At 58.8% G+C, this 113747-nt stretch carries 110 protein-coding genes, 1 other RNA gene, 1 pseudogene and 1 riboswitch (2 of these 113 cut by a window edge); of the genes and pseudogenes, 52 read left to right on the top strand and 60 right to left on the bottom strand.

Going from position 1 to position 113747, the window contains the following annotated elements; genetic code table 11:
• On the top strand, positions 1 to 701 hold the 3' portion of the coding sequence (gene rlmF / locus ACYZT0_RS01690) for a 23S rRNA (adenine(1618)-N(6))-methyltransferase RlmF (protein ID WP_462044366.1). It extends 322 nt beyond the left edge of the window; only the last 701 of its 1023 coding nucleotides appear in the window; its start codon lies beyond the left edge, outside the window; its stop codon occupies positions 699 to 701.
• Positions 702 to 803: 102 nt separating this feature from the next.
• Here the strand turns inward: rlmF and ACYZT0_RS01685 are convergent, their stop codons facing one another.
• A complete protein-coding gene (locus ACYZT0_RS01685) occupies positions 804 to 1085 on the bottom strand; it encodes an HU family DNA-binding protein (RefSeq protein WP_007905514.1) in 282 nt (93 codons plus the stop codon).
• A gap of 394 nt (positions 1086 to 1479) precedes the next feature.
• Here ACYZT0_RS01685 and yejK point away from each other — a divergent pair, with 394 nt between their 5' ends.
• Together yejK and ACYZT0_RS01675 are read left to right on the top strand one after the other, a co-directional pair.
• Positions 1480 to 2484, top strand: coding sequence for a nucleoid-associated protein YejK (gene yejK, locus ACYZT0_RS01680; RefSeq protein WP_462044365.1), 1005 nt, complete (start codon positions 1480 to 1482; stop codon positions 2482 to 2484).
• Positions 2484 to 2834, top strand: a complete 351-nt coding sequence (locus ACYZT0_RS01675) for a glutaredoxin family protein (protein WP_462044364.1) — start codon at positions 2484 to 2486, stop codon at positions 2832 to 2834. Before yejK ends, ACYZT0_RS01675 begins: the two co-directional genes overlap by 1 nt.
• Positions 2835 to 2940: 106 nt before the next feature.
• On the opposite strand, the gene ACYZT0_RS01670 is transcribed toward ACYZT0_RS01675, so the two are convergent.
• The 5 genes from ACYZT0_RS01670 to ACYZT0_RS01650 all read right to left on the bottom strand — a co-directional run bounded on the left by ACYZT0_RS01670 (position 2941) and on the right by ACYZT0_RS01650 (position 6873).
• Positions 2941 to 3876 carry a glutathione S-transferase family protein gene (locus tag ACYZT0_RS01670; RefSeq protein ID WP_462044363.1) on the bottom strand — a complete coding sequence of 312 codons (936 nt, stop codon included), beginning with the start codon at positions 3874 to 3876 and terminating at the stop codon, positions 2941 to 2943.
• A gap of 88 nt (positions 3877 to 3964) precedes the next feature.
• The gene (locus ACYZT0_RS01665; protein WP_462044362.1) at positions 3965 to 4276 is read right to left on the bottom strand and encodes a GIY-YIG nuclease family protein; all 312 of its coding nucleotides are present in this window, start codon (positions 4274 to 4276) and stop codon (positions 3965 to 3967) included.
• A gap of 39 nt (positions 4277 to 4315) precedes the next feature.
• The gene (locus ACYZT0_RS01660; protein WP_462044361.1) at positions 4316 to 4786 is read right to left on the bottom strand and encodes a nuclear transport factor 2 family protein; all 471 of its coding nucleotides are present in this window, start codon (positions 4784 to 4786) and stop codon (positions 4316 to 4318) included.
• A gap of 121 nt (positions 4787 to 4907) precedes the next feature.
• Positions 4908 to 6224, bottom strand: a complete 1317-nt coding sequence (locus ACYZT0_RS01655; RefSeq protein WP_462044360.1) for a CynX/NimT family MFS transporter — start codon at positions 6222 to 6224, stop codon at positions 4908 to 4910.
• A complete protein-coding gene (locus tag ACYZT0_RS01650) occupies positions 6214 to 6873 on the bottom strand; it encodes a FadR/GntR family transcriptional regulator (protein ID WP_462044359.1) in 660 nt (219 codons plus the stop codon). The genes ACYZT0_RS01655 and ACYZT0_RS01650 overlap by 11 nt, the downstream gene beginning before the upstream one ends.
• A 167-nt stretch (positions 6874 to 7040) precedes the next feature.
• Between ACYZT0_RS01650 and ACYZT0_RS01645 the strand changes: the two genes are divergently transcribed.
• Together ACYZT0_RS01645 and ACYZT0_RS01640 are read left to right on the top strand one after the other, a co-directional pair.
• On the top strand, positions 7041 to 7352 hold the full coding sequence (locus ACYZT0_RS01645; protein WP_462044358.1) for a type II toxin-antitoxin system MqsR family toxin: 312 nt from the start codon (positions 7041 to 7043) through the stop codon (positions 7350 to 7352).
• The gene (locus ACYZT0_RS01640; protein ID WP_462044357.1) at positions 7349 to 7837 is read left to right on the top strand and encodes a type II toxin-antitoxin system MqsA family antitoxin; all 489 of its coding nucleotides are present in this window, start codon (positions 7349 to 7351) and stop codon (positions 7835 to 7837) included. The genes ACYZT0_RS01645 and ACYZT0_RS01640 overlap by 4 nt, the downstream gene beginning before the upstream one ends.
• Positions 7838 to 7901: 64 nt before the next feature.
• Here the strand turns inward: ACYZT0_RS01640 and ACYZT0_RS01635 are convergent, their stop codons facing one another.
• The 4 genes from ACYZT0_RS01635 to ACYZT0_RS01620 form a co-directional block, all read right to left on the bottom strand.
• Positions 7902 to 8666, bottom strand: coding sequence for an amino acid ABC transporter ATP-binding protein (locus ACYZT0_RS01635; protein ID WP_462044356.1), 765 nt, complete (start codon positions 8664 to 8666; stop codon positions 7902 to 7904).
• Between the two features lie 11 nt (positions 8667 to 8677).
• Positions 8678 to 9775: an amino acid ABC transporter permease gene (locus ACYZT0_RS01630; RefSeq protein ID WP_462044355.1), complete on the bottom strand. Its 1098-nt coding sequence runs from the start codon at positions 9773 to 9775 to the stop codon at positions 8678 to 8680.
• A gap of 10 nt (positions 9776 to 9785) precedes the next feature.
• Positions 9786 to 10967, bottom strand: coding sequence for an amino acid ABC transporter permease (locus ACYZT0_RS01625; protein ID WP_462044354.1), 1182 nt, complete (start codon positions 10965 to 10967; stop codon positions 9786 to 9788).
• A gap of 65 nt (positions 10968 to 11032) precedes the next feature.
• The gene (locus tag ACYZT0_RS01620) at positions 11033 to 12061 is read right to left on the bottom strand and encodes an amino acid ABC transporter substrate-binding protein (protein ID WP_033056430.1); all 1029 of its coding nucleotides are present in this window, start codon (positions 12059 to 12061) and stop codon (positions 11033 to 11035) included.
• Positions 12062 to 12529: 468 nt separating this feature from the next.
• On the opposite strand from ACYZT0_RS01620, the gene ACYZT0_RS01615 reads away from it, so the two are divergent.
• The 5 genes from ACYZT0_RS01615 (at position 12530) to ACYZT0_RS01595 (ending at position 17893) form a co-directional block, all read left to right on the top strand.
• Positions 12530 to 13186, top strand: coding sequence for an alpha/beta hydrolase (locus tag ACYZT0_RS01615; RefSeq protein WP_462044353.1), 657 nt, complete (start codon positions 12530 to 12532; stop codon positions 13184 to 13186).
• A gap of 90 nt (positions 13187 to 13276) precedes the next feature.
• Positions 13277 to 14764 (top strand): ATP-dependent RNA helicase RhlB, encoded by a 1488-nt coding sequence (rhlB, locus tag ACYZT0_RS01610; protein WP_462044352.1) that lies wholly within the window; start codon positions 13277 to 13279, stop codon positions 14762 to 14764.
• A 139-nt stretch (positions 14765 to 14903) separates the two neighbouring features.
• Positions 14904 to 15851 carry an ornithine cyclodeaminase family protein gene (locus tag ACYZT0_RS01605; RefSeq protein WP_462044351.1) on the top strand — a complete coding sequence of 316 codons (948 nt, stop codon included), beginning with the start codon at positions 14904 to 14906 and terminating at the stop codon, positions 15849 to 15851.
• 164 nt (positions 15852 to 16015) lie between these two features.
• Complete coding sequence (locus ACYZT0_RS01600) at positions 16016 to 17143, top strand: NAD(P)/FAD-dependent oxidoreductase (RefSeq protein WP_462044350.1); 1128 nt, start codon at positions 16016 to 16018, stop codon at positions 17141 to 17143.
• A gap of 93 nt (positions 17144 to 17236) precedes the next feature.
• Entirely contained in the window at positions 17237 to 17893 is a 657-nt protein-coding gene (locus ACYZT0_RS01595; RefSeq protein WP_462044349.1) for a helix-turn-helix transcriptional regulator, read from the top strand.
• Between the two features lie 94 nt (positions 17894 to 17987).
• Here ACYZT0_RS01595 and hmpA read toward each other — a convergent pair whose 3' ends face one another.
• Positions 17988 to 19169 carry an NO-inducible flavohemoprotein gene (gene hmpA / locus ACYZT0_RS01590; protein WP_462044348.1) on the bottom strand — a complete coding sequence of 394 codons (1182 nt, stop codon included), beginning with the start codon at positions 19167 to 19169 and terminating at the stop codon, positions 17988 to 17990.
• A 157-nt stretch (positions 19170 to 19326) separates the two neighbouring features.
• On the opposite strand from hmpA, the gene norR reads away from it, so the two are divergent.
• The 5 genes from norR to ACYZT0_RS01565 all read left to right on the top strand — a co-directional run bounded on the left by norR (position 19327) and on the right by ACYZT0_RS01565 (position 23602).
• On the top strand, positions 19327 to 20880 hold the full coding sequence (gene norR, locus ACYZT0_RS01585) for a nitric oxide reductase transcriptional regulator NorR (protein WP_462044347.1): 1554 nt from the start codon (positions 19327 to 19329) through the stop codon (positions 20878 to 20880).
• Positions 20881 to 21010: 130 nt separating this feature from the next.
• Positions 21011 to 21913: a chemotaxis protein CheV gene (locus ACYZT0_RS01580; RefSeq protein WP_008147551.1), complete on the top strand. Its 903-nt coding sequence runs from the start codon at positions 21011 to 21013 to the stop codon at positions 21911 to 21913.
• A 27-nt stretch (positions 21914 to 21940) separates the two neighbouring features.
• Entirely contained in the window at positions 21941 to 22399 is a 459-nt protein-coding gene (locus ACYZT0_RS01575) for a GNAT family N-acetyltransferase (protein WP_462044346.1), read from the top strand.
• 43 nt (positions 22400 to 22442) lie between these two features.
• Positions 22443 to 22769, top strand: coding sequence for a hypothetical protein (locus ACYZT0_RS01570; RefSeq protein WP_462044345.1), 327 nt, complete (start codon positions 22443 to 22445; stop codon positions 22767 to 22769).
• Between the two features lie 83 nt (positions 22770 to 22852).
• Complete coding sequence (locus tag ACYZT0_RS01565; protein WP_462044344.1) at positions 22853 to 23602, top strand: YkgJ family cysteine cluster protein; 750 nt, start codon at positions 22853 to 22855, stop codon at positions 23600 to 23602.
• Positions 23603 to 23741: 139 nt separating this feature from the next.
• Here ACYZT0_RS01565 and ACYZT0_RS01560 read toward each other — a convergent pair whose 3' ends face one another.
• Positions 23742 to 23999 (bottom strand): hypothetical protein, encoded by a 258-nt coding sequence (locus ACYZT0_RS01560; protein WP_461965989.1) that lies wholly within the window; start codon positions 23997 to 23999, stop codon positions 23742 to 23744.
• A gap of 316 nt (positions 24000 to 24315) precedes the next feature.
• Between ACYZT0_RS01560 and ACYZT0_RS01555 the strand changes: the two genes are divergently transcribed.
• The 7 genes from ACYZT0_RS01555 (at position 24316) to ACYZT0_RS01525 (ending at position 34241) form a co-directional block, all read left to right on the top strand.
• Positions 24316 to 25476, top strand: coding sequence for an efflux RND transporter periplasmic adaptor subunit (locus ACYZT0_RS01555; protein ID WP_462044343.1), 1161 nt, complete (start codon positions 24316 to 24318; stop codon positions 25474 to 25476).
• Positions 25473 to 28580: a multidrug efflux RND transporter permease subunit gene (locus ACYZT0_RS01550; protein ID WP_462044342.1), complete on the top strand. Its 3108-nt coding sequence runs from the start codon at positions 25473 to 25475 to the stop codon at positions 28578 to 28580. The genes ACYZT0_RS01555 and ACYZT0_RS01550 overlap by 4 nt, the downstream gene beginning before the upstream one ends.
• A gap of 9 nt (positions 28581 to 28589) precedes the next feature.
• Positions 28590 to 29267: a heavy metal response regulator transcription factor gene (locus tag ACYZT0_RS01545; protein ID WP_095193005.1), complete on the top strand. Its 678-nt coding sequence runs from the start codon at positions 28590 to 28592 to the stop codon at positions 29265 to 29267.
• Positions 29257 to 30621 carry a heavy metal sensor histidine kinase gene (locus tag ACYZT0_RS01540; RefSeq protein WP_462044341.1) on the top strand — a complete coding sequence of 455 codons (1365 nt, stop codon included), beginning with the start codon at positions 29257 to 29259 and terminating at the stop codon, positions 30619 to 30621. Before ACYZT0_RS01545 ends, ACYZT0_RS01540 begins: the two co-directional genes overlap by 11 nt.
• A gap of 243 nt (positions 30622 to 30864) precedes the next feature.
• A complete protein-coding gene (locus ACYZT0_RS01535) occupies positions 30865 to 31089 on the top strand; it encodes a hypothetical protein (protein ID WP_462044340.1) in 225 nt (74 codons plus the stop codon).
• 194 nt (positions 31090 to 31283) lie between these two features.
• Positions 31284 to 32603 carry an OprD family porin gene (locus ACYZT0_RS01530; protein ID WP_462044339.1) on the top strand — a complete coding sequence of 440 codons (1320 nt, stop codon included), beginning with the start codon at positions 31284 to 31286 and terminating at the stop codon, positions 32601 to 32603.
• Between the two features lie 147 nt (positions 32604 to 32750).
• Positions 32751 to 34241, top strand: a complete 1491-nt coding sequence (locus ACYZT0_RS01525) for a sensor domain-containing diguanylate cyclase (protein ID WP_462044338.1) — start codon at positions 32751 to 32753, stop codon at positions 34239 to 34241.
• A gap of 121 nt (positions 34242 to 34362) precedes the next feature.
• Here ACYZT0_RS01525 and ACYZT0_RS01520 read toward each other — a convergent pair whose 3' ends face one another.
• The 19 genes from ACYZT0_RS01520 to rsmI all read right to left on the bottom strand — a co-directional run bounded on the left by ACYZT0_RS01520 (position 34363) and on the right by rsmI (position 55227).
• Positions 34363 to 35532 carry an IS4 family transposase gene (locus tag ACYZT0_RS01520; protein ID WP_462041955.1) on the bottom strand — a complete coding sequence of 390 codons (1170 nt, stop codon included), beginning with the start codon at positions 35530 to 35532 and terminating at the stop codon, positions 34363 to 34365.
• Between the two features lie 173 nt (positions 35533 to 35705).
• Complete coding sequence (lpxC, locus tag ACYZT0_RS01515) at positions 35706 to 36617, bottom strand: UDP-3-O-acyl-N-acetylglucosamine deacetylase (RefSeq protein ID WP_282379021.1); 912 nt, start codon at positions 36615 to 36617, stop codon at positions 35706 to 35708.
• A gap of 112 nt (positions 36618 to 36729) precedes the next feature.
• Positions 36730 to 37923, bottom strand: coding sequence for a cell division protein FtsZ (ftsZ, locus tag ACYZT0_RS01510; RefSeq protein WP_462044337.1), 1194 nt, complete (start codon positions 37921 to 37923; stop codon positions 36730 to 36732).
• A 75-nt stretch (positions 37924 to 37998) separates the two neighbouring features.
• Positions 37999 to 39258, bottom strand: coding sequence for a cell division protein FtsA (ftsA, locus tag ACYZT0_RS01505; protein ID WP_033061341.1), 1260 nt, complete (start codon positions 39256 to 39258; stop codon positions 37999 to 38001).
• Between the two features lie 15 nt (positions 39259 to 39273).
• Positions 39274 to 40143 (bottom strand): cell division protein FtsQ/DivIB, encoded by an 870-nt coding sequence (locus ACYZT0_RS01500; RefSeq protein ID WP_462044336.1) that lies wholly within the window; start codon positions 40141 to 40143, stop codon positions 39274 to 39276.
• 4 nt (positions 40144 to 40147) lie between these two features.
• Positions 40148 to 41128: a D-alanine--D-alanine ligase gene (locus tag ACYZT0_RS01495; protein ID WP_462044335.1), complete on the bottom strand. Its 981-nt coding sequence runs from the start codon at positions 41126 to 41128 to the stop codon at positions 40148 to 40150.
• Complete coding sequence (murC, locus tag ACYZT0_RS01490; RefSeq protein ID WP_462044334.1) at positions 41125 to 42585, bottom strand: UDP-N-acetylmuramate--L-alanine ligase; 1461 nt, start codon at positions 42583 to 42585, stop codon at positions 41125 to 41127. Before murC ends, ACYZT0_RS01495 begins: the two co-directional genes overlap by 4 nt.
• Positions 42578 to 43648, bottom strand: coding sequence for an undecaprenyldiphospho-muramoylpentapeptide beta-N-acetylglucosaminyltransferase (murG, locus tag ACYZT0_RS01485; RefSeq protein WP_462044333.1), 1071 nt, complete (start codon positions 43646 to 43648; stop codon positions 42578 to 42580). Before murG ends, murC begins: the two co-directional genes overlap by 8 nt.
• Complete coding sequence (gene ftsW / locus ACYZT0_RS01480; RefSeq protein ID WP_462044332.1) at positions 43638 to 44855, bottom strand: putative lipid II flippase FtsW; 1218 nt, start codon at positions 44853 to 44855, stop codon at positions 43638 to 43640. The genes murG and ftsW overlap by 11 nt, the downstream gene beginning before the upstream one ends.
• Positions 44852 to 46198: a UDP-N-acetylmuramoyl-L-alanine--D-glutamate ligase gene (gene murD / locus ACYZT0_RS01475; protein ID WP_462044331.1), complete on the bottom strand. Its 1347-nt coding sequence runs from the start codon at positions 46196 to 46198 to the stop codon at positions 44852 to 44854. The genes ftsW and murD overlap by 4 nt, the downstream gene beginning before the upstream one ends.
• A gap of 5 nt (positions 46199 to 46203) precedes the next feature.
• The gene (gene mraY / locus ACYZT0_RS01470; RefSeq protein ID WP_462044330.1) at positions 46204 to 47286 is read right to left on the bottom strand and encodes a phospho-N-acetylmuramoyl-pentapeptide-transferase; all 1083 of its coding nucleotides are present in this window, start codon (positions 47284 to 47286) and stop codon (positions 46204 to 46206) included.
• Positions 47286 to 48653: a UDP-N-acetylmuramoyl-tripeptide--D-alanyl-D-alanine ligase gene (locus tag ACYZT0_RS01465; protein WP_462044329.1), complete on the bottom strand. Its 1368-nt coding sequence runs from the start codon at positions 48651 to 48653 to the stop codon at positions 47286 to 47288. The genes mraY and ACYZT0_RS01465 overlap by 1 nt, the downstream gene beginning before the upstream one ends.
• Positions 48646 to 50109, bottom strand: a complete 1464-nt coding sequence (locus ACYZT0_RS01460; RefSeq protein ID WP_462044328.1) for a UDP-N-acetylmuramoyl-L-alanyl-D-glutamate--2,6-diaminopimelate ligase — start codon at positions 50107 to 50109, stop codon at positions 48646 to 48648. Before ACYZT0_RS01460 ends, ACYZT0_RS01465 begins: the two co-directional genes overlap by 8 nt.
• Entirely contained in the window at positions 50109 to 51848 is a 1740-nt protein-coding gene (locus ACYZT0_RS01455; protein WP_462046487.1) for a peptidoglycan D,D-transpeptidase FtsI family protein, read from the bottom strand. Before ACYZT0_RS01455 ends, ACYZT0_RS01460 begins: the two co-directional genes overlap by 1 nt.
• The gene (ftsL, locus tag ACYZT0_RS01450) at positions 51848 to 52141 is read right to left on the bottom strand and encodes a cell division protein FtsL (protein WP_462044327.1); all 294 of its coding nucleotides are present in this window, start codon (positions 52139 to 52141) and stop codon (positions 51848 to 51850) included. The genes ACYZT0_RS01455 and ftsL overlap by 1 nt, the downstream gene beginning before the upstream one ends.
• Positions 52138 to 53085: a 16S rRNA (cytosine(1402)-N(4))-methyltransferase RsmH gene (gene rsmH, locus ACYZT0_RS01445; RefSeq protein WP_462044326.1), complete on the bottom strand. Its 948-nt coding sequence runs from the start codon at positions 53083 to 53085 to the stop codon at positions 52138 to 52140. The genes ftsL and rsmH overlap by 4 nt, the downstream gene beginning before the upstream one ends.
• On the bottom strand, positions 53082 to 53537 hold the full coding sequence (mraZ, locus tag ACYZT0_RS01440) for a division/cell wall cluster transcriptional repressor MraZ (protein WP_201120587.1): 456 nt from the start codon (positions 53535 to 53537) through the stop codon (positions 53082 to 53084). Before mraZ ends, rsmH begins: the two co-directional genes overlap by 4 nt.
• Before the next feature lie 355 nt (positions 53538 to 53892).
• Positions 53893 to 54246: RNase P RNA component class A (gene rnpB / locus ACYZT0_RS01435), an RNA gene on the bottom strand.
• A 75-nt stretch (positions 54247 to 54321) separates the two neighbouring features.
• Positions 54322 to 55227 carry a 16S rRNA (cytidine(1402)-2'-O)-methyltransferase gene (gene rsmI / locus ACYZT0_RS01430; RefSeq protein ID WP_462044325.1) on the bottom strand — a complete coding sequence of 302 codons (906 nt, stop codon included), beginning with the start codon at positions 55225 to 55227 and terminating at the stop codon, positions 54322 to 54324.
• A 177-nt stretch (positions 55228 to 55404) separates the two neighbouring features.
• On the opposite strand from rsmI, the gene ACYZT0_RS01425 reads away from it, so the two are divergent.
• From ACYZT0_RS01425 to ACYZT0_RS01410, 4 genes are all read left to right on the top strand, one after another.
• Positions 55405 to 57216, top strand: a complete 1812-nt coding sequence (locus ACYZT0_RS01425) for a penicillin-binding protein activator (RefSeq protein WP_462044324.1) — start codon at positions 55405 to 55407, stop codon at positions 57214 to 57216.
• Complete coding sequence (locus tag ACYZT0_RS01420) at positions 57216 to 57578, top strand: YraN family protein (RefSeq protein ID WP_019582357.1); 363 nt, start codon at positions 57216 to 57218, stop codon at positions 57576 to 57578. The genes ACYZT0_RS01425 and ACYZT0_RS01420 overlap by 1 nt, the downstream gene beginning before the upstream one ends.
• A gap of 104 nt (positions 57579 to 57682) precedes the next feature.
• Positions 57683 to 58276 carry a phosphoheptose isomerase gene (locus tag ACYZT0_RS01415; protein WP_008025961.1) on the top strand — a complete coding sequence of 198 codons (594 nt, stop codon included), beginning with the start codon at positions 57683 to 57685 and terminating at the stop codon, positions 58274 to 58276.
• A complete protein-coding gene (locus ACYZT0_RS01410) occupies positions 58273 to 58851 on the top strand; it encodes a BON domain-containing protein (protein WP_462044323.1) in 579 nt (192 codons plus the stop codon). Before ACYZT0_RS01415 ends, ACYZT0_RS01410 begins: the two co-directional genes overlap by 4 nt.
• 50 nt (positions 58852 to 58901) lie before the next feature.
• On the opposite strand, the gene ACYZT0_RS01405 is transcribed toward ACYZT0_RS01410, so the two are convergent.
• From ACYZT0_RS01405 to rplM, 7 genes are all read right to left on the bottom strand, one after another.
• Entirely contained in the window at positions 58902 to 59315 is a 414-nt protein-coding gene (locus ACYZT0_RS01405; RefSeq protein ID WP_462044322.1) for a ClpXP protease specificity-enhancing factor, read from the bottom strand.
• A gap of 16 nt (positions 59316 to 59331) precedes the next feature.
• Entirely contained in the window at positions 59332 to 59949 is a 618-nt protein-coding gene (locus tag ACYZT0_RS01400; protein WP_027922678.1) for a glutathione S-transferase N-terminal domain-containing protein, read from the bottom strand.
• Between the two features lie 150 nt (positions 59950 to 60099).
• Positions 60100 to 60882, bottom strand: a complete 783-nt coding sequence (locus ACYZT0_RS01395; protein ID WP_462044321.1) for a cytochrome c1 — start codon at positions 60880 to 60882, stop codon at positions 60100 to 60102.
• A complete protein-coding gene (locus ACYZT0_RS01390; RefSeq protein WP_462044320.1) occupies positions 60882 to 62093 on the bottom strand; it encodes a cytochrome b in 1212 nt (403 codons plus the stop codon). The genes ACYZT0_RS01395 and ACYZT0_RS01390 overlap by 1 nt, the downstream gene beginning before the upstream one ends.
• Complete coding sequence (gene petA / locus ACYZT0_RS01385; protein WP_007905300.1) at positions 62093 to 62686, bottom strand: ubiquinol-cytochrome c reductase iron-sulfur subunit; 594 nt, start codon at positions 62684 to 62686, stop codon at positions 62093 to 62095. Before petA ends, ACYZT0_RS01390 begins: the two co-directional genes overlap by 1 nt.
• 267 nt (positions 62687 to 62953) lie before the next feature.
• Positions 62954 to 63346 (bottom strand): 30S ribosomal protein S9, encoded by a 393-nt coding sequence (gene rpsI / locus ACYZT0_RS01380; RefSeq protein ID WP_003216038.1) that lies wholly within the window; start codon positions 63344 to 63346, stop codon positions 62954 to 62956.
• Positions 63347 to 63360: 14 nt separating this feature from the next.
• Positions 63361 to 63789, bottom strand: coding sequence for a 50S ribosomal protein L13 (gene rplM, locus ACYZT0_RS01375; protein WP_046048262.1), 429 nt, complete (start codon positions 63787 to 63789; stop codon positions 63361 to 63363).
• Between the two features lie 245 nt (positions 63790 to 64034).
• On the opposite strand from rplM, the gene ACYZT0_RS01370 reads away from it, so the two are divergent.
• Positions 64035 to 65075: an NADP(H)-dependent aldo-keto reductase gene (locus tag ACYZT0_RS01370; RefSeq protein ID WP_462044319.1), complete on the top strand. Its 1041-nt coding sequence runs from the start codon at positions 64035 to 64037 to the stop codon at positions 65073 to 65075.
• A gap of 103 nt (positions 65076 to 65178) precedes the next feature.
• Here ACYZT0_RS01370 and ACYZT0_RS01365 read toward each other — a convergent pair whose 3' ends face one another.
• On the bottom strand, positions 65179 to 66315 hold the full coding sequence (locus tag ACYZT0_RS01365; protein WP_462044318.1) for an acyl-CoA dehydrogenase family protein: 1137 nt from the start codon (positions 66313 to 66315) through the stop codon (positions 65179 to 65181).
• A gap of 243 nt (positions 66316 to 66558) precedes the next feature.
• Between ACYZT0_RS01365 and ACYZT0_RS01360 the strand changes: the two genes are divergently transcribed.
• The 5 genes from ACYZT0_RS01360 to ACYZT0_RS01340 all read left to right on the top strand — a co-directional run bounded on the left by ACYZT0_RS01360 (position 66559) and on the right by ACYZT0_RS01340 (position 72929).
• A complete protein-coding gene (locus ACYZT0_RS01360; protein ID WP_461971142.1) occupies positions 66559 to 67455 on the top strand; it encodes a GlxA family transcriptional regulator in 897 nt (298 codons plus the stop codon).
• A 155-nt stretch (positions 67456 to 67610) separates the two neighbouring features.
• Positions 67611 to 69557 carry a flavin monoamine oxidase family protein gene (locus ACYZT0_RS01355; RefSeq protein ID WP_462044317.1) on the top strand — a complete coding sequence of 649 codons (1947 nt, stop codon included), beginning with the start codon at positions 67611 to 67613 and terminating at the stop codon, positions 69555 to 69557.
• 200 nt (positions 69558 to 69757) lie between these two features.
• Positions 69758 to 70645 (top strand): nitrilase family protein, encoded by an 888-nt coding sequence (locus ACYZT0_RS01350; protein ID WP_462046486.1) that lies wholly within the window; start codon positions 69758 to 69760, stop codon positions 70643 to 70645.
• 16 nt (positions 70646 to 70661) lie between these two features.
• Complete coding sequence (locus ACYZT0_RS01345; RefSeq protein ID WP_462044316.1) at positions 70662 to 71870, top strand: hypothetical protein; 1209 nt, start codon at positions 70662 to 70664, stop codon at positions 71868 to 71870.
• A gap of 78 nt (positions 71871 to 71948) precedes the next feature.
• Complete coding sequence (locus ACYZT0_RS01340; protein WP_462044315.1) at positions 71949 to 72929, top strand: asparaginase; 981 nt, start codon at positions 71949 to 71951, stop codon at positions 72927 to 72929.
• Between the two features lie 60 nt (positions 72930 to 72989).
• Here the strand turns inward: ACYZT0_RS01340 and zapE are convergent, their stop codons facing one another.
• The 3 genes from zapE to ACYZT0_RS01325 all read right to left on the bottom strand — a co-directional run bounded on the left by zapE (position 72990) and on the right by ACYZT0_RS01325 (position 76214).
• A complete protein-coding gene (gene zapE, locus ACYZT0_RS01335; protein WP_449643050.1) occupies positions 72990 to 74084 on the bottom strand; it encodes a cell division protein ZapE in 1095 nt (364 codons plus the stop codon).
• A gap of 90 nt (positions 74085 to 74174) precedes the next feature.
• On the bottom strand, positions 74175 to 75530 hold the full coding sequence (locus ACYZT0_RS01330; RefSeq protein ID WP_462044314.1) for a tryptophan--tRNA ligase: 1356 nt from the start codon (positions 75528 to 75530) through the stop codon (positions 74175 to 74177).
• A gap of 24 nt (positions 75531 to 75554) precedes the next feature.
• Complete coding sequence (locus ACYZT0_RS01325) at positions 75555 to 76214, bottom strand: alpha/beta hydrolase (protein WP_462044313.1); 660 nt, start codon at positions 76212 to 76214, stop codon at positions 75555 to 75557.
• A gap of 144 nt (positions 76215 to 76358) precedes the next feature.
• Between ACYZT0_RS01325 and ACYZT0_RS01320 the strand changes: the two genes are divergently transcribed.
• Positions 76359 to 76793, top strand: a complete 435-nt coding sequence (locus tag ACYZT0_RS01320) for a Z-ring associated ZapG family protein (RefSeq protein WP_283181616.1) — start codon at positions 76359 to 76361, stop codon at positions 76791 to 76793.
• An 83-nt stretch (positions 76794 to 76876) separates the two neighbouring features.
• On the opposite strand, the gene ACYZT0_RS01315 is transcribed toward ACYZT0_RS01320, so the two are convergent.
• Positions 76877 to 77593 (bottom strand): OmpA family protein, encoded by a 717-nt coding sequence (locus ACYZT0_RS01315; RefSeq protein WP_462044312.1) that lies wholly within the window; start codon positions 77591 to 77593, stop codon positions 76877 to 76879.
• 116 nt (positions 77594 to 77709) lie between these two features.
• Positions 77710 to 78354 carry an MBL fold metallo-hydrolase gene (locus ACYZT0_RS01310; RefSeq protein WP_462044311.1) on the bottom strand — a complete coding sequence of 215 codons (645 nt, stop codon included), beginning with the start codon at positions 78352 to 78354 and terminating at the stop codon, positions 77710 to 77712.
• Positions 78355 to 78470: 116 nt separating this feature from the next.
• Here ACYZT0_RS01310 and ACYZT0_RS01305 point away from each other — a divergent pair, with 116 nt between their 5' ends.
• The gene (locus ACYZT0_RS01305) at positions 78471 to 78668 is read left to right on the top strand and encodes a hypothetical protein (RefSeq protein WP_462044310.1); all 198 of its coding nucleotides are present in this window, start codon (positions 78471 to 78473) and stop codon (positions 78666 to 78668) included.
• 46 nt (positions 78669 to 78714) lie between these two features.
• Complete coding sequence (locus tag ACYZT0_RS01300; RefSeq protein WP_462044309.1) at positions 78715 to 79521, top strand: PP2C family serine/threonine-protein phosphatase; 807 nt, start codon at positions 78715 to 78717, stop codon at positions 79519 to 79521.
• 35 nt (positions 79522 to 79556) lie between these two features.
• Here the strand turns inward: ACYZT0_RS01300 and ACYZT0_RS01295 are convergent, their stop codons facing one another.
• The 5 genes from ACYZT0_RS01295 to ACYZT0_RS01275 form a co-directional block, all read right to left on the bottom strand.
• On the bottom strand, positions 79557 to 82295 hold the full coding sequence (locus ACYZT0_RS01295; protein ID WP_462044308.1) for a LuxR C-terminal-related transcriptional regulator: 2739 nt from the start codon (positions 82293 to 82295) through the stop codon (positions 79557 to 79559).
• A gap of 224 nt (positions 82296 to 82519) precedes the next feature.
• Positions 82520 to 83884, bottom strand: a complete 1365-nt coding sequence (locus tag ACYZT0_RS01290; RefSeq protein ID WP_462044307.1) for a DUF1329 domain-containing protein — start codon at positions 83882 to 83884, stop codon at positions 82520 to 82522.
• Between the two features lie 28 nt (positions 83885 to 83912).
• Positions 83913 to 85850, bottom strand: coding sequence for a DUF1302 domain-containing protein (locus ACYZT0_RS01285; protein WP_462044306.1), 1938 nt, complete (start codon positions 85848 to 85850; stop codon positions 83913 to 83915).
• Positions 85851 to 86186: 336 nt separating this feature from the next.
• The gene (locus ACYZT0_RS01280; RefSeq protein ID WP_462044305.1) at positions 86187 to 87869 is read right to left on the bottom strand and encodes a fatty acid--CoA ligase; all 1683 of its coding nucleotides are present in this window, start codon (positions 87867 to 87869) and stop codon (positions 86187 to 86189) included.
• A 249-nt stretch (positions 87870 to 88118) separates the two neighbouring features.
• Positions 88119 to 88748 (bottom strand): LysE family translocator, encoded by a 630-nt coding sequence (locus ACYZT0_RS01275; protein ID WP_462044304.1) that lies wholly within the window; start codon positions 88746 to 88748, stop codon positions 88119 to 88121.
• Between the two features lie 92 nt (positions 88749 to 88840).
• Here ACYZT0_RS01275 and ACYZT0_RS01270 point away from each other — a divergent pair, with 92 nt between their 5' ends.
• The 3 genes from ACYZT0_RS01270 to ACYZT0_RS01260 all read left to right on the top strand — a co-directional run bounded on the left by ACYZT0_RS01270 (position 88841) and on the right by ACYZT0_RS01260 (position 91687).
• Entirely contained in the window at positions 88841 to 89806 is a 966-nt protein-coding gene (locus ACYZT0_RS01270) for a 2-hydroxyacid dehydrogenase (protein WP_462044303.1), read from the top strand.
• Positions 89807 to 89839: 33 nt separating this feature from the next.
• Complete coding sequence (locus tag ACYZT0_RS01265; protein WP_462044302.1) at positions 89840 to 90838, top strand: methyltransferase; 999 nt, start codon at positions 89840 to 89842, stop codon at positions 90836 to 90838.
• A 51-nt stretch (positions 90839 to 90889) separates the two neighbouring features.
• Positions 90890 to 91014, top strand: a riboswitch (yybP-ykoY riboswitch).
• Positions 91015 to 91105: 91 nt separating this feature from the next.
• A complete protein-coding gene (locus ACYZT0_RS01260; RefSeq protein WP_462046485.1) occupies positions 91106 to 91687 on the top strand; it encodes a TMEM165/GDT1 family protein in 582 nt (193 codons plus the stop codon).
• A 118-nt stretch (positions 91688 to 91805) separates the two neighbouring features.
• Here the strand turns inward: ACYZT0_RS01260 and ACYZT0_RS01255 are convergent, their stop codons facing one another.
• On the bottom strand, positions 91806 to 92624 hold the full coding sequence (locus ACYZT0_RS01255; RefSeq protein WP_462044301.1) for a M48 family metallopeptidase: 819 nt from the start codon (positions 92622 to 92624) through the stop codon (positions 91806 to 91808).
• 157 nt (positions 92625 to 92781) lie between these two features.
• Here ACYZT0_RS01255 and ACYZT0_RS01250 point away from each other — a divergent pair.
• A pseudogene (locus ACYZT0_RS01250) lies at positions 92782 to 94185 on the top strand (methyl-accepting chemotaxis protein); the annotation flags it as partial.
• Positions 94186 to 94197: 12 nt separating this feature from the next.
• Entirely contained in the window at positions 94198 to 95040 is an 843-nt protein-coding gene (locus ACYZT0_RS01245) for a methyl-accepting chemotaxis protein (RefSeq protein ID WP_408980615.1), read from the top strand.
• Between the two features lie 157 nt (positions 95041 to 95197).
• Here ACYZT0_RS01245 and ACYZT0_RS01240 read toward each other — a convergent pair whose 3' ends face one another.
• From ACYZT0_RS01240 to ACYZT0_RS01230, 3 genes are read right to left on the bottom strand one after another with little or no spacing between them, the layout of a single operon-like run.
• Positions 95198 to 95821: an SOS response-associated peptidase gene (locus ACYZT0_RS01240; protein ID WP_462044300.1), complete on the bottom strand. Its 624-nt coding sequence runs from the start codon at positions 95819 to 95821 to the stop codon at positions 95198 to 95200.
• Between the two features lie 35 nt (positions 95822 to 95856).
• Complete coding sequence (locus ACYZT0_RS01235) at positions 95857 to 96117, bottom strand: putative signal transducing protein (RefSeq protein ID WP_054045627.1); 261 nt, start codon at positions 96115 to 96117, stop codon at positions 95857 to 95859.
• 9 nt (positions 96118 to 96126) lie between these two features.
• A complete protein-coding gene (locus ACYZT0_RS01230; RefSeq protein WP_461966071.1) occupies positions 96127 to 96309 on the bottom strand; it encodes a CPXCG motif-containing cysteine-rich protein in 183 nt (60 codons plus the stop codon).
• Positions 96310 to 96451: 142 nt separating this feature from the next.
• Here ACYZT0_RS01230 and ACYZT0_RS01225 point away from each other — a divergent pair, with 142 nt between their 5' ends.
• Entirely contained in the window at positions 96452 to 97615 is a 1164-nt protein-coding gene (locus ACYZT0_RS01225) for a 1-acyl-sn-glycerol-3-phosphate acyltransferase (RefSeq protein WP_462044299.1), read from the top strand.
• A gap of 65 nt (positions 97616 to 97680) precedes the next feature.
• On the opposite strand, the gene ACYZT0_RS01220 is transcribed toward ACYZT0_RS01225, so the two are convergent.
• Together ACYZT0_RS01220 and ACYZT0_RS01215 are read right to left on the bottom strand one after the other, a co-directional pair.
• Positions 97681 to 97965: a hypothetical protein gene (locus ACYZT0_RS01220; RefSeq protein WP_462044298.1), complete on the bottom strand. Its 285-nt coding sequence runs from the start codon at positions 97963 to 97965 to the stop codon at positions 97681 to 97683.
• A 385-nt stretch (positions 97966 to 98350) separates the two neighbouring features.
• Positions 98351 to 98935, bottom strand: a complete 585-nt coding sequence (locus ACYZT0_RS01215) for a YajG family lipoprotein (RefSeq protein WP_033061281.1) — start codon at positions 98933 to 98935, stop codon at positions 98351 to 98353.
• Between the two features lie 205 nt (positions 98936 to 99140).
• Between ACYZT0_RS01215 and ACYZT0_RS01210 the strand changes: the two genes are divergently transcribed.
• Complete coding sequence (locus ACYZT0_RS01210) at positions 99141 to 99374, top strand: hypothetical protein (protein WP_462044297.1); 234 nt, start codon at positions 99141 to 99143, stop codon at positions 99372 to 99374.
• Between the two features lie 740 nt (positions 99375 to 100114).
• On the top strand, positions 100115 to 101623 hold the full coding sequence (gene mqo / locus ACYZT0_RS01205; RefSeq protein WP_462044296.1) for a malate dehydrogenase (quinone): 1509 nt from the start codon (positions 100115 to 100117) through the stop codon (positions 101621 to 101623).
• Between the two features lie 147 nt (positions 101624 to 101770).
• Here mqo and ACYZT0_RS01200 read toward each other — a convergent pair whose 3' ends face one another.
• From ACYZT0_RS01200 to ACYZT0_RS01190, 3 genes are all read right to left on the bottom strand, one after another.
• Positions 101771 to 102058: a PA4642 family protein gene (locus ACYZT0_RS01200; protein WP_133840274.1), complete on the bottom strand. Its 288-nt coding sequence runs from the start codon at positions 102056 to 102058 to the stop codon at positions 101771 to 101773.
• Positions 102059 to 102121: 63 nt separating this feature from the next.
• Positions 102122 to 102607 carry a hypothetical protein gene (locus ACYZT0_RS01195; RefSeq protein ID WP_462044295.1) on the bottom strand — a complete coding sequence of 162 codons (486 nt, stop codon included), beginning with the start codon at positions 102605 to 102607 and terminating at the stop codon, positions 102122 to 102124.
• Positions 102608 to 102791: 184 nt separating this feature from the next.
• On the bottom strand, positions 102792 to 103349 hold the full coding sequence (locus ACYZT0_RS01190; RefSeq protein ID WP_462044294.1) for a hypoxanthine-guanine phosphoribosyltransferase: 558 nt from the start codon (positions 103347 to 103349) through the stop codon (positions 102792 to 102794).
• 173 nt (positions 103350 to 103522) lie between these two features.
• On the opposite strand from ACYZT0_RS01190, the gene upp reads away from it, so the two are divergent.
• Both upp and ACYZT0_RS01180 read left to right on the top strand, forming a co-directional pair.
• Positions 103523 to 104161 (top strand): uracil phosphoribosyltransferase, encoded by a 639-nt coding sequence (gene upp / locus ACYZT0_RS01185; RefSeq protein ID WP_131059473.1) that lies wholly within the window; start codon positions 103523 to 103525, stop codon positions 104159 to 104161.
• Positions 104162 to 104163: 2 nt separating this feature from the next.
• Entirely contained in the window at positions 104164 to 105438 is a 1275-nt protein-coding gene (locus ACYZT0_RS01180) for a uracil-xanthine permease family protein (protein ID WP_462044293.1), read from the top strand.
• Between the two features lie 131 nt (positions 105439 to 105569).
• On the opposite strand, the gene hemH is transcribed toward ACYZT0_RS01180, so the two are convergent.
• Together hemH and ACYZT0_RS01170 are read right to left on the bottom strand one after the other, a co-directional pair.
• On the bottom strand, positions 105570 to 106595 hold the full coding sequence (gene hemH, locus ACYZT0_RS01175; protein ID WP_462044292.1) for a ferrochelatase: 1026 nt from the start codon (positions 106593 to 106595) through the stop codon (positions 105570 to 105572).
• A gap of 13 nt (positions 106596 to 106608) precedes the next feature.
• Entirely contained in the window at positions 106609 to 107511 is a 903-nt protein-coding gene (locus ACYZT0_RS01170) for a TIGR01777 family oxidoreductase (protein ID WP_462044291.1), read from the bottom strand.
• A 196-nt stretch (positions 107512 to 107707) separates the two neighbouring features.
• On the opposite strand from ACYZT0_RS01170, the gene ACYZT0_RS01165 reads away from it, so the two are divergent.
• The 7 genes from ACYZT0_RS01165 to ACYZT0_RS01135 form a co-directional block, all read left to right on the top strand.
• A complete protein-coding gene (locus tag ACYZT0_RS01165) occupies positions 107708 to 108694 on the top strand; it encodes an NAD(P)/FAD-dependent oxidoreductase (protein ID WP_462044290.1) in 987 nt (328 codons plus the stop codon).
• Positions 108695 to 108821: 127 nt separating this feature from the next.
• Positions 108822 to 109781 carry a YbgA family protein gene (locus tag ACYZT0_RS01160; protein WP_462044289.1) on the top strand — a complete coding sequence of 320 codons (960 nt, stop codon included), beginning with the start codon at positions 108822 to 108824 and terminating at the stop codon, positions 109779 to 109781.
• A gap of 10 nt (positions 109782 to 109791) precedes the next feature.
• Positions 109792 to 110733 (top strand): MerR family transcriptional regulator, encoded by a 942-nt coding sequence (locus ACYZT0_RS01155; protein ID WP_462044288.1) that lies wholly within the window; start codon positions 109792 to 109794, stop codon positions 110731 to 110733.
• 20 nt (positions 110734 to 110753) lie between these two features.
• Complete coding sequence (phrB, locus tag ACYZT0_RS01150; protein WP_462046484.1) at positions 110754 to 112199, top strand: deoxyribodipyrimidine photo-lyase; 1446 nt, start codon at positions 110754 to 110756, stop codon at positions 112197 to 112199.
• On the top strand, positions 112192 to 112614 hold the full coding sequence (locus ACYZT0_RS01145; protein ID WP_462044287.1) for a nuclear transport factor 2 family protein: 423 nt from the start codon (positions 112192 to 112194) through the stop codon (positions 112612 to 112614). Before phrB ends, ACYZT0_RS01145 begins: the two co-directional genes overlap by 8 nt.
• Positions 112611 to 113393: an SDR family NAD(P)-dependent oxidoreductase gene (locus ACYZT0_RS01140; RefSeq protein ID WP_462044286.1), complete on the top strand. Its 783-nt coding sequence runs from the start codon at positions 112611 to 112613 to the stop codon at positions 113391 to 113393. The genes ACYZT0_RS01145 and ACYZT0_RS01140 overlap by 4 nt, the downstream gene beginning before the upstream one ends.
• Positions 113390 to 113747: the 5' end (the start) of an NAD(P)/FAD-dependent oxidoreductase gene (locus tag ACYZT0_RS01135; protein WP_462044285.1), read on the top strand. 890 nt of this gene lie beyond the right edge of the window; 358 of the gene's 1248 nt are visible here — the first part of the coding sequence; its start codon is at positions 113390 to 113392; its stop codon lies beyond the right edge, outside the window. Before ACYZT0_RS01140 ends, ACYZT0_RS01135 begins: the two co-directional genes overlap by 4 nt.

The following is a 113747-nucleotide window of genomic DNA, read 5'->3' as shown; positions in this document are numbered from 1 at the left end:
ATTACGTGCACTTCCTGGCCGACCTGCTGGCCAGCGTCAACGACGGCGAGATCCCTCGCGGCGCGCCGGTCAAGGTGCTCGATATCGGCATGGGCGCCAACTGCGTCTATCCGTTGATCGGCTACAGCGATTACCGCTGGCACTTCCTCGGTTCGGAAATCGACCCGACAGCCGTGGCCGCCGCTAAAGCCATCGTGCAGTCCAACGGGCTGAACAAGGCCATCCAGTTGCGCCTGCAAAGCAATCCCAAGCACATTCTGCTGGGCCTGCTTGAGCCTGGCGAACGTTTTGACCTGACCATGTGCAACCCGCCGTTCCACGCTTCGATGGATGAGGCGACCAAGGGCAGCGAGCGTAAATGGCGCGCCTTGGGGCGCGCCGACCCGAAACGCAAACTGCCTGTGTTGAACTTTGGCGGTCAATCGGCCGAACTGTGGTGTGAAGGTGGCGAAGCACGGTTTGTGACGCAACTGATCGCAGAGAGCGCGCACTTTCAACACAAAGTACTGTGGTTCAGCACGCTGGTTTCGAAGGCCTCCAACCTGCCGTCGATCCAGACCGCACTGAAAAAGGCGGGCGTATTGGAAAGCCAGGTCGTGGAAATGTCTCAAGGGCAGAAGCAAAGCCGTTTTGTCGCCTGGACCTTCCAGACTAAATCCGAACAACAAACCTGGCGCGAACGCTGGGCTCGCAAAAGCTGAGTAGCGACTGAAACAGCGATTGGCCCCTGGTCAGTCGCTGAATCGCAGACGCAAAAAAACCGTGCCCGGATTGCTCCGGAGCACGGTTTTTTTTACTGCGTCTTACTTGTTAACAGCGTCGGTCAGGCCTTTGGCCACAACCAGCTTGATAACTTTCTTGGCAGCGATTTCGATGGCAGCGCCAGTCGAAGGGTTGCGGCCAGTACGGGCAGGACGTTCAGTCACTTTCAGTTTGCCGATACCTGGCAGAGTGATTTCGCCGCCGTTTTCCAGCTGATCGGCAACGATTTGGCCCAGTTGGTCCAAAGCGTTACGCGCGGTGGTTTTTGGCGCGTCGATAGCTTCAGCGATGTCGGCGATCAGTTGGTCTTTAGTAAGAGCCATGTAGTGTTCCTTCCCTATCAAATTCATATGGATTGCAGAGTGCAGTGTCAGCCATCGAGCCCGATCTTCTGGATCTGGCACCCTCGGCCAATAACCACGGGATCGGGGTTATAGATACCGAAATCTGGGTTTGGTTCGACCTGACAAATGCTGAATGCACGCTTAACGCAGTGACTTCGCGTAAGACCGGGCAAAACTAGCACAGAGACGGGGAAATATCCGCCTCTAGCTACCCATTTGGTCAGCTTTATTGCTCTTAAACTGTAAAAAACAGCATAAGCGCCATCGGACACCCGCGAATCGCCCTTCGTGCCGCGCCAAAACCAGTGGTTGCGGTACACTGAGCGCTTTTTCGGGGAGCATGCCCTCCTCTCTTCAATCAGCCGAGAAGCCCATGCCGATCCGTCATTGCATCGTCCACCTGATCGACAAAAAACCCGACGGCACACCTGCAGTTCTCCATGCTCGCAACGAAGAACTGCCCGAGTCGAGCGCCATCGAGTACATGCTTGCCGACCTCAATGAAAGCTACAACGCCAAACAAGGCAAGGCCTGGGGTTTGTTCCATGCCGAGTCCGGGGCGCATCCGTTCAGCGGCTGGCTGAAGGAATACCTCGATGGCGGCAAGGATTTCACCGCGTTTAGCCGTGTGGCGGTAGAGCATCTGCAAAAGCTGATGGAAGAGTCGAACCTCTCGGTGGGCGGTCACGTGCTGTTTGCGCATTATCAGCAAGGCATGACCGACTACCTGGCGATCGCCCTGCTGCACCACAGTGAAGGCGTTGCAGTGACCGAGCAGCTGGACGTGACCCCGTCCCGGCATCTGGATTTGGGCCAACTGCATCTGGCGGCGCGGATCAACATCTCCGAATGGCAGAACAACAAGCAGTCCAAGCAGTACATTTCGTTCATCAAAGGCAAGAACGGTAAAAAGGTTTCGGAGTATTTCCGCGACTTCATCGGCTGCCAGGAAGGCGTCGACGGCCCGGGCGAAACCCGCACCTTGCTCAAGGCTTTCAGCGACTTCGTCGAAAGCGAAGACCTGCCGGAAGAATCCGCCCGCGAGAAAACCAAGACCCTGGTGGATTACGCCAGCAGCCAGGCAAAAATGGGCGAGCCCATGGGCCTGGAAGAACTCTCGGAGTTGATCGACGAAGAGCGCCCGAAGGCCTTCTACGATCACATCCGCAACAAGGACTACGGCCTGTCGCCGGAAATCCCGGCAGATAAACGTACCCTCAATCAGTTCCGCCGCTTCACCGGTCGCGCCGAAGGCCTGTCGATCAGCTTCGAAGCGCACCTGTTGGGCTCGAAGATCGAATATGACGAAGAAGCCGGCACACTGATCATCAAAGGCCTGCCGACCCAACTCACCGATCAGCTCAAGCGACGTAACTGATGCTCGGCGGCGTGCTGAAAAAAATCCTGCTGATCTTGCTGGTGGTCGTGGTTTATCAGAACTGGGGCAAGATCGAGCGGGTGTTCCATCCGGCGCAGGTGGTGTCCGAGCAGACTCAGGCCAAGGCCAATGTCGCGCTCTACGCCACCGAATGGTGCGGATACTGCAAATTGACCCGGCGCTTTCTCGACCAGAAAGGCATTCCGTACAAGGAATTCGATATCGAGAAGGATGCCGAGGCGCGCAAGGCCTATGAGGCGCTGGGTGGCGGCGGGATTCCGATCATCGATGTGAACGGGACGTTGATTCGCGGGTATGACCCGGATGCGATTCTCGCGGCCCTGAAGTAAATACAAATCCCTGTAGGAGCGAGGCTTGCCCGCGAAGGACGATAACGCGGTGTCTCTGTTAAACCGCGTTATCGTCCTTCGCGGGCAAGCCTCGCTCCTACAGAGATCAGCGTTTTTCGATGCGAAACCCGAATCGCGGAAAGTGCACATGCACCACGCCGGCGCGTTCGTCTTCACGACGCAGAATCAATTCTTCTCGCCCTGCAAACAACAACTCTCCAGCCACCGGATCAACGCCGTAGTCCGTGGCGGCAATGACCACCTGCTGGCCAACCTCAAAACCGTTCGGTTCTTCGAATTGCTCATCCGGCAATGCGGCCGGTGTCGAATTACGCGCAACCTCCAGCGCTTCCTCGGCCGTCATGTCGCTGAACGCGCCATGACCGAAGCCCATCACACGACCAAACCAGGCCGAAACCGCCGGATAAGCATCGACCAGCGGTGACGTCACCGGCGTGGCTTTGAGGAACCACAGCGGATGGGCCAGGGCAAAATCGGCAATCGACGGCTCGCCGAACAAGAAGTCGCCCGGCTCGCGCTGAAGCTGTTGCTCCAGACGTCCCATGATCGTCGGCCATTGATGCTTGGCCTGGTCTGCGGACAAACGTGTAGCGCTGCCTCCACTGAACAGCCCGGCACGATCGGCCATGAATGCCTTGATCGCCTCTGGCGGTAATGCGCCAAAGCGCACGGCCACCGATTCCGGCTGAAACACCAGGCTCACCGCATGCTGAAACACCACAGAATCCGCCCACGCGGCGAACGTCGCGGCGATCATTTCCTGACCTTCCGGGAAGAACGCCGGCAAGGCTTTTTCCTGTTCCAGACGGCGGGCGATCAGCGACGTGTCGCAATAGATATCTGCGCCAATCTGCAACACCGGTGTCTTGCGGTAGCCGCCGGTCAGCGCGATCAGATCGGGTTTAGGCATCACCGGCGAGACCTTCACCGAGCGCCAGGACAACCCCTTGAAACCCAGCAACAGGCGAGCCTTTTCGGCGAAAGGGGACGTCGGGTAGTGATGAAGAATCAATTCGGACATGCTCGGCTCCGCCGCACAGATAGGGAATCCGCAGCTTAGCGCGCAATTCGGGAGCAGCCTACAGATCTGCCTGATGGGAACTTATCAGTCAGGTTGATAAGCCTGCGGCAGCGCTTGCGGCCAGACATTCCTTGGCGCTTTTCTTGAGTTTTTTGATCAAGCGTTCCTGGCGCAGCGCTTCGCTTTTGTCGCGGCAGACTTCGGTGTAAACCAAGGCCACGGCTGGGCTGGAGAGGAAGAATCGCGCACCCTTGCCGCTCTGGTGAGTGGCGAATCGGCGCACGGGGTCGTCACTGATCCCGCAGTAGAGCGAACCATTGGCCGCGCGAACGAGGTAGACGAACCAGGGTTTGCTCACCGGTGTGTCGGCGTCGACGGAGATTTCGCTGAGGGTGTTCACGTGACGATCAAGGCTTGTAGGAAACAAGCCGCGATCTTATCAGCGACTGGCCTGGAATGCCTTCAGCCCCTTCAAGGCCTGTGCGCGAACGGCGTTTCTCACCGCTGGCGTCCAGCCCAACAGCAGCCCTTTGAAACCCAGTGCCTGTCGGGACCAGGTCCACATGTCGAAGCTGTCGTGATGCTCGCAGATCTTACCGTCGCGAAAAACGAAGCGTGCCTGAATATCGTTGACCACCGTGTTGCCGGTCTGGCTGAACAGGTAGGTCGCCACCCAATGGGCACCGCCCGTGCGCTCATCGCTGCGCACGTTATCGAACGTCAGGGAAAAGTCCTTGGCCCGGGGGGTGAGCATGCGCCACATGTCGCCGGCATCGCGGCCACGCAGCTCGCCGAACGCTGGATCACTGAACACCACGTCATCGGTATAGCAGGCGCTCATGGCCTCGGCATCCAGCCGCTGGAAGGCTTGGTAGAACTGGGTGATCAATGCGCTGTGGGCATCACTCATGGGCAGGCTCCCTGATGTGCAAATAGATGTGCAAAGCTTCGAAAGATTGCCTGCACGATAGTCAACAAACGCGTGGAACACTATCGGCATTCGTGGGCCGAATACCGACAGTGTGCGGGTGTCAGACCTTTTCGCTTTCGACCTGGACGTACAGCGAACGTCCGGCACCGAGGCCGGCGATGATCGCCCCGAGTCCAATGATGCCGAAGATCCAGCCCAGGGCGTTCCAGCCGCCGGTCCAGTCATGCACGATACCGACCGCGAACGGCCCCATCGACGCCAGGGTGTAACCAAAGCCCTGGGCCATGCTCGACAGGTTCGCCGCGACATGCGCGTCCCGCGAGCGCAGCACGATCAGCGTCAGCGCCAGGCTGAACGTACCGCCCTGCCCCAGACCGAGCAGGATCGCCCAGCCCCACAAGCCTTCGATCGGTGCGTAGAGGCAACCGAATAAACCGCCAAGGGTCAGCAGCATGACGATAACGATCGCCAGACGCTGATCCTTGCCGCGGGTCGCCAGCCACGGCGCGGCCAGTGAGCTGGCCAACTGGATAAGGACAGAACCCGAGAGCACCAGGCCGGCCTGGGTTGGGGTCAGGCCGCGGCCAATCAGGATCGATGGCAACCAGCCGAACACGATGTAAGCCAGAGAAGATTGCAGGCCCATGTAGAGCGTCACTTGCCAGGCCAGCGGATCACGCAACAGACCGCGAACCCGATAGGCGACATTGTGCGCGCCGTGTTTCTGACCGACTTGTGGCAACCAGAAAATCGCCGCGACCAATGCCGGCAACACCCAGAAGCCGAGGCCCAGCGCCCAGCTCTTGTCGAAATGTTCGCTCAACGGCACGGTCGCGCCCGCCGCCATCGCCGCGCCCAGGCACAGGGCCATGGTGTAGACGCCGGTCATGGTCCCGGCATGTTTCGCGAAGTCGCGTTTAACGATGCCTGGCAGCAACACGCCGATCACACCAATGCTGGCGCCGGCCAACACGCTCCCGGCAAACAGACCGATTGTGCCGAACGAACTGCGCAGGATGATCCCGCCGGCCAACATCAAAAGAATGCTCAGCACCACTCGCTCAGCGCCAAAACGTCGTGCCAGCACGGGTGCCAGCGGTGCAAACAAACCGAGGCACAGCACCGGCAACGTCGTCAGCAAACCGGCCTGGGCTGCCGACAAACCGAGGGTCTTCGAGACCTCGCTGAGCATCGGCGCCATGCTCGACAGCGCCGGGCGCAGGTTCAGCGCCACCAAAATCAGGCCCAGCAGCAACAGCCACGGGCGACGCAGGATCGGGTGGCTTTGCTGGACTTCTTCGTCATCGGCCTCGGCGTCGATCAGCAGTTCTTCGAGTTCTGCCGTGCGCTTGGCTTGGGGGATTGTGCTGTTGTTGACCTGCTGGCTGGGCATGGGGTTCTCGGTTTCAAGGTTCATTGATCAACTGCCTCGACAGGGCTTTGGCCCGTTCCGGGTCGCGTTGCTCGACGGCATCAAGCAGTGCGATATGAAGGTCGAACACCTCCTGGCGTCGGGGGCTGATATTCAGGGTCTCGCGCAGATGCGCGCCGACGATGCTGGAGAAATAGCGATACAACTCGCTAAGCGTCGGGTTGTGCGCGGCGTCCACCAGACGGCGGTGAAACACCAGATCGCAGGCTATATACGTGTCGAGATCGCCGTGATAGTGGCTGCCACTGACGCCCAACGCCTCGCGCAGCGCGACAAGGTCTTCGTCGGTACGCCGTAGTGCAGCCAGACCGATGGCCTCGACCTCCAGAATGTGCCGAGTCTCCCGGGCTTGCTCGTGGGAGCAGCGGGACAACGCCTTCAGGGTGTCGAGCGGATCGACCACCGCACGCAGGTAACTGCCGTCACCCTGACGGATTTCGATCAACCCGGAAAACGCCAACACGCGCATGGCTTCGCGCACGGTGTTACGGCTGATGCCCAACTCGGCGGACAGCTCAGGTTCGGTGGGTAAGCGCTGGCCGACCGTCCAGACACCTTGGGTGATGCGCAGGCGCAATTGGTCCAGGGCCTGATCGACCAGGGATCGCTTAACGAGTGGAGAAATGTCTGACATAGGATTCGCCCTTTCATCCAATCATAGGATGAATTTTCCGACATGTTATTCAGCTTCACGTAGGACGGCAACCGCCTACGGTCAGAGAGAGGGAAATGGAGCAGAATTTTCGATTAGTCAAAATTACCCTTTAAGGGTAATTTCAGGGATAGGGTTTCTGGTTTCTTATGGAAAAGAACACACCTCACTACGACTTGTCGATCATCAAGGCTGAGATCAGAAGGCAAGGAGCCAAAGCTTTTACTAAAACCGCAATAAAGTCTGCAATATGGATGGGATTGAACCTGCAAGATATGGAATTCGCCATTTGCTCCTTGGAACGGCGAATGCTCTACAAGTCGATGACGTGCTACATCGATCACCGAAATTGGCAGGACGTTTACCACACAACATTTCATGACTTGGAGCTTTACATCAAAGTGACCTACTGCCCCAAAGGCGGGCCTCCGGTGATCTCTTTCAAGGAGAGAAATTTATGAATACGCGACAATGCATGAGCTGCGGCGCTCATGACGCAATGCAACATTTCCAAGGTCGCAGTCTCAGTGTCGCCTATAAGAACGTCTCACGATGGGTGCACGACATTGCCGGCTGGGAGTGCAGCAACTGCGATGAGATCATTTTTGACAATGACACCGACAGCGCCGAGCGCTACTGCGACGCAGGCGATAAATTGCTCGAAGATTGCTTTCAGATCATGGGCACGGAGATGAAACGCATCCGCCGTAAACTGCACCTCACGCAGAAGGAAGCGGTGAAGCTACTTTCCGGCGCCGGGCACAATGCGTTTTCGCGATACGAGCGCGGTGAACTTCAACCTCCTCAAGCTTTGTTCACGTTGATGCGCCTGCTGGATCGTCATCCCCACCTGCTGGCTGAAATACAAGCGATGAACGAAGGCACTGACTTGAGGCGGTTGCTGGCCGCACGCTTTCCGGAACAGGAAACAGTGCTGGCGTCCTGATCCCAAACATTTGGAAAAAATAAACCCGGATCTAGTCCGGGTTTATTTCAACGCCTGCGCAGGATCAATGCAGGATCTGGCTCAGGAACAATTTGGTGCGCTCATTCTGCGGATTATCGAAGAAGTCGTTCGGCGCGGCCTGTTCGACGATTTCGCCCTTGTCCATGAAGATCACGCGGTTAGCCACAGTGCGGGCGAAGCCCATTTCGTGGGTTACGCACAGCATGGTCATGCCGTCTTCAGCCAAGCCGATCATGGTGTCCAAAACCTCTTTCACCATCTCCGGGTCAAGTGCCGAGGTCGGTTCGTCGAACAGCATGATTTTCGGTTTCATGCACAAGGCGCGGGCAATCGCTACACGCTGTTGCTGACCACCGGACAGTTGCCCCGGGAATTTATGCGCCTGCTCCGGAATGCGGACGCGTTCCAGGTAATGCATGGCGATTTCTTCGGCCTGGCGCTTGGGTATCTTGCGCACCCACATCGGCGCCAGCGTGCAGTTCTGCAGGATGGTCAGGTGCGGGAAAAGGTTGAAGTGCTGGAACACCATGCCCACTTCACGGCGGACCGATTCGATCTGCTTGAGGTCGTTGGTCAGTTCCACGCCATCGACCACGATGCGGCCCTGCTGGTGTTCTTCCAGACGGTTGAGGCAACGAATGGTGGTGGATTTGCCGGAACCCGACGGGCCGCACAGGACGATACGCTCGCCCTGTTTAACGTTCAGGTTGATGTCTTTCAACACGTGGAACTGGCCGTACCACTTGTTCACGCCCTGCATCTGAATAATGCCTTCAGGGCTCACAGGCTGTTTGATCGCTTCACTCATAAATTACGCTCCTAACGCTTGTGGCCAGTGTCCAGCTTACGTTCCAAATGCATGGAGTAGCGGGACATACCAAAACAGAAAATCCAGAACACCAGGGCCGCGAACACATAGCCTTCGGTGGCCATGCCCAACCATTTCGGGTCGGCGGCGGCTTGTTTCACGCTGTTGAGCAAGTCGAACAGGCCGATGATGATCACCAGGCTTGTGTCCTTGAACAGCGCAATGAAGGTGTTGACGATGCCAGGGATCACCAGCTTCAGGGCTTGCGGCAGAATCACCAGGCCCATGCTGCGCCAGTAACCGAGGCCCATCGCTGCAGCCGCTTCGTACTGACCTTTGGGAATCGCTTGCAGACCACCACGCACCACTTCGGCGACGTAGGCCGACTGGAACAGGATCACACCGATCAGTGCCCGCAGCAGTTTGTCGAAGTTCATGCCTTCTGGCAGGAACAACGGCAGCATCACCGAGGACATGAACAGCACCGTGATCAACGGCACGCCGCGCCAGAATTCGATGAAGGTCACGCAGACCACCCGAATCGCCGGCATGTTCGAACGACGGCCCAGCGCCAGCACGATACCCAGCGGCAACGCACCGGCAATACCGACGGTGGCGATCACCAGGGTCAGCATCAGGCCGCCCCATTGGCTGGTCGCCACGGTCGTCAGACCGAAGAGGCCGCCATGCAACAGGAAGTAGGCAATGATCGGGTACAGCACCAGGAAGCTCAGGCCATACACCGCTTTACGGTGAAAGCGCGAGATAAACAACGGTGCCACACCGATGACCGCCAGCCACACGGTCAGATCGACGCGCCAGCGCAGGTCTGTCGGGTAGTAGCCGTACATGAACTGGCCGAAACGCTGTTGGATGAACACCCAGCAGGCGCCCTCCTTCGTGCAGTCGGCGCGGGTGGTGCCGACCCAGTTGGCATCGAGGATCGCCCAGCTCAGGATCGGCGGCACCACCAGGTAGATCAGGTAGAACGCGAACAGGGTCAGCAAGGTGTTGAGCCAGCTGGAGAACATGTTGGCGCGCATCCACGCCACGACACCGATGCTGCGGCTCGGGGGTGGCATGTCAGGTTTGAAAGTATGAGTCGTCATGCGCTTTTCCTTACCGCTCGATCAGCGCAATGCGCTTGTTGTACCAGTTCATCAGCAGGGAAATGCTGATACTGATCGCCAGGTACACGCTCATGGTGATGGCAATCACCTCGATCGCCTGCCCGGTCTGGTTCAGCACCGTACCGGCAAACAACGAGACCATCTCCGGATAACCGATACCGGCCGCCAACGAGGAGTTCTTCGCCAGGTTCAGGTATTGGCTGGTCAGCGGTGGAATGATCACGCGCAGGGCTTGCGGGATGATTACCTTGCGCAGCGTCGGACCGTTGCGCAAACCCAACGAGTGCGCCGCTTCGGTCTGGCCGTGGCTGACCGACTTGATGCCCGAACGCACGATCTCGGCGATGAACGCCGCGGTGTACACCGTCAGGGCCAGGGTCAGCGCCAGCAGTTCAGGGATCAGCACCCAGCCACCGACGAAGTTGAAGCCTTGCAGCTTGGGCATTTCCCAGTGCAGCGGCGCGCCGAAGATCAGCGCACACAGCGCCGGGATCACCAGCAACAGCGCCAGGCCGGTCCAGAACTTGCGGAACGGAACGCCGGTGGCTTCGAAGCGTTTGTTGGCCCAGCGGCACATCAGCACGATGGCGACGATGGCCACGACGACGCTGACAACAAACGGCCAGAAACCGTCCGCCGTCAACGCTGCGGGCATATTCAGGCCGCGGCTGCTGACGAAGAAGGTGTCGCCGAAGTTATGGCTGTTGCGTGGCCCTGGCATGGTCAGGAACACCGCGAAGTACCAGAACAGGATTTGCAGCAGCGGCGGAATGTTGCGGAAGACTTCCACATAAACAGTCGCCAGTTTGGCAATGATCCAGTTCTTCGACAGCCGTGACACACCGACGATAAACCCGAGGATCGTCGCCAGGATCACGCCGATGAAGGTCACCAGTAGCGTGTTGAGCAAGCCGATGACAAACACCCGGGCATAACTGTCCGATTCGGTGTAGTCGATAAGGTGTTGAGCGATGCCGAAACCGGCACTGCGCTCCAGAAAGCTGAAGCCGGAGGTAATGCCCCGGTGCTGAAGGTTGGTCTGCGTGTTATCGAACAGATACCAGCCCATCGAGACCACCGCAACAATGGTGATGATCTGAAATAGCCACGCACGCACTTTCGGATCGCTGAGGCTGAGCCTCTGCTTTGGTGCGCCGATTGAATTTTGCATGAAGTGCCCCGGATGTAATGGAACAGAACATCACCCGGCGGTTGGCCCACCGGGTGATAGAACCATCAGCGCACTGGTGGTGCGTATTGAATGCCGCCGTTGTTCCACAGAGCGTTCAGCCCACGGTCAATGGCCAGTGGAGTGCCCTTGCCGAGGTTTTTCTCGAACACTTCACCGTAGTTACCCACTTGCTTGACGATCTGCACGACCCAGTCTTTCTTCACTTTCAGGTCTTTGCCGTATTCACCGTCAGTGCCCAGCAGACGAGCAACGTCCGGGTTCTTGGTGGCTTTGGCTTCAGCTTCAACGTTTTTCTGGGTGATGCCCATTTCTTCAGCGTTGAGCATCGCGAACAGGGTCCACTTGACGATGCTGAACCACTCTTCGTCGCCTTTACGCACGACCGGGCCCAGAGGCTCCTTGGAGATGGTTTCCGGCAGAACGACGTAGTCGGTCGGGGTCGCCAGCTTGCTGCGTTGTGCGTAGAGCTGGGATTTGTCGGAGGTCAGCACGTCGCAACGGCCGGACTCCAGCGACTTGGCGCTTTCATCGGAGGTGTCGAAGGTGATCGGGGTGTATTTCAGACCGTTGCCGCGGAAGTAGTCGGAAACGTTCAGCTCGGTCGTGGTACCGGCTTGAATGCAGATGGTGGCGCCGTCGAGTTCTTTAGCGCTCTTCACACCCAGCTTGTTGTTCACCAGGAAGCCGATCCCGTCGTAGTACGTCACGCCGGCAAACACCAGACCCATGCCCGAATCGCGCGAGCTGGTCCAGGTGGTGTTACGCGACAGCACGTCGATTTCGCCGGACTGCAGCGCGGTGAAGCGCTCTTTGGCGTTCAACTGGCTGAATTTGACTTTGGTCGCGTCGCCGAAAACGGCAGCGGCCACAGCGCGGCAGACGTCAGCATCGATACCGATGATCTTGCCAGTGGAGTCCGGAACGGAGAAGCCCGGCAGACCGTCACTTACACCGCACTGTACGAAACCTTTCTTCTGCACTGCATCCAGGGTTGCACCCGCCTGAGCGAACCCACTGACACCGAGTACTGCGGCTGCAGTCACGATAGCCAGGGTGGATTTCAACATCTTCATTCAAACCTCCAGTTTTGCTCTTGTTGTGTCGGAGCTTGAGTCCAGTCGCACCCTTATGAGGCGTTGTTGACCCGTGTTGGCTTTTTTTGGGGTCAACCGACGTAAGACTTTCGCTATGAGTCTAGTAGGAGAAAATCCACATCATGGACAACTCACTTCTCACCAATCGGCCGAACGGGCTGTAGCCCTTTCACGTTCGCGAAGCCCGTAGCGGCCACTGGCGAACATCCATCACCGGATTCTTTGCTATCCCACCACGAACAATGGCCTGATAGTGTTACCGACAGGCGTGGGATTTTTCGTACAGGCTTTCCCATAGCAAAGCCCGTACCAGACCGCTCGCGGAAGCGATTCAGCGACAGGTCAATAGCAAAACTTGTAGCCTTGCGACACTTTCTTAACTGATCAACCAGGCACGCACTCAGATCTCGCACTGAATGAGCGCGTGCGCACATAGATGGAGCACCCATGACCGAGCCCTTGATTCTTCAACCCGTCAAGCCCGCAGACGCCTGCGTTATCTGGCTGCACGGCCTGGGCGCCGACCGCTACGACTTCCTGCCGGTGGCCGAAGCGCTGCAGGAAACCCTGCTGACCACCCGCTTCGTTCTTCCTCAGGCACCGACCTGCGCCGTGACCATCAATGGTGGTTACGAGATGCCGAGCTGGTACGACATATTGGCCATGAGCCCCGCACGCGCGATCAACCGCGAGCAGCTGGAAGAGTCGGCGGACAGGATCATTCAACTGATCGAAGTGCAGCGCGCCATCGGAATAGACGCCTCGCGAATATTTCTGGCAGGTTTTTCCCAAGGTGGCGCGGTGGCGTTACACACCGCGTTTCTGAAATGGCAGGGGCCGCTGGGTGGCGTACTTGCCCTCTCGACTTATGCACCGACATTCAGTGACGAACTGGAGCTTTCGGCCAGCCAGCAGCGCATTCCGGTATTGAGCCTGCATGGCCAGTACGATGACGTTGTGCAAAACGCCATGGGTCGTAGCGCTTATGAGCATTTGAAGGTGCGTGGTGTCACCGTGACATGGCAGGAATACCCAATGGGTCACGAAGTGTTACCCGAGGAAATTCGCGACATCGGTGCCTGGCTTGCCGAGCGTTTGCGTTAACGGTTGAGTGAAAAACAGCCCATTGATCCCTCCCACTACGCCGCGCCCGATTCTTGCATTACACTGGCCGGCACTTAACCAATTGATGAGATGACCGTGCTCAAAGCACTCAAGAAAATGTTCGGTAAAAGCGAGACTGAGCAGCTCGCGCCAGTCTCCAGCGCTCCGTCTCACCATCCCAGCCACCGCACCGACGGTAATCAGTCTGGCCGGACCGCAACCGTAGCGGTACCGAAGCACGAGCCGATGGCCACACCGGCCGTCCAACCCGCTGAGACTCAAGCCTCCGAAGAACCGAGCAGCGAAGCTGCGAAACCTGCCAAACCGCGTCGCGAACCGAAGCCAAAAGCGCCGGTTATCCCCTGGAAACTCGAAGACTTCGCCGTCGAACCCCAGGAAGGCAAAACCCGTTTCCACGATTTCAAACTCGCCCCTGAACTGATGCACGCCATCCAGGACCTGGGCTTCCCGTATTGCACGCCGATTCAGGCACAGGTGCTTGGCTTCACTCTGGCGGGCAAAGACGCCATCGGTCGTGCCCAGACCGGCACCGGCAAAACCGCTGCATTCCTGATTTCGATCATCACCCAACTGCTGCAAACCCCACCGCCGAAAGAGCGATACATGGGCGAGCCGCGGGCGCTGATCATTGCTCCGACCCGTGAACTGGTGGTGCAGATCGCCAAGGACGCGGCCGACCTGACCAAATACACCGGCCTCAACGTCATGACGTTTGTCGGCGGTATGGACTTCGACAAACAGCTCAAGCACCTCGAAGCCCGTCATTGCGACATCCTCGTCGCCACCCCGGGCCGTCTGCTGGACTTCAACCAGCGCGGCGACGTGCACCTGGACATGGTCGAAGTCATGGTCCTGGACGAAGCCGACCGGATGCTCGACATGGGTTTCATCCCGCAAGTGCGTCAGATCATTCGCCAGACTCCGCCGAAGGACGAGCGTCAGACGCTGCTGTTTTCTGCGACCTTCACCGAAGACGTGATGAACCTGGCCAAGCAATGGACCACCGACCCGTCGATCGTCGAGATCGAGTCGCAGAACGTGGCCAGCGAAAACGTCGAGCAGCACATTTACGCCGTGGCCGGCGCCGACAAATACAAACTGCTCTACAACCTGGTCAACGACAACGGTTGGGAGCGGGTGATGGTGTTTGCCAACCGCAAGGACGAAGTGCGGCGCATCGAAGAACGCCTGGTACGGGATGGCGTCAATGCCGCGCAACTGTCCGGCGATGTGCCGCAGCACAAGCGCATCAAGACCCTGGAAGGTTTCCGCGAAGGCAAGATCCGCGTACTGGTCGCCACCGATGTGGCCGGTCGCGGCATCCACATCGACGGCATTAGCCACGTGATCAACTTCACCCTGCCGGAAGTCCCTGACGACTACGTGCACCGCATTGGCCGCACCGGTCGTGCTGGCGCCGATGGCGTGTCCATCAGTTTTGCCGGTGAAGACGACTCCTACCAGCTACCGTCCATCGAGGCGCTGCTGGGTCGCAAGATCAGCTGTGAGACGCCACCGACGCATCTATTGCGGGCGGTTGAGCGCAAGCGCCCGTAACGCGGGTCGCACTAAAGAGGCGCAGCCGGAAACGGACTGCGCTTTTTTTTCGTCCGGCTTTTTTTCAACGGGAGCTTGCTCGCAAAAACTAAAAGTCCATAATGGACAAATTAGTTTACTTCCAGCCCCGGAGCCGACCATGTCCAGTACGCCTTACGTGATCACCCAACCTCAGGCCAGCGAGTTGCTGGCGCAGGTCGACGTGCCGCAGATCCTGCGCAAACTGTTCCGCGACCTGGCCACCGGGCAAGCCATGCAACCAGCGCAGCAACTGGTGGAGTTCCCACAGGGCGCTGGCGACTTCATCAACTACCTGGGCGTGTTGGCCGAAGACGGTGTTTACGGGGTCAAAACCTCGCCGTACATCGTGCGTGAACAAGGCCCGCTGGTGACCGCCTGGACATTGCTGATGTCGATGCAGACCGGCCAGCCGCTGTTGCTCTGTGATGCCGGCGAGCTGACTACGGCGCGCACCGCTGCAACCACGGCCGTGGCGGTCGACGCTCTCGCCCCGCTGAAAGCCCGGCGTCTGGCGATCATCGGCAGTGGCAAGGTCGCCCAGGCGCACCTGCACTACGTCAAAGGTCTGCGTGACTGGCAAAGCATCAGCCTCTACTCGCCGGGCCTGAGCGACAAGAATCCCGAAGTATTGGCGCAGCTCAAAAGCCTCGATCCACGCCTGACCATCGTCGACAGTCGTGAAGCGGCCATTCAGGACGCTGACGTGATCATGCTCTGCACCTCGTCCGCAGGGCCGGTGATCGACCCTTCTAGCTTGAGCAAACCGGCGCTGATCACCTCAATCAGCACCAACGCACCGCGGGCCCATGAAGTACCGCCGCAGAGCCTCAATGACATGCAAGTGTTCTGCGACTATCGTCTGACCACCCCGGGCTCGGCCGGCGAGATGCTGATTGCCGGTGAACAGCATGGTTGGGACAAGAACGCGATCATCGGCGACCTGCCTGATCTGCTCAGCGAAAAAATCCAACGCCCCGACTACGACCGTCATGTGTTCTTCCGCTCCATCGGTCTGGGCCTGGAAGACATCGCACTGGCCAATGCCATCTACCAACTACAGCACTAACACCACGAACCCTTGTAGGAGCGAGGCTTGCCCGCGAAGGCGGTGTGTCAGTAAACATAAATTTCGACTGATACACCGCCTTCGCGGGCAAGTCGGATCGCCGCCCGCTCGCTCCTACAGAGGCCTCCACAATTTCGGCATTTACGCCCCATCAGGAGACGTTCATGAGCCAGGCAGATTTCATTATCATCGGCGGCGGGATTGCCGGCGCTTCCACCGGTTTCTGGCTGTCGCAGCATGCCCGCGTGATCGTGCTCGAGCGCGAGTCCCATCCGGCTTACCACTCCACCGGACGTTCGGCCGCGCTGTTCACCGCCGCATACGGTACGCCGCAAGTTCGGGCGCTGACCCAGGCCAGCCGTGATTTCTTCGACGCGCCGCCAGCCGGCTTCTGCGAACACCCGCTGCTGACCCCGCGTGGCGAGATGACCGTGGACTTCACCGGCGACCCGGCCGAACTGAACAATCAATACCTGAGCGCCAAAGCCACGGTGCCGCAGATGCAACTGCTCAGTGTTGACGAGGCCTGCTCGCGCTTGCCGATCCTGCGCCGGGAAAAAGTCCATGGCGCGATTTACGACCCGACCGCCAGCGACATCGACACCGATGCCCTGCACCAGGGTTACCTGCGCGGTATCCGACGCAACAAGGGCGAAGTTCTTACCGACAGTGAAGTCCTGAGCCTGACCCGTGATGCCGAGGGTGTATGGCAAGTACAAACCAACGGTCAGACCTTCAGCGCCCCGATCATCATCAACGCGGCAGGCGCCTGGGCCGACAAAATCGGTGAGCTGGCCGGTGCCAAACCACTGGGCCTGCAACCCAAGCGACGCGCAGCGTTCATCTTCGCCGGCCCCGAGGGCGTGGACATCCACCATTGGCCAATGCTGGTCAGCCTCGACGAATCCTTCTACATGAAGCCCGACGCGGGGATGTTCCTCGGCTCGCCAGCCAACGCCGACCCGGTAGAACCGCACGACGTGCAGCCCGAAGAGCTGGACATCGCGATGGGCATCTACCAGATCGAAGAAGCCACCACCCTGACCATCCGCCGTCCGACCCGTACTTGGGCCGGCTTGCGCAGCTTCGTGAGCGACGGTGATTTGCTGTCCGGTTTCGATCCGCAGGTGCCGGGGCTATTCTGGGTAGCGGCACAAGGCGGTTATGGCATCCAGACCTCGCCGGCCATGGGCCAGGCCAGCGCTGCACTGGTGCGCGGTGAAGCCATGCCCGAGCAACTGACTCGCTTCGGTCTGAACACCGAGATGCTCTCCCCCGCGCGGCTGGGCTGACGTTCAGACGTCAGGTGACGTGTCGACACGATTGCGGCAAACTTCCAGCGCCCCTTTTTGACGGGGCGCTGATGCTGCCTGGAGCTCCACTTTATGAACGCCCAAGAACAAGACCCGGCCCTTGATGACTCTGCATTGAAGCGCTCGCCGCTGGACAACTTCCGCGCGATCGCCGACGCCATCGCCACGTTGTTCTTTCCTCACGCCGAGGTGGTGCTGCACGATCTACGCACTCAGAAGGTCGACTACATCGCCAACAACCTGTCCAAACGGGAAATCGGTGGCGACTCGGCGCTGGAGGACATGCTCAGCGAAGAGATCAGCGAACGAAACATCGGGCCGTACGAAAAGCTCAATTGGGATGGTCAGAAGATTCGCAGCCTGAGCAGCGTGCTGCGCGACAGTGAAGGTCGTCCACTGGCGGTGCTGTGCATCAATCTGAATATTTCGCTGTTCGAAAATGCCAAGGCCGCCTTGGATCTGTTCCTGTCACCGAGCAAGTTGATTCCGCAACCCGATTCGCTGTTTCGCGATGACTGGCAGGAGCGGATCAACACCTTCCTCCATGCCTGGCTGCGCGAACGCCAGCTGAGCCTGAACCTGCTGACCCGCGACCATAAACGTGAACTGGTGCTGGCACTGCACGCCGAAGGTGCCTTCAAAGGTAAAAGCGCCTCCAACTATGTGGCGAACGTGCTGAACATGGGCCGGGCGACGGTGTACAAGCATTTGAAGGAATTGAAGGGTTGAAAGACTGACACGCACTCGTAGGAGCACGGCTTGCCGGCGAAGGCGTCCTCAAGATCGCCTTCGCCGGCAAGCCGTGCTCCTACAAGACAAGCGGTTATTCCAGCGCCGAAGCCGGCCCGAAGAATTCGTAACGGCTTTGCTTCTCCGGCACACCCAAGGCTTTGAGGTGGCGCTTGATCGCCGCCATGAAGCCTTTAGGCCCCAGGAAGTAAGCGTCCAGATCGCGCTGCTGCGGCAACCACTCGCCCAGTTGCTCCTGGCTCAACAGGCCAACCTTGTGCGCCGCTGGGCTCACGCCATCATCTTCGTCGTAGCAATAGAAGCGTTTGAGTTGCGGGTGACGCTCGGCCAAGCCATCGATCCAGTCGCGGAAGGCGTGAACGCTTCCGTTGCGTGCGCAGTGAATAAAGTGCACCGGCCGCTCGGTCGCCAGCGCCGCTTCGAGCATCGCCAGCGTCGGAGTGATCCCGACGCCGCCGCTGATCAGCACCAACGGTTTGTCGCTTTCGGTCAGGGTGAATTCGCCCGATGGCGGGAACAGCTGGATGCTGGAGCCTACATGCAGTTGATCGTGCAGATGGTTGGAGGCGCGGCCACCGGTTTCACGCTTGACGCTGATGCGGTACTGGCCCTGGTTCGCCAAGGCCGACAGCGAGTAGTTACGACGAATTTCTTCACCATCGAGGATCAGTTTCATGCCAATGTACTGGCCTGGCTCTGCCGCCAGAATCGGGCCTTTGTCAGCCGGTTCGAAGTAGAACGAGGTAATTTCCGCGCTTTCCTCGACCTTCGCCACCACGATGAATTCCCGCGCTCCACGCCAGCCGCCCGGAGCCTGCTCCTTTTGGTCGTAGATGCTGGTTTCGGCGCCTATCAGGATGTCGGCCAATTGACCGTAAGCAGCCCCCCAGGCGGCCATCACTTCGGGTGTGGCGATCTCGTCGCCCAGCACTTCGGAGATGGCTCGCAGCAGGCAGGAGCCGACAATCGGGTAGTGTTCCGGGAGAATTTGCAGGGCCACGTGCTTGTTGATGATCTTGGCCACCAGGTCGCCCAACTGGTCGAGTTGGTCGATGTGTCGCGCATACATCAAGACACCGTTTGCCAGGGCACGTGGCTGATCACCGCTGGCTTGGTGAGCCTGGTTGAACAGCGGGCGAACTTCCGGATACTCGGTGAGCATCATGCGGTAGAAATGAGTGATCAACGCTTCGCCACCGCTTTCCAGCAAGGGCACGGTGGATTTGACGATTGCACGGTCTTGAACGCTAAGCATAAGGCGACTCCTGGATCTACTTGGATTACTAACTGATTGCTCTATGCTTATCAGTTTCCGTGCCACAAATTAAAACGTTATAAATCAATAACTTGAATTCTTCATAGTCATATCGACACAGACTGTTTTATAGTCATACCGACTACATGGAGTCACTATGACTGCAAAATCTCTACTCACCGCCCTGCTGCCACTGGTCTCCGACCTGTCCCGCGAACTCCCCGAAGGCGAGCGCTATCGGCGTCTGCTCGAATCCATGCGCGCCCTGCTCCCCTGCGATGCCGCCGCCCTGCTGCGCCTTGATGGTGAATGGCTGGTGCCGCTGGCCGTCGACGGGTTGAGCACCGATACCCTCGGCAGACGCTTCAAAGTCAGCGAACACCCCCGTTTCGAAGCCTTGCTCAGCAGCGCCGGCCCGACTCGCTTCGCCGCCGACAGCGAATTGCCCGACCCTTACGACGGCCTGGTCGATGGCCTCGACGATCATCTGGAAGTCCATGACTGCATGGGTTGCCCGCTGTTTATCGACGAACGTCCGTGGGGTTTGCTGACCCTCGACGCACTCGATCCAGAGCGCTTCGAAGCAATCGAACTGGACGCCCTGGAAGCCTTCGCCAGCCTCGCCGCCGCCACGGTCAACGCCGCCGAGCGCATCGAACGCCTGGCCAATCGTGTCGAAGACGAACATCAGCGTGCCGAGGTTTACCGACAAGCCAGCGGTCAGCAAAACCGCGAGATGATTGGTCAAAGCAAGGCCCACAAACGGCTGGTGGAAGAAATCAATCTGGTGGGCGGCAGCGATCTTACCGTGTTGATCACCGGCGAAACCGGGGTCGGCAAGGAACTGGTAGCCCAAGCCATCCACGCCGCATCGCCCCGGGCCGACAAGCCGATCATCAGCCTCAACTGCGCCGCGCTGCCGGACACGCTGGTGGAGAGCGAGCTGTTCGGCCATGTCCGCGGTGCCTTCACCGGCGCAATGAACGATCGACGTGGCAAGTTCGAACTGGCCAATGGCGGCACGCTGTTTCTCGATGAAGTCGGTGAGCTGTCCCTGACCGTCCAGGCCAAATTGCTGCGAGTCCTGCAAAGCGGTCAATTGCAGCGGTTGGGTTCGGATAAAGAGCATCAGGTCGACGTACGACTGATCGCCGCGACCAACCGCGATCTGGCGGAGGAAGTGCGCAGCGGCCGCTACCGTGCCGACTTCTATCACCGCCTGAGCGTTTATCCGTTGCTGGTGCCAGCACTGCGTGATCGTGGGCGGGATGTGTTGTTGCTCAGCGGCTATTTCCTGGAGCAGAACCGCTCACGCATGGGCCTCAACAGCCTGCGCCTGAACAGCGACGCCCAGGCTGCATTGCTGGCGTATACATGGCCGGGAAATGTGCGGGAACTGGAGCACTTAATTGGCCGCAGTGCCTTGAAGGCGCTCGGTAACTGCAAGGGACGGCCGAAAATTCTCAGTTTGAGTGCGGCGGATCTGGATTTACCCACTGGCAGTGTTGAGCCTACAGCCGAGCCAGCCCCTATCAGCCCTGCAGCTTTGGTCTCGGGAGACTTGCGGGCGGCGACCGAGGATTATCAGCGTCGACTGATCAACGCCTGTCTGGAACGGCACCGTAACAATTGGGCAAGTGCGGCGCGTGAGCTAGGCTTGGATCGGGCGAATCTTGGGCGGATGGCGAAGCGGTTGGGGATGAAGGATTGATATTGTTGGTGGATCCGACCACCCACCCATAACTACCCTAAAGCCCACCCCGTTCAGGTCGATAACCCGGCATCGATAGCTGTTGGCGATCTTCGCGATCGCCCATCACCTTTTTCCACAGAAGGTTTTTATGTCTTCAAACAAAGCCCGCGCAGATTCACTTTCGCTTCTGCTGTTCACCTTGCGCAGCGGCAAGCTGATGGCGATCAACCTGCTGAAAGTCAGTGAAATCATTCCCTGCCCGCCGCTGACCAAGCTGCCGGAGTCGCATCCCCACGTCAAAGGCATCGCCACCCTGCGCGGTGCGTCGTTGTCGGTGATCGACCTCAGCCGTGCCATCGGTGAACGGCCGCTGGAAGACCCTAACGGTGGTTGCCTGATCGTCACCGATGTCAGCCGCTCCAAGCAGGGTTTGCACGTTCAAGCGGTGAGCAAGATCGTCCACTGCCTGACCACCGACATCCGTCCGCCGCCCTTTGGCTCTGGTGGCGTGCGTTCGTACATCACTGGCGTGACCTCGGTCGACGGCACGTTGGTACAGGTGCTGGACATCGAAAAAGTGATCCATGGCATCGCCCCGGCGCAGATCGAAACGGCCCCGACCGAACTGAGCATGGAAGACGCCGAAGTCCTCGGCAACGCGCGGATTCTGGTGGTCGATGACAGCCAGGTTGCGTTGCAGCAATCGGTTCACACCCTGCGCAACCTCGGCCTGCAATGCCACACCGCCCGCAGTGCCAAGGAAGCCATCGACTGCCTGCTGGACCTGCAAGGCACAGCCCAGCAGATCAACCTGATCGTCTCGGACATCGAAATGTCGGAAATGGACGGCTACGCCTTCACCCGCACTTTGCGTGAAACCCCGGATTTCTCGCACCTCTATGTGCTGCTGCACACCTCTTTGGACAGCGCGATGAACAGCGAAAAGGCCCGCCTTGCCGGCGCGAATGCGGTGCTGACCAAGTTCTCCTCCCCGGAATTGACCAAGTGCCTGATCGAAGCAGCCAAGGCTGTCGCTGAACAAGGTCATTGAGTCGTGGCCAAGGACTTCTGCTTTCTGATGCGGCGCAACCTCGCTGAAGTTGTGCCTGCAATCGTTTGGCCTCAGGGAATCGTCCTCAGCGAATACCGCCCCGATCTGGCAGAGGCCGTTCATCGTTTGATGGAACTAAGCTATCAGGAAGGAGGTGGTCGCGTACCGGCACTGGACGTCTGGCAACAGCGTTTTGAAACCGATCAGGAATACGACCCGACCCTGTGCTTCATCGCTCTGGATGCCGAAGGTATTGTGGGTGTTTGCCAGTGCTGGACAAGTGCCTACATCAAAAACCTGGTGGTGCATCCTCGAGCTCAGGGCCTCGGGCTCGGCCGCGCATTGCTGGCACAAGCTTTCAAAGTGTTTCAGGAGCGTCGCGAAGGTTTTGTCGATTTGAAGGTGCTTGAGGACAACCTTCGGGCGCAGCGTTTGTACGAAAGTGCAGGGATGCGGGTAGTCTGCCGGGAACCGGTTCCGGCCTGACAGACTCAGACCTAGGTCAACACCCTCCCACGGATGCCAGAATATGAAAGCCTCAACCCTGACCTTCCTCTGCCTCAGCGCCCTGACCACCCAGGCCCACGCCTCCAGCCCCGACGCCTGGGCCGCGTACGACAAAGCCGTGCTCGCCAGTTGCACCAAGGCCAGTGGCCTGAAGAATGCCAAACCTGTCGGCAACGCCGCGCAGTTTGATGATCGGGTTGGCTACACCGCACTTCTCTTGCAAGGCCAATACCCGCAAAAACACATGAAAGGCCAGCAAGGCACCGAGCTGTGCCTTTACAACAAGAAAAGCAAAACCGCTTACGTCACCGAGTGGGACTCCATCCGCCCAACCGCCATGGCGCAGTGACTGGCGCATAAATTGCTTCGATAGCTGCCTTTGCGGCGGCATTCTGTCGCCGTTTTATGCCCTTACAGGCGACTGGCCGCTCAATGAATACGACGTTTTCCTGCGTAGGTTGTGGCAAATGCTGTAACGACCACCACGTGCCCCTGACCCTGAGCGAAGCCCGGATGTGGGCGGCCGATGGCGGTCAGGTAATCGTGCTGGTGGAAGGTTTCCTGGGCAATGGCCTGGGCCTGCCCGTGCAACAACGCGAGCACGCCGAACGTCGTTCGGTGATGGTCCGAAGCGACGCATCCAAGGCGTACATCGCCATCACCTTTGCCGCCTACAACGTCGGTCCTTGTCGGAATCTTGACGAAGACAACCTCTGCCGCATCTACGAACGTCGACCGCTGGTGTGCCGCATCTACCCGATGGAAATCAATCCGCACATTCCCCTGAACACCGCGGTGAAAGAATGTCCGCCCGAATCGTGGGAAAAGGGACCGGATTTGATTGTGGGTGGTGAATTGGCGGATCAGGAACTGGTCGGATTAATCCAGCGCTCCCGTCAGGCTGATCGCGATGACGTTCGGACCAAGGATGCGATTTGCGCGTTGCTAGGAATTCGGACTACAGCGCTGAAGGGCGATGGCTTTACCGCTTATCTGCCGGATATGACCGCATTTGCGAGGGTCATTGATCAGGTTGCGGCGCAGCCGCTGGCTGAGTCACACGCTGATTGGTTGTTTCATGTGTCGGGTGAGGACATTGCCGGGCCAGTGCAGGCGGCTGGTGCGCACGTGACGACAGATACACCCGTGAACTATGCGTTTATTTCGTTGCGCGCGGCTTGATCCAGAAGGTGTATTGCCTTTGATGGCCCCTTCGCGAGCAAGCTCGGCTCCTACAGTGGATTTGCGTCGTACACAGATCAACTGTAGGAGCCGAGCTTGCTCGCGAAGACGGTAGATCAGGCACCGCAGCGTTTAAAACTCAGCGTTTACCCATCGAGCGACGAGTGCCGGGAGGCGCTGCGCCCGGAGTCTTGGTATGGCCGTTCTTGGCGCCGTTCTTGTACCAAGGCTGGCTGGCATCCTTCGCTGCGGCCAGGTCGCCCGGCTTGAACGGGAACTTGAACGCCGGGATGGCGGCTTTGGTTTCGCTGTCTGCGCTGGAGTCGACGCTGTCTGGCAGGTCTGCCTGGTCGTCGCTTAAAGCGTCGGCAACCGGCGGTTGTGTCGGGGAAGTCATGAAAGCTCCGGGTGATGCAATAGAGTCGGGCCCGGTCAGCGAGCCGCGAAAGGCGGCAGTATACCTGTGTCGGGAGCCGCAAGCTTCACGCTGCAAACGAGTTCGTCGGGTTTTGTGTGGAGGGAGCTGACGCCATCGCAGTCGGGATCTCGTTGGCGTAGAAACTTTGGTCAGTTTTGCCCAACCTGCAAGTCTCACAACGCCCAAACTGTCAGCGCCGTCAGTTACCCGTCACCTTCCTGACCGGCGAACAGGTTTATAAAGGAAGGTATAAACCTGAAAAACTCCGACCACCCAGCCTCGGCGCCCCACTCGCATGCGAATTCAGAAAAAACCCGCCTTGCTCGCAGCCCTTCTGATCGTTCTGGCAGCGCTGGGCCTGTGGTACGCCATCAAACCCGCTACCACCAAACTGACCGCGCCCTCTGCGATCCCCGTTCGGGTAGTGAACGTCACCGAAAAAGACGTCCCCCGCTACGTCAGCGGCATCGGCTCGGTACTGTCCCTGCACAGCGTTGTGGTGCGCCCGCAAATTGACGGCATCCTCACCAAATTGCTGGTCAAGGAAGGCCAACGGGTGAACAAAGGCGACCTGCTGGCCACCATCGACGACCGCTCGATCCGCGCCAGCCTCGACCAGGCCCGGGCGCAACTCGGGGAAAGCCAGGCGCAACTGCAAGTCGCACTGGTCAACCTCAAACGCTACAAATTGCTGAGCGTCGATGACGGCGTTTCCAAGCAGACCTACGACCAGCAACAAGCCTTGGTCAATCAACTCAAAGCCACCGCCCAAGGCAACCAAGCGTCGATCGACGCCGCTCAGGTGCAGCTTTCCTACACACAGATTCACTCACCAGTCACCGGCCGCGTCGGTATTCGCACGGTGGATGAAGGCAACTTCCTGCGCATGACCGACGCCCAAGGGCTATTCACGGTGACCCAGATCGACCCGATCGCCGTGGAGTTCTCCCTGCCACAACAAATGCTGCCGACCCTGCAGGGTCTGATCGGCGACCCACAACGCGCACAAGTGAAAGCCTACATCGGCGCCGATACTGACGGCGAAACCGGCAATCTGCTCGGCGAAGGTCATTTGACCCTGATCGACAACCAGATCAACGCCAACACCGGGACCATCCGCGCCAAGGCTGAATTCGACAACCCCGGGCAGAAACTCTGGCCGGGCCTGCTGGTGACGGTAAAGATTCAGACAGCCCTGGATAAAAATGCGCTAGTGGTGCCGCCCACGGTCGTACAACGCGGGCTCGATCAACATTTCGTCTACCGGGTCAACGGCAACACGGTCGAGACCGTACAAGTGCAAATGGTCTATCAAGGCAGCGGCCAGGACATCATCAAAGGCGTGAAGCCTGGCGATATATTGGTCAGCGACGGCCAGTCGCGACTCAAACCGGGCTCGACCGTCCAGGTACTGACTGATCCGGCGCAAGTGGTCCAATCGGAGCCGAAACCATGAAGGGTCATGGCTCGATCTCTGCCTGGTGCATCGACCATCCGGTTGCGACGATTCTGCTGACCTTTGCACTGGTACTGCTCGGTGTCATCGCTTTCCCGCGCCTGCCCATCGCACCGTTGCCGGAAGCCGAATTCCCCACCATCCAGGTCGCTGCGCAGTTGCCCGGTGCCAGTCCGGAAACCATGGCGTCGTCGGTGGCCACGCCGCTTGAAGTGCAATTCAGCGCCATCCCGGGCGTGACCCAGATGACCTCGAGCAGCGCCCTCGGCTCGACCAACCTGACCCTGCAATTCACCCTCGACAAAAGCATCGACACCGCCGCCCAGGAAGTTCAGGCAGCTATCAACACCGCTGCCGGCAAACTGCCCAAAGACATGCCGACCTTGCCAACCTGGAGGAAGGTCAACCCGGCCGACAGCCCGGTACTGATCCTCAGCGTCAACTCGACCCAGATGCCCGGCACCGAACTCAGCGACCTGGTAGAAACCCTGTTATCTCGCCAGATCAGTCAGATCGACGGTGTAGGCCAAATCAACATCACAGGCCAGCAACGTCCGGCGATCCGCGTTCAAGCCTCGGCTGACAAACTGGCTGCCATCGGCCTGACGCTGGCGGACATTCGTCTGGCGATCCAGCAAACCAGCCTCAACTTGGCAAAAGGTGCGTTGTACGGTGAGTCGAGCATCTCGACCCTGTCGACCAACGACCAGTTGTTCCATCCCGAGGAATACAGCCAACTCATCGTTTCCTACAAGGACGGCGCGCCAGTTCACCTCAAGGACGTGGCGAAAGTCGTCAACGGTTCGGAAGATGCCTACGTGCAAGCCTGGGCCGGTGATAAGCCAGGGGTGAACCTGGTAATTTCCCGGCAACCGGGCGCCAACATCGTCGAAACCGTGGACCGTATTCAAGCGGCGCTGCCTGGCCTCGAAGCGATGCTGCCGGCGTCGGTGGAGGTCAAGGTGCTGGTGGACCGCACCCAGACCATCCGCGCCTCCCTGCATGAAGTGGAAATTACCCTGCTGATCGCGATCATGCTGGTGGTGGCAGTGATGGCGCTGTTCCTGCGCCAATGGTCGGCGACGCTGATCGTGTCCGCGGTGCTGGGCGTTTCGCTGGTCGCCACTTTTGCCCTGATGTACATCATGGGCTTCAGCCTGAACAACCTGACACTGGTGGCGATCGTGGTGGCCGTGGGGTTTGTGGTCGACGATGCGATTGTGGTGGTGGAGAACATTCACCGTCACCTGGAAGCCGGCGACGGCATGCGCGAGGCGGCGATCAAAGGCGCCGGCGAGATTGGTTTTACCGTGGTCTCCATCAGTTTCTCGCTGGTGGCGGCGTTCATTCCGCTGCTGTTCATGGGCGGCGTAGTCGGACGGCTGTTCAAGGAATTCGCGTTGACTGCCACCTCGACCATCATGATTTCGGTGGTGGTGTCCCTGACCTTGGCGCCGACGCTCGCCGCGCTGTTTATGCGCGCACCGGTGCATAGCGCCCACGACAAGCCGGGTTTTGGCGAGCGATTGCTGGCGTTTTATGAAAAAGGCCTGCGCCGTGCCCTCGCCCACCAGAAGTTGATGATCGGCGTGTTCGGTCTGTCGCTCGCCCTTGCGATAGCTGGTTACATCTTTATTCCGAAGGGCTTCTTCCCAGTGCAGGACACCGGTTTTGTCCTCGGCACCACCGAAGCCGCCGCCGATATTTCCTACGGCGACATGGTGAAAAAACACTTGGCGATGGCCGAAATCGTTGCGGCGGATCCGGCGGTTCAAGCGTTTTCCCACTCGGTTGGCGTCTCGGGCAGCAACCAGACCATCGCCAACGGTCGCTTCTGGATCTCCTTGAAAAAGCGCGGCGACCGCGACGTGTCAGCCAGCCAGTTCATTGACCGGATTCGTCCGCAACTGATGAAAGTCCCGGGCATCGTGCTGTATCTGCGCGCCGGGCAAGACATCAACCTCAGCTCCGGCCCAAGTCGCGCCCAGTATCAATATGTACTCAAGAGCAACGACGGTGCAGTCCTCAGCACCTGGACCCAACGCCTCACGGAAAAACTGCGCAGTAACCCGGCGTTCCGTGACATTTCCAACGACCTGCAGCTGGGCGGCAGCATCACCCACATCAACATCGACCGCAGCGCTGCCGCGCGTTTCGGCCTGACCGCCAGCGATGTCGACGAAGCGCTGTACGACGCCTTCGGTCAGCGCCAGATCAACGAATTCCAGACTCAGATCAACCAGTACAACGTGATTCTGGAACTGGACACCCAACAGCGCGGCAAGGCCGAAAGCCTCAACTACTTCTACCTGCGCTCGCCGCTGAGCGGGGCAATGGTGCCGCTGTCGGCGCTGGCGAAATTCGATGCGCCGACCGTGGGTCCGCTGTCCATCGCCCATGACGGCATGTTCCCGGCCGCCAATCTGTCGTTCAACCTGGCGCCCGGTGTGGCGTTGGGCGATGCGGTGATCATGCTCAATCAGGCCAAGGCTGAAATTGGCATGCCGGCGGCCATGAGCGGCAACTTCCAGGGCGCGGCCCAGGCGTTCCAGAGTTCTTTGGCCAGCCAGCCGTGGCTGATCCTGGCGGCGCTGGTGGCGGTGTACATCATTCTCGGCGTGCTGTACGAGAGCTTCGTCCATCCGTTGACCATCATCTCGACCCTGCCGTCGGCCGGGCTCGGCGCGGTGATCATGTTGTGGATTTGCGGGCAGGACTTTTCGATCATGGCGCTGATCGGGCTGGTGCTGCTGATCGGGATCGTGAAGAAGAACGGCATCCTGATGATCGACTTTGCGCTCGAAGCCCAGCGCAAAGGTGGCTTGCCACCGGAAGAGGCGATCTACCAGGCCTGCATCACGCGGTTCCGGCCGATCATCATGACCACCCTCGCCGCCCTGCTCGGCGCGCTGCCATTGATGCTCGGCTACGGCACCGGCGCCGAACTGCGCCAACCCTTGGGGATCGCGGTCGTGGGCGGCTTGCTGGTGAGCCAGGCGCTGACGCTGTTCACCACTCCGGTCATATATTTGTGGCTCGAGCGGCATTTCCATCGGCCTAAACCAGCCCCAGCACCGATGCCGGCGCTGGCGACCACAGACTGAGGCGGGGTCATGCGCGTTCTGATTATCGAAGACGAGGAAAAAACCGCGGATTATCTGCACCGCGGTCTGACGGAACAGGGTTACACCGTGGACCTGGCGCGCGATGGCGTCGAAGGCCTGCACCTGGCGCTGGAAAACGACTACGCGGTGATCGTCCTCGACGTCATGCTGCCGGGCCTCGACGGCTTTGGCGTACTGCGCGCCTTGCGTGCGCGCAAGCAAACCCCGGTGATCATGCTCACCGCCCGCGAGCGTGTGGAAGATCGCATCAAAGGCTTGCGCGACGGTGCCGACGATTACCTCGGCAAACCGTTTTCCTTCCTCGAACTGGTGGCGCGCCTGCAGGCGCTGACCCGCCGCAGCGGCGGTCACGAACCGGTGCAGGTGAGCATTGCCGACCTGTGGATAGATTTGATCAGCCGCAAAGCGACCCGCGCCGGCACCCGCCTGGACCTGACCGCCAAGGAGTTCTCGCTGCTGAGCGTACTGGCCCGTCGGCAGGGTGAAATTCTTTCGAAAACCGCCATCGCCGAAATGGTCTGGGACATTAATTTCGACAGCGACGCGAACGTCGTCGAAGTCGCGATCAAACGCTTGCGAGCCAAGCTCGACGGGCCGTTCGACGAGAAACTGCTGCACACGATTCGTGGCATGGGTTATGTGCTGGAGAGCCGCGGTGTCCAGTAACTCAATTGCCCTGCGCCTGAGCGGGATGTTTACGCTGGTGGCGCTTTTGGTGTTTCTGTTGATTGGTTGGGCGCTGTATCAACAGGTCGATAAAGGTCTGGGTTTGTTGCCCCAGGCAGAACTGGACGCGCGCTACAGCGTGCTCGAATCCACGGTCGGCCGTTATGGCACGCCCGAGCATTGGGTGAAGATCAACAACAAGCTCAAGCTGCTCGGTGAGGAAGACAAACGCATCAGCTTCTGGATTATCAGCGGCGATCCGCACTACGAGTACGGCAACTTGACGCCGCAGATCCGCGCCTGTGCCGAAGGGCCGCTGGGCATGCGCGACTTGCAGCTGCCGGATCAGCCTTATCCACTCAAAGTACTGGTCAGTCAGTTCCCGGCCAAGGATCAACGTCCACCGCTGCGCTTCATGATCGGCATCGACACCGAGACGTTTTTGCAGACTCAGCACCATTTGCTGATTGCCCTGATCAGCCTGGCGATCATCGGCGTGTTGCTGGCGTCGGTCCTTGGTTACTGGGTGGCGCGGATCGGCCTCAAGCCGCTGATCAAGTTGTCCCAGGAAGCCCAGCGGCTGGCCCCGCCGCTGTTGTCCGGTCGGCTGCAATTGTCACCGTTGCCGCCGGAACTGAATCAGTTCGTCAATTCGTTCAACTCGACACTGGAGCGGGTCGAACAGGCTTACTCGCGCCTTGAGTCGTTCAACGCCGATGTCGCCCATGAACTGCGCTCGCCGCTAACCAACCTGATCGGCCAGACCCAGGTGGCGCTGACTCGCGGGCGATCTGCCGAACACTATCTTGAAGTGCTGCAATCGAACCTTGAAGAGCTTGAGCGACTGCGCTCGATCATCAATGACATGCTGTTTCTTGCCAGCGCGGATCAGGGCAGCAAGGCCACCAAACTGACATCCACCTCGCTCGCCGATGAAGTGGCGACGACGCTGGAGTATCTGGATTTCATTCTTGAAGATGCGCAGATTCAGGTGCAGGTCAGTGGCGACGCGCAGGTGCGAATCGAGATCGCGCATTTACGCCGGGCGTTGATCAACCTGCTGAGCAACGCAGTGCAGCACACTGAGCCCGGGCAAGTCATTCAGGTGCGAATCGAGGTCGAGGAGCATCAGGTCAGTATCGGTGTCGCGAACCCCGGTTCGCCGATTGCCAGCGAGCATTTGTCGCGGTTGTTTGAGCGTTTTTATCGGGTGGATGCATCGCGCAGCAACAGTGGGAACAACCATGGGCTGGGGCTGGCGATCGTCAAGGCGATTGCGTTGATGCATGGGGGGGATGTGTTTGTGCGCAGTGATCATGGGATGAATACGTTTGGGATTCACCTCCCCGTTTAACCCCACCAAATGATCGTTCCCACGCTCCGCGTGGGAATGCAGCCAGGGACGCTCCGCGTTCCGATTTATGAGCTGACGCAGAGCGTCAGGGGATGCATTCCCACGCGGAGCGTCGGAATGATCAGTTACCTACTGTTGCTTTTAGCGCAACAGTCCTTTCACCAATCCGCTCTTTTTCCCCTCTCCAAACCCCCTTATCGTTGCCGCACCAAACAGCACTTGCCAAGCAAGAAGGTTTAAAAGATGTCCAACACTATGGGTATTGCCAGCGCTTTCGTTATGTCCTCTTTGTTTCTGTCTCCGTTCGCCATCGCTGAAGAGTCGCAGGCGTTCGTCGTGCAAAATTCCGCACGAGCTGCTGCGTTCGAACAGTATCAGAGCGAAATGACGGCCAAAGCTCAGGAAGCTGCGCAAACCCCGCAAGCGTCGACTACTCAAGCCCAGCCGCGGGTTGAGAAAGACAGCTGATTATCAAGTATCGATCTGTTTCCCTCGACACTATTCATCGGCTCTTTCCTTTGAAAAGTTGTCTTCAAGCCGCTGCGCTCAGCGGCTTTTTTTCGTTGTGGTTTTAATCAGCTTCAGTTCGTCTCCCTTAACAAGAAACATTCTGAGTCTCAAAACAATGAGGCTCTTAGTTGACCCAAGGAGCTTTACCGCTAGTGCGTTTCCCTCTTAGATTCAGCCCGTTATTCATTGCAATCGCTGCAACGGTGACGTCTGCTGCTCACGCCGCAGACGACTCAAACGCCGAAGGTTTTGTCGAAGGCTCGAGCCTCAACCTCAACGCCCGCAACTACTACATGAACCGCATTCGCCTGCAGCAGGCAGACGACAACATTGAATGGGGCCAGGGTTTCCTCGGCATTTTCGAATCAGGTTATACCCAGGGCACCGTCGGTTTCGGCGTTGATGCCCATGCCATGCTCGGGCTCAAGCTCGACGGCGGTGGCGGTACCGATGGGTCGAGCATCCTGCCGATCAGCGATGGCAACGGCAAAGCGCCAGGCTCGTTCTCGACGGCGGGCGGCACCCTGAAAATGCGTGCCCTCGATACCGAACTGAAGGCCGGTGACTTGTTCCTCGCCAACCCGGTGATCGCTGGTGGCGAGACCCGCATGCTGCCCCAGACCTTTCGCGGCGTCAGCCTGACCAACCACAGTTTTGACGGCTGGATGATTGAAGGTGGCCAGGCGAGCTTCACCAAGCCTTACAACCAGAGCGGACACACCCGAATAGGCACGTCCTATGGCAGTCTGTCCGAGGGCGACGAAAGCCGGCACCTGAACTGGGCCGGCGTCGCCTGGAGCGGTCTGCCGGGGCTGACGAGCAGCCTCTATGCTTCCGAACTCAAAGACATCTGGAACCAGTACTACTACGACCTGGATTACACCTACGCGCTGAACGACCTGGTCAGCTTCAACCCAGGCCTGCACTTCTATCACACGCAAGACACCGGCGATGCGCTGCTGGGTAACATCGACAACAACACCTACAGCCTGCATTTCACCGTCGGTGTGGGCAATCACAGCGTCACCGCCGCGTATCAGCGGGTCAACGGCAACACCCCGTTCGACTACATCAGCCAGGGCGACAGCGTCTTCCTCGACAATTCCCAGCAGTATTCGGACTTCAACGGCCCCAATGAACGCTCGTGGAAACTCAAGTACGCCTATGAATTTGTCGGGCTCGGCCTGCCCGGCCTGACCTCGGCGGTCTCTTACTCCCGTGGTGAACTGGACCTGACCAAGGTCGATCCGGACAGCCCAGGTTATGCCTCGTGGTACAGCGCTGACGGCAAAAACGCCAAGCATTGGGAACGCGACATCGATCTCAAGTATGTGGTTCAGGGCGGCAAGGCCAAAAACCTGGCGCTGCGCCTGCAATGGGCGACCAACCGTGGAGGCAACGGCTACGGCGTGCTGGATCAGGACACCGATGAATACCGGGTGATCGTCGACTACCCGCTCAATGTCTTCTAAGCTTCAATAAGTAAAAGGCCAGCACGTTTTGCTGGCCTTTTTTTTATCCGGGACTTGTACAGGCGCTCTGAACGAAAACGGTTTCTGGGATTCTGCCCGATTCTTGCAAAAAACCTTCATAACGCCTCATTAGCAGAAGCCAGAACCATGAGTGTGAGCAGTGCAACATCTCACCATCCGATCCGGTCGACGCGGTCGGAGCGGCTTCTGGTTCTCGGCAGTTTGCTGTTGGTGATTGCGATATTGAGCATCGTGGCGTTCCTGCTCATTCGCGAACGCGCCAATGCTGAACAGTCTGCCACTCGTGCAGCAACCAATATCGTGCAACTGATCGACGCAGACGTGTTACGCAACGTCGAACTTTATGACCTTTCCTTGCTCGGTTTGATCGCTGCCTCGCAGCGTGAAGACCTCAAGAGCGTTTCCCCTGCCATCCGACACCTGGCCTTGTTTGACCGTGCCACTGCGGCACCATACAAGGGCGACATTTTGTTGCTGGACAACAAGGGCGACGTGATCGCCGACTCGGCCTCGGTAGAACCCAGAAAGGGCAATTTTGCTGACCGCGAATACTTTCAGTCGCACGTGACCAATCGCGATCCGAGCATGCACATCAGCCGTCCCTTCCGTTCCAGACAGGCTGAGCATGAATGGCGAATCAGCTTTAGTCATCGGGTCAGCGGCTCACAAGGCGAATTTCTTGGCGTAGCCGAAGCCGCCATGCGCCTGAGTTATTTCGATCAGTTGTTCAACAGCTTGAGCATCGGTCGTGACAGCTCGGTCAACCTGATCAGCTCGGACGGTATTCTTCTGGCCCAGGAGCCCCGCCTGGCCGAAGAGTTGATTGGCAAGGACTTCAGCCGTCCCAACTTCCAGCGCATTGTCAAAGAAGGCAACGGCAGCTTCACCGGTACTTCAAGCCGCCACAAGGATAAACGCCTGTACACGTTCTCCAAGGTAGGCAACTTGCCGTTGATCGTCATCGTTGCGTTGTCCAGTGATGAAGTGTTTTCGTCGTGGAAGCGCACGGTGGTGGTGGTAAGCGTTGCGACTATAGCGCTGTGCGTCAGCCTGCTCTGGCTGACCTGGTTGCTCTGCCGAGAATTGCGCCTGCGCCACAACGCCGAGCAAGAGCTGGCGCAACTGGCGGCCACCGATGCCTTGACCGGCCTCGCCAACCGTCGAACGCTCGACCAGGCCCTGCGCCATGAGTGGTTCCGCGCCCAACGCTCCGGCCTGCCGTTATCGGTGCTGATGATCGATGCCGACCACTTCAAGGCGTTCAACGATCGCCATGGGCATCAGGGTGGCGATGATGCCTTGCGCTCGGTGGCCAATGTGATCTCCGCCAATGTGCGGCGCCCAGCGGATCTGGCCGCCCGTTACGGCGGCGAGGAGTTTTCGGTGATCCTCGCGGAAACCGACAGCCAGGGTGCACAACAGATTGCCGAACACATCCGAGCGACGGTGGAGCAATTGCCGTTGGTGGCAGGTGCCGAGTCGCCGATTACTGTCAGTATTGGTATCAGTACCTGGACCACATCCGCCGAGATCGGTCTGGAACAACTGCTGTTCGCAGCGGACAAGGCGCTGTATCAGGCCAAGGAAAGTGGACGTAATCGGGTGGTCGCAGGATGATCGTTCCCACGCTCTGCGTGGGAATGCAGCCCGGGACGCTCCGCGTCCCTGCCGAAGCGGACGCGGAGCGTCCATTGAGGCATTCCCACGCAGAGCGTCACTAGTGTCCGGTAAACATGCTTCATAGTTGAAGGCTGCCTTGGGCAGCCTTCAACTTTTCTCGCTCCTGCCTTCGTCGATCCCTCAATACTGGGGTTCCGGGCCGTTCAAACAGGACATGAACTATGCGAACCGTCAGTTCGAACAACGAGCCGGTAAATCCTGAGCGACGATGGAGTATTTGCAGTAACAGATAGCTGATCAAGGCACTGTAAATCTGCAAACGCACCGCATTTTCGGAGTAGGCATAAAAGCGTTTGAGCTTCAGATGTTGTTTGATCCACTTGAAAAATAGCTCGATCTGCCAACGATCTTTGTACAAGGACGCGATTTCTTCAGCTGTCCTCGTGAAGTCGTTGGTCACCAGAACTAACGGCGTCGCATGCCCCTCGCGCTCAACCACGACGCGTCTTACCGACTTTTCCCAATAGTCGTTCAGGCGTTTGCCGGCCAAATGCTTTTTGCCAAACTGGACGACTTCATCGGTCATGACCGAGCTTTGCTCAGTCACGGTCGAGTGCTCATGCAGCACTTTGATATTGGCGTTTTTCTTCAGGCGGGTGACGAAAAAAGCACCTTTGGTCTGCAACTCGTGCCACCAGTTGTAATCGCAGTAGCCCTTGTCGAAAACATACGTCATGCCGGTCTGGATCGGCATTTCCAGTGCATCGCTCAGGTCGTTGACGTTGGCAGGCGTAATGTTCACGTACACCGGGGCCAGCTGCGCCAGATCCAGCCCGACATGCACTTTGAGGCCTTGGGTGATGCGGGTTTTCGTCGCGGCTGTCCAGCCATCGAAGTGAGGTCCGCGCAAGGTGATCGACGTGGAGTCAATCAGGCTAACCATGGCCCCGACCTCCTTGCGCTGCTGGCGGCTGACGGCGCTCATCAGGTACCCACAAAGGTCCTGTAATGGCCGGTAGTCACGCTTGTTCAAGGCATCGGACATTGTCGAGCGGGCAATAGGGCCGGCATTAAGATGGTAGCTATGCGGGCCGAAATTTTCGGAGATAGTCGCCAAGGATCGCAGGCTTGAGGCTCGGGTCAAATGGCCGCTGATCAGTGTCACCAGCAATTGCCAGGTCGTGCAGCGTTTGACGTAGCGATCAGCTTGGTGTGTTTCGATGGATTGCTGGAAAAACTGGCGCGGGATCGCACTGAGTAGTTGGCTTAAACGGGTGCTGGAAAACATAAGTCAAAATCGAGTCTGAAAAAACCGATTATGCCTCACAGCCGCCAACAGCAAGAGGGAGCAAGCTCCCCCCTCGTTTTTTACCGGACACTAGTGACGCAGAGCGTGGGAACGATCAGGTATAAAAAAAGGCCACCCGAAGGTAGCCTTTAAAAACTAGAGAGGTTTTTTACTTACACGGCCGCAACAGGGCGCATGTAAGAGATTGGTGCAGTGCTGGCGTCATCGAAAGTCACGACTTCCCAAGCATCTGTCTGCTCAATCAACTTGCGCAGCAGCTGGTTGTTCAATGCATGTCCGGACTTGAAGCCCCTGAACTCACCAATCAGGCTATTGCCCAACAGGTAGAGGTCCCCAATTGCATCGAGGATCTTGTGCTTCACGAATTCGTCTTCATAGCGAAGGCCGTCTTCGTTCAGTACACCATCCGCGTCGACCACAATAGCGTTTTCAACGCTGCCGCCGAGTGCGAGGTTGTGCTTGCGCAGGTACTCGATGTCACTCATGAAACCAAAGGTACGGGCGCGGCTGACTTCTTTTACGAACGAAGTGCTGGAAAAATCCACGCTTGCACTTTGTGTGCGGTCACGGAAAACCGGGTGATCAAAATCGATCTCGAAGCTCACTTTGAAGCCTTCGAAAGGGACGAAAGTGGCGCGCTTGTCGCCGTCTTCCACTGTCACTTCCCGCAGGATCCGGATGAACTTCTTGGCGGCGTCCTGTTCTTCCAGGCCAGCCGACTGAATCAGAAATACGAAGGGTCCAGCGCTACCATCCATGATCGGAACTTCGGACGCGGAGAGCTCGACGTAGGCGTTATCGATGCCCAGGCCAGCCATGGCCGAGAGCAAGTGCTCCACCGTATCCACTTTGGTGTCACCACTGACCAACGTGGTCGACATCGTGGTTTCACCAACGTTTTCCGCGCGGGCAGGAATCTGCACCACAGGGTCGAGGTCGGCACGAACAAACACAATGCCGGTGTCGATAGGTGCGGGCTTGAGGGTCAGGTATACCTTCTCCCCGGAGTGCAGGCCTACACCTGTAGCACGGATAATATTTTTCAGTGTGCGTTGTTTAATCATGGCTTGGGCCGCTTCAGCGCAATTTGCGAACTGGTATCAACAAAGGCTGGCGATAATAGCAGACCAGGCCTTTGCTGAACACCAATCACCTTCATAGCCCTGATACATTCCATCAATCAGCCTGACGACGCAGGAAAGCCGGGATGTCCAGGTAGTCCAGGTCATCTTGCGGATTCATCTTCGCGGCAGTCGCAGCACCGGCCTGAGCCTGGTTGCGCATGACGGTCGGACGGTCCAGGTCACGGTAGTTTACCGCTGGCTGTTCCTGACGTGCAGGGGTTTGTTGTTGTGGCTGGGAAGCCATGGAGGTGTGAACGGAATTGTCGATGACCTTCACAGGTTTCTCGATTTTCGCGCCCAGACCGGTGGCAACCACGGTCACGTGCAGCTCGTCGCGCATGTCCGGATCGATAACGGTACCGACCTTGACCATCGCGTGTTCGGAAGCGAAGGCTTCGATGATGCTACCCACGTCGGAGTACTCACCCAGAGACAGGTCAGGACCGGCGGTGATATTCACCAGGATGCCGCGTGCGCCTTGCAGGTTCACGTCTTCCAGCAGTGGGTTGCGAATGGCCGCTTCGGTGGCCTCACGTGCACGGTTTGGACCGCTGGCGCAGCCAGTGCCCATCATCGCCATGCCCATTTCGCTCATCACGGTCCGTACGTCGGCAAAGTCGACGTTGATCATGCCCGGACGCTTGATGATGTCGGAGATACCGCGAACAGCACCGGCCAATACATCGTCGGCCTTGGCGAATGCGGACAGCAGGCTAGCGTCCTTGCCAAGGATGGTCAGCAGCTTCTCATTGGGAATGGTGATCAACGAGTCGACGCTTTCAGACAGCAGACGGATACCTTCGTCGGCGATCTGCATACGCTTGCGGCCTTCGAACGGAAACGGACGGGTCACCACCGCAACGGTGAGAATCCCCATTTCCTTGGCCACTTCAGCAATGATCGGCGCAGCACCGGTACCGGTACCACCGCCCATGCCAGTGGTGATGAACACCATATTGGTGCCCTGCAGGACTTCGGCAATGCGCTCACGGTCTTCGAGAGCGGCCTGACGCCCTACTTCAGGGTTGGCGCCAGCGCCGAGACCTTTGGTCACGCCGGTGCCCAGTTGCAGGATGGTCCGCGCGCCGATACTTTTCAGCGCCTGGGCATCAGTGTTGGCGCAGATGAATTCAACGCCTTCAATGTTGCTCTTGACCATGTGGTTGACGGCGTTGCCGCCGCCTCCGCCAACACCGATAACTTTAATAACCGGGCTTGCGGGGATGTTGTCTACGAGTTCGAACATTTTCCCTCTCCTTACATTCTCTAGTTTTTTCGCCTACTGCTTTTTGAAGCGGTGCTGCGGTGTTGCGGTAAATCTTTAGAAGTTGCCTTGTACCCAGCTCTTGAAGCGATCGAGCAAGGCGACTTTCGGTTCTTCATTGCTGTAACTGTCGCGGCTGCTGATGCCCGAGAACGAAATCCCGTCGGACTGCTTCTGCAGGCCGTACATCAACAGGCCAACACCCGTGGAATAAATCGGGTTGCGAACCACATCGTCCAAGCCCTTGACGCCATGCGGGACGCCCAGGCGGACCGGCATGTGGAAGATCTCTTCGGCCAGTTCGACCGCGCCTTCCATCTTCGACGTACCGCCGGTCAACACGATGCCGGCCGGGATCAGGTCTTCGTAACCGCTGCGACGCAGCTCGGCCTGGATCAGCGTGAACAGCTCGTCGTAACGCGGCTCGACCACTTCGGCCAGGGCCTGACGGGACAGCTCGCGCGGTGGACGGTCGCCGACGCTTGGGACCTTGATGGTTTCACCGGCACCGGCCAGTTTGGCCAGGGCGCAGGCGTAGCGAATCTTGATTTCTTCGGCGTACTGGGTCGGGGTGCGCAACGCCATGGCAATGTCGTTGGTCACCTGATCGCCCGCAATCGGGATCACCGCGGTGTGACGGATCGCGCCTTCGGTGAAGATCGCGATGTCGGTGGTGCCGCCACCGATGTCCACCAGGCACACGCCCAGCTCTTTCTCGTCATCGGTCAGGACCGAATACGCGGAAGCCAGCTGCTCGAGAATGATGTCGTCGATTTCCAGGCCGCAGCGACGCACACATTTTTCAATGTTCTGTGCGGCGTTGACGGCGCAGGTGACCACGTGAACCTTGGCTTCCAGACGTACGCCCGACATGCCCAGCGGCTCACGAACGCCTTCCTGGTTATCGATCACGTAATCCTGCGGCAGGGTGTGCAGCACGCGCTGGTCAGCCGGGATCGCTACGGCCTGGGCGGCGTCGAGAACGCGCTCGAGGTCGGCAGAGCTGACTTCACGATCACGAATGGCCACGATGCCGTGGGAGTTCAGGCTGCGGATGTGATTGCCGGCCACGCCGACGAACGCCGAGTGAATGCGGCAACCGGCCATCAGCTGCGCCTCTTCGATCGCGCGCTGGATCGATTGCACGGTGGACTCAATGTTCACCACCACGCCTTTCTTCAGGCCACGGGACGGATGGGTACCGATCCCGACGATTTCCAGCGTGCCATCGTCCGAAACCTCGCCGACCAGCGCCACCACCTTGGAGGTGCCGATATCGAGACCGACGATCATTTTGCCGCTTTGCACGTTTGCCATGGGTCCTGCCTCTTCTTAATTCTTCGCGACAGCGGGTTGGGCTGTCGTGGGCGCTACAGGTTCCCGCCAGCCAACAGCGAGGCCGTTGGCGTAGCGCAGATCGATGCGCGCAATGTTCGTAATCTGTTCTTTAAGCGTCTTGTCGTAGATGGCAATGAAGCGGCGCATCTTTTCTATCAACTTGCCGCGGCCCAGCAGCAGTTCGATCCCCGGGCCCGCGCTGCCGGCGCCGGTGGTCAGGAACCAGCTGCCTCGTTCACGCAACTCCAGGCGTGCAATCGAGAAGCCCAACGGCCTGAGCATCTGGCTCAGCACCTGGTATTGCTGCATTACCTGCTGCTGAGCCCGTTGTGGGCCGAACAGCTGTGGCAAGTGTTCGTAGTTCGCCAGCTCACGCGGGGTAAACGCCTGGCCCTGGTTGTTCAATAGAGCTTCATCGCCCCAACGGGCCACCGGCAGTTGTTCTTCCAGGCGGATCACCACTTGATCCGGCCACACCCGCCGCACTTCGGCGTGGGCAATCCATGGCATCGTTTCAAGCTCGGTACGCATGCTCGCAAGATCGATGGTGAAGAAGCTCGACGCCACGTACGGGGCGATCCGCTGCTGCACCGCTTGCTGGCTGATGTAACTCAAGTCGCCCTGCACGTTGATCTTGGTGATCGGCCGGTCGGCGTACGGCAACAAACGCTGCGCGCCTTCGTAAGTGCCGAAACCCAGCGCTACCAGCAGCACTGGCCAGAACAGGCTTTTCAGAAAACCAAAATTGGCTTTCGGCAGGCGCGCAGACATCGGCTCTTTGGCCACCATTCGGCTGGCACCCCGCGGCACCGGCTTGCGGCCGGTCGGTGCGGGGGGCTGATGTCTCAGCTGTGCGCCTTGCATGGTCTTAACCTCGCGGCTCTTCGTTGCTGGCAGCATTATTGGCAACGCTTGCTGCCAAAATGGCCAGAACCAGTTGCTGGAAATCCAGACCGGCAGCACGGGCCGCCATCGGAACCAGACTGTGATCGGTCATGCCCGGTGCGGTATTGACTTCCAGGAACCAGAACTGCCCGTCGGCGTCCTGCATCACGTCTGCCCTGCCCCAACCGGCGATACCCAGCGCCTCACAGGCTTTCGCCGTGAGGTCCATGAGTTCTTTTTCTTTGCTGCTGTCGAGGCCACACGGGATCCGGTACTGGGTATCGCAAGCCACGTACTTGGCGTCGTAATCGTAGAAACTGTGTGTCGTGCCCAGGGCAATCGGTGGCAACACTTGGTCACGCAGGGTGGCGATGGTGAACTCCGGACCTTGAATCCATTGCTCGACCAACACTTGTGAATCGTAGGTACTGGCCGCTTTCCACGCGTCGATCAACTCAAGCGCGGAAGACACTTTGGCCATCCCGATACTTGAACCTTCATGGGCCGGTTTGACGATCAAAGGGAAGCCCAGTTCCGTCGCTGCCGAAATACAATCGGCCTCAGAGCTCAGCACCGCGTGGCGTGGCGTCGGAATACCGAGGCTGTGCCAGACCTGTTTGGTGCGCAGCTTGTCCATGGCCAGTGCCGAAGCCAGAATGCCGCTGCCGGTGTACGGAATACCCAGGCATTCGAGCAGGCCCTGCATGCTGCCGTCTTCACCGCCACGACCGTGGAGAATGATGAAGGCGCGGTCGATTTTTTCGTTCAGCAGACGCTGCAAAAGGTCATCGCCCACGTCGAGACCAAACGCGTCCACACCGGCGCTTAGCAGCGCGTCGAGAACCGCGTTACCCGACTTCAGGGACACCTCACGCTCGGCACTCTTGCCGCCGAACAACACGGCGACGCGGCCGAAGTCTTTCGGCGCGAGTGTGGAAACGAGGTTGGCGTAAGCAGCAGTCATTTCAACTTCCCCACAGTTGGCGCGGCAACCGCACCCACGAACAACGGACTGTTCAACAATTTCGGTGCGAGACCACCAATATCACCGGCGCCCTGGCACAGCAGAATGTCGCCGGCACGCAGCAGCGGTTTGACGATTGGAGCGAGGTCAACACCGCGCTCGATGTAGATCGGGTCGAGCTGACCGCGCTGACGGATGCTGTTGCACAACTTGCGGCTATCAGCGCCCGGGATCGGTTCTTCACCGGCCGGGTAGACTTCCATCAGCAGCAGAACGTTGGCGTCGGCCAATACATTGACGAAATCGTCGTACAGGTCGCGGGTCCGGCTGTAACGGTGCGGCTGGTAGACCATCACCAGACGGCGTTCCGGCCAGCCACCGCGCACGGCTTTGATCACGGCGGCGACTTCGGTCGGGTGGTGACCATAGTCGTCGACCAGCATCACGTTGCCGCCGTCTACCGGCAGTTCGCCGTAGACCTGGAAGCGTCGGCCGACACCCTGGAACCCGGACAGGCCCTGGACAATGGCTTCATCGCTGACGCCTTCGTCGGTGGCGATGCAGATGGTTGCCAGTGCGTTCAACACGTTGTGGTTACCCGGCATGTTCACCGAGACATCCAGCGGATCGCGATCAGGACGCAGCACGGTGAAGAAGGTCTGCATGCCCTGCTGACGCACATTGATCGCGCGCACATCGCAGTCGTCGCCGAAGCCGTAAGTGACCGTAGGACGTTTCACCAGCGGCAGGATTTCACGCACCACCGGATCGTCCAGACACACCACCGCCAGACCGTAGAACGGCAGGTTGTGGAGGAACTCGACGAAGGTTTTCTTCAGTTTGTTGAAGTCACCGTCGTAGGTCGCCATGTGGTCGGCGTCGATGTTGGTGACCACGGCCACCAGCGGCTGCAGGTGCAGGAAGCTGGCGTCACTTTCGTCGGCTTCGGCGATCAGGTAACGGCTGGTGCCGAGTTGGGCATTGGTGCCCGCGGCATTCAGACGGCCACCAATGACGAATGTCGGGTCGAGGCCACCGGCGGCAAACACCGAAGCGATCAGGCTGGTGGTGGTGGTTTTGCCATGGGTACCGGCAACGGCGATGCCGTGGCGGTAGCGCATCAACTCAGCCAGCATTTCAGCACGCGGCACTACCGGAATGCGGCGCTCCAGGGCGGTGGCGACTTCCGGGTTGGACGTGTTCACGGCACTGGAGGTGACCAGCACATCGGCGGTCGCAGCGTTCTCGGCGCGGTGGCCGATAAAGATCTGGGCACCGAAGGACTCGAGACGCTCGGTCACCGGCGAAGCTTTCAGGTCGGAACCGGACACTTCATAGCCCAGGTTCAACAACACTTCGGCAATGCCGCACATGCCCACGCCGCCGATCCCGACGAAGTGGATTTTACGGATGCGGCGCATTTCAGGTTGCGGCATGGCTTTCTGATTCTCAACCATGGGCCACCTCCAGGCAGGTATCGACCACGTTACGGGTTGCATCGGGTTTGGCCAGTCGGCGTGCAGCGGTGGCCATGTCGGTCAGTCGTTGTGGTTGCATCAGGACCTCTGTCAGGCGTGCGGCAAGATCCGCTGCGCCAGTCGTTCTTTGCGGCATCAGGAAGGCAGCGCCTTCACGGGCCAAATAATCGGCGTTGCGGGTCTGGTGATCGTCGATCGCATGGGGCAAAGGCACCAGCATCGAGGGCAGACCGGCGGCAGCCAGTTCACTGATGGTCAGCGCGCCTGCGCGGCACACCACCAGGTCGGCCCAGCCATAGGCTTGGGCCATGTCTTTGATGAAAGGCTGCACTTGCGCCTCGACGCCAGCCGCGCGATAGCGCTCTGCAGTCACTTCATCGTGGTTTTTGCCGGCCTGATGAAACACTTCCGGGCGCAGGTCGGGGGCGACTTGCGACAGGGCTTCAGGCAGCAACTTGTTCAACGGCTCTGCGCCCAGGCTTCCGCCCAGGACCAACAAACGCGCCTTGCGACCGGCCAGAGCCTGTCGCGGTGTTTCGAGGAACAGCTCGGTGCGCACCGGGTTACCGGTGGTCCGACGGCTGTCCGACAGGGTAAAGGTGTCGGGGAACGCTTCACAGACTCGGGCGGCCAACGGCACCAGCAACCGATTGGCGGTACCGGCCACGGCGTTCTGCTCATGAACGATCACCGGCACGCCAGCCAGTTTGGCTGCAACGCCGCCAGGACCGGTCACATAACCACCAAAGCCGACCACACAGACTGGCCGCAGCTGACGAATGATCGCCCGCGCCTGCCAGATCGACTTGAGCAACATGAGCGGTGCCTTGAGCAAAGACAGCTTGCCCTTGCCGCGCAAACCGCTGGCATTGATCCGATGCAGCTCGATTCCGGCCATCGGCACCAGATCGTTCTCGATGCCACGCGGGGTCCCGAGCCAATGCACGGTGTAACCACGGGCCTGGAATTCGCGGGCACACGCCAACGCCGGAAACACGTGGCCACCGGTGCCGCCCGCCATGATCAATACATTAGCGCCCATGGGTCGGCTCCTCGGCGAAGTCGCTCTCATGGAACTCCATCTCTTCACTGCCCAAATGGGTTCGACTTTCCCACTCGATACGCAGCAACAAGCCGAGACAGGCACAGCAGATCACCAACGAACTACCGCCATAACTGAGGAACGGCAGGGTCAGACCTTTGGTCGGCAGCAGGCCGACGTTCACCCCGATGTTGATCAGGAACTGACCAATCCACAGGAACGACAGGCCGTACGCGATGTAGGCGGCAAAGAACTGCTTGGCCTTCTCGGCCCAATAACCGATGTACATGCCACGAATACAGACAAAGACGAACAGCGCTACCGTGCACAAAGAACCCACGGCACCCAGTTCTTCGGCCAGGACCGAGAACACGAAGTCGGTGTGGGCTTCCGGCAGGTAGAACTGTTTCTGCACGCTGTTGCCGAGGCCAACGCCCAGCCATTCACCGCGCCCAAACGCGATCAATGCTTGGGACAACTGGTACCCAGCACCGAACTGGTCAGCCCACGGATCCGCAAAGTTGGTCAAGCGCGCCATTCGATACGGCTGCACTTGAATCAACAACACCACCGCCGCGACGGCGAGGATAACCATCAGGGAAAAACGGAACAGTCCGACCCCGCCGAGGAACAGCATCGCCGCAGCAGCCCCCATCATCACGACGGTGGCACCGAAGTCCGGTTCCATCAGCAACAGACCCGCCATTGGCAGCAGGACGATGAACGGCTTGAAGAAGCCCATCCAGCTTTCACGCACTTCTTTCTGGCGACGCACCAGATAACCGGCGAGGTAGATCACCACGAACACCTTGGCGATCTCGGAAGGCTGGACGTTGAAGAAACTGAAGCCGATCCAGCGCATCGAACCGTTCACTTCACGGCCGATCCCCGGGATGATCACCATCACCAGCAAACCGAACGCACCAATCAGCATCAGCCAGCCCAGACGTTGCCAGGTGGCGATCGGAATCATCATGGTGACGAAGCAGGCGCCAAGGCCCAGCACCACGTAAATAAGGTGGCGAATCATGTAATACAGGGCACTGCCCGACTGCACCGCTGCCACTTCGGTGGATGCCGATGCAATCATGACCAGCCCGAGGCCAATCAACGCCAGGCAGCCGGCGAGCATCGGGAAGTCCAGGTCGATTCCGCGCCCGGTAATGATCGGCGACGGGTACGGCTTGATGATGTTTCTCAGGCTCATGCCAGATCCTCCACAGCGCGGACGAACTGGTGACCACGGTCTTCGTAGTTCTTGAACATGTCGAAACTGGCGCAGGCTGGCGACAGCAGCACCGCGTCGCCCGGTTCGGCGATGGCGCGGCATTGCGCGACGGCTTCGTCCAGCGAGTTGACGCGAATCAGTGGCACGGCATCGCCGATGGCCTGAGCGATCAGCTCGGAGTCGCGACCCACCAGCACCACGGCGCGGCAGTTAACCGCGACCGGATCACGCAGGTCCTTGAACTCGGCACCCTTGCCGTCACCACCGGCGATCAGCACGAGCTTGCCGTCGATGTCCGCGCCCAGGCCTTCGATGGCAGCCAGTGCGGCACCGACGTTGGTGGCTTTGGAATCGTTGTAGTAGCCCACGCCATTCAGGTCGCGGACCCATTGGCAGCGATGCTCAAGCCCGGCGAAAGTACGCAGGCTCGACAGCATGGCATCGAACGGCAGGCCAACAGCATGGCCCAAGGCTAATGCCGCCAGGGCATTGGACTGGTTATGGGCACCGCGAATTTTCAACTCGCGCACCGGCATCAGGGTCTGGAACTCGAAGGCCAAGTACTTCTCGCCGTCTTCTTCGCGAATACCGAAGGCCTTGAAATCAGGTTTGCTCAAACCGAAAGTCCAGCATGGCTGACCTTCGCCCATCAGCGGACGGCTCAGGGCATCCTGACGGTTGACCACAAACTGCTTCGCACCACGGAAGATCCGGTGCTTGGCCAGATGGTAGGCCGGCAGACCGCTGTAGCGGTCCATGTGGTCTTCGCTGACGTTGAGCACGGTCGCCACTTCGGCGTTCAGTTGGTCGGTGGTTTCGAGCTGGAAGCTCGACAACTCCATCACGTACAGCTCGACGTCGTCGCGAAGCAGATCCAGCGCCGGCGTACCGAGGTTGCCGCCGACGGCGACACGCTTGCCGGCCGCTGCAGCCATCTCGCCCACCAACGTGGTGACAGTGCTTTTTGCGTTGGAACCGCTGATGGCGACAATCGGCGCTTTCGCGTTACGCGCGAACAGCTCGATGTCCCCGGACAATTTCACGCCACGGAGGGCGGCGGCCTGCAGGGCCGGGGTCGCCAGCGCCAGGCCGGGGCTCACGTAGAGCTCGTCGGCGCGGCACAGGAACTCGACGTCCAGCTCGCCACAACGCACTTCCACGTGCGGATAGTCACGCTTGAGCGTGGCCAGTTCCGGTGGATTTTCCCGCGTATCGGCGACAGCAAACGACACGCCCCGGTTCGCCAGGAAGCGAACCAGGGACATGCCGCTCTTGCCGAGGCCGACAACGATGCGGAAGTGGTCAGAAGCGATCAGAGACACTCGTTCTACCTCAGCTTCAGGGTGGCAAGGCCAACCAACACGAGAATCACGGTGATGATCCAGAAACGGACGATCACACGTGGCTCGGGCCAGCCCTTGAGTTCAAAGTGGTGGTGAATCGGTGCCATGCGGAACACACGGCGACCGGTGAGCTTGAAGGAAGCAACCTGGATGACGACTGACAGGGTCTCCATCACAAAAACGCCGCCCATGATGAACAGGACGATTTCCTGACGGACGATCACCGCGATGGTGCCCAGCGCCGCGCCCAGCGCCAGTGCGCCGACGTCGCCCATGAACACCTGAGCCGGATACGTGTTGAACCAGAGGAACCCGAGGCCCGCGCCGATCAAGGCGCCGCAGAACACGATCAACTCGCCTGCGCCCGGCACATAGGGGATCAACAGGTATTCAGCGAATTTCACGTTACCCGACAGGTAGCAGAAGATCCCCAACCCGCCGCCGACCATGACGGTGGGCATAATCGCCAGACCGTCGAGGCCGTCGGTCAGGTTGACCGCGTTGCTCGAGCCGACGATCACGAAGTACGTCAAGACGATGAAACCTGCGCCCAGCGCAATGCTGTGGTCCTTGAGCATCGGCAGGATCAGGGTGGTTTCCACCGGCGATGTGGCGGTCATATAAAGGAAGATCGCTGCGCCCAGGCCGAACACCGATTGCCAGAAATATTTCCAGCGGCTCGGCAAGCCACGGGAGTTCTTCTCGATCACTTTGCGGTAATCATCGACCCAGCCGATGGCGCCGAACAACAAGGTCACCAACAGCACGGTCCACACGTAACGGTTGGTCAGGTCAGCCCAAAGCAACGTGCTGACGCCGATAGACGAAAGAATCAGCGCGCCGCCCATGGTCGGGGTGCCCGACTTGGACAGGTGCGATTGTGGACCGTCGTTGCGAACGGACTGACCGATCTGACGGTTCTGCAAAGTGCGGATCATCCACGGGCCATAGCACAGCGACAAAACCAACGCAGTCAGCACACCGAGAATCCCGCGCAGGGTCAGGTACTGAAAGACCGCGAAGCCTTTGTAGAACTGTTGCAGATACTCCGCTAGCAGCAGCAGCATTAATGTTTCTCCAGGCTGGTCCCGCACAAAGCGGCGACGATGTTTTCCATCGCAGCGCTGCGCGAGCCCTTGATCAAAATGGTGGTGTTTGTGTCTTGCTCGGCGCCCAGGGCCTTGATCAGTTCAGCCTGAGTGGCGAAGTGAAAAGCCTGCGGACCGAAAGCGTTCACGGCGTGAGCCATCATTGGCCCGACGGCGTAAAGGGCGCAAACCTTGCCGCGGGCGTACTCGCCCACATCGCGATGCCCCTGTTCCGCCCAGTCGCCCAACTCGCCGATATCTCCGAGCACCAGAACGGTGCGGCCGGAAAAGCCGGCGAGTATATCAACGGCGGCGCACATCGAGGTGGGGTTCGCGTTGTACGTGTCATCGATCACGCGCATGCCATTGCTGGCCAGTTGCGCGACGGTGCGTCCCTTGACCGGTTGCACCGCGCCGAGACCGGTGGCGATGCCGAACAGCGACACGCCCAAGGCATGAGCGGCAGCGGCGGCGGCCATGGCATTGGCGACGTTATGGGTGCCAAGCAGGCTCAGTTGAACGCGCTCCATGCCTTGAGGACTGTGCAGGTTGAAGGCCGGGCAACCGCGAGCGTCACGGTCCAGATCGCTGGCGTAGAAATCGGCGCTGACATTGCTCAGGGCGAAGGTCAGCACTTTGCGACTGGCAGCGCGGGTCTTCCAGATGTCGAACGCCTTGTCGTCAAGATTGAGAACGGCGACACCATCGGCATCCAGCCCTTCAATAATCTCGCCCTTGGCTTCAACGATTTTTTCCGGCCCGCCGAACTCACCGACGTGGGCGGTCCCGGCGTTGTTGAGCACGGCCACATGAGGCTTGGTCATGCCGACGGTGTAGGCAATTTCGCCGAGCCGCGAAGCACCGAGTTCGATGACTGCGGCGGTGTGTTCCGGCGCAAGTTCGAGCAGGGTCAGCGGAACGCCGAGATCATTGTTCAGGTTGCCACGGGTCGCCAGTACCGGACCACGTGTGCGCAGAATGCTTGCGAGCATTTCCTTGACCGTGGTTTTGCCGCTGGAGCCAGTGATGGCCGCGACCGGGTTGGGATAAGCAGCACGGTTCATTGCGCCCAGTTGACCGAGGGCCTGGCGGGTATCTTTGACCAATAATTGCGGCAGTGTGCTGTCGGCGACTTCATGTTCGACCAGCGCCGCTACGGCGCCTTTTGCGGCAACGTCATTAAGATAGTCATGACCATCGAAACGCGGACCGGTCAGGGCAATAAAGAGTTGGCCGGGTTTGATCGCACGGCTGTCGATGCTGACACCGTCGAAGCTGGCATCGGCAGTGACCAAGCGGGCATTCAGCGCGCCGGTCAGTTCGCTCAGTTTCAAGGCTTTAAGCATGAGCCACCTCCCACGCGGTGAGGGCGTGATCAGCTTCGACCAGGTCGGAGAAATCGTGACGCTGGCCGTTGATTTCCTGATAGTCCTCGTGACCTTTACCGGCCAGGACAATCACGTCATCCGCCGAAGCGCTGGCAATCAATTGGGCAATCGCCTGGCCACGGCCAGCGACGAAGGTGACTTTATCCACAGCCTTGAAACCGGCGCGGATGTCGTCGAAGATCACTGCCGGGTCTTCGGTACGCGGGTTGTCATCGGTCACCAGCACGCCGTCAGCCAGACGCTCGACCACTTCGGCCATCAACGGACGCTTGCCGCGATCGCGATCTCCGCCGCAACCGAACAGGCACAGCAACCGGCCTTTGGCGTGAGGGCGCAGGGCCATCAAGACTTTTTCCAGCGCATCCGGTGTGTGAGCGTAATCGACCACGACCAGCGGCTGAGTACCGCCGCCGAGCCGCTGCATGCGTCCGGCCGGGCCTTCGAGTTTGGGCAGAACTTTAAGGATTTCGTCCAGCGCGTAATCCAGACCGAGCAAGGCGCCGACCGCGGCCAGCACGTTGCTCAGGTTGAAACGACCGAGCAAGGTGCTGCGCAGATGATGCTCGCCCTGCGGCGTGACCAACGTGGCGCGCACGCCTTCGTCATCGAACTGCGCTTCACGGCAATAAAGGTAAGCGCTGGCATCTTCCAGGCTGTAGGTGATCAAGCGCGATTCGCGTTTATCCGCAGCCAGTTGGCGGCCGAAATCGTCGTCAAGATTGACCACCCGGCACTTCAAATCATTCCAGGCAAACAGCTTGGCCTTGGCTTCGCCGTAGGCTTGCATGGTGCCGTGGTAATCCAGGTGGTCGCGGGACAGGTTGGTCATCACCGCCACATCAAACGCCAGTGCGGTCACGCGGCCCTGGTCCAGACCGTGAGACGAGACTTCCATGGCGACCGCTTTGCCGCCGGCCTTTTTCAGGTCAGCGAGGGTCGCTTGCACGGCGATCGGGTTCGGCGTGGTGTGCAAGCCACTTTCGAGCGCGCCGTAAAAACCGGTACCCAACGTGCCGACGATGCCGCAGTGCTGACCGAGCAGGTCGAGCGCCTGGGCAACCAACTGAGTCACGCTGGTTTTGCCGTTGGTGCCGGTCACGCCGACCAGGTTCAGGTGACGGCTCGGGTCGCCATAAAAGCGCCCGGCGATGTCCGACAACTGCGCCGCCAGGCCTTTGACCGGAATCAACGGCACATCGGTAATCGGCAATACGGTCGCGCCTTCGACTTCATACGCCACAGCGGCAGCGCCGCGTTGCAGGGCGTCGGCAATGTGCGCACGACCGTCGAGCTTGCCACCAGGGACGGCGAGAAACAGGTCGCCAGCCCGCACGTTGCGGCTGTCCAGGGTCAGTTCGCGGATCAACAGATCGCGACCGGCGTGGGCGAAAATCTTGTTCAGACTCAGAGACATCAGCCGCGCCCTCCATTGGCTTTCAGCGGAACGACCGGTAATGCGTTCGCTTGTTGAGTAGCTGGCAGGTTGTCCGGAGTAATGTTCATCAGGCGCAGGGTCCCGGACATCACTTTGCTGAACACCGGAGCCGAGACCAGACCACCGAAGTAACCGGCCTTGGTCGGCTCATCAATCACCACCACGATTGCGTAACGCGGATCGCTCATCGGGCCGAAACCTGCGAACAGCGAACGGTAGGAATTCTCGGCGTAGCCTTTGGTGCCCACCGAAGTCTTGCGCGCAGTACCCGACTTGCCCGCCACGTGATACGCCGGCACCTGCGCACGGAACACACCACGCGGGGCTTCGATCACTTGGGTCAGCATGCCTTGCATGGTTTTCGCGACCGCTTCCGGCAATACCTGTGTGGTTTGCGGTGGCTTGTCGGTTTTGATCAGGGTCAACGGCGCGAGGCGACCGTTATTGGCCAGCGCCGAGAAGGCGTGAACCAACTGGATCGCGGTCACCGAGATACCGTAGCCGTAGGACAGCGTGGCGGTTTCAGCCTTGCGCCATTCGCGGTAGTTCGGCAGGTTGCCGACGCGTTCGCCCGGGAAGCCCAGACCCGTGTCCTGGCCGAGGCCGACTTTTTGCGCCAGACGGAAAATCGTTTCGCCGCCGATGTCGAAGGCGACCTTACTCATGCCGACGTTACTGGAGTTGATCAGGATGCCGGTCAGGTCGAGCACCGGGCCTTCGGTCTTGGATACGTCCTTGATGGTGTATTTACCAATCTGCAAGCTGCCCGGATATACCTCGACGGTGTCGCTCGGCTTCCAGCGCCCGGTTTCAATCGCGGCGCTCATGGAAATCGCTTTCATGGTCGAACCCGGTTCGAACACGTCGATCATCGCGCGGTTACGCATCATCGCCGGTTGCAGGTTGCGACGGTTGTTCGGGTTGTAGGTCGGCTGGTTGACCATGGCAAGGATCTCGCCGCTCTTAACGTCCATGATCACCAGGCTGCCAGCCTTGGCGCCGTTCTCGATGATCGCGTTACGCAGTTCGCGGTTGGCCAGGTATTGCAGACGCAGGTCAATGGACAACGCCAAGGGCTTTCCGGCCTTGGCGTTTTTGGTGACCTGAACATCCTTGATAAGTCGGCCACGCCGATCCTTGATGACCTGTCGCTTGCCGGCGACCCCGGCCAGCCATTCGTCATAGGCCAGCTCGACACCTTCACGACCGTGGTCATCGATGTCGGTAAAACCGACCATGTGGGCAGTGACTTCGCCGGCCGGGTAGAAACGCCGGAACTCTTCGATGCCATAAACGCCCGGCACTTTCAGATCGAGCACAGACTGGCCCTGCTCGGGGGTCAGCCCGCGCACCAGGTAAATGAATTCTTTATTGGCTTGAGCCTCGAGACGCTCAGTCAGGGCTTTAGGGTCTTGGCCCAGAGCGGCCGCCAGTGCAGGCCACTTCTCTTTGGCCAGCTGCATTTCCTTGGCGTTGGCCCACAGCGTGGTGACCGGCGTACTGACGGCCAAAGGTTCGCCGTTACGGTCAGTGATCAGACCACGGTGAGCCGGAATCGGAATATGACGAACGCTGCGCGCATCGCCCTGGCCTTTAAGGAAGGCACGGTCAACCACTTGCAGGTCGATAATGCGCCAGGTAATCGCCGCGACCATAACGCCGAGCAAACCCAGCACCAGGCGGAATCGCCACGGAAAGAGTGCACCCTCGAGCTTCATCATGGCGCCACCATCTGCACTTCAGCAGCGCCAGGAATACGCATCTTCAGCTGCTCGGTCGCCAGGACTTCGATACGGCTGTGGGCGGTCCAGGTGCTTTGTTCGAGAATCAAACGGCCCCACTCCGCTTGCGCCTTGTCACGCACGCTCAATTCGTTGTACAGCGAATTCAACAGCTGACGGTTCCAGTGGGCACTGTAGGAAACGCCGATGGCCGACACGAGCACGCCAATAAACAGCACCAGCATGAAAAAGCTTCCGCCGGGAAGTGGCTTGGCGAAAAGCTTGCTCACCGCAGCTTCTCCGCGACGCGCATGACGGCGCTACGGGAACGTGGGTTGGCTTTGAGTTCGGCCTCGGAGGCGGACTGTGCTTTGCCATGGATTTTGATGATCGGTTCGAAGGCGACGTGACGTACCGGCAGGTTGCGCGGCAGGTTGTCGGCTTCGCCTTTCACCAGTTTGCGCATGAACAGTTTGACGATGCGGTCTTCCAGCGAGTGGAAGCTGATGACGACCAGACGGCCGCCGACTTCAAGGCATTCCATCGCAGCTTCGAGACCGGCTTCCAGATCGCCCAGTTCGTTGTTGACGTGAATACGCAAGCCCTGGAACGCACGGGTCGCCGGGTTCTTGCCCTTTTCCCACGCCGGGTTGGCAACTTTCAGGACTTCAGCCAGATCGGCAGTGCGCTCGAACGGCTTGATGTCGCGACGCTCGGCCACGGCACGGGCCATGCGACCGGAGAAACGTTCTTCGCCGTATTGCTTGAACACCCGGGCAATTTCTTCCACCGGGGCGGTGTTGACGAATTCGGCAGCGCTGATCCCACGGGACGGGTCCATGCGCATGTCCAGCGGGCCATCATTGAGGAAACTGAAACCGCGCTCAGGGTCGTCGAGTTGCGGCGACGACACGCCGAGGTCGAGCAAAACGCCGCTGACCATGCCGTCCAGACCACGTTCGGCGACTTCCGAACCGAGCTCGGCAAAGCTGCGCTGTACAACGACAAAGCGGCCGTCTTCGGCCGCTAGCGTTTGCCCGGTGGCAATCGCTTGAGGATCTTTATCGAATCCGAGTACCCGTCCATCAGGACCGAGCTGGCTCAAGATCAACCGGCTGTGTCCGCCGCGCCCGAACGTACCGTCCAGATAGCAGCCATCAGGACGTACGGCGAGAGCCTCCACGGCTTCGTCAAGCAGTACGGTGATGTGGTTAAAGCCGCTATCAATAGTCACAGGATCAAATCACGCAGTTCATCAGGCATGGCGCCCGGTTGTTGAATGGCAGCCAGGTCAGCGGCAGAAACCGCATCCCAGGCATCCTCGTCCCACAATTGGAACTTGTTCAGTTGGCCTACCAACATCGCGCGCTTATCCAACTTGGCATATTCACGAAGACGCGGCGGAACCAGAAAACGACCACTGCCATCGAGTTCGAGGTCGACGGCATTACCAATCAGTAAACGTTGCAGGCGGCGGTTCTCTTCGCGAAGCGAAGGCAGAGCGCGCAGTTTGGTTTCAATAATTTCCCACTCATCGAGGGGGTAAACACACAAACAAGGATCAACGGCATCAATTGTGATGATTAACTGACCGGAACTACGCGAAACGAGCTCGTCACGGTACCGGCTCGGCATAGCGAGACGGCCCTTTGCGTCGAGACTGATAGCGTTAGCTCCGCGAAACACGTCAGCGTTTCTCCAAATATTAGCGTTTTGAGCTCAAAAAACCCACTTCATGCCACTTTCCGCCACTTGCGCACACTATAGGAATGCGGCCACCGCACCGTCAAGGCGCGGTTTAAAGGAAAAGCCTTACAGAACGGAGATTTAGGAGCGTATTAGGAAGGGTAAGAAGAATCAGACGTGTCATCCAGCTCAATAACTTGAACCAGCACTGATGGCTACGCTCGAAAGTTAAAGTAATTTATTAAGAGTAAGATTTTTTCGGTATTACGAAGGTGCTTCTGCCGACGATTGTGTAAGGAGGGAAATTGCCATCATCAGCGCCCTGCTCAATGATTTAAGCAGAGGAGAGAAAAAGGTGGAGAGTCGATCTGTAAGCCGGGTTCTGTCTTGAACAGTCATTCGTCTACGATGGCCATCACTGGACATCTTTAGCAACCTACCCGGTCCCAGCGCGGGCCACGCCTTGGGACCCTATTTGGTCTTGCTCCAAGTGGGGTTTACCTAGCCACGAACTGTTGCCAGACGTGCGGTGCGCTCTTACCGCACCTTTTCACCCTTACCGGCGCCGAAGCGCTTAGGCGGTTATTTTCTGTGGCACTTTCCGTAGGCTCACGCCTCCCAGGCATTACCTGGCACTTCGCCCTATGGAGCCCGGACTTTCCTCCCCCCCCTAATTTTCATAGAGGGCAGCGACTGTCCGATCGACTCTCCGCCGCAAAGGTTAACGGCAGAGCGGCTGAAGAACAAGCGCTAAACGCCTTAGGCCACTCCTGCACGTCGGGTTTTACTCGCCCTTCTGTTTGTCCAGCGCAACCTGATAGAGAACATTTTTGCGCTCCCCGGTAATTTGCGCCGCCAAGGCTGCGGCACGCTTGAGCGGCATTTCTTCAAGCAACAGATTCAGAACGCGCATCGCTTCACTGCTGACGGCGTCCTCGGTCTCGGGGGCAGACCAACCCGCCACCAACACCACGCACTCGCCGCGCTGCTGATTGCTGTCTGACTCGACGAACTCGCGTAACTCGGCCAGCGGCAAGCCTTTAAGGGTTTCGAAAGTCTTGGTCAGCTCACGCGCCAGCAACGCTGGACGCTCGCCGCCAAATACCAGCTCCATGTCTTGCAGGCACTCAAGGATCCGGTGCGGGGCTTCATAAAAGATCAGCGTGCGCGGTTCTTCCTTTACCAACTCAAGACGAGCGCGCCGACCGACAGCTTTGGCCGGCAGAAAGCCTTCGAAGATGAAACGGTCCGACGGCAGCCCCGCCGCCGACAACGCCGCGATCAGAGCGCAGGCGCCCGGAACCGGCACAACATTAATTCCCGCAGCACGAGCCTGACGCACGAGGTGATAACCCGGATCGGAAATCAACGGCGTGCCGGCATCGGAAATCAGCGCCACATCGTCGCCGGCGAGCAAGCGGGTGATAAAGCGGCTACCTTCATCCCGCTCATTGTGTTCATGGCAGGCCGCCAACGGAGTTGGAATGCCGAAATGCTGCATCAATCGCTGGGAGTGGCGGGTATCTTCGGCGGCGATCAGGGCGACGTCGCGCAGGATTTTCAGCGCACGCGCACTGATGTCATCCAGGTTGCCGATGGGCGTCGCCACCACATAAAGCGAGCCAGCAGCGGAATTCAAAGCACCTGGAGCAGTCAAAGCGCATACCTCATGATCGGTAAAAGCCGCCATTGTAGCGCGTCGTGACGCTCGCGATACGCGCAAGCAACCCTCGGTTTTTCAGCCTTTTGTGCAGTGCTGCAACATTTGCACGAGCTAAATTGATCGATTCACACCAGTAACATCGCGCCCCGGCCAGTGCTTGGGTACAATTCCACGCTAATTTGATCGAGTATCAGGAACACTTACATGATCGCTTGCCTGCGGCTGCTCACTGCCCTCTGCCTCGCTGCCTTGCTGGCGGCTTGCGCCAGCTCGCCCTCCTCAAGCCTTGGCGAACTTCCACGGACCCCAGATGCCAGTATCGAGCAATTGCTCGCACAGGCCGCTCAAAGCAAAGACCCGGAAAAAGCCGCCCTGTTGCGCCTGAGCGCGGCTGACCTGGCTTATCGTCAGGGGAATGCCGGCCAGTCCGCGCAAATCCTGCAACAGGTCCCCGTCGAACAACTCAAACCTGGCCAACAGGTTTTCGCCAGCACCCTGGCGGCTGAACTGGCCATGGTTCGCAATCAGCCCAAAGCGGCGCTGACGGCCTTGAGTCATCCGAGCCTGCAACGCCTGAGCGAACTGCCGGTCGAGCAACAGGTTCGCACCGGCACCGTTCATGCCCGCGCCCTTGAAGCCGACGGCCAGACCCTGGCCGCCGCACGGGAGCGCATCTTTATTGCGCCAATGCTTGAAGGTGAAGCCGCCAGCAAAAACCACGAAGCGATCTGGACCCTGATCGCTTCGTTGCCAACCGATCAATTGCAGCCAACCACCACCGACGACCTCGGCGGCTGGATGGGCCTGGCGCAGGCGGTGAAAACCGCCGGCACCCTGGAACAGCAGCAAGCCGCGATCGACAACTGGCGCGCGCAGAATCCAAAGCACCCGGCCGCCATTCAATTGCCGTTGCCACTGACCAAACTCAAGGAACTGGCCAGCCAGCCTCTGGGTAAAATCGCCCTGCTGCTGCCGCAAGACGGCCCGCTGGCTTCGGTCGGCAAAGCACTGCGCGAAGGTTTCATGGCTGCTCACTACCAGGCGCAACAAGCCGGGCAGAAGCCGCCAGCCATCGAGTTCTATGACAGCTCGCGCCTGACGTCCATGGATGAGTTTTATCGCAAGGCGCAGGCCGATGGCGTGCAACTGGTCGTCGGCCCGCTGGAGAAACCGCTGGTCAAACAGCTCAGCGCTCGCCCACAACTGCCGATCACCACCCTGGCGCTGAATTACAGCGAAGGCGAACAAGGACCGGCCCAGCTGTTCCAGTTTGGTCTTGCTGCTGAAGACGAAGCTCGCGAAGTGTCGCGCCGTGCTCGCGCCGATGGCCTGCATCGCGCAGCCATCATGGTGCCAAAAGGCGAATGGGGCGATCGCGTGTTGAGAGCGTTCAGCCAGGATTGGCAGGCCAACGGTGGCAGCATCGTCGCGACCGAACGGGTCGACCAACCGGTTCAACTGGCCCAGCAGATTGCCGACATGTTCCAGCTGCGTCAGAGCGAAGGTCGTGCCAAGAGCCTGCAAAGCACCGTGGGCTCGCAGGTAGCCGCACAGCCTTCGCGTCGCCAGGACATCGAGTTCATCTTTCTGGCCGCAACGCCTCAGCAAGCCCAGCAGATCAAGCCGACCCTGAACTTCCAGTACGCCGGTGACGTGCCGGTTTACGCCACCTCCCACGTGTTCAGCGCCAGCGGTGACGTGAATCAGTACAACGACATGAACGGCATTCGCTTCTGCGAAACCCCATGGTTGCTGGAGGCCAACGATCCATTGCGCAAACAAGTGACGGCTCAATGGCCGCAAGCTGCTGGCAGCCTGGGCCGCCTGTACGCGATGGGTGTCGACGCCTATCGCCTGGCACCACGCCTGGGGCAACTCAAGGCCTTGCCGGACAGCCGCATCGAAGGTCAATCAGGCAGCCTTGGCATGACTGCAAACCAACGCGTCGTGCGTCAGTTGCCGTGGGCACAGTTCGTGAACGGTCAGGTTCAACGCCTGCCGGACACCGCGCGCTGATGCCCGACAGATCACGCCAGCAAAGCGGCAAAGATGCCGAGCGTCATGCGCTCGAGCATCTTCAACAACAGGGTCTGCGCCTGCTGGCGCAGAACTGGTTGTGTAAGCGCGGCGAGCTTGATCTGGTCATGCTTGATGGCGATACAGTAGTATTCGTCGAAGTCCGCTACAGAAAAAACACTCAATGGGGTGGCGCGCTCGATAGCATCGATGAGCGCAAACGGCAGAAGCTGATATTTGCCGCGCAGTATTTTCTTCAGCGCGAGTCGCGCTGGGCCAATTCCCCTTGCCGTTTCGACGTGGTTGCCATCGACAGCAACCTCGATCAGTTGAACTGGTTGCAGAATGCCTTCGACAGCTGATCGCGTGCGCCCCGAACCGGATACTTTCACCCAACACTTTTGCTCTTTGCTTTGCGGGCTGCACATTCATGTGCCGAGTAGCCGCGCTAATTAAGGTCACACAGATGGACATGCAATCCCGAATTCGCCAGCTTTTTCAGGCCAGTATCGACACCAAGCAAATGGCGATGGACGTACTTGCACCGCACATCGAGCAAGCCAGCCAGGTGATGGTCAACGCCCTGCTCAACGAAGGCAAAATGCTGTCCTGCGGCAACGGCGGTTCTGCCGGTGACGCCCAGCACTTCTCCTCCGAGCTGCTCAATCGCTTCGAGCGCGAACGTCCGAGCCTGCCAGCCATCGCGCTGACCACCGACAGCTCGACGATCACCTCGATTGCCAACGACTACAGCTACAACGAAATCTTCTCCAAACAGATCCGCGCCCTCGGCCAGCCGGGTGACGTATTGCTGGCGATTTCCACCAGCGGCAACTCGGCGAACATTATTCAAGCGATCCAGGCCGCACATGATCGCGAAATGATTGTCGTAGCATTGACGGGGCGCGATGGCGGCGGCATGGCGTCGCTGCTATTGCCCGAGGACGTCGAGATTCGCGTACCGGCCAACGTCACTGCACGTATTCAGGAAGTCCACCTGCTGGCGATCCATTGCCTTTGCGATTTGATCGACAGCCAACTGTTCGGGAGTGAAGAATGACCCCTAATCGCCTAGGCCTTCTGGCCTTGACCCTGTGCCTCAGCATCAGCGGCTGCACCTCGGTGGTTAACGCCAGCCGTGAAGCGCCGATTGAAGATGACCGCGGCACCCGCACCTTCGGCAGCAAGATCGACGACTCTCTGATCGACACCAAGGTCGGCGTGAACATCGCCAAGGCCGATCCGGCCCTGGACAACGATTCGCACATCGTCATCACCAGCTTCAATGGTGTCGTGCTGCTCGCCGGGCAAACCCCGCGAGCAGACCTCAAGGCCAAGGCCGAACAGGCCGCTGCGGCTGTTCAGCGAGTGAAGACGGTTCACAACGAACTGCAGGTCCTGCCACCCTCTGGCTTCCTTGCCCGCCAGAACGACACCTGGCTGACCTCCAAGGTCAAGACCCAGATGCTCACCGACCCGAACATCCCGGGTTCGCGCATCAAGGTTGTTACCGAGAACGGCATCGTCTACCTGCTGGGCCTGCTGACCAAGCAGGAAGCCGCTCAAGCCACCAACCTGGTGCAAGGCGTTTCCGGCGTGCAGAAAATCGTGAAGCTGTTCGAATACATCGACTGACCGCAAACCGCAGGCACAAAAAAGGCGATCCATCCGGATCGCCTTTTTTATTACTTCACCACTTTCAAACTGGGTCGACCGCTGGGACGCGGTGGCTCGCTGTCGGGTGGCGGAATATCGTCATCCGGCTCGATCTCTTCCTCGTCTTCCATAGGCGATTCCAGATCGAACACCATGCCCTGACCGTTCTCCCGAGCGTAAATGCCCAGGATCGATGCGATAGGCACGTACAGGGTGTGCGGCACGCCACCGAAGCGCCCCTCGAAGCTGACCGCGTCGTTGTCCATGTGCAGATGACGCACGGCTGCCGGCGATACGTTCAAGACAATCTGTCCGTCACTGGCAAAACCCTGAGGCACCTGCACCGACGGATACTCGGAATTGACCAGCATGTGCGGGGTGCAATCGTTGTCCACAATCCACTCGTAGAGCGCGCGGACCAGATAAGGTCGACTGGAGTTCATAGCGGCTCCTTAAGCCTTAGCGCATATCGCGTTCGACACCAGACAGACTCGCCTGGAAAGCCTCACGCGCAAACGAGCGCTCCATGTAATCAAGCAGCGGCTTGGCAGGCCGCGGCAGTTCTATACCCAAAATCGGCAATCGCCAGAGTATTGGTAATAGGCAGCAATCCACCAGACTTTGTTCCTCGCTGAGGAAAAACGGCTTGTCGGCAAACAACGGCGACACGCCAGTCAGGCTTTCGCGCAGCTCTTTACGAGCCACAACACGGGCTGCTTCCTTGGTCTTCGAATCCAGGATCAGATCCACCAGACCACACCAGTCACGCTGAATACGATGAATCAGCAGACGGCTGTTGGCACGCGCCACAGGATAAACCGGCAGTAACGGCGGGTGCGGGTAACGCTCATCCAGATATTCCATCACCACGGTCGACTCCCACAACGCCAGGTCGCGATCGACCAGGGTAGGCAGGCTGCCGTAAGGGTTCACTTCAATCAGTTTAGGCGGCTGGCGACCAGCTTCCACGTAAATGATCTCGGCGCTGACACCCTTCTCTGCAAGTACGATACGTACTCGGTGGGAATAGTGGTCGGCGGGGTCGGAGTAACAGGCCAACCGATTGGTCACGCCCATGGCGGTCCTCCTCGCTTGTTGAAATTATCGGAAGCGGAAAAACGCGCGCGCCCAGAGGGCGCCTCCCGTAACGCCTGGTTCACCAGGCTCGTTACACCTTCAGAGACGCCCTTGGGCGCGCGCGATTAACAGCAATTGCTTACAGCTTTATCAATGGACGTCTTTCCAGTATTCACGCTTGAGCAAGTAAGCGAATACGAAGAAGAACGCCAGGTACAGCAACACATAGGTACCGATGCGCTGATGCTGCAGCTTCACCGGGTTGGCCGAGTAGGCCAGGAAGGTCACCAGGTTCTTGACCTTCTCGTCGAACTGCTCTTCGTTCAGCGTGCCGGTTTTCGGCAGTATGGTCAGCTGGTCGCAGGCTTCATGAGTCAAAGCCGTACCGGTCAGCGGATCGTATTGCTTCTTGCCGTCTTCGACGATTTGAACTTGTTTACAGCCTACCACCTGACGCCCCTGCAGGCCGACCAGAACGTTAGGCATCCCGACGTTCGGGAACACCTTGTTGTTCACGCCCCAAGGACGCGACGGGTCTTCGTAGAAGGACTTCAGGTAACCGTAGAGCCAGTCAGTACCGCGAACGCGGGCGACCAGGGTCAGGTCGGGCGGTGCCGCACCGAACCAGGTCTTGGCGTCAGCCGGCTGCATGCCGGTGCTCATGTGGTCGCCGATCTTGGCGCCGGTGAACACCAGCTTCGAGAGCATCAGGTCGTGCGGAATGCCCAAATCATCGGCGACACGCTCGTAACGCTGGAACTTGGCGCTGTGGCAGCCCATGCAGTAGTTGGCGAATGTACGCGCACCATCCTGCATTGCAGCCTTGTCGGCAACGTCAATGTCGACTTTTTCCAGCTCAGGACCACCGTGTTCGGCCGCGAAGGACAGCACAGGCAAAGCAGCAAGAATCAGTACAGCAAATAGCTTTTTCATCAGCCAGTCACCCTTTCCGGAACCGGTTTGGTCTTCTCGAGCCTGGTGTAGAAAGGCATCAGAATGAAGTAGGCGAAGTACAGGAAGGTACACACCTGCGACAGCAACGTACGGCCTGGCGTCGGGGCCAGAACACCCAGAATGCCGAGGATCACGAACGAAACGCAGAACACCACCAGCCAGATTTTGCTCAGCCAGCCTTTGTAGCGCATCGACTTGACCGGGCTGCGGTCCAGCCATGGCAGGACGAACAGCACTGCGATGGCAGCCCCCATGGCGATAACGCCCAGAAGCTTGTCCGGAACCGCCCGCAAAATCGCGTAGAACGGCGTGAAGTACCAGACGGGAGCGATGTGCTCTGGCGTCTTGAAGGCGTTCGCCACTTCAAAGTTCGGTTTCTCGAGGAAGTAGCCGCCCATTTCCGGGAAGAAGAACACGATCGAGCAGAAGATGAACAGGAACACCACCACGCCGACGATATCTTTCACGGTGTAGTACGGATGGAAAGCAATGCCGTCCAGCGGTACGCCGTTTTCGTCTTTGTGTTTCTTGATGTCCACGCCGTCCGGGTTGTTCGAGCCGACTTCGTGCAGCGCCAGAACGTGCAGCACCACCAGACCGAGGATCACGATCGGCAAGGCAACAACGTGCAAGGCGAAGAAGCGGTTCAGGGTAATACCGGAAATCAGGTAATCACCACGGATCCACTGAGTCAGGTCGTTGCCAATGACCGGGATCGCACCGAACAGCGAGATGATCACCTGGGCGCCCCAGTAGGACATCTGCCCCCACGGCAGCAGGTAACCCATAAAGGCTTCCGCCATCAGCGCCAGGTAAATCAGCATGCCGAAGACCCACACCAGCTCACGCGGCTTCTGGTACGAACCGTAGAGCAAGCCACGGAACATGTGCAGATAAACCACGATGAAGAACATCGAAGCGCCGACCGCGTGCAGCAGACGCAGGATCGAGCCGTACTCGACGTCGCGCATGATGTATTCGACGGAAGCAAACGCCTCTTCCGCCGACGGGGTGTAGCTCATGGTCAGCCAGACACCGGTAACGATCTGGTTGACCAGAACGAGCAGTGCAAGGGAGCCAAAGAAATAGAAGAAGTTGAAGTTCTTCGGGGCGTAGTACTTGCTGAGATGGTCTTCCCACATTTTGGTCGCGGGAAAGCGCGCATCAACCCAATCCATGAACTTGTTCATCACGCTTTCTCCGTATCGACGCCAATGACAATGATGTCATCGGTCTCATAGGAATGCGGGGGAACTGGCAGGTTCAAAGGCGCAGGTTGCGACTTGTAGACGCGACCAGCCAGATCGTAGTGGGAACCGTGGCAAGGGCAGAAATAACCACCTACCCAGTCCTTACCCAGATCCGCGGGTGCCACTTCTGGACGGAAAGTCGGCGAGCAACCCAGGTGTGTGCAGATACCGATCAGCAGCAGAACCTCTGGCTTGATCGAACGCGTTTCCGGGTCGACATAAGTCGGTTGTGTCGAGTTCTTGGAGGTCGGGTCAGATAGCTGGCCCTCGATCTTTTTCAGATTCCCCAGGATTTCCTCGGTACGGCGGACAATGAACACCGGCTGACCGCGCCACTCAGCAATCATCTGCTGGCCTGGCTCGATTTTGCTGACATTCACCTTCACCGGTGCACCTGCGGCTTTCGCCTTGGCACTGGGAAACCATGACCCCACGAACGGGACCGCAGCCCCCACCGCTCCTGCAGCACCCACCACGGATGTGGCTGCTACCAAGAAGCGACGCCGGCCTGCATTCACGCCGTCATTGCTCATTCAGTCCTCTCCCATCAGCTTTGTGGCCTGTTAAATCAGGCATCTACTAAGTAAAAATCTGAACTTATAAAAATTTTGCCGAATGGTAATGAAAAGCCCCAATTCTGACAAGGTAATTACCGAGGGGCTCCACTGCCAAGCCCTGCAGTATAGGGCTTCTACGGCTGTGGCAAGTTGTCACAGAGCAATTCTCTGATAAATCGCGCCCATAAAAAAACGCCCAGCTTCGCGAGGAAACTGGGCGTTCTTTTTGAACGCGAAAGCGAATTAACGCTTCGAGTACTGCGGACGCTTACGCGCTTTACGCAGACCAACTTTCTTACGTTCAACTTCACGAGCATCGCGAGTAACGAAGCCAGCTTTGCGCAGAGCGCCACGCAGGGTTTCGTCGTACTGCATCAGTGCGCGAGTGATACCGTGGCGGATTGCGCCAGCTTGACCACTTACACCACCACCGATCACGGTGACGTAGATGTCGAATTTCTCGACAGTCTCAGTCAGTTCCAGCGGCTGACGAACTACCATGCGGGCAGTTTCGCGGCCGAAGAAATTTTCCAGGGTGCGGTTGTTGATGGAGATGTTACCAGTACCCGGACGCAGGAAAACGCGTGCGGTTGCGGTTTTGCGACGGCCAGTGCCGTAATTTTGAGTCGCCGACATAATGAACTATTCCGTTAAAACTTCAGTTCTTGGGGCTGCTGAGCAGTATGAGGGTGTACAGCGCCCGCATAGACTTTCAGCTTACGATACATGTCGCGACCCAGCGGGTTCTTAGGCAGCATACCTTTGACCGCGGTCTCGATCACGCGCTCAGGGGCTTTAGCGATCAGCTTTTCGAAGTTGATCGACTTGATGCCGCCCGGGAAACCGGAGTGAGAGTAGTAGATTTTGTCGGTGGTTTTAGCACCGGTTACACGAATCTGCTCGGCATTGATAACGACGATGTAATCGCCGGTGTCAACGTGAGGAGTGTACTCAGCTTTATGCTTGCCACGCAGACGGCTCGCGATTTCGGTGGCCAGACGACCCAGGGTCTGACCTGCAGCGTCGACGACAAACCAGTCGTGCTGTACTGTTTCCGGTTTAGCAGTAAAAGTTTTCATTCTTTATAGCCTCAGGGGCCGCCCTGTAAATTAGACGGCGGATCTTACTGAATAGTGCGTACTTTGACAAGTCAAAGGCAGCCGGATACAGACGCTTTCGGGGGCTCGGGTCGGCGCGTCCGTTCAACGGCAAGATTCTTCGGCGGCGGCGCATCACTTCCACTGCAGAAAGAGGTGCGCAATTATGCAGATTGCGAAAAATAATTCAACCTGCTTTTATGATTGTTTTGCCAAAGGAGCACCCGATGGACTATCGCCAGCTAGGCCGAACCAATCTGAACGTGAGTGCAATCTGCCTCGGCACCATGACCTGGGGCGAGCAAAACAGTGAGGCTGAAGCCTTCGCCCAGATTGAACGGGCCAAAAGTGCCGGGATCAATTTCATCGATACCGCCGAGATGTACCCGGTGCCACCCAAGGCCGAAACCTACGCCACCACGGAACGCTACATCGGCAATTACTTCAAAAGCCGTGGCGATCGGGCCGACTGGATCCTGGCGAGCAAGATCGCCGGCCCTGGCAACACCATCGACTACATACGCGACAAAAACCTGCGGCACAACCGCCAGCACATCACCGAAGCCGTAGACGCCAGCCTCAAACGCTTGCAGACCGACTACATCGACCTCTATCAACTGCACTGGCCCGAGCGCAGCACCAATTTCTTCGGTCAGTTGGGCTACAAACACAAGATCGAAGCCAACCTGACGCCACTGGAGGACACCCTCGAAGCGCTGGACGAACAGGTCAAGGCCGGCAAAATTCGCCACATCGGCCTGTCCAACGAGACGCCGTGGGGCACCATGCGCTTCCTCGCCCTGGCAGAAGCCCGTGGCTGGCCGCGCGCAGTGTCGATCCAGAACCCGTACAACCTGCTCAATCGCAGCTTCGAAGTCGGTCTGGCGGAAATCGCCATCCGCGAACAGTGCGGCCTGCTCGCCTATTCGCCGCTGGCGTTCGGTTTCCTGTCGGGCAAGTACGAAGGTGGCGCGCGTCCGCCTAAAGGCCGCCTGAGCCTCTACAGCCGCTTCAGCCGCTATTTCAACCCGCAGTCCGAAACAGCGTGCAGCCGTTATGTCGCACTGGCGCGTGAACACGGCCTGGACCCGGCGCAAATGGCGTTGGCGTTTGTCACTCAGCAGCCGTTTGTAACCAGCAACATCATTGGCGCAACGACAATGGAGCAATTGGACAGCAACATTGCCAGCTTCGACTTGAAGCTGTCCGATGAAGTGCTGGAGGGGATTGAGGCGATCCACCAGGATCACCCGAACCCAGCACCTTGATTGATTTATAGATCCGATCGCGGGCAAGCCAAGCTCCCACAGGAAATCACAAACCTGTGGGAGCGTGGCTTGCCCGCGAAGGCGTCAGTCCAGTCACTGCAAATCAAAGCGAACGCGCAATAATCTCCTTCATGATTTCGTTGGTACCGGCATAGATCCGCTGCACCCGCGCATCCGCCCACGCCCGGGCGATCGGGTATTCCCACATGAACCCGTAACCGCCATGCAACTGCACGCACTCGTCGAGCACCTTGCATTGCAAGTCCGTGCCCCAATACTTGGCCATCGCCGCTGTTGGCACGTCGAGCTTGCCTTGCAGGTGCAACTCCAGACAACGATCGACAAAGACCCGACCGATCTGAATCTCGGTCGCCATCTCCGCCAGTTTGAAGCGGGTGTTCTGAAAGTCAGCGATTGCCTTGCCGAATGCCTTGCGCTCGCGGGTGTAATCCAGCGTCCATTGCAGCGCAGCTTCAGCCGAAGCCAGCCCGCCAATGGCAACGGTAAGTCGCTCCTGGGGCAATTCCTGCATCAGGTAGGCAAAACCCATCCCTGCCTGCCCCAACAGGTTTTCCTTGGGCACCCGAACGTCCTGAAAGAATAGTTCCGAGGTGTCCTGAGCCTTCATGCCGACTTTTTCCAGGCGCTTGCCCTTGGCGAAGCCTGGGGTTTTGGCTTCCACTAGAAACAGGCTGGTGCCTTTCGCGCCAGCCTTGGGATCGGTCTTGGCCACGACAATCACCAGGTCGGCCAGATAACCATTGGTGATGAAGGTTTTCGAACCGTTGATCACGTACTCGTCGCCATCCAGCACCGCAGTGGTTTTCACCCCTTGAAGGTCGGAACCGGCACCGGGTTCGGTCATGGCAATCGCGGTGACCATCTCCCCGGACACCAGCTTCGGCAGGTATTTGTGTTTCAGCGCTTCACTGCCGTAATGCAGGATGTAAGGCGCGACGATGTCCGAATGCAGGGAAAAACCGATACCGGTCAGACCGAGACGGCCTATCTCTTCGATGACCACCGCGCTGTAGAGAAAGTCAGCACCCAGCCCGCCGTATTCTTCCGGGAGGTGCGAGCACAACATTCCCGCCTCCCCTGCCTTGTTCCATAGTTTACGGTCGATATAGCCTTGTTTTTCCCATTGTCCATGGAACGGCACGGCCTCTTTTTCGAGGAACGTTCGCACGCTGTCGCGAAAAAGTTCGTGCTCGGAACTGAACAATGTTCTGGGGATCATGCGGCACCTGTCGTTGTTGTTAGCCGGAATTGACCTTCAGAGACTAGCCTTGTATCCGATACAGGACACTGGACACATCAGACAAAAAATAAGACGATCCCGCCGTCTGGTGACCACTTTCCCCTATAAGAATAAAGTTGAATTATGTCTAACCAAGTCTCCACGCCCTTGCGGCGCGTCAGCATCCTGGCTATCGACCGGGTTTTCGCCTCCACCCTCATGCAAGCCAAGGATTTCTTCCACCTGGCCAGCCTGCGTTACGGCAAACAACTAGGCCACGGCCTGACTCCAGCGTTCGAAACCCGCCTGGTCAGTCCCGACGGCAAACCGGTGAACAGCTTCAGTGACGTGATCATGCCGGTGGACGGCGGTCTGGAAAACGCCGACATCATTGTCCTTCCAGCCTTTTGGGACGATTTCGACACCCTTTGCCAACGTTATCCACAGGTCCTGCCTTGGTTGCGCCAGCAACATGCTCGCGGCGCCGTGCTCTGCGGCGAAGCCACCGGGGTGTTCTGGCTGGCCGAGGCCGGGCTGCTCGACGGCAAGGAAGCGACCACTTACTGGCGCTTCTTCAATGCGTTTGCCGAACGCTTCCCACGGGTTCAGCTCAATCAGGACAAGCACCTGACCGACGCCGACAACCTGTATTGCGCTGGCGGCACCACCTCGGCCTGCGACCTTTACATCTACCTGATCGAACGCTTTTGCGGCGCCAACGTGTCCCAAGCCGTGGCGCGGGACATTCTCTATGAAGTACAGCGCAGCTACTCGCCGGGACGCATCGGTTTCGGCGGTCAGAAGCTGCACCAGGACGTGATCATCCTGCAGATCCAGCACTGGCTCGAAGAACACTTCGCTGACAAATTCCGCTTCGAAGACGTAGCTCGCGAGCACGGCATGAGCATCCGCAATTTCATGCGGCGCTTCCAGACCGCCACCGGCGACAAGCCGCTGCACTACCTGCAACGGCTGCGCATCGAAACCGCCAAGGGCTTGCTGTCCGGCAGCCGCAAGAGCATCAAGACCATCAGCTATGAAGTCGGTTACGACGATGCGAGCTTCTTCGCGCGGTTGTTTCGCCAACACACGGAATTGTCGCCGAACCAGTATCGGCAGCAGTTTCAGCAAGCGGCGTAGCCCAATACCGCAGGGATCCTTAGCCAGAGCCCTGCTGGTCTTTTCCCACGCTAAAAAACGAATAAAGAGTATCTGCAAGCCTTACTTGTCGCCTATACGCTGCGCGTTCAGAACCTCAACATCGTCCCTGAAAACACCATCAGGGAAGATCAACAGTGACTATCGGATCAAGCTACAACTACCCCTCCTATGCCACGAAGGATGCCGCTCGCCCAAAACGCTCGGCGGAAAACAAGTGGAAGGCCCGTTTCCCCAACCCGCCAGATTTGTGCTTCGACTATCGAGCATTGGTTGAACAGGGAAACGGCATCGCCAAGGCAACTGACCCACAACATAAAATTTGCATTATTGGCGCCGGCGTCACCGGACTGACTGCCGCCAGAGAACTGTATCGTTGCGGGTTCACCCATATCACCCTCATAGAACAATCCAGCCGCATAGGCGGCAGACACCTGACCGTTTCTGGAAGCCCGAACTCGGCGATGAGTCATACACCGTTTGAAATGGGGGCCATGCGCATGCCCTTCTTCAACCGGGCGGACGAGTCACCGACAGAGGGCCGGTCGCTGATGGCTTACTACGCCAAGGCGTTCGACCTGGCGTTTTCAGATTTTGCCAATCCCGGAAGCCAATGGGTCACTTCGACCGGGATCTATCTGCGAGAGGGCAGCATGGGCGGCGGACCGACTCCGCAGATGCTGATCTGGAAAAATGAAGATGGCCAGACACCACCTCCCGGTGAAGAACTGCAAAAGGTTTATGCAAAGTGGAAGGCCTTTGCCGATCGCATGACCCGGCACGTCGCAGAGGTTTACGCCAGTCAGGAATGGGAAGCCATGTGGGCCGCTATCGTCGAAAAATACGAGAGCGTTTCGTTTCGCGACCTGGTCAGCATGCCCGCCCTGCAAGCTTGGGATGAACGCTCTCCGGGGGACTTTGGCGGAATGGGAATGTCCGCGCAGGAGTCCGCGATCTTCTATGCCATTGGCATCGGCGACGGTAGCTGGGGGGCCTTTTACGATGTCTGCTCCCTTTATCCCCTGCGCACTGCCATTTTTGGATTCAGCAGCCAGCTGCAATTGATCCATGGTCGGGTCGACTCAACTGGCGATCCGCTGGATTCACCTTGCCTGCACAACGAAGCCGTTTTTGACTCGAGGGGGCTGAGTTTCGACAGGCCACGCTACATCGGACTTGCCGCGCTGGACGAATGCCTGCTGTTCATGAAAACCGACGAAACCGGAAAGTCCTTCTACGAGCACTGCCGGGAAAGAAACAACGGTTTGCTCATGGACTCATCCGTTACAAAACTTAAAAAACTGACGAACCAGAAAACACGCGTCTACTACAACTCGAAACATAGCCAACCCGAGCAAATCCAGGAGCACTACGATGACTTTGATTCGGTCATCATGACCCTTCCCTCCTGGCTGATCGAAACTCGCATCAAGCTTGAAAACTTCACACCACAGATGCTGCCGTTCGAGACGATCAATGCCTATAAAACCGCGCACTGGGAAACCAGTTGCAAAGTCTTCGCACCGCTAAAAAAATCCTTCCTTTCGAAAAACAGCAAAATCCCGCAGGCCATCGTCACTGACAGCTTCATTCACGACGTCTACACCTACCGCTACAACGAAAACTACAGCTATGACTGCATCCTTTTAAGTTACACATGGGAGGATGACGCCACCAAACTGGCCTCTTTCACCGACAAGGAACTGGTGAACAAGTGTGCCAAAGAGCTGGACCGGATCCTTATGCATTCCGCCAATATCCAGGAGAAAATCACTCCTTACATTGCCCTGGATCAAGCCGTGGTCCAACGCTGGATCACCGATAAAAATGCGCTGGGTTGTGCAAAGTTATACCGACCCGGCACCTACTACGACGCCGTCAGCCTGATGAAGTACAACCGGGACTTCGCGCATGTTTCAGGTCTGTATTTTTCCGGGGAGTCGTTTTCAGTCGATGCTGGCTGGACCGAGCCCTGCTTTCGGGGTGCCGTCGATGCGGTCATTCATATCTGCAACAAAACCGGCGCAGCCTTCCATGGCGGTTTTTCCATGAGCGACTATCCGCACTATAACGTCAGAACCTGATCAACTTCCTTGCCCTGGAGCCATGCACGACGTGCATTGGCTCTACGTTGGCGACCCTCCTGCCGAGCGCCTCGCGCAGTCATCTTGGGATACGGACTACACCCTAAACGGAAATGGCTGACTTACACGTTCTCGCTGATTCGACTCTCATAAGCACGCAATTAAACAGCGTGAATAACAATAAAAAGAGGTCATCGGGAATGAGCGAGCCAACAAGCCCTGTTCGTGTAGCAGTCGTGCAATTCGATCCACAAGTCGGCATGCAAAATCGCGAAGCAAATCTGCGTAACAGCCTGAAATTAGCGTTGGAAGCGGTAAATGACGGTGCGAATCTCATCGTCCTGCCCGAGCTTTCAAACACAGGTTACTTCTTCAAAACCCGACAGGATGCGTTCGATCATTCGGAGGCCGTTCCCAGCGGGCCGAGCGTGCAGAGCTGGATGGACTTTGCCCGCCAGCACAAGGTTTATCTGGTCGCCGGTTTGACGGAGCGCGACGGCATGCAGCTGTTCAACACCGGCGTTCTTGTCGGGCCTGACGGCTTCATCGGCAAGTACCGAAAAGCACATTTATGGAATCTGGAAAAATTGTGGTTCACGCCGGGCGATCTAGGCTTCCCGGTTTTCGACACCCCAATCGGTCGCATAGGGTTGTTGATCTGCTGGGATATCTGGTTCCCGGAAGTACCGCGCATTTTGAGCCAGCAAGGCGCCGACATTATTTGCAGCCTGAACAACTGGGTCTGGACCCCGCCGCCCCTGTTCGATGACGCCGGCAAGTGCATGGCGTCGTACCTGACGATGACGGCGGCTCACGTCAACAATGTGTTTATTGCGGCGGCGAGCCGGATCGGCGAAGAGCGAGGTGCACGTTACCTGGGTTGTTCGCTGATCGCGGGCACCAACGGTTGGCCGATTGGCCAGGTGGCTTCAGCGGACAAGCAGGAGATCCTGTTTGCCGACATCGACCTGACCAGCTCGCGCAGCGCGCCGATCTGGAACAACTTGAACGATTTGCATCGCGATCGTCGAGCCGATCTCTACGATCAAATGCTCGGTTACACCCAGCACCCTTGTCTGCCGCGCTGATAAGGGGAAATGACTGATGGAAACCGCAAACAAAAAACCGCAAAACCGACTTGCCGCCAGGTCACCGCTGGATACGGCGATCATCTGGCTGATGCTCGGCACGGCACTGTTGATCATCTGGCTTTCATTCACCTACCGGGCATCCTGGTCAGCCCATTGGCCAGACTACAGTCACATGGTATCGAGCCTCCCGGAACCGAGCGCCTGGATGCGTTGGGTCCTGGGAGACATCAGCGAGGTGGCGTTCTACAAACATGAGTTCGCTTCGATCGGGCTCCTTGCAGGCGCCTATCTGGCCTACTGGGCGAATCGAACGGGAAAAGCCTGGCAAGGTTTTACTATTTGCTACGGCAGCGGACTATGGCCGTGGCTCGTCACCAGCTCGTTGCTTGGCCTGTTGCTGAGCAACCTCCTGTGGGGCTGGACGGTGACGGCCACCCGTTGGCAACCCACGTTTGCCGCCTTTGTTTCATTGCCGGCGGCGATGGTGCTGATGTTTGGCGGAGGCTGGAAGGTCACGATCAATGGCGCAATCATGGGCGCCGTGTTCGTCACTCCGATGTGCTTGTTGATCGTCAATTACGTCTGCAATCCCCTCGGATTGCCAGCTGTAATCGGCAACGTCACGGGAATGGCAGTCGCCAGCGTCGGCGCTTTTCTGCTCTGCCGTTACCTGCCGAGCCTGGTGAAGTCCGACCCACTCAAGAAGCCGCCCGCCCCTGTGTCCGCACCCGTCATCACCAAGACGCCGGACTATGGCGTCGTATGGAGTCTACGCCGGGTGCTGGCCGATTTTTCGGAAGCGCCGTTCTTTGGCAATGAATGGGCCAGTCTCGGCTTGATCGCGGGCGCCTTGCTGGCTTACACCTTGAACCCGACGAGCCCGGTGTATGGCACGGGCTTGCTGCCCCAACTGATCGCCGCGCAGGCGTTGACCTCGGCGCTAGGAGTAGTGATCTGGCGTCAGCAATGGATATTGCGCGGCTGGTATCCCACCTATGTTCCGTTGGTGTCTGTCGTGCCGGCGGCCGTTCTGACGTACGGTGGCAGCTGGCAGGTCATCGCCTCAAGCGCACTGTTGGGAGCACTGATTGCGCCACCGCTGGCGTGCGCGATTGCCAAGCGGTTGCCGACCGACATGCACGGTTTCATCGGCAATGTATTGGCCATGGCCATCAGTACGCTGCTGATCATTCCGTTTATCGGACTGCTGATAGCCCGCTGACGAGCGTCGCGATTGGGCTGTATCTCGGACTCAAATCCGGATACAGCCACTTTTCATCATAAGCAAATGAGGTATCACATGGACCTGCCCAAACTGGCCATTGCGGCGCTCGGCGGCACCGTGAGCATGCAAGCCAGGAACGCCGGCGAAGGGGTAATCCCGACCGTCAGCGGCGAAACCCTGCTGGCCTCGGTGCCAGAGTTGGCGACCTTGGCACGGGTCACCGTAGAAACGCTCGGACTGTTGCCCAGTGCCTCACTGGATTTCGACTTTTTGCTGAGCGTCCTTTCCTGGGCGAAGTTTCAAATCAGGCAAGGTGCGGTGGGTGTTGTCATCACTCAAGGCACGGACACCCTCGAGGAAACCGCCACATTTTTTGACTATTTGTGGGAGCACGACGAGCCGTTGGTCCTGACCGGCGCCATGCGTTCGGCAGCCCAGGCAGGGGCCGATGGTCCGGCAAATCTGCTGGATGCTTGCCGGGTTGCACTGGCTGAAAGCAGCCGTCAACGAGGCGTTCACGTGGTGATGAACGGACAGATTCATTCAGCGAACGCCGTCCGCAAAACCGACTCATTGGCATTGCAGGCGTTTTCCTCCCCCATCGTTGGTCCTGCCGGCATGCTGGTGGAAAACACCGTCAACTATCTGCACCTGCCAGTCCAGCGCACGATCCTGCCGTTGCCACAGCTGACCACACAGAAGATTGCCCTGCTGGAAGCGTCGCTTTGCGCCGATACCCTGTTAATCGAGAACATCCTCGAACTGGGTTACGACGGGCTGGTGATTGCGGGTTTCGGCGCAGGACACGTTGGCGTGAGCTGGGCGGATGTCATTGAAACCATCGCCAGAAAAATCCCTGTCATCGTTGCCACCCGGACAGGTTCCGGCTCCACGGCTCAATCGACCTACGGATTTATTGGCAGCGAGATGGACCTGATCAGCAAAGGTGCATTGATGGCTGGATTTCTCTGTCCACGCAAAGCCCGAATCCTGCTGTGGCTGCTCGTCGGCTGCCAGCGACAAGATGAACTGGCACGCTTTCTCGTTCAAAACTGACACACAGCGCACAAAAAAAAGGGCCTGCAATGCAGGCCCTTTTTCATTTTTCAAAATATCCTACGGCTTGTGCGCCCGGGACAGGAACTCGTGGGACTGCATTTCCAACAGACGGCTGAGGGTGCGCTGGAACTCGAAGTTCAGGCGACCGCCGGTGTAGAGGTCTTTGAGCTCGACTTCAGCGGAAATGATCAGCTTCACGTTGCGGTCGTAGAACTCGTCGACCATGTTGATAAAGCGTCGGGCGATGTCGTCGGTGGTAACGCTCATTTGCTCGACACCGCTGAGCAACACGGCGTGGAAGATCTTGCCCAACTCGATGTAATCGTTCTGGCTGCGCGGGCCATCACAGAGTTCGCGGAAGTCGAACCAGGCCACGTCATCACAGGTGCGCAAGGCACGGATTTCGCGGTTCTCGATCATCAGCACGTCGTTTTCGATGGCTGCCGTGCATTCCGGCGTCAAGGCGCGGAAGCTTTTGCGCAGGCTTTCGTGGGACTCGTCGTCGAGCGGGAAGTGAAACAGCTCCGCTTGTTCAAGGTGGCGCAGACGATAGTCGACGCCGCTGTCAACATTGACGATGTCGGTGTTCTGCTTGATCAGCGCAATGGCCGGCAGGAAGCGCGCACGCTGCAGGCCGTCCTTGTACAGACCGTCTGGCACGATGTTCGAGGTTGCGACCAGGGTCACGCCGTTCTTGAACAGCTCTTCCATCAGCGTGCCGAGAATCATTGCGTCGGTGATGTCGGACACGAAGAACTCATCGAAACAAATCACCCGGGCTTCGTCGGAGAAGCGTTTGGCGATGATGGTCAGCGGGTTCTTCTCGCCGCCGAGGGTCTTCATCTCCTCGTGCACGCGCTTCATGAAGCGGTGGAAGTGAGTGCGGACCTTTTCCTTGAACGGCAGCGCTTCGAAGAAGGTGTCGACCAGATAGGTCTTGCCGCGACCGACGCCACCCCAAAAGTACAGACCCTTGACCGGCGCCGCGTCTTTCTTGCCAAACAGTTTGCCGAACAGACCCGGTTTGCTGTGCGAGGCCGCGACCAGATCGTCGTATAGGCGCTGCAAATGACGCACTGCAGTTTCCTGCGAAGCGTCATGGAAGAATTCCGGGCGTTTCAGATCAGCTTGATATCGTTCTAGGGGCGTCATAATTCGTTAGCAAGGCAACAAAAACGGGCCGTCACTGTAGCGACGGCCCGGGGGAATGGCAATCGGCCCTTGGTCGGACCGAGCCGTTGATTATTCCTGAACCGGCGTCAGGGCAACCCGCAAGGTGTCGATGGCGACGTCGCGAGCGGCGTCGTCAGCAAAAGTCGGGCTGTCGGCCACGCACTCGCCTTCCAGCCAGACGCTGAAACTGCGGTCTTCACTGCGCACATCCAACGGCTGACCCGATTGCAACTGCTTGGTCACTTGACCTGCGGTTTTGCCGTCGGCGAAGTTGCGCGACAGCAGCAGCTGCTCGCCATCGGCCGCCAGCAGACGGAAACGGAAACTGCTGTCTTCTTCGCGGAAGCTGACAAAACGCGCGGCTTTCGCGGTTTTCTTCTTGGTGGCGCTCGCGACTTGGGTCTGAGCGACGAAAGAGCGCAGGCCAACCGCTTCACGCAGTTCGTGGAGGAACGGTGTCGCCACCGAGCGAGCCTTTTTGGCACCGATCTGCAGGATGTCTTCCAGGTCTGCCGGACGCTCAATCAGCTTGTAATAGCGATCGCGGGACTCGCCCAGTTCGTTGTCCAGCAGCTGGAACAGACGATTCTTCGCCTCGCCCCAACCCAGACCCTGCAGCAGTTCGCTGCGGAATTCGTCGGCCTGCGCCGCTGTGGCGAACGCCTGGAACAGGGTGAACAGGTGCGAATTGTCCGGATCTTTCGCCTCGCCTGGCGCACGGGAGTCGGTGACGATCCGCGAAATGGCGTCCTTCATGTCCTTGGCGCTGCTGAACAACGGAATGGTGTTGTCGTAGCTCTTCGACATCTTGCGACCGTCGAGACCTGGCAGCGTCGCGACGCTTTCTTCGATCAACGCTTCGGGCATGGTGAAGAATTCTTTGCCCTGACCGAACAGATGATTGAAGCGCTGGCCAATGTCACGGGCCATTTCCACGTGCTGGATCTGGTCACGACCGACCGGCACCTTATGGGCATTGAACATCAGAATGTCCGCCGCCATCAGCACCGGGTAGCTGTACAAGCCCATGGTGATGCCGGCGTCCGGGTCTTCGCCGGTTTCGACGTTCTTGTCCACCGAAGCCTTGTAGGCGTGGGCACGGTTGAGCAGACCCTTGGCGGCAACACAGGTCAGCAACCAGGTCAGCTCGGGAATTTCCGGGATGTCGGACTGGCGGTAGAAGGTCACGCGGTCCACGTCCAGGCCACCGGCCAGCCAGGTCGCGGCGATTTCCAGACGCGAGCGCTGGATGCGCAGCGGGTCATCGCATTTGATCAGGGCGTGGTAGTCGGCCAGGAAGTAGAACGAATCGGCATTGCTGTCACGGCTGGCGACGATCGCCGGGCGGATGGCGCCGGCGTAGTTGCCCAGGTGCGGCGTGCCGGTGGTGGTGATGCCGGTGAGGATACGGGTACGAGTCGTCATGGGTAATCGCTTGTCAGACTGCAATCAATTCGAAAGACGCGGCAGGATCAGATCCTTGAGATCGGTCAGCTTGCCATGAAAAAAGTGTCCGCATTCTGCCACTTTCAGCAGCTCATGGGGGCGCTCGAGTTTCTCGGACCAGTCGTAGACAGCTTGCGGATCGATCACTTCGTCGGTTTCCGGCTGGATCAGGGTCAACTCGCCGTGCTGCGGCAGTTGATCCTGATCACCCAGGCGCATGACCGCTGGCGCCACCATGAACAAATGCTTAAGTTGTTCACCCTTGGCTTCCAGGCGTCCACCGAGACTTGCGGCAACAAAACCGCCGAAGGAGAAACCGAACAGTGTCAGCGGCAAATCTGGATGTTTGGCCCGCAGCCATTCGGCGACCGCTTGAGCATCGTCAATTTCACCCGTGCCCATATCGTGGGTGCCTTCGCTGGCACCGACGCCGCGATAATTGAAGCGCACAGTAATCAAACCGGCATCGCGCGCGGTGCGCTGCAAGGTCGAGACGACTTTGTTGAGCATAGTGCCGCCCTGCACCGGGTTCGGATGGCAGATCAGCGCCAGGCCGCGGGGCTGGTCGTTGTCCAGGCTCTCGTTATTCAGCCCCTCGTTATTTAAGTACAGTGCTTCCAATTGGCCGACCGGGCCATCAATCACTACAGGGGTTTCGCGCATAAGCAAGGAAGGAACTCCGTGACCTCGAATCGGGTCGACTCGTCTAGCAAATTGTCTGTGCCAATCTATTGCGAGTGAATCGCGGTATACAGCGCAGGTTCGAGCCGTTAACGTAAAGCAAAGCCGTTTATAGAGGAAGGACTCGTGGAACACTCGCTCTTAGTTTGGTTGTTGCCGACTCTTGCCCTGGTTGTGGGTGTCGCCATTGGATTCCTGATCGCTCGCCTGGTGCCGAATGCCGCTCCTAGCAGCACACAACGTCAGCTGGATGACGTTCAGGAACGTTTCGACAGTTATCAGAACGAGGTGGTCACCCACTTCAACAGCACTGCAACCCTGGTCAAGAAACTGACTCAGAGCTATCAGGAAGTGCAGGATCATCTCGCCGAGGGTGCCAACCGCCTGGCCCTGGACGAGCAGACTCGTCAACGCTTGCTGGCCTCCCTGCACGCCGATGCGGCAGTGGCCCCACGGGAACGTCTGACGCCACCGCGCAATCAGGAGCCGCCTCGTGATTACGCCCCCAAAGCCCCGAACGCGCCGGGCATGCTCGACGAGCATTACGGCCTGAAGAAGTAATCAGGTTTCGCGCGATACAAAAAAGCCCGCCCGATCTGTTGAGGATCGGGCGGGCTTTTTACGCCGGGGGTTCAGTCAGGCTGTTACTGGTACTGCTGAGTCGGTTGCTGATATTGCTGACCCGGAATCGCCTTCAGGTTGACCTCGACCCGACGGTTCTGCGCCCGGCCATTGACGTCGCCGTTATTGGCAATCGGGTTATCCGGCCCGGCACCGCGAGCCGACAGGTTGGCACCGCTCACGCCTTGCGACGTCAGGTAAGTCGCCACGCTCTGGGCGCGACGCTGGGACAGGTCCATGTTGTGCTGTCGGGCGCCGGTACTGTCGGTGTAACCGACGATCTCGATCTGATTCTGGCTGAACTCCTTGAGCGAGCCTGACAGATTGTTCAGCGGCTGGTAGAAACTCGACGCGATGTTCGCCGAATCGGTAGCGAAGGTGATGTTGCCCGGCATGATCAGTTTGATCTGATCGCCCTGGCGCTGCACTTCCACCCCGGTGTTGGCCATGCTGGCGCGCAGCTTCTTCTCCTGCTGGTCGGCGTAATACCCGTAACCGGCGGCTGAAGCACCTACCACTGCGGCGCCAATCAGCGCGCCCTTGCCACGGTTGTCGTGACCGATGGCGGCACCGGCCAACGCACCGGCCAGAGCGCCGAGGCCACCGTACTTGGCGGTTTTGCTCATGCCTGTGGAGCCACCGTCGGCCTGCCCCTGATTGTCGTAAGGGTTAGGCGAGGCGCAGCCAGACAACAAGGCCACGGCAGTAGCGACAATAATCAAACGACGCTTGGTGAACATGAAGAGCTCCTGATTTTTGCATTCTGTGGTGCAACGGACCAAGGCATTAAACCTTTGCGGGCGTTGGATCATTGCGGATGAAAAAAATTCCACGGCGCCCCTTACATCAGCAGAAATCAGGCCCGCACAAAAGGGTTTTCGCGCATTTCATCGCCCAGACGCGTGTCCGGACCATGCCCGGTCACCACTGTCGCCTCTTCATCGAGGGTGTACAGCCGCTGCTTGATCGACCGCACGATGGTCGCCTGATCGCCACCCCACAAATCCGTGCGCCCTACCCCGCGACGAAACAACGTGTCACCGGCAATCAGCAGCTTAGCCTCTGAAAACCAAAAGCTCATGGAGCCCGGCGTATGACCCGGCGTGTGCAACGCTACGCCGCAACCGCACGCCAGCTCTTCATCATCGGCTAACCAGCGATCCGGCGATGGTACCGGCACGTATGGCACACCGAACATCTGGCACTGCATCTCCAGGTTGTCCCAGAGAAATTGATCTTCTTTATGCAAATGCAGGGTTGCGCCGGTCTTCTCCTTCAACTGACCGGAAGCCAGGAAGTGATCAAGGTGCGCATGGGTGTGAATGATGCTGACCACCTTCAGGCCCAGTGCGTCGAGCCGCGCGAGGATCAGTTCGTGATTGCCTCCAGGATCGACCACGATGGCCTTCTTGGTGATCGGATCGCCGATGATCGTGCAGTTGCACTGCAGAGGGCCGACGGGGAAGGTTTCGCGGATGAGGGCTGTATTCGGGGTTTGCATGGGTTTAATCCTGGTGCCAAGGCTGGGTACTGCGGTTGTGATCCGCAAAATTGATAGGTTATCCTCGCGCCGCGCCTATTTTGAAACAAGACGGCAGGAAGCCAATGCCCCCTTCAATGGAACACGTGCTCGTCGATAAAAGCGTCCTTTTTCTGGACCCGGACATTATCAACCGCATTCGCGGCAAGAAGGGTCTGCCCTTTATCGCCCACTCCGATCTTCTGGAGCCGTATCGATCCGCGCCAGCACGCTCGCTCAACCAAGAGAGCATCGTTGTGCGCTGGTTCAAACGACTCTTGAAGCGTTTTTTGTAACGCTCAGCTCAAAAGGATAATCCCATGCAAGAAGGCTATCTTAACCATGCCTGAGATCCCGGTAGATTTGCGCTGTAAAACGGCCTGCGCGTTTGTGGCAGGACAGACTCAAACGCCTTGCCAGGACTATGTTGCGGCCAGAGAGTCCAACGAGGTGACCTGCATTTCGTTGGCCGATGGGGCTGGCTCCAGAGCTAGATCCGAAATCGGCGCCCAAGTAGCAGTCACGGCTACCCTGGCCTTTGTCTGCAAAAACTTTGAAAGCCTCTGGCAAAACATGGACAAACACAATGCGAAGGCAGCCCAGCGACTGGTTAATCGCTGCCTGGACGCGTTCAGACGCAAATCTGCAAAGCTCGGCGGCGATATCAGCGACCTGGCTTGTACCTTGTCGTTTGTCGCTTACTCACGAGGCCGCTACCTGGCAGGCCACTTGGGCGATGGCGTCATCGCAAGCGTTAATGCGGACGGACAACTTCAGGCCCTTTCTCATCCAGAAAATGGCGAGTTCGCTAATACCGCCCTGTTTCTGACTGACCATAAAGCGGCGTCGCAGCTCAGGTTGTACCGTGGGCAAATCGAAGCCCTGACTGGCTTCGCGATCATGAGCGACGGCACCGCAGAAAGCCTCTATCACAAATCCAGCGGCGTCCCCGCCCCGGCGGTCCAGACGCTGCTGGAGTGGAATGCAACGTTACCCAGAAAAAAAATGCGGGAAGTGTTGGGTGACAACCTGCAACAGTCCATTGCCAGTAAAACCGGAGATGACTGCTCCATAGGTTTACTGTCAATTCTGAACCACTCCATCGACGTGGGGCAGACATCCGGAGTGACTGTCTCAAAGGAGAAATGACCGAAAACCTCTGATCGGTGGTCTTCAAACGGCGATTACTGCAATACGCCCAATTCTTTCGCCCTGGCGACCGCTTGGGTGCGCCGTTCAACCCCAAGCTTGCTGTTGATATGGCTGGCATGGGTTTTCACCGTGTGCAGCGAAATAAACAGTTGATCGCTGATTTCCTGATTCGAACAGCCCTGGGCGATCAGTCGCAGGACGGCCATTTCCCGCGCACTGAGTTGTTCGGCCGCGGCGGATGACTCCGCTGCGGGACGGGCTGTCACTGCCGGAAGTTTTTCTGAAAGGCTCAATGAAACGGGGGTCGGCACACCGAGTTGAAGTTGGTTACGCAGCCAGTCCGGATGTTCAGCCAACAACCCGTCAAACGGTTGCAGCACACCACCGGCCGCCGCCTCCAGGGCTTGAGCCAACGCTTTGCGGGCCTCGGGTTCGCGCCCGCCCCCCAGCAACAACGTCACTTTCTGAGTCAACGCCATCACGCTGAGCATCTGCCTGCCGGTTTGCTGCCCATGCTCAAGCAACGCATTCAACCGTCCTTCGGCCAGCATCGGCTGCCCTTGAATGACCTCCAGCAAGGCCTGCTGCAACTCGATATGCAGCGGCAGTTGCGGATGGAACTCAGGAGGCGCTGCAGCGTGTTCGCCGTTATAGGTCTGGCCCAAGCGAGCGAGCCAGGCTTCGGCCAGATCGGTACGACCCTGGGCTAGCCAGAGCTCGCATTTGACCAGCGTAATCATCGCCAGGTAGTAAATCGGCGGTACGTCCCAGATGTGCATCAAGCGCTCGGCTTCGGCGAGTTCGGCAAAGGCTTTGGCGAATTCGCCACTGCTGCCCTCAAGCCTGGCAATCACGCAGTGACCGATCAATACGCTGATGTCGCGACAGGCTCGTGCTTCACTCAAACCGGCTTGCAAACGTGCCCGTGCAGCTTGCGGTTGCAAGCGCAGGGCCAGTAAAAAGCCCTCGTACAAGGTCAGTCGGGCGCGCACCGCATAGAGCCGTTGCGGGGATAACTGTTGCAGGCGTTGCAGCCCCTGACGCACTTCATCCAGCGAACGAAGGATTTCCCCTCGCGCTTGCAGCACGCGAGCCCGGTCGTAATGGGCCAGCGCTTCGAACAGCGGGTTGCCAACCCGTTGCGCCAACTCCAGAGACTCACGGTTCAACCCGCGTGCGCGCCACAAGTCGCCGTCGGCAATGGCCAGGTTGGACAGGGTCGAGAGGCACATCAGGCGTTGCCCGTAGCGTTTGGCCGGCAGGCTCTCCTGCGCTTCGGTGCAATAGAGCAACGTCAGTTCGCGATTGCCGCGCCCGCGAGCGATGATTCCGCTCAGGGCCAGCCATTGCGCCAGCATGGATTTTTGCGCAGTGGCTGACGGGGCCGGCAGGAAGCGGCTCAAATGACTGGCCAGTTCCTCGGCGGCGTCCAGCTGACAAGCCAGCCCCAACGCCCAGCTGTACAGCACGATCAGCCGTGGCGTGCTGATCAGCAGGCTGTCGGGCAAGTCCATTTTCCAGCGCAGCAACATGCCGACGTTCTGTTCGGCCAGCAGTTGTTCTTCGGAGAGGTTCTGGACCAGGTTCGCCGCGACATCCAGGTGCCCGGCACGCAACGCCTGCTCGACCGCCTCATCGAGCAGCCCCTGGGCATTGAACCATCGACAGGCACGCAGGTGCAGGCTGGCCGCCGGCACCATTGCCTGAGTCGTAGGCCGGGTGCGCAGCAGGTCGGAAAACAAATGGTGGTAGCGATACCAGTGACCGTTTTCATCCAGTGGCACCAGGAACACTTGATGGGCCAGCAGAAAACGCAAGATCTCGGCACTGTCATGGGCTTCGCGAACGGCGTCGCACAGTTCGCTGCAAAAGCGTTCCTGGGGTGCTGTGTCGTAAAGGAATGACTGCACCTCGGCGGGCAGACAATCGATGACTTCTTCGAGCAGGTAATCGCGGATCAGCCCTTCCCCGCCATGCAGCGTCTGCGGCAAAGTACCCTGAGTGCCCGCTTCGGACGCCGCCAGCAGCCAGAAACGCAGCCCGGCGACCCAACCTTCGCTGCGCTGGATGAGGCTCTCCAGCGCTTCGCCGCGCAAGGAACTGCTATGACGATCAAGCAGGGTCAAGGCTTCATCGTGAGTCAGGCGCAAGTCCTGTTCATTCAACTCGAGCAGCTGCCGTGACAGCCGCAGGCGCGCCAGATGCCAGTCCGGCCGCTGCCGACTGGTGACCATGACCAGCAAGCCGTCAGGCAGATGATTGAGGAAAAATTGCAGGCAGCGGTCGAGAACCGGGCCCTGCGCTAGATGGTAGTCATCAAGCACCAATAGCAAAGGCGTGCTCGATGCCAGGTGCACAGCCAACTCATCAAGCAAACCGTCCAGCCATTCTTCAAAGGCAAACGGCTGATGCCGCTGCCGCATTTTCAGCAATCCCAGGGACTGGCTGCCGAGTTGCGGATAATAGTCCTGGAGGCCTTCAAGCAACCGCTCAAGAAAACGCCCTGGATCGCTGTCTCGCGGACTCAACCCCAGCCACAGACTTTGCCAATGAGCCGGCAAGCCCTGACAGAACTCCACGGCCAACGAACTTTTGCCAAAACCTGCCGGTGCGCTGACCAGCAACAGCCTGCCCCCGAGCCCCGCACTCAGGCGCTCGCACAGACGAGGCCGCAGCACATGGCCGTCGGGCAACGGAGGCCGAAAAAAGCGCCCGCCCAGTGCCACGACGGCAACGCTTGCAGGGCCCGGGTGTGGGGACAGATCAGTCATGGCCGGCTCTTGTTTGAATGGCGGTTGGCGGCGTTGCAGATGTCCGCAGCCTAGCGGTAAACGAAGAGGGAATGAAGGTTATTGCTACAAATGGCTACAAAAATAATACAAGCAAAGGTATCCGCCTGATCCGAGCTTACCTACAACGATCGTTATGAAATTAAAAAAAACGCCCCGAACCAGTCGGGGCGTTTCTCGAGGATGCGGCCTCTGTTCAGTACCGCTTAGCGAACACCCTCCTGGCGCAGCGCGGCCGGAGTGAAGTCGCTGGTGGTGGCGGTGAAGCCGAAGTCGTACGCCGATTTCTCTTCGTTCTTCATGCCCAGTGCCAGGTAGCGGCCCGATTGCAGGTCGTACAAGGTTTCCAGGGTGTACCACGGCACCTGAACGTTGTAGTAGTTCTGGGAGTGAGCTTCCGCCACACGCCACAGTTGATTACGACCGTCGTAGTGGTCGATCACCGCTGCTTGCCAGGTGTCTTCGTCGATGTAGAAGTCGCGTTTGGCGTAGATGTGACGCTGACCTTCCTTCAAGGTCGCCACCACATGCCAGACCCGGCGCAGCTCGTAACGAGCCAGGTCCTGGTTGATGTGACCGGCCTTGATGATGTCGTCGTACTTGAGTTGAGGCGAGTCGAGCTTGTAACTGTCGGAGGCGATGTACATCTCTTTCTTGCCTTCGAGCTTCCAGTCGTAACGATCCGGCGCGCCGTTGTACATGTCCAGGTTGTCGGAAGTACGCAGGCCATCCGCCGCAGTACCCGGCCCGTCATAGGACACTTGTGGCGCGCGACGCACGCGACGTTGACCGGCGTTGTAGACCCACGCCGAACGCGGCTCTTTAACCTGGTCGAGGGTTTCGTGCACCAGCAGCACCCCACCGGCCAGACGTGCCGGCGCGGTCACTTTCTGCTTGAAGTAGAACAGGATGTTGCCCGGGTTCGCCGGATCGTAATCCTTCATCTTGTCGCGGAACACGAACTGGTCCTGGAAGTACACCAGGCTGTACGAGCCGTTCGGCTGCGGCGTGGCCTGGGTCACCAGACGGGTCACGCTGCCACCGCGATAGCGGGTGATGTGGTTCCAGATGACTTCGACGCCGGTCTTCGGAATCGGGAATGGAACTGCGGTTTCGAAGTTCTCCAGACCGTTGCCGCCGGACACCAGATTAGTGGCGGTGGCGTTTTTCTTGATGGAGGCAAACACGGCATCCGGCACGGTGGCGCCGCGATGGGACGGGTAAACCGGCATCTTGAAGGTTTCCGGGTAGCGCTTGAACATCGCGTACTGGCCCGGTGCGAGCTTGTCCTTGTACTGGTCGACGTTCTGCGCAGTGATGGTGAACAGCGGTTTTTCACTGGCGAATGGGTCGGACAGGAAGCCTTTGCCGTCGACGTTGCCGGCGTTTTTCGCCATCGGTTTCCAGGCCGGGATAGACCCGTCAGCGTTGCCCGCCATCTCGGCGCCCATCGGGGTCAGGCTCTTGCCCAGTTTGTCCGCTTCGGCCGCAGGGACCGCCGCCATGACACCGGTCGCCAGCAGCGAAAGCCCCAAAACACCGATGTGGAACAGACTCTTGGTTATTTTCATATGTGTGTTCGTCCTGAAAATACAGTGCTTAGAAGTTCACGCCGACGCTGAGCGCAACGAAGTCGCGGTCATCCACGGTTGTGTACTTGCCGTCGAAGAAGTTGGTGTACGCCAGGCTTGCGGTGTAGGTGTTCTGGTATTCGGCATCAACGCCCAGGCTGACCGCTTTGCGACCTTCCTCGAAGTTGCCGCCAGGGCCTGGCGAGTAACCTTCAACGTCATGGGACCAGGCCACGTTCGGTTTGAGGTTCACACCGGCAAATACGTCGTTGTATTCCCAGATGGCACGACCGCGGTAACCCCAGGAGTTTGCGGTGGTGAATCCGTCGTTTTCGCAGTAGCGGCTCACGTTGTTTTGCGCGCCGCCTGCCAGGGTAGAGGTGTTCAATGCCACGCACTGACCACTCGGCAATGGGCCAGGGCCGTAGCTCGGGTCACGACCGTAACGCGCTTTGGAGTTGCTTTCCAGACCGCCAACGTGAGTAAAGCCGACCTCGCCCACCAGGGTCAGTCGCTCGGCGCCCATCACCTGGTCGAAGAAGTGAGTAAGGGTCGTCTGGAGCTGGGTCACTTCCTTGCGGCGATAGCCTTTTTGATCCTGCCCTGGCGTACCCTGGAGCACGGAAACGTTAGGGTTCAGAGGCGTCAGACCGGAAAAGAGAATGTCGGTGGTGTTGAGCTGAACCGGCGCATTCGGCCGATAGCTGACCTCACCACTCCACGCAGTACCTGTCGGTAACGTGGTGGAGAAGCTCAAGCCATACAGGCGAATATCTTCAGGGTACTCGACGTAGTAGCTGGAGTTACCGGCCACATTCAATGGCAACAAGGTCGGTGCCAGGTTACGCGCGACAGCGAGAGGAACACCCCTGGCCACCAGCGAGCCCACCAGGCCCGCCGCGCTGTAAGCGCTCGCCGGAGCACCTTTGCCGCTGAAAATCGGCGCACGGCTGTGGTAGTTCATGAAGTAGGCGCCGAACTCGGTGTCCAGCGGATCGAACATGTATTTGAAGGACACGCCAAATTGACCGCTGTCACGGGCATCGCGATCCGGACCGCGACGAACGATGACACCTTCATCCGGGTCACCCCAGGTCACGCCCCTGGCAGCGAGTGTGTTGATCGTGGCATTACGCAGCGAAGCCGGCAGCCTCGCAGCCGTCAATGCGCTGTTGAGTCCGTTACGGGTGCGCAGTACGGCCAGGTTGTTGTCGCAACCATCCGAAATCACGTCCGGTTGCGAGAAAAAGGTGCCGCAGTTGTCGGTAACGGTCTGGTCCCATTCGAGCTGGTAGAAGGCTTCGGTCGAGAGGTTCTCGGTGAGGCTCTGCGAGACGTAGAACATGTTGACCGGGATCAGGCCTTCCTTGATCTCGGCGCCGGGGCGACGAAACGCGGAGACGTCGATCGGGTTGATCGAGTTGATACCGCCGCCGATGAAGGTACTTTCGCCCCAACTCACTACTTGCTTGCCCAAACGCACGGAGCCTGGCTGATCGGCAACGGAGTAGTTGTGGTAGACGAAGGCGTCGAGGATCTGACCGCCTGAGGACTTGGCGCCTTCCTTGCGGCCGTCATTGCTGACGTTCTTGAATTCCAGGTCTTCGTTTTGCAGCGCGAAGTCGTACCAGTATTTACCCCGCACGAAGACACCGGTGTCGCCATATTTCAGTTCAAGGTCATGGATGCCTTTGAAGATTTTCGAAAAGGCTTGCCCACTCTTGAAGTTCAAGTGACCGTCATCGGAAGTCTGGGACAGGCCATGCCCTCCGTTGTTGACACCGATGAGGTTCTTGTTCGGCGACTGGGTCGAAACACTCATACCCAGGGAGAGAGACGAGTCGAACTGACCTTCGATTTCACCAACATTGAAACTGACGCCGAATGCTGGCCCGGCGAGCGTAGAGGCAAGACTGACCGCCAGGGGCAGTTTAGCCCGGCGCCAGAACTGGTTTACTGATGTCATCGACGCTACTCCATGTGCATTATTGTTATGGCAGTGAGCACTTCTAAAAACGCTGTGGATGACAGGGAGCCAAAGGGTCCCTAAGTCATTCCAAAGATGCATCGCCCCGTTTTGTGCGTTTGCTCCGTTCTTAAAAATCCTTGAGCGGACTATAGCCAGCAGGTAGTACTGCTTGATCCCTCTAAAGTGTGATTTGCAGTTGCCAGCCACTCTGGAACAGTCCTTTGCCAAGCCGACACCCATCGGCCCGGCAAGGATGGCTGAAAATTCAGATTAAACAAGCCAAGCGCTTGCTTGGTGGGGCTGGCGTGCCCTTTCGGGCACGCCAAATGACGCTTAAAGCGTCGAGAGGAAGGTGCTGTTGTTGGCTTGCCATTCGGTGATGTCGACGCGAATACGCTTCTTGTCGAGCTTGCCGACACTGGTCTTGGGAATTTCAGTAACAAGAGCGATCTGGCTCGGGATGGCCCACTTGCTCAGGTGTCCCAATTCCACGAATGGCTTGAGGTGCTCCTTCAGCTCCTTCGCCCCGATCACATGGCCTTCGCGGACCACCAGCAGTGCGAACGGACGCTCGCCCCACTGCGGATCGGCGATCCCCACCACTGCTACTTCGCGTACCGCCACGTGGCGACTGATCAGGTCTTCCAGGTCCAGTGAGGAGATCCACTCGCCACCGGTCTTGATCACGTCTTTGATTCGGTCGCGAATATCGATCACACCCATGCTGTCCAGGGTCGCTACATCACCGGTATGCAGCCAGCCCCCGGCCCAGAGCTCGGCGCCCTTTTGCGGTTCGTTGAAATAGCCCTCGGTGAGCCACGGCGCACGCAGCACCAGTTCGCCTTGGGTCTCACCATCGGCGGGCAGGAAGTTGCCGTCGGTATCGACGATCGCCGCTTCCACCAATGGTCCTGGCACACCGGCCTTGATCCGATACGTGGTGCGTTCGTCTTCGGTGCCGGCCATCAGCTCATCGTTGAGGTGCGCGCACGAGATCAGCGGTCCGGTTTCCGACATGCCGTAAGCGGCGGTCAGCTGAATGCCATTGGCCTTGGCGGCTTCGTACAACGTGCGGTTCAACGCACTGCCGCCGATCACAATTTTCCAGCCACCAAAGTCGGTACCTTGCGCGGCCTTCGAATTAAGGAGCATTTGCAGAATGGTTGGCACGCAATGGGAAAAAGTGACCTTCTCCTTGCGCCACAGCTCCACCAGATATTCAGGGTCATAACGACCGGGATAGACCTGCTTGAGCCCGAGCATGGTCGCCACATACGGCAGGCCCCAGGCGTGCACGTGGAACATCGGGGTGATCGGCATGTAGACGTCGTTGGTGCCCAGCAAACGCACGCTGTCGATGGCGCCCATGATGGTCGACACGCCCATGGTGTGCAGCACCAGTTGCCGATGGGTGAAATACACGCCTTTGGGATTACCGGTGGTGCCGGTGGTGTAGAACGTGGTCGCGACCGAATTTTCGTCGAAGTCCTGGAAGTCGTACTGCGTGCTCGCGGCCGCCAGCAACTGTTCGTACTCGCCGATCAGGTTCGGCAAGTCGGCGGGACTCGAAGGCAAGTCGGTCAGCAGCAGGGTTTTCTCCACCGTGGTCAAGTGCCCGGCAATGGCCTGGTACAACCCGACGAACTCGCTGTTGACCAGCACAAAGCGGTCCTCGGCATGGTTCATGGTGTAGAGGATTTGTTCCGGCGACAGGCGCACGTTGATGGTGTGGATCACCGCGCCGATCATCGGGATGGCGAACATGCATTCCAGATAACGATGGCTGTCCCAGTCCATCACCGCCACGGTATCCCCGGCCTTGACGCCGGCCGCCGTCAGCACGTTGGCCAGCCTTGCAACACGTTCAATCAGGGTCGGATAGCTGTAGCGCAACTGGTCACGGTAGATGATCTCGCGGGTTTTCTCATAACGAGCGCCGGACATCAGCAGCCGTTTAATCAGCAGCGGATACTGGTAAGCGCCTTCGGCTGGGGGGATAACGCGAGTCTGCAACATAAGAGTCCTTTTTCTGACTGCACGGTCGTGGCTGAAAGTAAGCACTTTAGTGACCTTGGACGCCCGCCAAATCAGCCAAAGGAATGATTTGTAACATCGGACAAATGCTAGCTTTGCGCCAGCATTTGCACGAATTCGCCGACTCACTCCTTTGTAGGAGCCGGCTTGCTGGCGAATAAGACGACGCGGTTCGCCAGACACACCGCCTTCGCTGGCAAGCCAGCGCCTACAAGGGTTGCGATCGTTCGATCAATGCATCTCGGTAAACGCGAGTTTGACACCGATGGCGATCAGTACCGCGCCCATGGTCCGGTCGAACCAGTGGCCCATCCGGGCAAAAGCGGCGCGCACGCGCTGCTGGCTAAACAGCATCGCCACCAGGCAAAACCACACAGCGGTGGCCACCGCGAGGTAGACGCCGTAGCCAGCCTGTACCGCCAGTGGCGTATGCGGATTGATCACCACGGTAAACAGCGAGAGGAAGAACAGCGTCGCTTTCGGGTTCAGACCGTTGGTCACGAAACCCGACGTGAAGGCGCCGCGAGCAGTGCGCTCACCCGCTTCCTTGTGCAGATCTTCCGCCGCAGGTTGGGCCGGCTGTGCTCGCAAGGCCTTGAAGCCGATGTACAGCAGATACGCGGCGGCAGCCCATTTCAGGGCATTAAACAACACGATCGACTGGGACACGATCAGGCCAATGCCTAGAAGCGAATAGCCAACGTGCAGGAAAATCGCCGTGCCGACACCCAGCGCCGTCCAGGTACCCGCTTGACGACCATGGGTCACGCTCTCACGCACCACCACGGCAAAGTCCGGGCCGGGGCTGGCCACGGCCAGCAGGTGAATCAGGGCAACGGTCAAAAACTCTGTCCAGTACATGGGGGGATCCTTTTGGCCAAGCGTAACTGTTTGTTTCATCTGGTAGGCTCGGCAGATTACGCCTTCAGTTCACTGCACAAAAGGTACAGTTGATGACGAACACTCACCGCGCCGTTTTCCTCGACCACCCGTCCCTGGACCTGGGTGACCTCGACCTCAGCCCGCTGCAAGAGTGTTTCAGCGACTTACAGCTTTTCGCCCAGACCACGCCGGACCAGGTGATCGAACGCCTCAAGGGCGCCACCGTCGCCATCAGCAACAAGATCCTGATCGATGCCGCCGCCATCGCTGCCAGCCCCGAGCTGAAGCTGATCCTGATCACCGCCACCGGCACCAACAACGTTGACCTCGCGGCTGCCCGCGCCCACGGGATTACCGTCTGCAACTGCCAGGGTTACGGCACGCCGTCGGTGGCGCAGCACACGATCATGTTGCTGCTCAATCTGGCAACGCGCCTGGCCGATTATCAAAAGGCTGTCGGCGAAGGTCGCTGGCAGCAGGCGAAACAGTTTTGTCTGCTGGATTACCCGATTGTCGAACTGGAAGGCAAAACCCTCGGTCTGCTCGGTCATGGCGAACTGGGCGGCGCGGTCGCCCGACTGGCCGAAGCCTTTGGTATGCGCGTACTGCTCGGCCAGATTCCCGGGCGCCCTGCACGGCCGGATCGTTTGCCACTGGATGAGCTGCTGCCGCAGATCGACGCGCTGACCTTGCACTGTCCGCTCAACGAACACACCCGCCACTTCATCGGAGCCCGTGAGCTGGCTTCGATGAAACCCGGTGCGTTCGTGGTCAACACCGCACGCGGTGGTTTGATCGACGAACAGGCACTGGCGGACGCCTTGCGCAACGGCCACCTGGGGGGTGCGGCCACCGATGTGCTGAGTATCGAGCCGCCGACCGCCGGCAATCCGCTGCTGGCCCACGACATTCCACGGCTGATTGTCACCCCGCACAACGCCTGGGGAAGTCGCGAGGCTCGGCAGCGAATCGTGGGCCAGTTGACCGAAAACGCTCAGGGATACTTCAGCAATAAAGCGTTGCGGGTCGTCAGTTGATAAACTGCGGCACTTTTTTTCAGGGAGCAGATTATGGATCCGCGCAGTGAAGTACTGCTTCGTCAGGCTGAGTTATTCCAGGGTTCGGTGCTGCTGGCCGGTTTGCCCGCCGATGACCTGCTGGGCCGTCTGCCCGACGCTCATGGCTGGTGTTGGCATGCCGGCGATCAAGCAGCGTTGGATGCCCGCTTCGCCGAGCGCAGCCATTTCGGTGTGACTGTATCGGAGCGCGCGTTCGACACTGCCGTGGTGTTTCTGCCCAAGTCCAAGGACCTGACCGACTACATCCTCAACGCCCTCGCCTCTAAACTGGCCGGTCGTGAGCTGTATCTGGTGGGTGAAAAACGCAGCGGCATCGAAGGCGCGGCCAAGCAACTGAACCCCTTCGGCAAACCGCGCAAGCTCGACAGCGCGCGGCATTGCCAGCTCTGGCAGGTCACCGTGGCCACTGCGCCAGAAGCCAAATCGCTGGAAAGCCTGGCAGAGACTTATGAGTTGCCGCTGGCCGAAGGTCCGTTGAAAGTCATCAGCCTGCCGGGCGTGTTCAGCCACGGTCGACTGGACCGCGGCAGCGCGCTGTTGCTGGAGCATCTGGACAAATTGCCGAGCGGCCACTTGCTGGACTTCGGTTGTGGCGCGGGCGTATTGGGAGCGGCCGTGAAACGTCGTTATCCACACAACCAGGTCACCTTGCTTGATGTGGATGCGTTTGCCGCTGCCAGCAGTCGTCTGACCCTGGCGGCTAACGGCCTCGAAGCGGACGTCATTACCGGAGACGGCATCGACGCTGCACCGATGGGCTTGAGTGCAATTCTGAGCAATCCACCGTTTCATGTCGGCGTTCACACCGACTACTTCGCTACCGAGAACTTGCTGCGAAAAGCAGCCAAACATCTGAAAAACGGTGGCGAACTGCGCTTGGTGGCGAACAGCTTCCTGAAGTACCAGCCGCTGATCGAAGAGCACCTCGGGGTGTGCGCAATCAAGGCTGAAGGACAGGGTTTCAGAATCTATCGGGCCAAACGCGGCTAGGTTTTCTTTTTAAAAAAGAGGCTTGCCCAATCGGATTTGTCTAGGCAGAATCCGCTCCGTCCTAGGGGAGTAGTCTCCCACGAGCGCCATGCTCGTCCGGCATACGTCAACATACTTGGTCAACAGACCATGGCGTATGCGACCCAAGCGTCCGCATCAGCCGGATCGCAGGGTTTGACAAGACCTATGACACGAACACCTTACCCGGGGCGGGAAGGCTGTACGTGTCATAGCCGTGTCGACCCGCCCCTTAGGAAAACCCTGATGCTGGACTCTCTACTCGTTCCCACCGCAATCGTTGCCTTGGCCGAAATCGGCGACAAGACGCAACTGCTCGCGCTCATTCTCGCCGCTCGCTTTCGCAAACCCTGGCCGATCATCGCCGGTATCGTCGCTGCGACCCTGGCCAACCACGCAGCAGCCGGTGCGGTAGGCGCCTGGGTCGGTAGTTTCTTCTCGAACGCGATGCTGCACTGGATCCTCGCCGCGAGCTTCACCGCGACCGCGTTGTGGACCCTGGTGCCGGACAAGATGGACGACGACGAAGCCAGCACCGCCCGCAAGTTCGGACCGTTCCTGACCACGTTGATCGCGTTTTTCCTTGCGGAGATGGGCGACAAGACCCAGGTCGCCACCGTGATGCTCGCTGCGCAATACCCGGAACTGTGGCTGGTCATCATCGGCACCACCGCCGGGATGTTGATTGCCAACGTGCCGGTGGTTTTGGCGGGTAACTTTGCCGCGGATAAATTGCCGCTCACCCTGATCCGTCGCCTGGCGGCGGCGGCGTTCTTCATCCTCGCCATTGTCGCGGTGTACAAGGCGATGCAGAGTAGCGGGTGGGCTTGATGCAATAGGTCGTTAGACCGCGTAATCGTTCTTCGCGGGCAAGCCTCGCTCCTACGGATCACATCCTGTAGGAGCGAGGTTTGCCCGCGAAGGCGTCAGCGGCCTCACCGCATAACTGTCAGAATTTCTTGGCTTTCTCGTACAGCGGCATGACTTTCGGAATCGCCGCTTGCAACGAAGCAACCCGACTGGCCGACGCCGGGTGCGTGCTCATGAACTCTGGCGGCGAACCTTGCGAAGCCTTGCTCATCTTGTCCCACAAGGTGATCGCCGCGTTCGGGTTGTAGCCGGCGCGAGCGGCCAGTTCCAGGCCGATCAGGTCCGCCTCGTTTTCATTGGAGCGACTGTTGGGCAAGGTCATGCCGTAGTTGGCCACGGTGTCCGCCAATGCCAGGCTGTCCTGACCCAGACCGAACAAGGCACCGGCGCCCTGCTTGGCCATTTCGATGCCGTACGCTTTGGACATTGCTTCACGACCGTGCTCGCGCAGGGCGTGGGCGATTTCATGGCCCATGATCGCGGCGATTTCATCGTCGGTCAGTTGCAGGCTGTCGATCAGGCCGGTGTAGAAAATGATCTTGCCGCCAGGCCCACAGTTGGCGTTGAGTTCGTCGCTCTTGATCAGGTTGACCTCCCATTTCCACTGGGCCGAATCCGGTCGAAAAATCGGCGCCTGGGCAATCAGCCGGTCGGCAATGGCCTGGACACGTTTGGCCTCGCGACTGGTCTTGTCCAGCACGCCTTTATTGCTCGCCTCGCCGACGGTCTTTTGATAAGACTGGGCGTACATCTGATTGACCTCATCAGTCGACAGCATGCTGAACATGTACTGTTTGCGCTCAACGCCCACCGCGCCACCGCTGGTGGTGTTGACCGACTGACAACCCGCGAGCAGCAGACCTGCGCTCAGCGCACACAAAACCAATGTCTTATTCATCAAAAATTTCCCTGAAAACATGCCGGGTATCCTAGGCGGTGAATTGTATCGGCGCCAGATACAACAGAGGTGTAGACGCACATTTCAGACAAAGCTCTCATGACCGTAGGAAAAAAAACTCACTTAAAGCGCCCTTCGCGGTCGATAACGGCCCGCAATGATTCATTTGCGACATCAACTTCTACAAAACAGCCAATTCATCAAACCCCGCTCATGGCCATCGAGACCCCTGCCGATACAACACCGCAGACGTCCTCTTGCGTGCGGAGCACCCATGAAATTCAAGTCGATCCAGTTTTCCGTGGCAGCCCTCGCCGGTGCCATCGTTCTTAGTGTCGTGGCAGCCCTGGTGCTGTACGCGCTGTTTTCTGGCGCACGGACACAAGACATGGTCCAGGAGCGGACCCAGGCACAATTCGAGCAAGTCATCGAACAGCGCCTGACGTCACTGGCGCAAACCCAGGTAAGCCAGATCCAGCGCGAACTCGAAGCGCCACTGCTGATTGCCGGCGGACTGGTGCGAGCCAACGCATTGATCGGCACACCGGGCGCCGATGGTCAGCCACAGTTGAGCCTGAGCCGTGAGCAGTTGATCAGCCTGATCAAGGAAAACGTCACCAAGAACCCGAAAATTCTCGGCACCTACGTCGGCTGGGAAAAAAACGCTCTCGATCACAACGATGCGGCCTACGTCGACACCAAGGTGGTCGGCATCGACGCCAGCAACGGCCGCTTCCTGCCGTGGTGGTTCCGCAACGAAGACGGCAGCCTGGGACTGGATAAACTGGTGGACGTCGACGACCAGAAAACCCTGTCCACCGGCGTGCGCGCCAGCGAGTACTACCTGTGCTCGAAAGAAACCAAAAAATCCTGCGTGATTGATCCGGCCCCCTACAAGGTCGGCGACAAGATCGTCATGCTCGCCTCCTTTATTGAACCGATCATGCTCAACGGGGCCTTTCAAGGCATCGTCGGCGCCGACTTGTCGGTGAACTTCATTCAGGAAATGCTCCTCGGCGCGAATCAGAAGCTGTACAGCGGCTCAGGTGTTATGGCCTTGATCGGCGGAAACGGTCGGATCGTTGCCTACACCAAGGACCCGAGCAAATTCGGCGAGAAAGTCAGCGACATCCTCGACAGCCAGCAGATCGCCAACATGGCCAATCTCAAACGCGGTGAAGTCACCTACACCGTCAACAAGGCCCAGGGCCGGATCGAGTTGTACCTGCCGTTTGGCATCGGCCAGACAGACGCTCGCTGGACCCTAATGCTGCAACTGCCGCTGAACGCGGTGATGGCCGACCTGCAAACACTTCAGGGCGATCTGGACGCTCAGCGCAAGTCCGACACCTTTGGCATGGCCATGGTCGGTTTGTTGATCGCGGGTATCGGTTTGCTGGTGATCTGGCTGGTGGGCCACGGCATTGCCCGGCCGCTGAAGCAGATGGTCGCCATGCTCGACGACATCGCTCAAGGCGAAGGCGACCTGACTCGCCGCCTGACCAGCGACCGTGCCGATGAACTGGGCTCGATTGCCAAAGGCTTCAATACTTTCCTGGCCAAGTTGCAGGCGATGATCACCCAGGTGGTGACTTCGGTGCAGAGCGTCAGCGACTCGTCGGAACACACCGCCGACATCGCCATCCGCACTAACATCGGCGTGCACAAGCAAATGGCCGAGATCGATCAGGTGGCCACGGCGGTGCATGAAATGACCGCCACCGCCCAGGACGTCGCGCGCAACGCTACCCAGGCTGCGCAAGCCGCCAGCCATGCGGATCAGGCGGCGGCCCAGGGCATGCAGATCGTGCGCGATACGTCGAACTCGATCGGCGTTCTGGCGGTGGAAATCGGCAAGGCCGTCAGCGTGGTACAGACCCTGGCCAAGGACAGCGAGAACATCAACGCAATCCTCACCGCCATTCGCGGGATCGCAGAACAAACCAATTTGCTGGCCTTGAACGCGGCCATTGAAGCGGCCCGAGCCGGTGAGCAGGGACGTGGTTTTGCGGTGGTGGCCGATGAAGTGCGCAATCTGGCGCAGAAAACTCAGAAAGCCACTGAAGAAATTCAGACCATGATTCAGCAGCTGCAACAAGGCACGCGCGATGTAGTGCGGGTGATGGAAGACAGCCAGAACCGCACCGACGAAAGCGTGCAGCATGCGGCGAAAGCGGCCGAGGCGTTGGAGACGATTACTCAGGCGGTGTCGGTGATCAACGACATGAACACGCAGATTGCCAGTGCGGCCGAGGAACAAAGCGCGGTGGCTGACGACATCAATCGGAACGTGATCAACATTGGGCAAGTGGCCAATGAAGTGGCGGGTGGAGCAGATGAATCGAGTGCGGCGAGTGCGGATTTGACCAAGTTGGCTGAGCAGCAGCGGCGGTTGATCAATCAGTTCAAGGTTTGATTCGAGGGCCTCTTCGCGGGCAAGTCGGATCGCCGCACCGCTCGCTCCTACGGGATTTGTGTCGGCAACGACATTGAATACGCCACAAAACCCGTAGGAGCGAGCGGTGCGGCGATCCGACTTGCCCGCGAAGGCGTCAGCACGGACACCACATCAGTTAGCCGGGAGTAAGACACTCCGGCCCATTCAGCTTCGGATCATTCACCAAATTCGCCAACACCCGTTCGCGCAACGCAGCAGGTTCACGGGCGAGCAATGCCTGCAAAGTGTGCAACGGCGTTTCGGGATTGAGCCACGCTTCCTGCCCCTCCGCATCGAGAATCAACGGCCGGCGCTGACTTGCCGCCGGCTGCGTGATCACCGCCGTGCTCAGCCATACCTGCTCCTGCACCGGGTACGCTTCCCAGATCGCTGCAAAGAACAGCGTCGAGCCCTCCCCAGGTGTCAGCCAGTACGGACGCTTACGAGTCGTGCCGCGCCACTCGTAAAAACCATTGGCCGGCAGCAGGCAGCGGCGTTCGCGCAGGGCTTGGCGAAACATCGGTTGTTCGGCAACGGTCTCGGCCCGGGCATGGGCTGGTGTGCGGGACAAATCGGTCAGCCACGGCGGCGTCAAACCCCAACGGGCCCGGACCAACTCACGCTGACCGTCAACGCCTGCGCGCAGCATCAGCACCGAATCGTTGGGAGAAATATTCCACTGGGCCTGCTGATCGGCGGGGAAGCCAGACAGGACCGCGAAGGCGGGGTTCCAGCGAAACAGGGCATAACGTCCACACATGGGGCAACACGACTCTTGATAAAACGAACGCCAGCCTAACAGACCAGCGTGCCGGGAAAACTCTCCGGTTCATCACCGGGCATCGGTAGCGCGGCATTGTACGCAGTGATCAGCTCCCGAGCGTATTCGGCCTGGTCGTTATCGACCGATAAACCCAGCAGGCCGAAGATCGGCAATTCGCCGGTGCCGCCGAGCAAATCACGCCCCACCAGATGCGCTTCGATGCCCTCGCTGGCCAGCATGCCTTGTAGCAACTCACCTTCCATCAGGTTTTCAGGCTCGTAGATTCGCTGCATAGACGCCCCTCACTCATTTTCGCTGAACACTTCGAGATGCCATTCCTCTCCGTGAACCTGCAACACAAACGTTATCGGCCGACAGCACACCTGACAGTCCTCGATATAGGTCTGATCGCCCCCGGACAGATCCACAGTTGTCTCAACCTCCTCACCACAATACGGACATTCATACTGCGCAGTTTCCAGCATCGCGGTCTCCCAGGTGACTTGTGCGTATAATCGCCGGTCTATTTGCAGGGCTATTTTTGTCTGACTACCGTTTCAGACCCTGCCCCGTTGGTTTTCGATCAAAACCTTTACTTACCCTAGCCGTTTCTAACAAGAGAGCATGATGGGCGAATTCGATGCCATCCGACCGTACGACGACAGCGAAGTCCCAGCGGTGCTGGACCGGCTGCTCGGCGACAAGGCGTTTCTAGATATCCTCATCCACTTCCGCTTCCCGCGTTTTGCCGGTGCTTTCGGCTGGGCGCTCAAACCTCTTATAGCTCATCGGCTGCGCCGTGAGTTCGCCGGCGTCACGTCGGTGGCCACGTTGCAGGATAAAGTCGAGATGTACGTCGACCACACCATCGAGCGAGCTACGGACGGTGTGACGTACACCGGCGTCGAGCAGTTCAAGTCCGGCAGCGCCTACCTGTTCATCGCCAACCACCGTGACATCGTGATGGACCCGGCCTTCGTCAACTACGCCGTGTACCACGCAGGCCTGCCGACACCGCGCATCGCGATCGGCGACAACCTGCTGCAAAAGCCCTTCGTCAGCGATCTGATGCGCCTGAACAAGAGTTTCATCGTGCACCGCTCGATCACCGGTCGCCGCGAGAAGATGGCGGCGTATCAACTGCTGTCGGCCTACATCAACCACTCGATCCGCAACGATTGCGCCTCGATCTGGATCGCCCAGGCCGAAGGCCGGGCCAAGGACGGCGACGATCGCACCGAGTCGGCCATCCTCAAGATGTTCCACATGAGCCGCAAGGACGAGCCGTTCGGCGAGGTCATCCGCTCGCTGAACGTCACCCCGGTGTCGATCAGCTACGAATATGACCCGTGCGATCAAGCCAAGGCTCGCGAGCTATTTATCCGCGCCACCACCGGCAGCTACAGCAAAGTGCCGGGCGAGGACGACGTGAGCATCGCCAAGGGCATCACCGGCTACAAGGGCCGGGTCCACGTAAACTTCGCCTCGCCGATCACCGAACTGTTCGACGACACCAAGCAATTGGCGATCGAAATGGACCGGCAGATCCTCGGCGGCTACCGCCTGTTCCCGGTGCACTACCTGGCCTATGCCCAATGGAAAGACGCCGACCCGCAATTACAGGTCCCGAAAGCTGCTGAGGTGTTTGCGGCCGATGAACTGGCCAAGGCTCAGGAGCAATGGCAACAGCGTCTTGACGCTTGCCCTGAGAAACATCGTCCGTTCCTGGTGCTGCAATACGCGACGCCGGTACGCAATCAGTACCGCGTGAAAGCAGGTTTGGCGCTGTAAGGTTTTTGGCTGGATACGACAACGGCGCCCTTGGGCGCCGTTTTCATTGCTGCGTTTTTTTGCTGTCAGATCTGCGTACTGATCCACGACACCAGCAGCGCCAACCCCAGGCAGGCAAAACCGAATCGATAGAAAAACCGGTTCATGCGCAACGTCGCGCCGTCCAGCAACAACGTCGGTTCATCGATACGACGGCTTTGGCTGTGCGCTTCGAGAATGGCCCGTGCGCGCTGTTCGCGGCGACGAGTGGCATGCAGCAACCAGCCGCCCGGAAAGGCAAACAGCAAGGCCAACAGGTTGATCAACTTGGCGGGATGGTTGGTAAACAGCGAAATCAAATGCAACGACATCACGGACCTCAGCAAAACAGGTGTGGCAGACGCCGAACCGACGACCGCGGCGCGAATTCTACCGAAAGCCTCGCCCCCTGCCCTTGCTTTCCGACAAATAACGAACCATTTGACCAAATATTGCCCTATGTCACATGCGGATTTGCCGGAGACGGATTTGTTGACTGGGGTGAGCGTGCTGGATTTTACTCCCAAGCCGCCTGACCACCGCCCCCCTTGTAGGAGCGAGGCTTGCCCGCGAAGACGGCCTCACATTCAACATTGATGTCGGCTAACACACCGCTTTCGCGGGCAAGCCTCGCTCCTACAAGGGATCGGCGGTGCAGGCATGAAAAAGCCCGGAACCATCACTGGCACCGGGCTTATTTTTGAATCCAGCAAAAGCTTATTCGCCGAGAATCTGACCAATCGTCGGATCCTTGAACAGACGCGTCAACGCATCGCTCAACACATCACTGACCAGCTTGGTGTTGGTCTCCTGATTCGGCGCCATGCCAAAACGCTGATCCAGGGACGCACCGTACCGACCGCTGTAACGACGATTGGCATTCTGCACATCGGAGCGGAACGTCGCGCCAATGGTCGCCTCAGTCACATACATGCCTTCTTTAGGCGACTGATACTTCAGCTCCGCCAGCGTCACGGTCAACTGCGGAGCATTCAGTGCATTGGAGGTTGGGGTGAAGCCCAACAACCGCACGGCCGCCTCAGCCTGAGCCTGCAACTTCGGCAGAATCTGCGCGCCCTGCACGGTGATCGCGCTGGTCTCAGGGTACAGGCCACCACGGGTGCCCAAGGTCGGCGACGGACGACCGTCCACCACACGCACCACCACCGGCTGACCATGGCCGACCGGGGCCAGCTGAGTCGTCAGCTTGGGTTCCGGATTCAGTTGTTGTGGGCTGTGGGCGCAGCCGACCAGCGTCAAACTGGTCACAGTGATCAAACCGAACAACAGGCGTTGCAACATGCGCTTCTCTCCAGAATCAGGCACAAACAGGCCCGCAGTATAGCGGTGGGCCACTGTCGCTAACTAGCGTCTCGCAGCAATTGCTGAAATGTCTGACAAACCCTTGGGAAAGCGGTTCCTGTCACAGATATGTCACCGCCCATACACTTGCTCGTCACGGCTCGCTGACAACCTTCACAGCAGTCACCCCACAAGGTACTTCGCCATGCGCTACCTATGCTCGATGTTTACCCCACGCCCTCTGCATCGCTGCTTCGCCCTGCTCGACCGCAACGGCCACTGCCAGGCTTTCAAACAGTGCAGCCTCCAGCCCATGGGTGATAGCTGGGTCGAAATCGAAGAAATCCGTCTCAATTGGTTGCACCATCCCCTGCCCCCTAACGCCCGTGTCAGCCTGCGCCAGCCACGTGCGCGGGCTCATCAGTTGTTGACCACCTGACCGAACACTTAATAAAAGTCATTAAACACGACCATTTCCCTGCGTTTCTTCGCTACAATCTCCCCCCGATTATAAGGACGTCTCCTGATCGGGCCTCGCAGCATCGTCAATGCGCTTGTATTGACACCCCGCACCGCCCACAGAGAGCCGCCCACACAGATCGTGTAAAGCTGGCGCGCTTGCTGTTCCTTAAGCAAAACCCCCCACTTTTCGCGAATCTGCAGAGCTGTCATTACGCTCGGTTACTGAGCTGTTTGCCCGTTTTGCCTGTCATGTATCCCATGGCGGCAATCCATCCGGGCACGGTGCCAGGCTGGGACAGCCCTTTTTTGAGGTTCACGTCTTCAAAAGAGCGTGAAAAAAACGGGTTTTCACAACTTCACAAGAGTGTGGCGAGCAAATGAATAGTTTTGCGTCTGAATATGCACCATTAGCGTCTGAAACAGCCCAACGACACAGGACCGAGTATTCCTCGAACACCGGAGCCTGAAGCCTGTCCTCTACGGATTTGGTTGCACAAACGGATGTATCGACCATAAGTCGAATTGCCAGCCACGCGTTGAAGTGAGTTCATGTAACTCTTTTAGACTCGGCCGGTAGCGTCCGTCGAAGTTGCGATAAATTGCGAAGATTCGGACATGGCGATACTGCCATGGATACCTGGGGAATCACTGACACACCCCTGAACGCCTGGCAGCCATGCCGACAATTTGGTGCTGCAGATTTTGGAGACGCGGTAAATGGCGCATAACGAAGCAGTCGACGTAGTACTGGTTGGGGCCGGCATCATGAGTGCCACCCTCGCTGTACTGCTCAAAGAGCTCGACCCCGCGATCAAGCTGGAAGTCGTCGAGCTGATGGATTCCGGTGCCGCGGAGAGTTCGAACCCGTGGAACAACGCTGGTACCGGTCACGCCGGGCTGTGTGAGCTCAACTACACGCCGCAAGCCGCCGACGGCACCGTCGACATCAAGAAAGCCGTGCACATCAACACCCAGTTCGAGGTGTCGAAGCAGTTCTGGTCCTATCTGACCAAGAAAAGCACATTCGGCTCGTGCAAGACGTTCATCAGCCCGGTGCCGCACCTGAGCTTCGTGCAGGGCGACAATGGCGTTTCCTTCCTCAAGGAGCGCTTCAAGACGCTGAGCAAGCACCACGCCTTTTCGGACATGGAATACACCGAAGACAAGACCACCATGGCCGAGTGGATGCCGCTGATGATGCCTGGCCGGCCGGCCGACGAAGTCGTCGCCGCCACCCGCGTCATAAACGGCACCGATGTCAACTTCGGCGCCCTGACCAATCAACTGCTCAAGCACCTGACCAGCGCACCCGATGCCCAGGTCAAGTACTGCAAGCGCGTGACCGGCCTCAAGCGTAACGGCAGCGGCTGGACCGTCAGCATCAAGGACGTCAACAGCGGCAACTCGCGTGACGTCGACGCGAAATTCGTGTTCCTCGGCGCCGGTGGCGCGGCACTGCCGCTGCTGCAAGCTTCGGGCATTGAAGAAAGCAAAGGCTTCGGCGGCTTCCCGATCAGTGGTCAGTGGCTGCGTTGCGACAACCCTGAAGTGGTCAAGCACCACCAGGCCAAGGTTTACAGCCAGGCGGCCGTGGGTTCGCCACCTATGTCGGTGCCGCACCTGGACACCCGCGTAGTCGATGGCAACAAGTCCCTGCTGTTCGGACCCTATGCCGGTTTCACCACCAAGTTCCTCAAGCACGGTTCCTTCATGGACCTGCCGATGTCGGTTCGCGCCGGCAACATCGGCCCGATGCTGGCTGTGGCCAAAAACAACATGGACCTGACCAAGTACCTGGTCAGCGAAGTGATGCAATCGATGGAACAGCGTCTGGACTCGCTGCGGCGCTTCTACCCTGAAGCGAAGGCCGAAGACTGGCGCCTGGAAGTGGCCGGCCAACGGGTTCAGATCATCAAGAAAGACCCGAAAAAGGGCGGCATTCTGCAGTTTGGTACCGAGTTGGTCGCGGCCAAGGACGGTAGCCTTGCTGCCCTGCTCGGCGCTTCGCCAGGCGCGTCGGTGACCGTTTCGATCATGCTGGACCTGATCGAAAAATGCTTCCCGAACAAAGCTTCCGGTGAGTGGGCTGCCAAGTTGGCGGAAATCTTCCCGGCTCGGGAAAAGGTTCTGGAAACCGACGCTGCGCTGTATCGCAAGATCAATGTGCAGAACAACGTCGCGCTGGAACTGGTTGAAGCCAGCAACGAGACCGAAAGCTACGCTTGATTCGGCCGCATAAAAAACGCCCCGTTCTCATTCAGAGCGGGGCGTTTTTTTGTGCCTACCTGTAGGAGCACGGCTTGCCGGCGATGGCGTCCTTGAGATCGCTATCGCGAGCAAGCTTTGCTCCTACAGGCACAGGCTGACCGAGATTCAGCCGCGAGCCTTGGCGATCAGCTCGATATATTCAGCCGCGTTGCGCTGATCTTTGATCAAGGCAACGAAGTCATTACCGTGCTCATCCTTGCCGTCCAGATCAAACCCGGCCTCGACAAAGAACGTCAGAAAACGCTCGAAGTCATCAATGCGCAGGCCGCGGTAGGCCTTGATCAGTTTGTGCAGCGACGGCGACGTGGCGTCGACCGGTTCGAAATCGAGGAACAGTTTGATCTGCTCATCGCCGATCTCGTCACCAATCACTTGCTTCTTATCTTTACGCATTGCCGACTCCAGCTCGCAGACATTTCACGGGGCGGGCAGTTTACCCCTCGATTGACGCCGGGCTCAACGCGAACGAACGGCGCCGGTGTGCAGATCGGCCCAGATATGGCCGTTGGCATAGCTGAGGAACTGGCAATACACCGTGTCATTGCGCAACAAGTCGATCATCACCCGGTACTGCGCCATCGGGTAAAAGAGTGTCAGGGTTTTGCTCTTGCCGTCGTAGATCGGCTTTTTCAGGCTTTTGCTTTCGCCATCGAAGTTGACCAGCACCTGGGTGATGGTTGCGCCTTTGTTCAAGGATTTGCCCTTGAGACGGATCAGCAACGGTGACGTCACCGGAATCGGCTGCTGGTTGGACTGGCGTTGACTGCCGACCACCACCGAGTACTCGGTGACCTGCAACAGCTGTTGCTGATCGGGTTCCGCGTCACGCAGGGTCAGGTCATCCGGGGGCAGGAACTGCGCGTGCATCGGCGCCGGGGCGGCAGCCAGAGGCAGACTGACGGTCAGCAACAGGGCGGCGCAGCTGCGGATCAAAAGGCTCATGACAGGCTCCCAAGGCGAGGCCAAGCACTGTAGCAGCTGCCGAAGGCTGCGTCCGGCTGCGAAGCAGCCGTGAGATCATGCACCGCGGTGTGTCAGGCACACCGAGTTGTATGGATTTACGACGGCTTCGCAGCCGAACGCTGGCTGCGCCAGCTGCTATGAAGCAGCACAAACCGCGTCTGGATTACATGCCTTTAACGGCAAAAATCCCGTTGGCGTTACGCCAGTAGCCTTTGTAGTCCATGCCGTAGCCGAAGATGTAACGGTCGATGCACGGCAGGCCGACGAAATCGGCTTTCAGGTCCGGGCGGGCCTTGCGGTCGTGGTCCTTATCGATCAGCACCGCGGTGTGCACTTTGCGCGCGCCGGCGTGTTTGCAGTAATCGATGATCGCGCCCAAGGTGTGACCTTCATCGAGGATGTCGTCGATGATCAGCACGTCACGGTCCAGGAAAGAAACTTCAGGCTTGGCTTTCCAGAACAGGTCGCCGCCACTGGTTTCGTTGCGATAGCGGGTGGCGTGCAGGTAGGAGGCTTCCAGCGGGAAGTTCAGATGAGTCAGCAGCTTGCCGGAGAAAATCAGCCCACCGTTCATCACACAGAACACCACCGGATTGCTTTCAGCCAGCTGATCGTTGATTTGCGCACCGACGCGGGCGATGGCCGCCTCGACTTCAGCTTCGGTGTACAGGCGGTCAGCCTCTCGCATGATTTGACGGATATGCTCGAGATCAGCGGACATGGCGCTCTCCAGGGGGGTGGGGGGGTGACGAAGTCAGGAAAAGCGGGCAAAGGTACGCATCCCGCACGGCCAGATCAAGCGTTTGTGGACTAACGTACTGTATGTCTATAGGACAACACCCTCGGATAGATTAATCTAGGCCGGTTTTTTTGCCCGCCGCCGGAGCCTTCCCCATGCCCATCCTCGAGATCCGCCATCCGCTGATCCGTCATAAACTCGGCCTGATGCGCCGCGCCGACATCAGCACGAAGAATTTCCGTGAGCTCGCTCAGGAAGTCGGCGCCCTGCTGACCTATGAAGCCACCAAAGACCTGCCGCTGGAATCCTACGATATCGAAGGCTGGTGCGGCACTGTGTCGGTCGAGAAAATCGCCGGCAAGAAAATTACCGTCGTGCCAATCCTGCGCGCCGGTATCGGCATGCTCGAAGGCGTACTGAGCCTGATCCCGGGCGCCAAAGTCAGCGCCGTCGGCGTGGCCCGCAACGAACAAACCCTGCAGGCCCACACCTACCTGGAAAAACTGGTTCCGGAAATCAACGAACGCCTGGCGATGATCATCGACCCGATGCTCGCCACCGGCAGCTCCATGGTCGCTACCATCGACCTGCTGAAAAAGGCCGGTTGCCGGGACATCCGCGCCATGGTGCTGGTTGCCGCGCCTGAAGGCATCGCTGCTGTAGGGAAAGCTCACCCGGACGTGATGATCTACACCGCCTCCATCGACGAGAAACTCAACGAACACGGCTACATCATCCCGGGCCTGGGCGATGCCGGTGACAAGATCTTCGGCACCAAGCAGAAGGACGCTTGAGCATGCAGGATGAGTTCAACGATCCGCTCTGGCGCACGGTGCTGTCGGGTGCGCAGATGCTGTTCGTGGCCTTCGGCGCCCTGGTGTTGATGCCGCTGATTACCGGTCTCGACCCGAACGTGGCGCTGTTCACCGCCGGCCTGGGGACGATTCTGTTCCAGATCATCACCGGACGTCAGGTACCGGTATTCCTGGCATCGAGTTTTGCCTTCATCACCCCGATCATCCTCGCCAAGGGCCAGTTCGGCCTCGCGGCGACCATGGGCGGTGTGATGGCGGCGGGTTTCGTCTACACCTTCCTCGGCCTTGCGGTGAAGATCAAAGGCACCGGTTTCATCGACCGTCTGCTGCCACCCGTGGTGATTGGCCCGGTGATCATCTCCATCGGCCTGGCCATGGCACCGATCGCCGCCAACATGGCGATGGGCAAGGCGGGCGACGGCACCGAGCTGATTCATTACCAAACGGCAATGTTGATCTCGATGCCAGCGCTGCTGACCACCCTGATCGTCGCAGTGTTCGGTAAAGGTATTTTCCGCCTGGTGCCGATCATCTCGGGCGTGCTGGTGGGTTTTGCGATGGCGTTCTATTTTGGCGTCGTCGACACCGCAAAGATTGCCGCCGCTCCGTGGTTTGCCATCCCGCACTTCACCGCGCCAGAATTCAATTGGCAGGCGATTCTGTTCATCGTTCCGGTCGCCCTGGCGCCGGCTATCGAGCACATCGGCGGTGTGATTGCAGTCGGTAGCGTGACCGGTCGCGATTACCTGAAGAAACCCGGCCTGCATCGCACCCTGCTCGGCGATGGCATTGCCACCACCGCGGCTGGACTGTTTGGCGGCCCGCCCAACACCACCTATGCCGAAGTGACGGGCGCAGTGATGCTGACCAAGAACTACAACCCTAAGATCATGACTTGGGCGGCGATTTTCGCGATCAGCCTGGCGTTCGTCGGCAAGTTCGGCGCGCTGCTGCAGAGCATTCCAGTGCCGGTGATGGGCGGGATTCTGTGCTTGTTGTTCGGTTCGATTGCTGCGGTGGGCATGAACACGCTGATTCGGCACAAGATCGACCTGGGCGAGGCGCGCAATCTGGTGATTGTCTCGGTGACCCTGGTGTTCGGGATTGGCGGCGTACTGGTCGGCACCGGCACAGGGCCGGACGACTTCGGCCTCAAAGGCATCGCGCTGTGCGCGGTGACGGCGATTGCGCTGAACCTGTTGCTGCCGGGTAATGACAGCTGGAAGCACAAGAAGGCGAATGATCCACTGATCTAAGCAGGCTTCAAGAATGCCTTCGCGGGCAAGTCGGGTCGCCGCATCGCTCGCTCCTACAGAGTTGGGTCGTTTTACAATAATGTGATCGACACAAATCCGTAGGAGCGAGGCTTGCCCGCGAAGCTTTTGGCTTACAACGCCAACGGTGCCCGTTCGCACAAGGTGTTCAACGCCCGCGCCCACTGCGGGTCATCGTTAAGGCACGGCACCAGCACCAACTCCTCCCCTCCTGCTTCGCGAAACAGCTCCCGCCCGCGATCACCGATTTCTTCCAGCGTCTCAATACAATCGGCGACAAACGCCGGGCACATCACCAGCACTTTCTTCACGCCCATTCCAGCCAACTCATCGAGGCGCGTTTCGGTGTAGGGTTCGATCCATTTGGCTCGACCCAGTCGCGACTGGAATGACACCGACCACTTGCCGTCCGGCAGGCCCAGACGTTTGGCAAACTCGGACGCCGTGCGCAGGCATTGGGCGCGGTAGCAGGTCGCCAATACTTCTGGCGAAGCGTTCAGACAGCAATTATCGCTTTTAAAGCAATGGTGCCCGGTAGGGTCGATCTTGGTCAGGTGCCGTTCCGGCAAACCGTGAAAACTCAGCAGCAGGTGATCGTGATCCTGTTCCAAATACGGCTTGGCACTGGCCACCAACGCATCGAGGTATTCCGGCTGATCGTAGAACGGCTGGAGAATCGAAAACTGCACGTCCAGATTTTTCTCGCGCACCACCCGCTTGGCTTCTTCGATCACCGTCGTCACGGTGCTGTCAGCGAACTGTGGATAAAGCGGCGCGAGAGTAATTTTTTTGTGGCCCTGGGCGGCCAGCTGCACCAATTTCGACTCAATCGACGGTTCACCGTAACGCATCGCCAACTCCACCGGACCGTGGGTCCACTGGGCAGTCATGGCCTGTTGCAGGCGACGGCTGAGCACCACCAACGGCGAGCCCTCCTCCCACCAGATCGAGGCGTAGGCGTGGGCTGACTGCTCCGGGCGCTTGAACAGGATCAGCGACACCAACAAACGTCGCACCGGCCATGGCAGGTCGATCACATACGGGTCCATCAGAAATTGATTGAGGTAACTGCGCACATCCACCACCGAAGTGGAGGCTGGTGAGCCCAGATTGACCAGAAGCAATGCGTGATCGGTCATGCAACGTCCTATTTCAAAGGCGGCTGGAAAGGTCGTCCAGAGCCGCGCGCAAATCAGTGAACTGGAAAGTGAAACCCGCTTCCAGCAAGCGAGCCGGTACTGCCTTCTGGCCGCCCAGCAACAGCAATGACAATTCGCCCAGACACACCTTTAAAGCCAGGGCCGGCATGGGCATGAACGTCGGGCGGTTCAGCACGCTACCCAACGTCTTGGCGAACTCGCGATTGCGCACCGGCTTGGGCGCGCAGGCATTATAAGGACCGCTGGCGTCTTTCTGATGCAGAAGAAAATCAATCAGAGCGATTTGATCGTTGATATGAATCCACGGCATCCACTGCCGGCCATTGCCGATAGGCCCGCCCAGCCCCAGTTTGAATGGCAGCAACAGCCGCGACAAAAAGCCGCCCTCGGCTGACAACACCAGCCCGGTGCGGATGAGGATCACGCGGATGCCCGACGCCTCGGCACGCTGGGCGGTTTCCTCCCACGCGATGCACAACTGGCTGGCGAAATCATCGATGACCGGTGGAGATTTCTCGGTCAATTCCCGCTCGCCTCCGTCGCCGTACCAACCAACGGCAGATCCGGAGATCAATACCTGCGGTTTTTGCTCGCGGGCTTCGAGCCAGGCCAGCAGGGTTTCGGTCAGGGCGATTCGGCTACTCCACAACAGCGCTTTGCGTTTGGTTGTCCAAGGCCGATCGGCAATCGGTGCGCCCGCCAGATTTACAATCGCATCGATCGGTTCCGGGCCGAGGTCTTCAAGCCGGGCAACACCACGCACCTGGGTACCGCATATTTTCGCGACTTTTTCAGGACTTCGACTCCAGACCGTCAGACGATGCCCCTGACTCAACCAGTGTCGGCAGAGCTGACGTCCTATCAAACCAGTACCGCCGGTCAGCAATATGTGCATGACTTCTTCCTCGCGTGGCGTTTTACCTTGATCACTAGTCTATTTTTATAAGCAGGGATCTTTGGTATCGGGCAGGCCTTGTGTTTAACAATAGGCCAAGCTGTCAGAACGAGAACACTAAAAGTTATACCAAAAAACAATATTGTACAGGTTTCAACCACGGCGTAGTCTGTACAGAAAGGTAAACGAGGCCCCTATGACTGTACCTATCGCAATCATCGGCACCGGCATCGCCGGGCTCTCCGCCGCCCAGGCCCTGACAGAGGTCGGGCATGTCGTTCAACTTTTCGATAAAAGCCGTGGCAGCGGTGGACGCATGTCGAGCAAGCGCAGCGATGCAGGTGCTCTGGACATGGGCGCGCAATATTTCACCGCCCGCGATCGCCGCTTCGTCACTGAAGTCCAGCGCTGGCAAGGCAATGGCTGGGTCGCCGAATGGATGCCGCAGCTCTACACGTACCACGGTGGCCAGCTCAACCTGTCGCCGGACGAACAGACTCGCTGGGTCGGTACGCCACGTATGAGCGCTATTACCCGCGGCCTGCTCGGCGATCTGGAAGTGCATTTCGCCTGCCGGATCACCGAAGTCTATCGTGGCGAAGAGCACTGGCACTTGCAGGACGCCGAAGGTTTCACCCACGGCCCGTTTAGTCATGTGGTGATCGCCACGCCGGCGCCACAGGCGACTGCACTGCTGGCCTCCGCACCGAAACTCGCCGGTGCCGCCGCCGGGGTGAAAATGGACCCGACCTGGGCTGTCGCGCTGGCGTTCGAGACACCGCTGGATACGCCCATGGAAGGCTGCTTCGTACAGGACAGCCCGCTCGACTGGCTGGCTCGCAACCGCAGCAAACCAGGACGTGACAACACGCTGGACACCTGGGTCCTGCACGCCACCAGCGCCTGGAGCCGGCAACATATCGACCTGCCCAAAGAAGCGGTGATCGAGCAATTGCACGGCGCATTTGCCGAGCTGCTGCACAGCGCCATGCCCGCCCCGACCTTCAGCCTTGCTCACCGCTGGCTCTATGCCCGACCCGCCAGCAGCCATGAATGGGGAGCCCTGGCCGATGCCGATCTGGGCTTGTATGTGTGTGGCGACTGGTGCTTGTCCGGCCGCGTCGAAGGCGCGTGGCTCAGCGGCCAGGAAGCCGCCCGCCGCTTGCATGCGCATCTGCAGTGAACCGCAGCGCCTACGGGGCGACGGCAAAACCTATACAAATAATTTGACTTGTACACCTTTGAATCTATGATGAAACCATGTTGTACAGAATCAACACTCTGTACAGGTTTAGACTCGAGGTGCTCCGATGCTCCACGTCCCCGTGAAACCGAAAATCGCCATCAGCGCCTGCCTGATGGGCGCAGAAGTGCGTTACAACGGCGGGCACAAGGCGTCGCGGCTGTGTAGTCGCACCCTCACTGACTATTTTGATTTCGTCCCGGTCTGCCCCGAAGTCGCCATCGGCCTCGGCATTCCTCGGGAGCCGATCCGGCTGGTTGGCGATCCTGAACATCCCGAGGCTGTCGGCACCGTCACTCCTGAGCTCAATGTCACCGTGCCGCTGGCCGAGTACGGTCAGAAAATGGCCGCGGAGTTGGCCGATATCTGCGGCTACATCTTCATGCAGAAATCCCCGTCATGCGGTTTGGATCGGGTCAAGGTCTACCACGCCAACGGTGCACCGGTGGACGGTGGCGGCCGTGGCATCTACGCCCAGGCGTTCTGCGCGCTGCATCCGGATTTACCAGTGGAAGAAGACGGCCGGCTCAACGACCCGGTGCTGCGAGAAAACTTCCTCACCCGCGTGTTCGCCTACAGCGCCTGGCAGCAGTTGTTGAGTGAAGGCCTGACTCGCCGTGGCCTCATGGACTTTCACTCGCGCTACAAATACCTGCTGATGGCCCACAACCCGGTGCAATACAAAACCCTGGGTACCCTGCTGGGCAACATGGGCCAGACCGACCCGAACGAACTCGGCCCACGCTATTTCAGCGAGCTGATGGCGGCCTTGAAAAAATGCGCTACGCGCCGCACCCACACCAATGTCTTGCAACACGTCAGCGGCTATCTCAAACAGACGATCAGCCCTGAAGACAAACAGGAAGTGCAGCACGTCATCGGCCAGTACCGCCACGGCATCGTGCCACTAGTGGTGCCGTTGACGCTGCTCAAACACTACTTCCGTCAACACCCGGATCCGTACATTGCGCAACAGGTTTACCTGCAACCGCATCCGGAAAATCTCAGTCTGCGAAACGCGATCTAATGACAATCTAATGAAAAGCCCACTCGACACCAGCGCCAGCGAAGACCTCGGCGACGACTTTAAAAAGGCTCTGGATGAAGGCTGGCTGCCGATCCGTGAAGTGGCCCGGCAGACCGGCGTCAACGCCGTCACCCTGCGCGCCTGGGAACGGCGTTATGGCCTGATCGTGCCGCAACGCACGCCCAAAGGCCATCGGCTGTTCTCGGCCGAACACGTTCAACGCATTTTGACGATCCTCACCTGGCTCAACCGTGGCGTGGCCGTCAGCCAGGTCAAGCAACTGCTCGACACCCCGCAGGCCTTTACCGAATCCGTCGAAAACGATTGGCAAGTGCTGCGCCATACGCTGCTGCAAGCGGTCACTCAACTGAACGAACGCACCCTCGATGACACCGTCAATCAGGCCATGGCGCTGTATCCACCGCGTACCTTGTGCCGACAACTACTGATGCCATTGCTGGCTGAACTGGAGCAACGCTGGCAAGGCCAGTTCGGCGCGCAGATGGAGCGGGTATTTTTCTACTCCTGGTTACGCAGCAAATTTGGCGCACGCATCTACCATAACAACCGTCAGTTACGTACCGCGCCACTGTTGTTGATCAATCACTCGGACCTGCCACTGGAACCTCACCTGTGGCTCACCGCCTGGCTGATCAGCAGCGCCGATTGCCCAGTGGAAGTTTTCGACTGGCCACTCCCCGCCGGCGAACTCGCGCTGGCGGTCGATCACCTTCAAGCCCGCGGCGTACTGCTGTATTCCAGCAAAGCTATGAATCTTTCGCAGTTGCCGAAACTCTTGAATGGCATCAGTTGCCCAAAAATGATTGCCGGACCAACGGTATGCATCCACCACGCCGAGTTGTCCGTAAAAACTACTGAGATCGCTGATTTGTTCTTGGCCGAAGACCCGTTAATCGCCCATCAGGACTTGGTTCAGCGTGGACTAATTTAATGAAACGTACGGACACCACCATGCAATTGATCTGGTTGCGCAGCGACTTGCGCCTACATGACAACACCGCCCTTTCGGCGGCCGCTGCTCGCGGTCCGACGGTAGCGGTGTACCTGCTGAGCCCGGACCAATGGCTGGAGCACGACGATGCGCCGTGCAAAGTGGATTTCTGGTTGCGCAATCTTGGCGAGTTGAGCCGTACGCTGGGCGAACTGAATATTCCTTTGCTGATCCGCACGTCATCACGCTGGGATGAAGCGCCGAAGGCGCTGCTTGAACTGTGTCAGCAATTGAAGATCGACGCGGTGCACGTCAACGAGGAATACGGCATTCATGAAAGCCGTCGTGATGACGCCGTGGGCGAATCGCTCAAGGCTCATGGCATCGACTTCTATAGCTACCTCGATCAACTGCTGTTCAAACCGGGCAGCGTGCTAACCAAGACCGGCACTTACTTTCAAGTCTTCAGCCAGTTCCGCAAAGCCTGCTACGACCGTCTGCGCGCGTCGTTACCAGGGCTGGTCGTCGCACCCGCGGTTCAGGTGCCACTTGCTATCGGCAGCGATAAAATCCCATCAAGCGTTGAAGGTTTCAAAACGCCGATCCCCAGCCTGCGCACACTCTGGCCTGCCGGTGAAGCCGAAGCCCGGCGCCGTCTCGACACCTTCGCCGACGCCCAGATTGACTATTACAAAAACGAGCGAGACTTCCCGGCCAAACCGGGTACCAGTCAGCTCTCGGCTTATCTTGCCGCCGGGGTGATTTCCCCTCGCCAATGCCTGCACGCTGCCCTGCAAAGCAATCAAGGGGAGTTCGAAAGCGGCAAGGTCGGCGCGGTGACCTGGATCAACGAACTGCTGTGGCGCGAGTTCTACAAACACATTCTGGTGGGCTACCCACGGGTCTCGCGTCACCGTGCTTTCCGCCCGGAAACCGAAGCCCTGGCCTGGCGCGACGCCCCGGAAGAACTGCTGGCGTGGCAAGAAGCCCGCACCGGCCTGCCGATCATCGACGCGGCCATGCGCCAATTGCTCGAAACCGGTTGGATGCACAACCGACTGCGCATGGTCGTGGCGATGTTCCTGACCAAAAACCTGCTGATTGACTGGCGTGAAGGCGAGCGCTTTTTCATGCGGCACCTGATCGACGGCGACCTCGCGGCGAACAACGGTGGCTGGCAATGGAGCTCGTCTACTGGCACCGACTCGGCGCCCTACTTCCGGATTTTCAATCCATTGAGCCAGTCGGAAAAATTCGACAGCGAAGGCGTGTTCATCAAGCACTGGCTGCCGGAACTGGCCGGGCTGAACAAAAAGGAAGTGCACAACCCGGCCAACCTTGGTGGGTTGTTCGGCGTGGCAGATTATCCGTCGCCAATCGTCAACCTAAGCACCTCGCGCCAACGAGCGCTGGCCGCGTTCAAGAACCTGCCATCAAGACAACAGGCCGGAGGACACGATGAGTGATTTCCTGCGCCGTTTTGCCCAACAGTTTGCAGCCTTGGACAAGGACAACCTGCTACGCCTAAACCAGCTCTACACCCACGACGTGCACTTCACCGATCCTCTGCAGGAAATTCAGGGCCTGGTGCAAATGCGCAGCTACTTCGCCCAGCTCTACGCCAACGTCAGCGATCTGCACTTCGACTTTCATGGCTTAGACCAGATCAACGAAGGCGAGGGCTATTTGCGCTGGGTCATGAGTTATCGCCATCCGCGTCTGGCGGGCGGTCAGTTGATTCGGGTCGATGGCTGCTCGCACCTGCTTTGGCGCGATAAAGTTTATCGCCACCGGGATTACTTCGATGCCGGGGCGCTGCTTTACGAACATGTACCCGTATTGGGTCGGGCGATTGCCTGGCTGAAAAGGAGAATGGGATGAGTTTTACACCTCCACGGCGATACTGGTTAACCGGCGCCAGCAGCGGCATTGGCGCCTCGCTGGCCGAAGAAATACTGAAAACCGGCGCCCACGTCGCCGTCAGTTCACGCTCGGCGGCGGTGCTGAAAGTCTTGTCCCTGCGTTATCCGGGGCAAGTGCTGGTGGTGCCTGGTGACTTGACCAACAGCCAGACAGTCCGCGAAATCGGCGCGCAAATTGCCGAAGACTGGGGATCCCTGGACACGGTGATTCTCAACGCAGGCACCTGCGAATACGTCGACGTTCAGCAATTCGATTCGTCGATTGTCGAGCATGTGGTGCGCACCAATTTGCTCGCCAGCGCGTACTGCATCGAGGTGGCCTTACCGCTGCTGCGCAAGGGTACCGCGCCGCACTTGGTGGGCGTCGCCAGTTCGGTGACGTACTTGCCGCTACCCCGCGCCGAAGCCTATGGCGCGTCAAAGGCCGGGCTGCGCTACTTGTTCGAATCGTTGCGCATTGATCTGGCGCCGGAAGGCATTGAAGTCACCGTGGTCAGCCCGGGGTTTGTCGAGACACCGTTGACGGCGAAGAACGATTTCCCGATGCCGCTCAGTTGGCCTGTGGATAAAGCTGCGCAGCACATCTTCGCCAAACTCAAAAACCGCCCACTGGAGATCGCGTTTCCCGGACTGTTCATGGCCGCGCTCTGGCCGCTGTCAAAAATGCCCAACGGCGTGAAACTGGCCATCGGCAAGCGAATGGTGCGCAGCAGTCCGCCGATCAAGGATGTCCCTTGAACATCGCCATCATCGGCAGCGGGATCTCGGGGCTGACCAGCGCCTACCTGCTCAATCGCAGGCACGAGATCACTCTGTTCGAGGCCAGCGACTGGGTCGGCGGTCACACCCACACGGTGGACGTGACTGTCGATGGCCAGCGCTATGCAGTGGACACCGGTTTTATTGTGTTCAACGACTGGACCTACCCGAATTTCATTCGCCTGCTGGGCCAGCTCGGCGTGGGCTTCAAACCCACCGAGATGAGTTTCTCGGTCACCGACCCGGACTCGGGCCTTGAGTACAACGGCAACAACCTCAACAGCCTGTTCGCCCAACGTCGCAACCTGATGTCGCCAGGGTTCTGGGGCATGT

The organism is Pseudomonas sp. ZS1P83 (genome assembly GCF_054897825.1).
The sequence above is the reverse complement of the archived record's forward strand: the minus strand, read 5'-3'. Positions and strand labels throughout refer to the sequence as shown.

Coding starts and splice junctions, on each gene's coding strand:
- lpxC (WP_282379021.1), bottom strand. CDS start 36,617: ATGATTAAACAACGCACACTGAAAAATATTATCCGTGCTACAGGTGTA.
- hemH (WP_462044292.1), bottom strand. CDS start 106,595: ATGACCGATCACGCATTGCTTCTGGTCAATCTGGGCTCACCAGCCTCC.
- ACYZT0_RS01170 (WP_462044291.1), bottom strand. CDS start 107,511: ATGCACATATTGCTGACCGGCGGTACTGGTTTGATAGGACGTCAGCTC.
- ACYZT0_RS01555 (WP_462044343.1), top strand. CDS start 24,316: ATGCGAATTCAGAAAAAACCCGCCTTGCTCGCAGCCCTTCTGATCGTT.
- rhlB (WP_462044352.1), top strand. CDS start 13,277: ATGACCGTGCTCAAAGCACTCAAGAAAATGTTCGGTAAAAGCGAGACT.
- ACYZT0_RS01560 (WP_461965989.1), bottom strand. CDS start 23,999: ATGACTTCCCCGACACAACCGCCGGTTGCCGACGCTTTAAGCGACGAC.
- ACYZT0_RS01625 (WP_462044354.1), bottom strand. CDS start 10,967: ATGCAAAATTCAATCGGCGCACCAAAGCAGAGGCTCAGCCTCAGCGAT.
- ACYZT0_RS01315 (WP_462044312.1), bottom strand. CDS start 77,593: ATGTTCACCAAGCGTCGTTTGATTATTGTCGCTACTGCCGTGGCCTTG.
- ACYZT0_RS01370 (WP_462044319.1), top strand. CDS start 64,035: ATGGACTATCGCCAGCTAGGCCGAACCAATCTGAACGTGAGTGCAATC.
- ACYZT0_RS01395 (WP_462044321.1), bottom strand. CDS start 60,882: ATGAAAAAGCTATTTGCTGTACTGATTCTTGCTGCTTTGCCTGTGCTG.
- ACYZT0_RS01630 (WP_462044355.1), bottom strand. CDS start 9,775: ATGACGACTCATACTTTCAAACCTGACATGCCACCCCCGAGCCGCAGC.
- ACYZT0_RS01655 (WP_462044360.1), bottom strand. CDS start 6,224: ATGAACCTTGAAACCGAGAACCCCATGCCCAGCCAGCAGGTCAACAAC.
- ACYZT0_RS01570 (WP_462044345.1), top strand. CDS start 22,443: ATGAAAGCCTCAACCCTGACCTTCCTCTGCCTCAGCGCCCTGACCACC.
- yejK (WP_462044365.1), top strand. CDS start 1,480: ATGCCGATCCGTCATTGCATCGTCCACCTGATCGACAAAAAACCCGAC.
- ACYZT0_RS01290 (WP_462044307.1), bottom strand. CDS start 83,884: ATGAAAATAACCAAGAGTCTGTTCCACATCGGTGTTTTGGGGCTTTCG.
- ACYZT0_RS01390 (WP_462044320.1), bottom strand. CDS start 62,093: ATGAACAAGTTCATGGATTGGGTTGATGCGCGCTTTCCCGCGACCAAA.
- murC (WP_462044334.1), bottom strand. CDS start 42,585: ATGGTTGAGAATCAGAAAGCCATGCCGCAACCTGAAATGCGCCGCATC.
- ACYZT0_RS01225 (WP_462044299.1), top strand. CDS start 96,452: ATGGGCGAATTCGATGCCATCCGACCGTACGACGACAGCGAAGTCCCA.
- ACYZT0_RS01270 (WP_462044303.1), top strand. CDS start 88,841: ATGACGAACACTCACCGCGCCGTTTTCCTCGACCACCCGTCCCTGGAC.
- murG (WP_462044333.1), bottom strand. CDS start 43,648: ATGGGCGCTAATGTATTGATCATGGCGGGCGGCACCGGTGGCCACGTG.
- ACYZT0_RS01220 (WP_462044298.1), bottom strand. CDS start 97,965: ATGTCGTTGCATTTGATTTCGCTGTTTACCAACCATCCCGCCAAGTTG.
- ACYZT0_RS01295 (WP_462044308.1), bottom strand. CDS start 82,295: ATGACTGATCTGTCCCCACACCCGGGCCCTGCAAGCGTTGCCGTCGTG.
- ACYZT0_RS01410 (WP_462044323.1), top strand. CDS start 58,273: ATGACCCCTAATCGCCTAGGCCTTCTGGCCTTGACCCTGTGCCTCAGC.
- ACYZT0_RS01305 (WP_462044310.1), top strand. CDS start 78,471: ATGGAACACGTGCTCGTCGATAAAAGCGTCCTTTTTCTGGACCCGGAC.
- ACYZT0_RS01200 (WP_133840274.1), bottom strand. CDS start 102,058: ATGCGTAAAGATAAGAAGCAAGTGATTGGTGACGAGATCGGCGATGAG.
- hmpA (WP_462044348.1), bottom strand. CDS start 19,169: ATGCTTAGCGTTCAAGACCGTGCAATCGTCAAATCCACCGTGCCCTTG.
- ACYZT0_RS01420 (WP_019582357.1), top strand. CDS start 57,216: ATGCCCGACAGATCACGCCAGCAAAGCGGCAAAGATGCCGAGCGTCAT.
- ACYZT0_RS01415 (WP_008025961.1), top strand. CDS start 57,683: ATGGACATGCAATCCCGAATTCGCCAGCTTTTTCAGGCCAGTATCGAC.
- ACYZT0_RS01465 (WP_462044329.1), bottom strand. CDS start 48,653: ATGCTTAAAGCCTTGAAACTGAGCGAACTGACCGGCGCGCTGAATGCC.
- rsmI (WP_462044325.1), bottom strand. CDS start 55,227: ATGGCGGCTTTTACCGATCATGAGGTATGCGCTTTGACTGCTCCAGGT.
- ACYZT0_RS01350 (WP_462046486.1), top strand. CDS start 69,758: ATGAGCGAGCCAACAAGCCCTGTTCGTGTAGCAGTCGTGCAATTCGAT.
- ftsZ (WP_462044337.1), bottom strand. CDS start 37,923: ATGTTCGAACTCGTAGACAACATCCCCGCAAGCCCGGTTATTAAAGTT.
- zapE (WP_449643050.1), bottom strand. CDS start 74,084: ATGACGCCCCTAGAACGATATCAAGCTGATCTGAAACGCCCGGAATTC.
- ACYZT0_RS01605 (WP_462044351.1), top strand. CDS start 14,904: ATGTCCAGTACGCCTTACGTGATCACCCAACCTCAGGCCAGCGAGTTG.
- rpsI (WP_003216038.1), bottom strand. CDS start 63,346: ATGTCGGCGACTCAAAATTACGGCACTGGCCGTCGCAAAACCGCAACC.
- ACYZT0_RS01325 (WP_462044313.1), bottom strand. CDS start 76,214: ATGCGCGAAACCCCTGTAGTGATTGATGGCCCGGTCGGCCAATTGGAA.
- ACYZT0_RS01210 (WP_462044297.1), top strand. CDS start 99,141: ATGCGCTACCTATGCTCGATGTTTACCCCACGCCCTCTGCATCGCTGC.
- ACYZT0_RS01235 (WP_054045627.1), bottom strand. CDS start 96,117: ATGCAGCGAATCTACGAGCCTGAAAACCTGATGGAAGGTGAGTTGCTA.
- ACYZT0_RS01645 (WP_462044358.1), top strand. CDS start 7,041: ATGGAAAAGAACACACCTCACTACGACTTGTCGATCATCAAGGCTGAG.
- ACYZT0_RS01615 (WP_462044353.1), top strand. CDS start 12,530: ATGACCGAGCCCTTGATTCTTCAACCCGTCAAGCCCGCAGACGCCTGC.
- ACYZT0_RS01520 (WP_462041955.1), bottom strand. CDS start 35,532: ATGTTTTCCAGCACCCGTTTAAGCCAACTACTCAGTGCGATCCCGCGC.
- phrB (WP_462046484.1), top strand. CDS start 110,754: ATGCAATTGATCTGGTTGCGCAGCGACTTGCGCCTACATGACAACACC.
- ACYZT0_RS01240 (WP_462044300.1), bottom strand. CDS start 95,821: ATGTGTGGACGTTATGCCCTGTTTCGCTGGAACCCCGCCTTCGCGGTC.
- ACYZT0_RS01255 (WP_462044301.1), bottom strand. CDS start 92,624: ATGAATAAGACATTGGTTTTGTGTGCGCTGAGCGCAGGTCTGCTGCTC.
- ACYZT0_RS01660 (WP_462044361.1), bottom strand. CDS start 4,786: ATGAGTGATGCCCACAGCGCATTGATCACCCAGTTCTACCAAGCCTTC.
- ACYZT0_RS01330 (WP_462044314.1), bottom strand. CDS start 75,530: ATGACGACTCGTACCCGTATCCTCACCGGCATCACCACCACCGGCACG.
- ACYZT0_RS01155 (WP_462044288.1), top strand. CDS start 109,792: ATGAAAAGCCCACTCGACACCAGCGCCAGCGAAGACCTCGGCGACGAC.
- upp (WP_131059473.1), top strand. CDS start 103,523: ATGCCCATCCTCGAGATCCGCCATCCGCTGATCCGTCATAAACTCGGC.
- petA (WP_007905300.1), bottom strand. CDS start 62,686: ATGAGCAATGACGGCGTGAATGCAGGCCGGCGTCGCTTCTTGGTAGCA.
- ACYZT0_RS01425 (WP_462044324.1), top strand. CDS start 55,405: ATGATCGCTTGCCTGCGGCTGCTCACTGCCCTCTGCCTCGCTGCCTTG.
- ACYZT0_RS01265 (WP_462044302.1), top strand. CDS start 89,840: ATGGATCCGCGCAGTGAAGTACTGCTTCGTCAGGCTGAGTTATTCCAG.
- ACYZT0_RS01545 (WP_095193005.1), top strand. CDS start 28,590: ATGCGCGTTCTGATTATCGAAGACGAGGAAAAAACCGCGGATTATCTG.
- ACYZT0_RS01180 (WP_462044293.1), top strand. CDS start 104,164: ATGCAGGATGAGTTCAACGATCCGCTCTGGCGCACGGTGCTGTCGGGT.
- ACYZT0_RS01640 (WP_462044357.1), top strand. CDS start 7,349: ATGAATACGCGACAATGCATGAGCTGCGGCGCTCATGACGCAATGCAA.
- ACYZT0_RS01500 (WP_462044336.1), bottom strand. CDS start 40,143: ATGCAAGGCGCACAGCTGAGACATCAGCCCCCCGCACCGACCGGCCGC.
- ACYZT0_RS01245 (WP_408980615.1), top strand. CDS start 94,198: ATGATCACCCAGGTGGTGACTTCGGTGCAGAGCGTCAGCGACTCGTCG.
- ACYZT0_RS01565 (WP_462044344.1), top strand. CDS start 22,853: ATGAATACGACGTTTTCCTGCGTAGGTTGTGGCAAATGCTGTAACGAC.
- ACYZT0_RS01230 (WP_461966071.1), bottom strand. CDS start 96,309: ATGCTGGAAACTGCGCAGTATGAATGTCCGTATTGTGGTGAGGAGGTT.
- ACYZT0_RS01575 (WP_462044346.1), top strand. CDS start 21,941: ATGCGGCGCAACCTCGCTGAAGTTGTGCCTGCAATCGTTTGGCCTCAG.
- ACYZT0_RS01190 (WP_462044294.1), bottom strand. CDS start 103,349: ATGTCCGCTGATCTCGAGCATATCCGTCAAATCATGCGAGAGGCTGAC.
- ACYZT0_RS01675 (WP_462044364.1), top strand. CDS start 2,484: ATGCTCGGCGGCGTGCTGAAAAAAATCCTGCTGATCTTGCTGGTGGTC.
- ACYZT0_RS01165 (WP_462044290.1), top strand. CDS start 107,708: ATGACTGTACCTATCGCAATCATCGGCACCGGCATCGCCGGGCTCTCC.
- ACYZT0_RS01595 (WP_462044349.1), top strand. CDS start 17,237: ATGAACGCCCAAGAACAAGACCCGGCCCTTGATGACTCTGCATTGAAG.
- ACYZT0_RS01685 (WP_007905514.1), bottom strand. CDS start 1,085: ATGGCTCTTACTAAAGACCAACTGATCGCCGACATCGCTGAAGCTATC.
- ACYZT0_RS01340 (WP_462044315.1), top strand. CDS start 71,949: ATGGACCTGCCCAAACTGGCCATTGCGGCGCTCGGCGGCACCGTGAGC.
- ftsA (WP_033061341.1), bottom strand. CDS start 39,258: ATGGCAAACGTGCAAAGCGGCAAAATGATCGTCGGTCTCGATATCGGC.
- ACYZT0_RS01280 (WP_462044305.1), bottom strand. CDS start 87,869: ATGTTGCAGACTCGCGTTATCCCCCCAGCCGAAGGCGCTTACCAGTAT.
- ACYZT0_RS01525 (WP_462044338.1), top strand. CDS start 32,751: ATGAGTGTGAGCAGTGCAACATCTCACCATCCGATCCGGTCGACGCGG.
- ACYZT0_RS01275 (WP_462044304.1), bottom strand. CDS start 88,748: ATGTACTGGACAGAGTTTTTGACCGTTGCCCTGATTCACCTGCTGGCC.
- ACYZT0_RS01580 (WP_008147551.1), top strand. CDS start 21,011: ATGTCTTCAAACAAAGCCCGCGCAGATTCACTTTCGCTTCTGCTGTTC.
- ACYZT0_RS01405 (WP_462044322.1), bottom strand. CDS start 59,315: ATGAACTCCAGTCGACCTTATCTGGTCCGCGCGCTCTACGAGTGGATT.
- ACYZT0_RS01635 (WP_462044356.1), bottom strand. CDS start 8,666: ATGAGTGAAGCGATCAAACAGCCTGTGAGCCCTGAAGGCATTATTCAG.
- ACYZT0_RS01670 (WP_462044363.1), bottom strand. CDS start 3,876: ATGTCCGAATTGATTCTTCATCACTACCCGACGTCCCCTTTCGCCGAA.
- ACYZT0_RS01145 (WP_462044287.1), top strand. CDS start 112,192: ATGAGTGATTTCCTGCGCCGTTTTGCCCAACAGTTTGCAGCCTTGGAC.
- ACYZT0_RS01400 (WP_027922678.1), bottom strand. CDS start 59,949: ATGGGCGTGACCAATCGGTTGGCCTGTTACTCCGACCCCGCCGACCAC.
- ACYZT0_RS01345 (WP_462044316.1), top strand. CDS start 70,662: ATGGAAACCGCAAACAAAAAACCGCAAAACCGACTTGCCGCCAGGTCA.
- ACYZT0_RS01285 (WP_462044306.1), bottom strand. CDS start 85,850: ATGACATCAGTAAACCAGTTCTGGCGCCGGGCTAAACTGCCCCTGGCG.
- norR (WP_462044347.1), top strand. CDS start 19,327: ATGACTGCAAAATCTCTACTCACCGCCCTGCTGCCACTGGTCTCCGAC.
- ACYZT0_RS01495 (WP_462044335.1), bottom strand. CDS start 41,128: ATGACTGCTGCTTACGCCAACCTCGTTTCCACACTCGCGCCGAAAGAC.
- ACYZT0_RS01535 (WP_462044340.1), top strand. CDS start 30,865: ATGTCCAACACTATGGGTATTGCCAGCGCTTTCGTTATGTCCTCTTTG.
- ACYZT0_RS01600 (WP_462044350.1), top strand. CDS start 16,016: ATGAGCCAGGCAGATTTCATTATCATCGGCGGCGGGATTGCCGGCGCT.
- ACYZT0_RS01365 (WP_462044318.1), bottom strand. CDS start 66,315: ATGATCCCCAGAACATTGTTCAGTTCCGAGCACGAACTTTTTCGCGAC.
- ftsW (WP_462044332.1), bottom strand. CDS start 44,855: ATGAGCCTGAGAAACATCATCAAGCCGTACCCGTCGCCGATCATTACC.
- ACYZT0_RS01650 (WP_462044359.1), bottom strand. CDS start 6,873: ATGTCAGACATTTCTCCACTCGTTAAGCGATCCCTGGTCGATCAGGCC.
- ACYZT0_RS01455 (WP_462046487.1), bottom strand. CDS start 51,848: ATGAAGCTCGAGGGTGCACTCTTTCCGTGGCGATTCCGCCTGGTGCTG.
- ACYZT0_RS01620 (WP_033056430.1), bottom strand. CDS start 12,061: ATGAAGATGTTGAAATCCACCCTGGCTATCGTGACTGCAGCCGCAGTA.
- ACYZT0_RS01310 (WP_462044311.1), bottom strand. CDS start 78,354: ATGCAAACCCCGAATACAGCCCTCATCCGCGAAACCTTCCCCGTCGGC.
- rplM (WP_046048262.1), bottom strand. CDS start 63,789: ATGAAAACTTTTACTGCTAAACCGGAAACAGTACAGCACGACTGGTTT.
- ACYZT0_RS01550 (WP_462044342.1), top strand. CDS start 25,473: ATGAAGGGTCATGGCTCGATCTCTGCCTGGTGCATCGACCATCCGGTT.
- ACYZT0_RS01460 (WP_462044328.1), bottom strand. CDS start 50,109: ATGTCTCTGAGTCTGAACAAGATTTTCGCCCACGCCGGTCGCGATCTG.
- ACYZT0_RS01195 (WP_462044295.1), bottom strand. CDS start 102,607: ATGAGCCTTTTGATCCGCAGCTGCGCCGCCCTGTTGCTGACCGTCAGT.
- ACYZT0_RS01140 (WP_462044286.1), top strand. CDS start 112,611: ATGAGTTTTACACCTCCACGGCGATACTGGTTAACCGGCGCCAGCAGC.
- ACYZT0_RS01160 (WP_462044289.1), top strand. CDS start 108,822: ATGCTCCACGTCCCCGTGAAACCGAAAATCGCCATCAGCGCCTGCCTG.
- mraY (WP_462044330.1), bottom strand. CDS start 47,286: ATGCTGCTGCTGCTAGCGGAGTATCTGCAACAGTTCTACAAAGGCTTC.
- ACYZT0_RS01300 (WP_462044309.1), top strand. CDS start 78,715: ATGCCTGAGATCCCGGTAGATTTGCGCTGTAAAACGGCCTGCGCGTTT.
- ACYZT0_RS01215 (WP_033061281.1), bottom strand. CDS start 98,935: ATGTTGCAACGCCTGTTGTTCGGTTTGATCACTGTGACCAGTTTGACG.
- mqo (WP_462044296.1), top strand. CDS start 100,115: ATGGCGCATAACGAAGCAGTCGACGTAGTACTGGTTGGGGCCGGCATC.